This is a genomic window from Rossellomorea sp. QJM3NY_18 (assembly GCF_056173145.1).
In genome coordinates this window covers 1,760,396-1,875,738 of record NZ_CM149659.1, presented here as the reverse complement: position 1 = coordinate 1,875,738, position 115,343 = coordinate 1,760,396, and the positions used below count along the sequence as shown (strand labels likewise).

The 115,343-nt window shown below is 43.1% G+C and carries 117 protein-coding genes (2 of these 117 running past the window's edge); all 117 read right to left on the bottom strand.

Annotation, left to right across the window (positions count from 1 at the left end):
- On the bottom strand, positions 1 to 445 hold the start of the coding sequence (locus AC0VXY_RS09605; protein WP_435991253.1) for a DNA translocase FtsK. Its footprint begins 1,919 nt before the window's first position; the window shows 445 of its 2,364 coding nt (coding positions 1-445); the start codon lies at positions 443 to 445; its stop codon lies beyond the left edge, outside the window.
- A gap of 184 nt (positions 446 to 629) precedes the next feature.
- Positions 630 to 836, bottom strand: a complete 207-nt coding sequence (locus tag AC0VXY_RS09600; RefSeq protein WP_034760106.1) for a YlzJ-like family protein — start codon at positions 834 to 836, stop codon at positions 630 to 632.
- The gene (locus tag AC0VXY_RS09595; protein WP_435994532.1) at positions 833 to 1,567 is read right to left on the bottom strand and encodes a ClpP family protease; all 735 of its coding nucleotides are present in this window, start codon (positions 1,565 to 1,567) and stop codon (positions 833 to 835) included. Before AC0VXY_RS09595 ends, AC0VXY_RS09600 begins: the two co-directional genes overlap by 4 nt.
- A gap of 145 nt (positions 1,568 to 1,712) precedes the next feature.
- On the bottom strand, positions 1,713 to 3,380 hold the full coding sequence (locus tag AC0VXY_RS09590) for a ribonuclease J (RefSeq protein WP_475527845.1): 1,668 nt from the start codon (positions 3,378 to 3,380) through the stop codon (positions 1,713 to 1,715).
- A gap of 286 nt (positions 3,381 to 3,666) precedes the next feature.
- Positions 3,667 to 4,539 carry a 4-hydroxy-tetrahydrodipicolinate synthase gene (dapA, locus tag AC0VXY_RS09585; protein WP_475527616.1) on the bottom strand — a complete coding sequence of 291 codons (873 nt, stop codon included), beginning with the start codon at positions 4,537 to 4,539 and terminating at the stop codon, positions 3,667 to 3,669.
- A gap of 22 nt (positions 4,540 to 4,561) precedes the next feature.
- The gene (dapG, locus tag AC0VXY_RS09580) at positions 4,562 to 5,800 is read right to left on the bottom strand and encodes an aspartate kinase (protein ID WP_475527615.1); all 1,239 of its coding nucleotides are present in this window, start codon (positions 5,798 to 5,800) and stop codon (positions 4,562 to 4,564) included.
- Positions 5,801 to 5,884: 84 nt separating this feature from the next.
- Positions 5,885 to 6,934, bottom strand: a complete 1,050-nt coding sequence (gene asd / locus AC0VXY_RS09575; protein WP_435994536.1) for an aspartate-semialdehyde dehydrogenase — start codon at positions 6,932 to 6,934, stop codon at positions 5,885 to 5,887.
- 199 nt (positions 6,935 to 7,133) lie between these two features.
- Complete coding sequence (gene dpaB, locus AC0VXY_RS09570; protein WP_435991260.1) at positions 7,134 to 7,727, bottom strand: dipicolinate synthase subunit B; 594 nt, start codon at positions 7,725 to 7,727, stop codon at positions 7,134 to 7,136.
- The gene (dpaA, locus tag AC0VXY_RS09565; RefSeq protein ID WP_475527844.1) at positions 7,724 to 8,626 is read right to left on the bottom strand and encodes a dipicolinic acid synthetase subunit A; all 903 of its coding nucleotides are present in this window, start codon (positions 8,624 to 8,626) and stop codon (positions 7,724 to 7,726) included. Before dpaA ends, dpaB begins: the two co-directional genes overlap by 4 nt.
- A 174-nt stretch (positions 8,627 to 8,800) precedes the next feature.
- Positions 8,801 to 9,034: a YlmC/YmxH family sporulation protein gene (locus AC0VXY_RS09560; RefSeq protein ID WP_060669651.1), complete on the bottom strand. Its 234-nt coding sequence runs from the start codon at positions 9,032 to 9,034 to the stop codon at positions 8,801 to 8,803.
- Positions 9,035 to 9,950: 916 nt separating this feature from the next.
- Positions 9,951 to 11,192 (bottom strand): M16 family metallopeptidase, encoded by a 1,242-nt coding sequence (locus AC0VXY_RS09555; protein ID WP_475527614.1) that lies wholly within the window; start codon positions 11,190 to 11,192, stop codon positions 9,951 to 9,953.
- A 28-nt stretch (positions 11,193 to 11,220) separates the two neighbouring features.
- Positions 11,221 to 12,225: a polysaccharide deacetylase family protein gene (locus AC0VXY_RS09550; protein WP_435991266.1), complete on the bottom strand. Its 1,005-nt coding sequence runs from the start codon at positions 12,223 to 12,225 to the stop codon at positions 11,221 to 11,223.
- Between the two features lie 143 nt (positions 12,226 to 12,368).
- Positions 12,369 to 14,492: a polyribonucleotide nucleotidyltransferase gene (gene pnp / locus AC0VXY_RS09545; RefSeq protein WP_475527613.1), complete on the bottom strand. Its 2,124-nt coding sequence runs from the start codon at positions 14,490 to 14,492 to the stop codon at positions 12,369 to 12,371.
- Between the two features lie 344 nt (positions 14,493 to 14,836).
- Positions 14,837 to 15,106, bottom strand: a complete 270-nt coding sequence (rpsO, locus tag AC0VXY_RS09540) for a 30S ribosomal protein S15 (protein WP_034760125.1) — start codon at positions 15,104 to 15,106, stop codon at positions 14,837 to 14,839.
- Positions 15,107 to 15,241: 135 nt separating this feature from the next.
- Positions 15,242 to 16,192, bottom strand: a complete 951-nt coding sequence (gene ribF, locus AC0VXY_RS09535; RefSeq protein WP_475527612.1) for a bifunctional riboflavin kinase/FAD synthetase — start codon at positions 16,190 to 16,192, stop codon at positions 15,242 to 15,244.
- Positions 16,193 to 16,210: 18 nt separating this feature from the next.
- A complete protein-coding gene (gene truB / locus AC0VXY_RS09530) occupies positions 16,211 to 17,116 on the bottom strand; it encodes a tRNA pseudouridine(55) synthase TruB (protein WP_475527611.1) in 906 nt (301 codons plus the stop codon).
- Between the two features lie 101 nt (positions 17,117 to 17,217).
- On the bottom strand, positions 17,218 to 17,586 hold the full coding sequence (gene rbfA, locus AC0VXY_RS09525) for a 30S ribosome-binding factor RbfA (RefSeq protein WP_060669663.1): 369 nt from the start codon (positions 17,584 to 17,586) through the stop codon (positions 17,218 to 17,220).
- Positions 17,587 to 17,639: 53 nt separating this feature from the next.
- Positions 17,640 to 17,918 (bottom strand): DUF503 domain-containing protein, encoded by a 279-nt coding sequence (locus AC0VXY_RS09520; RefSeq protein WP_435991275.1) that lies wholly within the window; start codon positions 17,916 to 17,918, stop codon positions 17,640 to 17,642.
- The gene (gene infB / locus AC0VXY_RS09515; protein ID WP_475527610.1) at positions 17,915 to 20,089 is read right to left on the bottom strand and encodes a translation initiation factor IF-2; all 2,175 of its coding nucleotides are present in this window, start codon (positions 20,087 to 20,089) and stop codon (positions 17,915 to 17,917) included. Before infB ends, AC0VXY_RS09520 begins: the two co-directional genes overlap by 4 nt.
- Positions 20,090 to 20,109: 20 nt before the next feature.
- A complete protein-coding gene (locus AC0VXY_RS09510) occupies positions 20,110 to 20,412 on the bottom strand; it encodes a YlxQ family RNA-binding protein (RefSeq protein WP_435991279.1) in 303 nt (100 codons plus the stop codon).
- 10 nt (positions 20,413 to 20,422) lie between these two features.
- Positions 20,423 to 20,692 carry an RNase P modulator RnpM gene (gene rnpM, locus AC0VXY_RS09505; protein WP_435991281.1) on the bottom strand — a complete coding sequence of 90 codons (270 nt, stop codon included), beginning with the start codon at positions 20,690 to 20,692 and terminating at the stop codon, positions 20,423 to 20,425.
- Between the two features lie 12 nt (positions 20,693 to 20,704).
- Entirely contained in the window at positions 20,705 to 21,838 is a 1,134-nt protein-coding gene (gene nusA / locus AC0VXY_RS09500; protein ID WP_435991283.1) for a transcription termination factor NusA, read from the bottom strand.
- A 35-nt stretch (positions 21,839 to 21,873) separates the two neighbouring features.
- Complete coding sequence (rimP, locus tag AC0VXY_RS09495) at positions 21,874 to 22,344, bottom strand: ribosome maturation factor RimP (protein ID WP_034760152.1); 471 nt, start codon at positions 22,342 to 22,344, stop codon at positions 21,874 to 21,876.
- Between the two features lie 187 nt (positions 22,345 to 22,531).
- Positions 22,532 to 26,851 (bottom strand): PolC-type DNA polymerase III, encoded by a 4,320-nt coding sequence (locus AC0VXY_RS09490; RefSeq protein ID WP_475527609.1) that lies wholly within the window; start codon positions 26,849 to 26,851, stop codon positions 22,532 to 22,534.
- 100 nt (positions 26,852 to 26,951) lie between these two features.
- Positions 26,952 to 28,655 carry a proline--tRNA ligase gene (locus AC0VXY_RS09485; RefSeq protein WP_475527608.1) on the bottom strand — a complete coding sequence of 568 codons (1,704 nt, stop codon included), beginning with the start codon at positions 28,653 to 28,655 and terminating at the stop codon, positions 26,952 to 26,954.
- A 144-nt stretch (positions 28,656 to 28,799) separates the two neighbouring features.
- A complete protein-coding gene (gene rseP, locus AC0VXY_RS09480) occupies positions 28,800 to 30,056 on the bottom strand; it encodes an RIP metalloprotease RseP (RefSeq protein ID WP_435991290.1) in 1,257 nt (418 codons plus the stop codon).
- Positions 30,057 to 30,177: 121 nt separating this feature from the next.
- The gene (dxr, locus tag AC0VXY_RS09475) at positions 30,178 to 31,320 is read right to left on the bottom strand and encodes a 1-deoxy-D-xylulose-5-phosphate reductoisomerase (RefSeq protein WP_435994538.1); all 1,143 of its coding nucleotides are present in this window, start codon (positions 31,318 to 31,320) and stop codon (positions 30,178 to 30,180) included.
- Between the two features lie 46 nt (positions 31,321 to 31,366).
- Positions 31,367 to 32,155, bottom strand: a complete 789-nt coding sequence (locus tag AC0VXY_RS09470; RefSeq protein WP_435991292.1) for a phosphatidate cytidylyltransferase — start codon at positions 32,153 to 32,155, stop codon at positions 31,367 to 31,369.
- Positions 32,155 to 32,946, bottom strand: coding sequence for an isoprenyl transferase (locus AC0VXY_RS09465; protein ID WP_475527607.1), 792 nt, complete (start codon positions 32,944 to 32,946; stop codon positions 32,155 to 32,157). The genes AC0VXY_RS09470 and AC0VXY_RS09465 overlap by 1 nt, the downstream gene beginning before the upstream one ends.
- 278 nt (positions 32,947 to 33,224) lie before the next feature.
- Positions 33,225 to 33,782 (bottom strand): ribosome recycling factor, encoded by a 558-nt coding sequence (frr, locus tag AC0VXY_RS09460; protein WP_098440752.1) that lies wholly within the window; start codon positions 33,780 to 33,782, stop codon positions 33,225 to 33,227.
- The gene (gene pyrH / locus AC0VXY_RS09455; protein WP_435991297.1) at positions 33,782 to 34,507 is read right to left on the bottom strand and encodes a UMP kinase; all 726 of its coding nucleotides are present in this window, start codon (positions 34,505 to 34,507) and stop codon (positions 33,782 to 33,784) included. Before pyrH ends, frr begins: the two co-directional genes overlap by 1 nt.
- Before the next feature lie 87 nt (positions 34,508 to 34,594).
- The gene (gene tsf, locus AC0VXY_RS09450) at positions 34,595 to 35,476 is read right to left on the bottom strand and encodes a translation elongation factor Ts (RefSeq protein ID WP_475527606.1); all 882 of its coding nucleotides are present in this window, start codon (positions 35,474 to 35,476) and stop codon (positions 34,595 to 34,597) included.
- Between the two features lie 150 nt (positions 35,477 to 35,626).
- Positions 35,627 to 36,334 (bottom strand): 30S ribosomal protein S2, encoded by a 708-nt coding sequence (rpsB, locus tag AC0VXY_RS09445; protein WP_034760179.1) that lies wholly within the window; start codon positions 36,332 to 36,334, stop codon positions 35,627 to 35,629.
- Positions 36,335 to 36,493: 159 nt separating this feature from the next.
- On the bottom strand, positions 36,494 to 37,003 hold the full coding sequence (locus tag AC0VXY_RS09440) for a DUF6115 domain-containing protein (RefSeq protein WP_475527605.1): 510 nt from the start codon (positions 37,001 to 37,003) through the stop codon (positions 36,494 to 36,496).
- Positions 37,004 to 37,152: 149 nt separating this feature from the next.
- Complete coding sequence (locus AC0VXY_RS09435) at positions 37,153 to 37,911, bottom strand: FliA/WhiG family RNA polymerase sigma factor (protein ID WP_435991302.1); 759 nt, start codon at positions 37,909 to 37,911, stop codon at positions 37,153 to 37,155.
- 75 nt (positions 37,912 to 37,986) lie between these two features.
- Positions 37,987 to 38,484 (bottom strand): chemotaxis protein CheD, encoded by a 498-nt coding sequence (locus tag AC0VXY_RS09430; protein ID WP_435991304.1) that lies wholly within the window; start codon positions 38,482 to 38,484, stop codon positions 37,987 to 37,989.
- Complete coding sequence (locus tag AC0VXY_RS09425; RefSeq protein WP_435994540.1) at positions 38,481 to 39,089, bottom strand: chemotaxis protein CheC; 609 nt, start codon at positions 39,087 to 39,089, stop codon at positions 38,481 to 38,483. Before AC0VXY_RS09425 ends, AC0VXY_RS09430 begins: the two co-directional genes overlap by 4 nt.
- Positions 39,090 to 39,131: 42 nt before the next feature.
- Positions 39,132 to 39,578, bottom strand: a complete 447-nt coding sequence (locus AC0VXY_RS09420; RefSeq protein WP_435991306.1) for a chemotaxis protein CheW — start codon at positions 39,576 to 39,578, stop codon at positions 39,132 to 39,134.
- A gap of 12 nt (positions 39,579 to 39,590) precedes the next feature.
- The gene (locus tag AC0VXY_RS09415; protein WP_475527604.1) at positions 39,591 to 41,627 is read right to left on the bottom strand and encodes a chemotaxis protein CheW; all 2,037 of its coding nucleotides are present in this window, start codon (positions 41,625 to 41,627) and stop codon (positions 39,591 to 39,593) included.
- 15 nt (positions 41,628 to 41,642) lie between these two features.
- Positions 41,643 to 42,719, bottom strand: coding sequence for a protein-glutamate methylesterase/protein-glutamine glutaminase (locus AC0VXY_RS09410; protein ID WP_435991310.1), 1,077 nt, complete (start codon positions 42,717 to 42,719; stop codon positions 41,643 to 41,645).
- A gap of 9 nt (positions 42,720 to 42,728) precedes the next feature.
- Positions 42,729 to 43,589 carry a MinD/ParA family protein gene (locus AC0VXY_RS09405; RefSeq protein ID WP_475527603.1) on the bottom strand — a complete coding sequence of 287 codons (861 nt, stop codon included), beginning with the start codon at positions 43,587 to 43,589 and terminating at the stop codon, positions 42,729 to 42,731.
- On the bottom strand, positions 43,570 to 44,739 hold the full coding sequence (flhF, locus tag AC0VXY_RS09400; protein ID WP_475527602.1) for a flagellar biosynthesis protein FlhF: 1,170 nt from the start codon (positions 44,737 to 44,739) through the stop codon (positions 43,570 to 43,572). The genes AC0VXY_RS09405 and flhF overlap by 20 nt, the downstream gene beginning before the upstream one ends.
- Positions 44,736 to 46,772 (bottom strand): flagellar biosynthesis protein FlhA, encoded by a 2,037-nt coding sequence (flhA, locus tag AC0VXY_RS09395; RefSeq protein WP_475527601.1) that lies wholly within the window; start codon positions 46,770 to 46,772, stop codon positions 44,736 to 44,738. The genes flhF and flhA overlap by 4 nt, the downstream gene beginning before the upstream one ends.
- An 18-nt stretch (positions 46,773 to 46,790) precedes the next feature.
- Complete coding sequence (flhB, locus tag AC0VXY_RS09390) at positions 46,791 to 47,873, bottom strand: flagellar biosynthesis protein FlhB (protein ID WP_435991318.1); 1,083 nt, start codon at positions 47,871 to 47,873, stop codon at positions 46,791 to 46,793.
- 1 nt (position 47,874) lies between these two features.
- On the bottom strand, positions 47,875 to 48,651 hold the full coding sequence (gene fliR / locus AC0VXY_RS09385) for a flagellar biosynthetic protein FliR (RefSeq protein WP_060669711.1): 777 nt from the start codon (positions 48,649 to 48,651) through the stop codon (positions 47,875 to 47,877).
- A gap of 4 nt (positions 48,652 to 48,655) precedes the next feature.
- Positions 48,656 to 48,925 (bottom strand): flagellar biosynthesis protein FliQ, encoded by a 270-nt coding sequence (gene fliQ / locus AC0VXY_RS09380; protein ID WP_435991320.1) that lies wholly within the window; start codon positions 48,923 to 48,925, stop codon positions 48,656 to 48,658.
- Between the two features lie 14 nt (positions 48,926 to 48,939).
- On the bottom strand, positions 48,940 to 49,605 hold the full coding sequence (fliP, locus tag AC0VXY_RS09375) for a flagellar type III secretion system pore protein FliP (RefSeq protein ID WP_435991322.1): 666 nt from the start codon (positions 49,603 to 49,605) through the stop codon (positions 48,940 to 48,942).
- Positions 49,598 to 50,236, bottom strand: coding sequence for a flagellar biosynthetic protein FliO (locus AC0VXY_RS09370; RefSeq protein ID WP_435991324.1), 639 nt, complete (start codon positions 50,234 to 50,236; stop codon positions 49,598 to 49,600). Before AC0VXY_RS09370 ends, fliP begins: the two co-directional genes overlap by 8 nt.
- A 23-nt stretch (positions 50,237 to 50,259) precedes the next feature.
- Positions 50,260 to 50,622 carry a response regulator gene (locus AC0VXY_RS09365; protein ID WP_034760212.1) on the bottom strand — a complete coding sequence of 121 codons (363 nt, stop codon included), beginning with the start codon at positions 50,620 to 50,622 and terminating at the stop codon, positions 50,260 to 50,262.
- A 38-nt stretch (positions 50,623 to 50,660) separates the two neighbouring features.
- Entirely contained in the window at positions 50,661 to 51,821 is a 1,161-nt protein-coding gene (gene fliY / locus AC0VXY_RS09360) for a flagellar motor switch phosphatase FliY (RefSeq protein ID WP_475527600.1), read from the bottom strand.
- The gene (gene fliM / locus AC0VXY_RS09355; protein WP_435991329.1) at positions 51,814 to 52,812 is read right to left on the bottom strand and encodes a flagellar motor switch protein FliM; all 999 of its coding nucleotides are present in this window, start codon (positions 52,810 to 52,812) and stop codon (positions 51,814 to 51,816) included. The genes fliY and fliM overlap by 8 nt, the downstream gene beginning before the upstream one ends.
- Positions 52,813 to 52,840: 28 nt before the next feature.
- Complete coding sequence (gene fliL / locus AC0VXY_RS09350; RefSeq protein ID WP_435994542.1) at positions 52,841 to 53,251, bottom strand: flagellar basal body-associated protein FliL; 411 nt, start codon at positions 53,249 to 53,251, stop codon at positions 52,841 to 52,843.
- Between the two features lie 11 nt (positions 53,252 to 53,262).
- On the bottom strand, positions 53,263 to 53,478 hold the full coding sequence (locus AC0VXY_RS09345; RefSeq protein ID WP_475527599.1) for a flagellar FlbD family protein: 216 nt from the start codon (positions 53,476 to 53,478) through the stop codon (positions 53,263 to 53,265).
- Between the two features lie 56 nt (positions 53,479 to 53,534).
- A complete protein-coding gene (gene flgF, locus AC0VXY_RS09340) occupies positions 53,535 to 54,773 on the bottom strand; it encodes a flagellar basal-body rod protein FlgF (RefSeq protein WP_475527598.1) in 1,239 nt (412 codons plus the stop codon).
- 72 nt (positions 54,774 to 54,845) lie between these two features.
- The gene (locus AC0VXY_RS09335) at positions 54,846 to 55,235 is read right to left on the bottom strand and encodes a TIGR02530 family flagellar biosynthesis protein (protein WP_475527597.1); all 390 of its coding nucleotides are present in this window, start codon (positions 55,233 to 55,235) and stop codon (positions 54,846 to 54,848) included.
- A gap of 11 nt (positions 55,236 to 55,246) precedes the next feature.
- Positions 55,247 to 55,879, bottom strand: a complete 633-nt coding sequence (flgD, locus tag AC0VXY_RS09330; protein ID WP_435991337.1) for a flagellar hook assembly protein FlgD — start codon at positions 55,877 to 55,879, stop codon at positions 55,247 to 55,249.
- Positions 55,880 to 55,887: 8 nt separating this feature from the next.
- Positions 55,888 to 57,156 (bottom strand): flagellar hook-length control protein FliK, encoded by a 1,269-nt coding sequence (locus AC0VXY_RS09325; protein ID WP_475527596.1) that lies wholly within the window; start codon positions 57,154 to 57,156, stop codon positions 55,888 to 55,890.
- A gap of 30 nt (positions 57,157 to 57,186) precedes the next feature.
- Positions 57,187 to 57,777: a MotE family protein gene (locus AC0VXY_RS09320; protein WP_475527595.1), complete on the bottom strand. Its 591-nt coding sequence runs from the start codon at positions 57,775 to 57,777 to the stop codon at positions 57,187 to 57,189.
- Positions 57,778 to 57,781: 4 nt separating this feature from the next.
- On the bottom strand, positions 57,782 to 58,228 hold the full coding sequence (fliJ, locus tag AC0VXY_RS09315; protein ID WP_475527594.1) for a flagellar export protein FliJ: 447 nt from the start codon (positions 58,226 to 58,228) through the stop codon (positions 57,782 to 57,784).
- Between the two features lie 5 nt (positions 58,229 to 58,233).
- Positions 58,234 to 59,553, bottom strand: a complete 1,320-nt coding sequence (gene fliI / locus AC0VXY_RS09310; protein WP_475527593.1) for a flagellar protein export ATPase FliI — start codon at positions 59,551 to 59,553, stop codon at positions 58,234 to 58,236.
- On the bottom strand, positions 59,550 to 60,323 hold the full coding sequence (gene fliH, locus AC0VXY_RS09305) for a flagellar assembly protein FliH (RefSeq protein ID WP_475527592.1): 774 nt from the start codon (positions 60,321 to 60,323) through the stop codon (positions 59,550 to 59,552). Before fliH ends, fliI begins: the two co-directional genes overlap by 4 nt.
- Complete coding sequence (fliG, locus tag AC0VXY_RS09300) at positions 60,316 to 61,329, bottom strand: flagellar motor switch protein FliG (protein WP_060669737.1); 1,014 nt, start codon at positions 61,327 to 61,329, stop codon at positions 60,316 to 60,318. The genes fliH and fliG overlap by 8 nt, the downstream gene beginning before the upstream one ends.
- Positions 61,330 to 61,340: 11 nt before the next feature.
- Entirely contained in the window at positions 61,341 to 62,939 is a 1,599-nt protein-coding gene (gene fliF / locus AC0VXY_RS09295) for a flagellar basal-body MS-ring/collar protein FliF (RefSeq protein WP_475527591.1), read from the bottom strand.
- 33 nt (positions 62,940 to 62,972) lie between these two features.
- Positions 62,973 to 63,278 (bottom strand): flagellar hook-basal body complex protein FliE, encoded by a 306-nt coding sequence (gene fliE, locus AC0VXY_RS09290; protein WP_254651320.1) that lies wholly within the window; start codon positions 63,276 to 63,278, stop codon positions 62,973 to 62,975.
- Positions 63,279 to 63,295: 17 nt separating this feature from the next.
- Positions 63,296 to 63,757 (bottom strand): flagellar basal body rod protein FlgC, encoded by a 462-nt coding sequence (gene flgC, locus AC0VXY_RS09285; protein WP_475527590.1) that lies wholly within the window; start codon positions 63,755 to 63,757, stop codon positions 63,296 to 63,298.
- A gap of 2 nt (positions 63,758 to 63,759) precedes the next feature.
- A complete protein-coding gene (gene flgB / locus AC0VXY_RS09280) occupies positions 63,760 to 64,149 on the bottom strand; it encodes a flagellar basal body rod protein FlgB (protein WP_435991354.1) in 390 nt (129 codons plus the stop codon).
- Between the two features lie 623 nt (positions 64,150 to 64,772).
- On the bottom strand, positions 64,773 to 65,552 hold the full coding sequence (codY, locus tag AC0VXY_RS09275) for a GTP-sensing pleiotropic transcriptional regulator CodY (RefSeq protein WP_435991356.1): 780 nt from the start codon (positions 65,550 to 65,552) through the stop codon (positions 64,773 to 64,775).
- A gap of 96 nt (positions 65,553 to 65,648) precedes the next feature.
- Entirely contained in the window at positions 65,649 to 67,061 is a 1,413-nt protein-coding gene (gene hslU, locus AC0VXY_RS09270) for an HslU--HslV peptidase ATPase subunit (protein WP_435994544.1), read from the bottom strand.
- Between the two features lie 66 nt (positions 67,062 to 67,127).
- The gene (gene hslV, locus AC0VXY_RS09265; protein WP_060669750.1) at positions 67,128 to 67,670 is read right to left on the bottom strand and encodes an ATP-dependent protease subunit HslV; all 543 of its coding nucleotides are present in this window, start codon (positions 67,668 to 67,670) and stop codon (positions 67,128 to 67,130) included.
- Positions 67,671 to 67,690: 20 nt separating this feature from the next.
- Complete coding sequence (gene xerC, locus AC0VXY_RS09260) at positions 67,691 to 68,590, bottom strand: tyrosine recombinase XerC (RefSeq protein WP_435991358.1); 900 nt, start codon at positions 68,588 to 68,590, stop codon at positions 67,691 to 67,693.
- Between the two features lie 61 nt (positions 68,591 to 68,651).
- Complete coding sequence (trmFO, locus tag AC0VXY_RS09255; RefSeq protein ID WP_475527589.1) at positions 68,652 to 69,950, bottom strand: FADH(2)-oxidizing methylenetetrahydrofolate--tRNA-(uracil(54)-C(5))-methyltransferase TrmFO; 1,299 nt, start codon at positions 69,948 to 69,950, stop codon at positions 68,652 to 68,654.
- A gap of 226 nt (positions 69,951 to 70,176) precedes the next feature.
- Complete coding sequence (gene topA / locus AC0VXY_RS09250; protein WP_475527588.1) at positions 70,177 to 72,252, bottom strand: type I DNA topoisomerase; 2,076 nt, start codon at positions 72,250 to 72,252, stop codon at positions 70,177 to 70,179.
- A 301-nt stretch (positions 72,253 to 72,553) separates the two neighbouring features.
- The gene (gene dprA, locus AC0VXY_RS09245) at positions 72,554 to 73,429 is read right to left on the bottom strand and encodes a DNA-processing protein DprA (RefSeq protein ID WP_475527587.1); all 876 of its coding nucleotides are present in this window, start codon (positions 73,427 to 73,429) and stop codon (positions 72,554 to 72,556) included.
- A 75-nt stretch (positions 73,430 to 73,504) separates the two neighbouring features.
- Positions 73,505 to 74,407, bottom strand: coding sequence for a succinate--CoA ligase subunit alpha (sucD, locus tag AC0VXY_RS09240; RefSeq protein WP_435991366.1), 903 nt, complete (start codon positions 74,405 to 74,407; stop codon positions 73,505 to 73,507).
- Positions 74,408 to 74,423: 16 nt separating this feature from the next.
- Complete coding sequence (sucC, locus tag AC0VXY_RS09235; protein ID WP_060669764.1) at positions 74,424 to 75,584, bottom strand: ADP-forming succinate--CoA ligase subunit beta; 1,161 nt, start codon at positions 75,582 to 75,584, stop codon at positions 74,424 to 74,426.
- A 246-nt stretch (positions 75,585 to 75,830) separates the two neighbouring features.
- Positions 75,831 to 76,112 carry an EscU/YscU/HrcU family type III secretion system export apparatus switch protein gene (locus AC0VXY_RS09230; RefSeq protein WP_435991368.1) on the bottom strand — a complete coding sequence of 94 codons (282 nt, stop codon included), beginning with the start codon at positions 76,110 to 76,112 and terminating at the stop codon, positions 75,831 to 75,833.
- A complete protein-coding gene (locus AC0VXY_RS09225) occupies positions 76,109 to 77,854 on the bottom strand; it encodes a hypothetical protein (protein WP_475527586.1) in 1,746 nt (581 codons plus the stop codon). Before AC0VXY_RS09225 ends, AC0VXY_RS09230 begins: the two co-directional genes overlap by 4 nt.
- Before the next feature lie 52 nt (positions 77,855 to 77,906).
- On the bottom strand, positions 77,907 to 78,689 hold the full coding sequence (locus AC0VXY_RS09220) for a ribonuclease HII (RefSeq protein WP_475527585.1): 783 nt from the start codon (positions 78,687 to 78,689) through the stop codon (positions 77,907 to 77,909).
- A 90-nt stretch (positions 78,690 to 78,779) separates the two neighbouring features.
- A complete protein-coding gene (gene ylqF, locus AC0VXY_RS09215) occupies positions 78,780 to 79,646 on the bottom strand; it encodes a ribosome biogenesis GTPase YlqF (RefSeq protein WP_435991374.1) in 867 nt (288 codons plus the stop codon).
- A 26-nt stretch (positions 79,647 to 79,672) separates the two neighbouring features.
- A complete protein-coding gene (lepB, locus tag AC0VXY_RS09210; protein WP_435991376.1) occupies positions 79,673 to 80,212 on the bottom strand; it encodes a signal peptidase I in 540 nt (179 codons plus the stop codon).
- Positions 80,213 to 80,387: 175 nt separating this feature from the next.
- Positions 80,388 to 80,732, bottom strand: a complete 345-nt coding sequence (rplS, locus tag AC0VXY_RS09205) for a 50S ribosomal protein L19 (protein ID WP_032088854.1) — start codon at positions 80,730 to 80,732, stop codon at positions 80,388 to 80,390.
- Positions 80,733 to 80,869: 137 nt separating this feature from the next.
- A complete protein-coding gene (trmD, locus tag AC0VXY_RS09200; protein WP_435994546.1) occupies positions 80,870 to 81,604 on the bottom strand; it encodes a tRNA (guanosine(37)-N1)-methyltransferase TrmD in 735 nt (244 codons plus the stop codon).
- Positions 81,604 to 82,119: a ribosome maturation factor RimM gene (gene rimM, locus AC0VXY_RS09195; protein ID WP_475527584.1), complete on the bottom strand. Its 516-nt coding sequence runs from the start codon at positions 82,117 to 82,119 to the stop codon at positions 81,604 to 81,606. The genes trmD and rimM overlap by 1 nt, the downstream gene beginning before the upstream one ends.
- A gap of 17 nt (positions 82,120 to 82,136) precedes the next feature.
- Complete coding sequence (locus tag AC0VXY_RS09190) at positions 82,137 to 82,523, bottom strand: YlqD family protein (RefSeq protein WP_258263238.1); 387 nt, start codon at positions 82,521 to 82,523, stop codon at positions 82,137 to 82,139.
- A 229-nt stretch (positions 82,524 to 82,752) separates the two neighbouring features.
- A complete protein-coding gene (locus AC0VXY_RS09185; RefSeq protein WP_034755686.1) occupies positions 82,753 to 82,986 on the bottom strand; it encodes a KH domain-containing protein in 234 nt (77 codons plus the stop codon).
- A gap of 12 nt (positions 82,987 to 82,998) precedes the next feature.
- Positions 82,999 to 83,271, bottom strand: coding sequence for a 30S ribosomal protein S16 (rpsP, locus tag AC0VXY_RS09180; RefSeq protein ID WP_034755689.1), 273 nt, complete (start codon positions 83,269 to 83,271; stop codon positions 82,999 to 83,001).
- A 118-nt stretch (positions 83,272 to 83,389) separates the two neighbouring features.
- Entirely contained in the window at positions 83,390 to 84,733 is a 1,344-nt protein-coding gene (gene ffh, locus AC0VXY_RS09175) for a signal recognition particle protein (protein ID WP_435991382.1), read from the bottom strand.
- 12 nt (positions 84,734 to 84,745) lie between these two features.
- Entirely contained in the window at positions 84,746 to 85,057 is a 312-nt protein-coding gene (locus tag AC0VXY_RS09170; RefSeq protein ID WP_371928757.1) for a putative DNA-binding protein, read from the bottom strand.
- 182 nt (positions 85,058 to 85,239) lie between these two features.
- A complete protein-coding gene (gene ftsY / locus AC0VXY_RS09165; RefSeq protein ID WP_435991384.1) occupies positions 85,240 to 86,226 on the bottom strand; it encodes a signal recognition particle-docking protein FtsY in 987 nt (328 codons plus the stop codon).
- Positions 86,227 to 86,242: 16 nt separating this feature from the next.
- Positions 86,243 to 89,809 (bottom strand): chromosome segregation protein SMC, encoded by a 3,567-nt coding sequence (gene smc, locus AC0VXY_RS09160; protein ID WP_475527583.1) that lies wholly within the window; start codon positions 89,807 to 89,809, stop codon positions 86,243 to 86,245.
- An 11-nt stretch (positions 89,810 to 89,820) separates the two neighbouring features.
- Positions 89,821 to 90,567, bottom strand: a complete 747-nt coding sequence (gene rnc, locus AC0VXY_RS09155; RefSeq protein WP_435991388.1) for a ribonuclease III — start codon at positions 90,565 to 90,567, stop codon at positions 89,821 to 89,823.
- Positions 90,568 to 90,759: 192 nt separating this feature from the next.
- Entirely contained in the window at positions 90,760 to 90,993 is a 234-nt protein-coding gene (gene acpP / locus AC0VXY_RS09150) for an acyl carrier protein (RefSeq protein ID WP_034755712.1), read from the bottom strand.
- Between the two features lie 94 nt (positions 90,994 to 91,087).
- Entirely contained in the window at positions 91,088 to 91,831 is a 744-nt protein-coding gene (gene fabG, locus AC0VXY_RS09145) for a 3-oxoacyl-[acyl-carrier-protein] reductase (protein ID WP_475527582.1), read from the bottom strand.
- Positions 91,832 to 92,776 (bottom strand): ACP S-malonyltransferase, encoded by a 945-nt coding sequence (fabD, locus tag AC0VXY_RS09140; protein ID WP_475527581.1) that lies wholly within the window; start codon positions 92,774 to 92,776, stop codon positions 91,832 to 91,834. It abuts the gene before it with no gap.
- A gap of 1 nt (position 92,777) precedes the next feature.
- Positions 92,778 to 93,767 (bottom strand): phosphate acyltransferase PlsX, encoded by a 990-nt coding sequence (plsX, locus tag AC0VXY_RS09135; RefSeq protein ID WP_475527580.1) that lies wholly within the window; start codon positions 93,765 to 93,767, stop codon positions 92,778 to 92,780.
- On the bottom strand, positions 93,768 to 94,349 hold the full coding sequence (gene fapR, locus AC0VXY_RS09130; protein ID WP_060669794.1) for a transcription factor FapR: 582 nt from the start codon (positions 94,347 to 94,349) through the stop codon (positions 93,768 to 93,770). It abuts the gene before it with no gap.
- A 94-nt stretch (positions 94,350 to 94,443) separates the two neighbouring features.
- A complete protein-coding gene (gene recG, locus AC0VXY_RS09125) occupies positions 94,444 to 96,495 on the bottom strand; it encodes an ATP-dependent DNA helicase RecG (RefSeq protein ID WP_435991397.1) in 2,052 nt (683 codons plus the stop codon).
- On the bottom strand, positions 96,482 to 97,375 hold the full coding sequence (sdaAA, locus tag AC0VXY_RS09120) for an L-serine ammonia-lyase, iron-sulfur-dependent, subunit alpha (RefSeq protein ID WP_475527579.1): 894 nt from the start codon (positions 97,373 to 97,375) through the stop codon (positions 96,482 to 96,484). Before sdaAA ends, recG begins: the two co-directional genes overlap by 14 nt.
- A gap of 49 nt (positions 97,376 to 97,424) precedes the next feature.
- Positions 97,425 to 98,087: an L-serine ammonia-lyase, iron-sulfur-dependent subunit beta gene (gene sdaAB, locus AC0VXY_RS09115; protein WP_435991401.1), complete on the bottom strand. Its 663-nt coding sequence runs from the start codon at positions 98,085 to 98,087 to the stop codon at positions 97,425 to 97,427.
- Positions 98,088 to 98,183: 96 nt separating this feature from the next.
- Positions 98,184 to 99,848 (bottom strand): DAK2 domain-containing protein, encoded by a 1,665-nt coding sequence (locus AC0VXY_RS09110; RefSeq protein ID WP_435991403.1) that lies wholly within the window; start codon positions 99,846 to 99,848, stop codon positions 98,184 to 98,186.
- A gap of 15 nt (positions 99,849 to 99,863) precedes the next feature.
- On the bottom strand, positions 99,864 to 100,226 hold the full coding sequence (locus tag AC0VXY_RS09105; protein WP_034755738.1) for an Asp23/Gls24 family envelope stress response protein: 363 nt from the start codon (positions 100,224 to 100,226) through the stop codon (positions 99,864 to 99,866).
- A 242-nt stretch (positions 100,227 to 100,468) separates the two neighbouring features.
- Positions 100,469 to 100,657 (bottom strand): 50S ribosomal protein L28, encoded by a 189-nt coding sequence (gene rpmB / locus AC0VXY_RS09100; RefSeq protein ID WP_034755741.1) that lies wholly within the window; start codon positions 100,655 to 100,657, stop codon positions 100,469 to 100,471.
- A gap of 1,341 nt (positions 100,658 to 101,998) precedes the next feature.
- Positions 101,999 to 102,079, bottom strand: a complete 81-nt coding sequence (gene spoVM / locus AC0VXY_RS09095; RefSeq protein WP_032088878.1) for a stage V sporulation protein SpoVM — start codon at positions 102,077 to 102,079, stop codon at positions 101,999 to 102,001.
- A gap of 113 nt (positions 102,080 to 102,192) precedes the next feature.
- Positions 102,193 to 102,840 (bottom strand): thiamine diphosphokinase, encoded by a 648-nt coding sequence (locus AC0VXY_RS09090; RefSeq protein WP_475527578.1) that lies wholly within the window; start codon positions 102,838 to 102,840, stop codon positions 102,193 to 102,195.
- Between the two features lie 58 nt (positions 102,841 to 102,898).
- Positions 102,899 to 103,549 (bottom strand): ribulose-phosphate 3-epimerase, encoded by a 651-nt coding sequence (rpe, locus tag AC0VXY_RS09085; protein WP_475527577.1) that lies wholly within the window; start codon positions 103,547 to 103,549, stop codon positions 102,899 to 102,901.
- Positions 103,550 to 103,551: 2 nt separating this feature from the next.
- Positions 103,552 to 104,433, bottom strand: a complete 882-nt coding sequence (rsgA, locus tag AC0VXY_RS09080) for a ribosome small subunit-dependent GTPase A (protein ID WP_475527576.1) — start codon at positions 104,431 to 104,433, stop codon at positions 103,552 to 103,554.
- A 129-nt stretch (positions 104,434 to 104,562) separates the two neighbouring features.
- Positions 104,563 to 106,581 carry a Stk1 family PASTA domain-containing Ser/Thr kinase gene (gene pknB, locus AC0VXY_RS09075; RefSeq protein ID WP_475527575.1) on the bottom strand — a complete coding sequence of 673 codons (2,019 nt, stop codon included), beginning with the start codon at positions 106,579 to 106,581 and terminating at the stop codon, positions 104,563 to 104,565.
- Between the two features lie 4 nt (positions 106,582 to 106,585).
- Positions 106,586 to 107,335, bottom strand: a complete 750-nt coding sequence (locus AC0VXY_RS09070) for a Stp1/IreP family PP2C-type Ser/Thr phosphatase (protein ID WP_261751192.1) — start codon at positions 107,333 to 107,335, stop codon at positions 106,586 to 106,588.
- Between the two features lie 134 nt (positions 107,336 to 107,469).
- On the bottom strand, positions 107,470 to 108,807 hold the full coding sequence (gene rsmB / locus AC0VXY_RS09065; protein ID WP_435991412.1) for a 16S rRNA (cytosine(967)-C(5))-methyltransferase RsmB: 1,338 nt from the start codon (positions 108,805 to 108,807) through the stop codon (positions 107,470 to 107,472).
- Complete coding sequence (gene fmt / locus AC0VXY_RS09060) at positions 108,800 to 109,750, bottom strand: methionyl-tRNA formyltransferase (protein ID WP_475527574.1); 951 nt, start codon at positions 109,748 to 109,750, stop codon at positions 108,800 to 108,802. The genes rsmB and fmt overlap by 8 nt, the downstream gene beginning before the upstream one ends.
- On the bottom strand, positions 109,751 to 110,233 hold the full coding sequence (def, locus tag AC0VXY_RS09055) for a peptide deformylase (RefSeq protein WP_435991416.1): 483 nt from the start codon (positions 110,231 to 110,233) through the stop codon (positions 109,751 to 109,753).
- A 31-nt stretch (positions 110,234 to 110,264) separates the two neighbouring features.
- Complete coding sequence (gene priA, locus AC0VXY_RS09050) at positions 110,265 to 112,688, bottom strand: primosomal protein N' (protein WP_475527573.1); 2,424 nt, start codon at positions 112,686 to 112,688, stop codon at positions 110,265 to 110,267.
- Positions 112,675 to 113,904, bottom strand: coding sequence for a bifunctional phosphopantothenoylcysteine decarboxylase/phosphopantothenate--cysteine ligase CoaBC (coaBC, locus tag AC0VXY_RS09045; RefSeq protein ID WP_475527843.1), 1,230 nt, complete (start codon positions 113,902 to 113,904; stop codon positions 112,675 to 112,677). The genes priA and coaBC overlap by 14 nt, the downstream gene beginning before the upstream one ends.
- Positions 113,905 to 114,038: 134 nt before the next feature.
- Positions 114,039 to 114,260: a DNA-directed RNA polymerase subunit omega gene (gene rpoZ, locus AC0VXY_RS09040; protein ID WP_034755771.1), complete on the bottom strand. Its 222-nt coding sequence runs from the start codon at positions 114,258 to 114,260 to the stop codon at positions 114,039 to 114,041.
- The gene (gene gmk / locus AC0VXY_RS09035; RefSeq protein WP_435991420.1) at positions 114,261 to 114,875 is read right to left on the bottom strand and encodes a guanylate kinase; all 615 of its coding nucleotides are present in this window, start codon (positions 114,873 to 114,875) and stop codon (positions 114,261 to 114,263) included. It abuts the gene before it with no gap.
- Positions 114,876 to 115,148 carry an extracellular matrix/biofilm regulator RemA gene (gene remA, locus AC0VXY_RS09030; protein WP_034755776.1) on the bottom strand — a complete coding sequence of 91 codons (273 nt, stop codon included), beginning with the start codon at positions 115,146 to 115,148 and terminating at the stop codon, positions 114,876 to 114,878.
- A 56-nt stretch (positions 115,149 to 115,204) separates the two neighbouring features.
- Positions 115,205 to 115,343, bottom strand: the end of a protein-coding gene (locus tag AC0VXY_RS09025; protein WP_435994553.1) for a YicC/YloC family endoribonuclease. The gene runs 737 nt beyond the window's last position; 139 of the gene's 876 nt are visible here — the last part of the coding sequence; the start codon falls outside the window, past its right edge; the stop codon is at positions 115,205 to 115,207.

Here is a 115,343-nt window from a genome sequence, read left to right as displayed (position 1 = left end):
TGCCGATCATTCCTCCCCCAAGGTCGGATGTACTGGATTCACCATTGACGTCCATCCAATATAAGTCCCACGTATTCATGATGACACTGGGATTAGAGAATGAACCGCCATTTGAAAGGAGATCGAATAGTTTCACATGACTTAATAGGAGGAAGCTTGCAATGATGATGTACACCCCGACAAGTCTCCTGCTGAACAACATCGGTACCTCTCGTTTAATCATCAGGTAGCCCGCTACATACAGCATCCATAGAAGGGCTATCATATACCATTCCCCTAGGAAAAAACGATAAAAATATACAAGTGCCTTTCCAACGGCTCCAAGCTCAATGATGGATATCAAGCTTAATGCGGAAAGGATCAATCCGATGATCTCATACTTGATCGTCTGTTTCAGTGCAGTGCCGGTTTGGGAGCGTTTTTTTCTTTTTTTCCGTTTTGCCAATCCATTCACCTAAATTCTGTTGAAGTCTATCTGAGTTATGTACTAAAAGATGACGAAAGGGCCGACCCTTTGGGGCATTGTATGTGCCTAAGGTGTCAAACCCTTCCCGTGAACTTATCGTATCTACTGTCTTCTGAGTAATATTATAACATAACCACTATTTCGGGAAAATCCTCTTTCTCACTTAATTGTTGAGATATTCCCCTGGGCATATCTGATCATTTAAGTAATGGGCGGGATCACTGCTCATGACCCTGATGATTCGATATTTGTTTTCCTCCTGCTGAACCAGAAGGGGAACGCCCTGATAGTTTATCATCATTTGTCCGCTGAATTCACTTCCATCGGTCGGGAACACCAGGTCATTGGGAACCATTGTATAGAGGATCATTGCACTAGCCCCTCTTGAGTATCTGCATGCTTCTTCATCTCGATCAATTCATTGATCTTTCTGATTGCCGACCCGATGCCGCCAATCCCATCGATCAATCCGTACCCCACGGCATCATCCCCTACCACATTCGTACCTATATCTCTAGTGAGGTTCCCTTTTGCAAACATAAGGTCTTTAAAATCCTCTTCGGTGATATTGCTGTGGTTAGTGACAAAGCTGACTACCCGATCCTGCATTTTATCCAGATACTCAAAAGTTTGGGGTACACCGATGACTAAACCGGTTAATCGAACAGGGTGGATCGTCATGGTAGCCGTACTTGCAATGAAAGAGTGGTCGCAAGATACAGCAATTGGAACCCCGATGCTATGTCCTCCCCCAAGCACGACTGAAACAGTAGGTTTGGATAATGAGGCTATCATTTCGGAAATGGCCAGACCTGCTTCTACATCTCCCCCCACAGTATTCAGAATCACAACCAGCCCTTCGATCTTGGGATTTTGTTCAATGGCCACAAGCTGGGGGATGACATGCTCATACTTTGTTGTTTTATTTTGAGGTGGAAGCTGCATATGTCCTTCTATCTGACCCACAATGGTGAGGCAGTGAATATTGGAGTCTTGAGAAAGTTGTGGAACATTCGTTTGACCCAGCTGTTGAATCTTTTCCATCAATCCAGATGGTTTGTCTTTCTGATCATCCTGTCCTTTGTTTGGCTCATCCTGCATATGTTCACGATTTTGTTCCATGAAAACATCTCCTTTTCATTCCCATTCTCTTGTTATTATTTTAATATGGGAGTGTTTTCATACTTTATTCTTTAGGGTTCAAATAAATATGAGGCTATTTGTTCGTAACAAATAGCCTCCCACTTTATACTTCCATGATAATCGGTAAAATCATTGGTCTTCTTCGTGTTTTATTAAATAGGAAATAATTTAGTTGATCCCGGATGTCCTGCTTGATCGCTGTCCATTCAAAAGATCCTTTTTGCAGATAGGAATGAACCACATCCGTCACGATTCCCCCTGCCCCTTCGATCAATTCCTCGGACTCCCTCACGTATACGAATCCCCTGGAGATGATTTCAGGTCCTGAGACGATAGACTTGGATCTTCTGTTGATGGTGATGACAACCGTAAACACACCGTCTTCCGATAATAACTTACGATCACGAAGGACAATATTCCCTACGTCCCCAACACCGATTCCATCGATCAATACATTACCTGCCTGAACACGGCCGCTCATTCTCATCTTCCCATCTTTATATTGAAGCACATCCCCCTTATCCATGATAAAGATCTGCTTATAAGGAAGTCCCGTATCATGTGCGAGCTGAGTATGAGCGACAAGCATTTTATATTCACCCTGGATCGGTATGAAGTACTTGGGTTTCATGATATTCAACATGAACTTTAAGTCTTCCTGACTCCCATGACCTGACACATGAACCTTTTTTGTCGCGGTTAACACATTTGCCCCGGCTCTATACAGCATGTCGATCGTCCTGCCCACAATCACTTCCATGCCTGGGGAAGGTGTGGCGGTAATGAGGACGGTGTCACCTTCTTCAATGTTTACAAGACGATGGGAACGCTTGGACATCCGTTGAAGGGCCTCAAACGGTTCTCCTTGAGTTCCAGTTGCTATGATGAGGACTTCATCTTTAGGATAATCCTCCATTTCGTCAATTCCAATGATCATTTCATCCCGGACATGAAGGTATCCGAGTTTCAAGGCTACATCATAGACTCTCTTTAAGCTCTTACCGACCACAGCCACTTTTCGATTATTCTGCTCCGCTGCATCAAATACCTGCTGAAGACGAATTAAATTCGAGGCGAAGCATGACACAATCACTCTCCCTGATGCTTTTCTCAAGGCGTCCGTGATATGTTGTTCGATAACCGACTCTGGTGTTGTAAACCCTGGTCTCTCGGCCTCTTTACTGTCAGACAACAGACAAAGGACACCCTTCTCACCGATTTGCGCCATCTTGCCTAAATCAGGACGGTAAAGATGCTTTGCGGATTGATCGAACTTGAATTCGCCTGTATGGACGATGACTCCTTCAGAGGTATGTATGCAAACCCCGACTGAATCAGGAATACTGTGCGTGGTTTTAAAGAACGTAACATTCACACCGTCAAAAGTAAGATAGCTGTCAGAATGAATCGTATAGAACTTCACATCATCCCTGATATGTTCATCCTTCAAGCGTGCCTTTACCAATGCATTCGTTAAGCGTGTTCCATAGACTGGAGCCTTGATCTTCGTTAATACATATGAAATCGCTCCAATACTGTCTTCATGTCCATGAGTCAGGAAGATCCCTTTTACCCGTTCTTTATTTTCAATCAAATAGTGAATGTCAGGAATGACGATATCGATCCCGAGCATTTCATTTTCAGGAAACATTAGTCCTGCGTCGATCACGAATATTTCATGGTCAACTTCAATCACGTACATGTTCTTGCCAATCTCTCCCACTCCCCCGAGTGGTATCACCTTAATGCTTTCATTCTTTATCTTACTCACCATTATGTCCTCCTATGCTGTGCCTTCCCCGATCTTTAATCAGTTATATTCATTATACTTGATACCATTTTGGTAGTACAACCAATTTTATCCTTCGTATTCAGGATTAGGAAAAAGACTGCAATCATTTATTCTACGTTACTATTTCGATACGGTAAGAATAAATCCTTCTTCTTTTGAATAATTATCTCTCTCAGAGTACAAAAGGATCTTGCCCTATAAGAAAAAACAAAAGACCGTGAAGGACATCTCTTCACAGTCTTTAGGATATAGCAAGTGCATTATATTAAGATAACGCTTCGAGCAAGTGAGACAGTTTTGCTCTTTCCACTTCTGTTAAGGGGATCAGTGGCAATCGCACAGAGCCAACGTCCAGGCCTTTCATCTGGAGGGCCGTTTTGACCGGAGTGGGGTTCGGGCTAGTAAACAGGCCTTTCATGATCGGAAGGAGCTTTTGATGCATTTGCGCTGCATGGATGATGTTCCCTCCTAAAAAGGATGAGACCATCTCCTGCATCTCATTTCCGATGACATGGGAAGCCACTGACACAATTCCCGCTCCTCCAATGGATAATACCGGCAAGGTGAGACCGTCATCACCACTGTACAACATAAAATCATCTGTCGTATGGGAAATGATTTCAGTCATACTGTCCAGATCCCCACTTGCTTCTTTCACAGCAACAATGTTCTCAATCTTTGAGAGACGAATAATCGTTTCAGGTGAGACATTGACGCTTGATCTGCCCGGAATATTATAAAGCATGACAGGTAAGGAAGTTGATTCTGCAATCACCTTAAAATGCTGGTACATTCCTTCCTGACTCGGCTTATTATAATAAGGCGCTACAAGCATGATGGCATCGACGCCTGCCTCCTCCGCCTTTTTAGTAAGTTCGATCGAAGCATGGGTGTTGTTGCTTCCCGTCCCGGCAATGACCGGAATTCTGCCATTCCCCACTTTCACGACATGACGGAATAGTGCGATCTTTTCTTCTTTCGTTAACGTGGGAGACTCACCGGTAGTGCCTGCTACTACTAATGAATCGGATCCATTTTCGATCAGATAATGGATTAATTGCGTCGTTTTAGTAAAATCAATATTTCCTTTACGGTCAAATGGCGTAACCATCGCCGTAGAAACGCGGCCAAAATTCAATCTAGTCACTCTCCTCGTATGTTTATCCCACTCTGAATGTAGCATTTCCTTCTTGCAATTGGAATGTATCATGAAGGCCATTGATGGCATTGATCAAGTCAATTTCCTTCACCAGAATCCAGATGGTCGTATGGCTGTCTGCTGATTGAAGTATACGGATCCCTTCGTTGGATAGGGAAGAAACAATAGCAGAGGTCACCCCGGGGACACCTGTCATTCCCGCCCCCACCACTGAGATCTTGGCACATTCCGATTCTATGATGGGGTTATGCCCTATCTTTCTTAATACCCTGATCGCATCATCCGCTACAGAAGAACCCACCGTGTATACGACACCTCTCGGGGAAATATTAATAAAATCGACGCTGATCCCCTCTTTGGCCATGGCTTTGAACACTTCGGCTTGAAGATTGTACTGGTCTTCCTTAGCGAATACTTTAATTTGGGTGAGGTTGGATACGTGAGCGATCCCTGTGACGGGGTTACTCCTGAACTCTTTATGGGCCTTTGTATTTTCCAGTGTCGTCACAAGAGTTCCTTCCCCATTTGAATAGGTTGAACGAATCCGTATCGGCACATTCGAATTCATGGCAATTTCAACCGCCCTAGGATGGATTACTTTGGCTCCCTGATATGCCATATTACACACTTCATTATATGAAACCACCGTTATCGGTCTTGCCTTGGAAGAAATACGTGGATCAGCAGTCATGACCCCTTCCACATCTGTAAAAATATCGATGTAGTCTGCTTTTAATGCGACACCAAGGGCTGAGGCGGAGGTATCGCTCCCCCCTCTGCCGATAGTTGTCACATCCCCGTCCTTGGTCGCTCCTTGAAAGCCTGCCACTACGACGGCATCATGATGTTCCAGTTCCCTTACCAACCGGCTGCATTTCATCTCTATAATTTTTGCATTGTTAAAATCGTTATTCGTCCGGAACCCTGCCTGAGCTCCGGTCAAGGCTGTTGATTGGATTCCATGCTCAAGGAGCATATTGGAAAATACCAGACTTGAAATGATTTCTCCACAGGATAATAAAAGGTCCTGCTCCCGTTTGCTGATTGAAGTGTTACTGCCACCGATTAATGACAACAGGGAATCTGTGGCGTAGGGTTCACCTTTTCTTCCCATTGCTGAAACGACTACCACCACTTTATACCCTTTATCAATTGCTTGTTTCGTATGGGCAATTGCCTTCAGGCGACTTGCCTCATCACGTACAGAAGTTCCACCAAATTTTTGAACGATCACTTTCATGACTACACCTCGTTGTCATATTCAAGAGGTATCTGGAAAACGATTAGTGGAATTATGCAAATTCATAGCTGAGATGATCCCTCTTCACTTAATTAGCCCCAGATTCATTAAACTTTCTGCGATTTGAACAGAATTCCAGGCAGCCCCCTTCAGTAAGTTGTCAGATACAACCCACATATGGAATCCTCTGTCTTCATCAAGATCCTTACGGACGCGACCCACAAATACATCCGGCTTACCTACAGCATGTGCAGGCATCGGATAAATTTGTTCTTCAGGTACATCTTCCAGGGTTACCCCAGGTGCATCTTGAAGAAGTGCGTGGATATCTTTCACCGAAACAGAATCCTTCTCAATTTCAATATATACACTTTCGGAGTGACCTGTTACAACCGGTAATCTGACACATGTCGCTGATACCTTTAGAGAAGGCATATGCATGATCTTTTTCGTTTCATTGATCATTTTCATTTCTTCGAATGTAAAGCCATTGTCCTGAAATGCATCAATTTGAGGAATGGCATTATAAGCAATCTGATAATGTTTTTTGTCGCCTTTTACAGGTAACACACCGGGTTCAAATGATTCGCCGGATAAAATGGCCTGTGATTGCGCGTGGAGTTCATCGATGGCAACGGCACCGGCGCCTGAAACGGCTTGATAAGTGGATACGATTACTTTCTTCAAGCCATACTGCTTGCGGATCGGTTCGAGTGCTGCAACCATTTGAATCGTCGAACAGTTCGGATTGGCAATGATTCCGTTGTGAAGCTTAATGTCCTCTTCATTTACTTCCGGGACTACAAGTGGAACATCCGGATCCATTCGATATGCACTCGTATTGTCGACTACGACTGCCCCGCGTTTTACGGCTTCAGGAGCAAGAAGTTTTGATACACTTCCACCTGCACTGAATAAAGCGATGTCGACCCCTTCAAAACTTTCAGGCTTCGCTTCTTCAACCGTCCAATCTTTCCCTTTAAATATGACAGTGGAACCCGCAGAACGTGCTGATGATAGTAAAGTTAATTGTTTTATTGGAAAATCCCTTTTTTCTAATGTTTGAAGCATTTGTTGTCCTACGGCACCGGTGGCACCCACAACAGCTACATGAAATCCCGTTGTATTCAAAATCTTCTCTCCTTCCAACCATTCAATATTCTCATAGTACAATAGGTAAGTTAATTTAGTCTATTACTATAATAAAGAATATTTTAACATAAACAATTATTCGACAATAGGATTTTTTATTGATGATTCCGGGTTCGTATATCTTTACATGCATGAAAAGAAGGTCATCTGAATTTCTCGAGAGGATGACCTTCTGCTTGAATTAATCTAAATATCTTTCGATGACGACGGGTTGAAGCTGACGCCCTTCCATCGCCGATTCGATCGTCTCCTGAATCATCGTCATTCTGGCAACCATCGACTTTGGTTTACTTTCAGGTGCATCCTGCCCAAATGGAATAAAATAAATATCTTTCGTTGAAATTAATCTCATCAGATTTATACCATTTAATCCCAGAGCATCATTTGTGGAAATTCCGAGTACTACAGGGCGGTGGTTACGTAATGTTGCTTTGGCGGCCATTAACACTGGTGAATCGGTCATTGCATTGGCAAATTTACTCATTGAATTACCTGTAAGGGGGGCAATCACCATACAATCCAGTGGAAGCTTCGGACCAAGGGGTTCTGCCTTCACGATTGAATCGATCACTTTATGCCCGGTTACGTCTTCGATTCGTTTGATCCAATCTTCTCCTTTACCGAATCTTGTTTCAGTATTCATAACGGTAGATGTTACAATCGGCATGACTTCCGCTCCATTATTCACTAATCTCTCAATTTCGGGGAATACTGCATCATACGTACAATGAGATCCTGTGAGACCAAACCCGATACGTTTTCCTTTCACACTCATGATGAACTCTCCTTTCCTGAATCAAAATCTGCCTCTAATAATTGACAAAGAACATTCGCCAGGATCTGCCCTGCCGTTTTCGGTGCTACGATTCCTGGGAGCCCAGGGGCTAACAATGCTTTAATCCCGCGTTTTTCTGCATAACGAAAGTCTGTACCGCCCGGCTTTGAAGCCAAATCGATAATTAATGTATGGGCAGGCATTTTGGCTATGACGCCAGCCTTCACTATATGCACCGGAATTGTATTAATACAAATATCACAATTTTCAACCTCTTTTTCCAAATCATCCAAGTGGAATGGCACTAACCCCATTTCTGTCACCCGGGCCAAATGCTCACTTTTGCGCACTCCGACCTTCACCCTTCCGCCTAAATGATGAAACGTCCTGGCCACACTCATACCCACTCTGCCAAGCCCCAAAATCACGATGTCGGATCCGTGAATCGTAAAGTCTGTATGTTGAATAGCCATCATAATCGTTCCCTCTACTGTAGGGATGGAATTATAGATGGCAACGTCGTCTCTTTCAAACAACTGAACAAGTTTGTGGTTCGTTGAAGACATGATTTGATCCAAGTACGCATTACTAATTCCTGAATAGATCGTACAGTGCTCTGGCGTTTCAGATACAATTTCTTCCGTTAACACGATTTTCTCATTTGAAAATATCGTATCTATTTCTCCTTGTAGACTCGTGCCGGGTACAGGTAAAATTATGGCATCCATCACTGAAAAGTCCACTTCACCTAGTTTTTCCTTCGTAGCACCTGTAAAGGCATGATCTAGTTGTTCAAAACCTACGAGTGATATTTTGGCATCTAACTCCGTAAGCTTTCGAATAATCTCAAGTTGACGAGCATCTCCGCCTAGAACTGCGATCTGCATTCCGGTCAGCATCACTGATTTCACCTACTTTTTACATAATCGCTATTCTAAATCCCTTTTCACTTCAACAGTGTATGTAGCACACACCCAATGGGTGAGAAGAAAAGCAAGTATGGATGGTTTTAGAAAAGCAGGCAAAATAAAAAACGGGCCAGGACCCGTTTTCTGTGTTGATGTAGTATTTAATTAGTCATCCGAGACTTCCAAAATGATCATATCTGCCCCGATTGTCCTGATCTGATGCCAGGGAACCCGGATTTCTCCTCCCTGCTTCCTCAGCCATTTCCCGGTAGGGATGATCAGCGCATTGATGCTGCCTGACTTATCATTAAATTCAAGATCTGTCTGCCCCAGAATACCAAGCCGCTCCGCTTTTTTATAATCAACGATTTCCTTCCCGCTTAATTCACTTAACCTCATGATCGTGTCCTCCTAAAAAAAGCTATGTAGTACAATGTATACACTGTCCACATATTTTAGAAGAAGAACTTATCGTTCCATTAAAGTAGTGTTTAGTTAAAAAGAAAATCCGAACGATCATTCGAGTTTCTTTATTTGAAATTCGAAATCGTTCGGATTCATCATTTGGCTATTTACGTAAATATTTTTGGTTTGGATGTAGTGAGAAGTGGTTGATTTCCGCTCCAGGTGCTCGCTTTCCGCGGGGCGTGAGTTGAGCCTCCTCGGGCTAAAGCCCTGCGGGGTCTCAAGATCCAGCTACGGTGGCTAGCCCCTCGAGGTCATAAGCTAAATGGTCCAAGAAGGCACAAAAACGCCTTCTTAGCCCATTCATCTTATGCTTGTCAGGGCTGAGCAAGCCACCTCCGCTTTTCAGGCTTTCCCGCATTTCCCGCAGGAGTCGAGCACCTTCCGCTACAATCAACTTTCCAAGTGTAAGTGTCTCACTATAACAACTACACCATTGCATATGCCAACTCTAATTCTATTAGTTGAAGTGAGCGATTACAGTTAATCATACAAATACTCTTTCTTACCAGATGTGACATTCTACTCCAACTCACCTTAAATGACCGAACAATAATAACAAGAACCTTAGTGAAATGGACCTTTTATTATTATTGTTGTTAAAGCATATTCAGTGTATTATAGCAGGTTCTAGCTGTTGATTGTAGTGCAAGACGAAGACTCCTACGGGAAAAGCGGAATAGGTGAGACCCCGCAGGAGCGAAAAGCGACGAGGAGGCTCGCCTTCCGCCCGAGGAAAGCGAAGTCTTGCACGGAAATCGGGCAGCGGTATTGCAAGTGACCCTAACTAATTATTTGATTATTTGTCATTAGAGGGAATGGATTTAGTTATGTCCCTATCTCTTTACGTTCATTTTTTCATATTTTGAGGCAGGTTTCCATCCGGGCTGATGAGTGATGAAGCGTAGTCATCTGTGAAGAGGTCCAAAGCCAGACGATTGACTTTATCCATGGTCACTCCATCGATTTCTTCGACGATTTCATCCAGTGTCCGGTGTCGTTTCAGCAGTAATTCATTCTTTCCGTTCCTGCTCATACGGCTATTGGTGCTCTCTAAGCTCAGCATAAGGTTTCCTTTTAACTGCTCTTTGCTGTTTTGCAGTTCTTTAGGGGTGATCCCTTCTGCTTTAAGAGCTTGCAGTGTACTGTCAATAGTATCGAATAATTGATCTAATTGATTGGCCCCCGTTCCCCCATAAATGGTCACCATCCCACTGTCTTCGTATGCGGAATGATAGGAAAATACAGAATAGGCAAGTCCTCTCTGTTCGCGGACCTCCTGGAACAGACGGGAAGACATACTGCCACCCAATACGTTATTCAACACAATCAAATTGTAAATGTCGGGGTGACCGATCTCAAGACCATCGAAACCTAAGCATAAATGTGCCTGTTCCGTGTCTTTCTTACGGGCAAGTTTATTGTAATGAAAAGCAGGCTTTAGCCTCTCTTCCGGCCCTTTTCCACCTTCATATGAACCGAATAACTTTTCAACTTCTTTGATGAATGTCTCATCCACATTTCCCGCAACGGATACTACTACCTGATCAGGTGTGTACATGTCATGCATGTATTCCTTCAATTTAGACTGATTAAATGTGTTCAGTGTATCTTCCGTTCCCAAAATCGGATACCCCAGTGGATGCTCTTCATAAATTGCCTTACTAAGTAGGTCATGGACAATATCGTCAGGAGTATCTTCATACATTTTGATTTCCTCATACACCACATTTTTTTCTTTATTCAATTCCTCTTCTACATAGGTAGAGTTAAAGAACATATCAGAAAGTGTATGTAATGCATAATCCGCATGATTGTCCAATACTTTTGCATAATAGCACGTATATTCCTTTGAAGTAAATGCATTTACCTGTCCGCCTATGCTGTCAAAGGACTCGGCTATTTCACGAGCAGTTTTGGTCTTTGTGCCTTTAAAAAACATATGCTCAAGAAAATGGGAGATCCCATTATTTTGTTCGGTTTCATTACGTGAGCCGGTTCCAATCCAGACCCCTATTGCTACGGAGCGAACGTGTGGAATTTCTTCCAGTACGATTCGCAATCCATTTTGGCATGTATATTTCTTAATCAAGAAAGTTCCTCCTATTCATGATGCGAAGTTACTGCTTCTTCTTACTATCTCCTTGTTGTGTTGAATTATCTGCCTCATCTACGATTCTCTCTTCTTTCACTAAACTTGAGATCGTGCCCAGCCTTAAATTTTTTTCTTTTATTTGAAGAATCAGTGTGTTCAAGGAATTGGCTGTTGAAGCTGTAGGATGCATGAGCACAATCGCCCCTTTGTGCATCTTACCCATTACACGTTCTATCAGCACATTGGGTTGTGGTTTTTGCCAGTCAACCGTATCCACACTCCACATGATCGTCCTCATATGCATTTCATCTGCAATTTTCACGACTTCATCCCTGTAGCTGCCACTTGGGGGAGCAAACCACTTTACTTTTTCACCGGTGGTCACTTCAATCATTTCATTAGTTTTTTTCAATTCTTCTCTTACCTTGATGGCTTCAAGCACTTTCATATCAGGATGGGAATACGAGTGATTCCCCACCTCATGCCCTGCATCCACAATCATCTTCGCCAAGTCAGGGTTATTCTTCACCCATCTCCCCTCTAGAAAGAACGTAGCATATACCTGATGCTTTTTCAAAGTTGCAAGCATATCAGGGATGTATTCATTTCCCCACGCTACATTGATAATAAAGGACACCATGGGCTTATCAGGATTCCCTCGATAGACAGGAGATGCAGGTAAATCAGGTAAGTGCTTTTCAGGAGGGATTTGTTTATAAATCAGTTTGTCTTCATCAAACGATTTTTCTTTCTTCATGTTGTGTAAAGACGCCTCTACATCTACTTTCAATCCATTATATCCAGGTGTGGCTTTCCAAACGGTATCTATCACAGCATCCTGAGCCGGTATCTCTCTTGATTTGGCTTCCTCTTTTATCATACGGGTGAGGTCGTTTGTGCTGTTTAGCCCATTCACTACTACCGTCTCTTGTTTTAACCCGTTCACATACTGATTTGATAGAGGGTTCTCCACTACTACTAAAGTCAGAATAGCAATTAGACTAATTCCAATCAAGTATTTTTTTTCCATCCCTGTCCACCTTCCTTCTCCTACAAACATATGTAAGAAAAGAACAGGGTAGAACATGCGCCATTAAAGCTCATCGAACAGATAAAAAAAGCCGTCCCGGAGGAGAGTTTGCTCCCTACAGGACAGCCTGCCAATCTTAAAGATTAACCCTGGTTTTGTTCTTCCTTTTCGCGCTGTTCCTTAAGAACTGCTTTTCGTGATAAGTTGACTCTTCCTTGATTATCAATATCCAGAACCTTTACAAGGATCTCGTCACCGATCGCCACTACATCTTCCACCTTGCGGATACGTTCTTCTGCAAGTTCAGAAATATGGACAAGTCCATCTTTACCACTGAAGATTTCTACAAATGCACCGAATTTCTCAATTCGTTTCACTTTTCCAAGATACATTTGTCCAGCTTCAACTTCTCTAACGATATCTTCAATCGTTTTCTTAGCTACTTTATTCATCTCTTCATCAGTAGATGAGATGAATATCGTTCCGTCCTGCTCAATATCAATCTTAACGCCTGTTTCGTCGATGATCTTATTAATCTGCTTACCACTTGGCCCAATGACGTCGCGGATTTTATCAGGGTTAATATGCATGGTCAGGATTTTCGGAGCGTATTGGGACAGGCTCGTTCTTGCTTCACCGATTGTTGCTAACATGCTATCAAGAATCTGCATTCTTCCCTTTTTAGCTTGTTGAAGTGCTTCTTCAAGAATTTCACGGGATAACCCATCAATTTTGATATCCATTTGAAGAGCGGTTACACCTTTAGAAGTCCCGGCTACTTTAAAGTCCATGTCACCAAGGTGATCTTCCATTCCCTGAATGTCTGTCAGGATGGAGTAATTTTCACCTGACTTGATCAGACCCATTGCAATCCCGGCTACAGGCGCTTTAATAGGAACACCGGCATCCATCATTGCGAGTGTGCTTGCACAAATACTTGCTTGAGAAGTTGAACCGTTTGATTCGAGTACTTCTGATACAAGTCGAATTGTATAAGGGAAGTCTTTTTCGTTTGGAATAATTGGGTCAAGAGCCTTTTCCCCCAATGCTCCGTGTCCGATTTCACGGCGACCCGGTCCTCTGATTGGTCCTGTGGACCCTACACTGAATTGAGGGAAGTTATAATGGTGCATAAATCGTTTTGATTCTTCAATTCCCAGGCCATCAAGTACCTGAACATCTCCTAAAGCACCCAGCGTACAAATACTTAGTGCTTGAGTTTGTCCACGGGTAAATAATCCTGAACCGTGAGTTCTTGGCAATAAACCGACCTCTGAGGACAATGGACGGATTTCGTCAACTTTTCGGCCATCTGGACGGACCTTGTCTTCTGTGATCAGACGGCGAACTTCATTTTTCACAAGCATATCCAATACTTTTTTCACTTGTTTCAAGGTAGCTTCATCAGCTTCCTTCTCTCCCTCATAAACGGCCATCACTTTATCTTTAACAGTTCCGATGGCTTCTTCACGAGCATGCTTTTCTTGAACTTGAATGGCAGGAATCAATTCACTTTCACATAAGGAACGAACCTCTGCTTCAACGTCTTGATCTAATTCAACAAGTTGAATTTTAGATTTTTCTTTACCGACTTTAGCGACGATTTCCTCCTGGAAAGCAACCAGACGCTTAATCTCTTCATGACCGAACATGATCGCTTCAAGCATTGTCTCTTCAGGAACCTCATCTGCACCCGCTTCTACCATATTAATGGCATCTTTCGTACCAGCTACAGATAAATGAATCTCACTCTTCTCCAATTGCTCGACCGAAGGGTTAATGATGAATTCCCCATCAACAAGACCAACAATCACTCCTGCTATCGGACCTTCGAACGGGATATCTGAAACCGATAGCGCTAATGAAGAACCAAACATAGCTGCCATTTCGGATGAGCAATTCTGGTCTACACTCATCACAATGCTGATTACTTGAACTTCATTACGGAATCCATCTGCGAACAATGGACGGATGGGACGATCTATTAAGCGGCTCGCAAGGATGGCTTTCTCACTCGGGCGACCTTCACGTTTAATGAATCCTCCAGGGATTTTACCTACTGCATATAATCTCTCTTCATAGTTAACGGTTAATGGGAAGAAATCCAAAGGTTTTGGTTCTTTCGAAGCTGTAGCACTGCTAAGTACTGCAGTATCTCCATAACGTACCATTACCGCTCCATTCGCTTGTTTGGCAAATTGGCCAACTTCGACCGTCAATTCTCTTCCGGCCCATTCGATGGAAAAGGTTTGTTTAGTTTGTTCCATAAAGTGTACCCCTCTCTTTATATATCACTAAAAGGTTCGGCCTGTACCCAACCCGGATAAACATAAAATAATCTATATCATGCACATATGCGCTGTTATATTCGTTTGATTTGAATCCCTGCTGACTATGTAAATACAGGATGTTGTATCAAGGCGGATGCCAGACCCATTATACGATGGGTTTCCTTCCACATTGTATACATATTATGTATTTTAGACAAAAACGAGAAAAATGAATACTTTAAATGATGAAAATGTATAAAAAGAAGTGGAGGATCATACAAAGATTTCCACTTATGAAAGCTAAAGAAAAAGCGGGACATAATCCCGCTTCCTTTGTCTGTTTATCGACGTAAACCTAATTTGTTAATTAACTCACGGTAGCGTTGTACATCTTTCTTACGTAAGTAAGATAATAGATTACGACGGTGACCTACCATTTTAAGAAGACCGCGACGAGAGTGGTGATCTTTCTTGTGAACGCGTAAGTGATCGTTCAGATTGTTAATTTCTTCAGTTAGGACAGCAATTTGAACTTCTGGAGATCCAGTATCGTTCTCATGTACTTTGTATTCACTGATAAGTTCGTTTTTACGTTCTTTAGTGATAGCCATCCTTTTCACCTCCTAATAATTTCTTTCAAATCCCCTGTTACTGAGCAGCCGTTGGTGAATCGTGATGCCAAGCAAAGGTTCATTTCATACGATATTTAGAATACTACTCTTTTAAATAAAAATCAAGTGTAATCCTCAATTTTTAGCAAAGTAGTCTATCGCATGGTTCTTATCTTTCTGAATTTGGGAGATTAGCTCCTCTATTCCGGAGAATTTCTGTTCGTCCCTTATTCTATCATACCATTCAATGTACACTTCTTCTCCGTAAATGGAAGTGTGGAAATCAAAAAGATGGACTTCAATTGTCAAAGAATAGTCGTCAGGGTTTTTAAAGGTGGGCTTGTACCCGATATTGCACACACCATCAAACCATTTATCATGAATTTTCATCCTTACCGCATAAACCCCCACCTTAGGGGTCAGATAGTCATCGGAGAGTTCGATATTCGCTGTAGGGAACCCGATTTTCCTCCCTCTTTTATCTCCGTGTATGACCGTTCCCTTCATTTTGAACGGTCTGCCAAGAAGCTTGTTCACCCTGGATACGTCACCTTCTCTAAGGTTGTCCCTTATTAAGGAAGAACTCACTTTCAAATCCAGATCAGCATCTGTCAACTTCGAAACGGTAGTGGAGGCAAACATATCACGGGAATGAAAGGGCAGGGTTTCCATCGTCCCCTTCCCCAGTCTGCCATATGAATAATCATATCCTGCTACAACATGCCTTACGTTAAGGCCGATAATGTATTGATCGACGAAGTCCTGTGGAGTCAGACTTGCAAATTCTGATGTGAACCGGACAATGAATAAATAATCCACACCGAGTTCCTTTATGATTTCTTTCTTATCTTCCAAAGGCGTTATGTAGTGTATATGTTTGTGTTTATGACCCAGTACAACGGAAGGATGGGGATCAAATGTCATGACCGCGCTCGAAACGTCCTGTTCCTTCGCTTTTTCCACTGCTTCCCTAATCACCCTTTGATGGCCTTTATGAACGCCATCGAAGTATCCCAGAGCGAGTACGAGAGGTGGAAATTCATTCTTACTAATAGAATGGGGATGATGTACAGTTATTACTTTCACAGTATTTCACCTTTTTCACTAGTCGTTGAAAAGCACTTTGACAGGCTTGATGATCCCAGGCTTGTCAGGATGCCTCTGATAAATGGCTATGGCCTTACCCTTATGCACCATCACTACGGAACCGTCCTGCCAGTCCTCAGGCTCCTCAAGGCGTGCTCCGTTCTTCACTTTCTCTGCTAATGTATCACTAATTGTCATTTTCGGCAAATGAGAAAGCCCCATTTCCAGAGGAAGAAGTAGGTTTTGTTGATCTTCATTCTGAGCAAACTCTTGTATCTGTTCGAACGTGAAACAATCTTCTTTTCTAAAACCGGCTGATTGCGTACGCGTAAGAGCGGACATATGAGCTGGATACCCCAGGCCATTCCCGATTTCAACGGCAAGTGTCCTTACATAAGTCCCCTTCCCACAAACGACTTCAAAGGTGAATGAAGGGTGATTGCCCGCTAACTCATTCCACTCCTCCAGTAATTGCAGTCTATGGATATGAACAGTCCTTGAAGGCCTTTCGATTTCTATGCCCTGTCTCGCATATTCATATAACCGCTTTCCATTTACTTTAACTGCCGAAAACATGGGGGGCGTCTGGATGATGTCTCCCGTCAGACTTTGAAGGATCTCCTCAACCTCCATTCTCGATATGATCCGATTCACCTTCTTTTCTTCAACCTTCTCTCCCCACGCATCTTCTGTTGTGGTGGAATATCCGATCGTGACTTCTCCTTCATAGATCTTTCCGGATGCTGTTATATACTCCGCTATCTTGGTAGCACGTCCGACGCAAATGGGCAGCACACCCGAGACTTCAGGGTCCAGGGTACCTGTATGGCCGACTTTTTTTGTTCTGAGGATCTTCCTCAACATAAAGACACAATCATGGGACGTCATTCCCCTGGGCTTCCATAAGGGCAGGATACCATTCATCTATATTACCTCCAGTATATATTGTATTTGGTCCATACAAATAAAAACATAAAGGGCTGATCCTTTGGAATTGTACTTCCGTCCGGATCAGCCCTTTCATATTACTCTTCTGTATCTTTAGACTCTTCTGGTTCATCTTGAACTTTTCTTAATAAAGATTCAATATGGTTACCATAATCAATCGACTCATCAAACTCAAAAATAATTTCAGGTGTTTTACGCAGGCGAATTCTCTGTCCTACTTCAGAACGGATGAAACCTTTTGCCTTTGCAAGACCTTTAAGAGTGTTCTCTCTTTGGTCTTCCCCACCCAGAACGGTAATATACACTTTTGCCTGTTGTAAGTCCCCGGATACTTGTACATCTGTAACCGTTACAAAGCCAATACGTGGATCCTTTATTTTTCGTCCGATAATATCGCTGAGCTCTTTCTTCATTTGCTCGCTAACACGATTCGCACGATGGCTCATCAATATCACCTCTTATATATCGTTAATGGTTATATGTTGATATAAGGCGTTCCTTATAGTGACTCGATTTGGGTTTCCAGTCGTTCCCACTCAGGAAAAGAATCCATGAATTTCAATGCGTGTTCAATCTCTCTTTCACTCGCTCCTTTGGAAGAAGCGACAGTGACGATGGCAATCCTTGTACGCTGCCATACATCCTGATATCCGATTTCAGAAACCGATACATTGAATTTTTGTTTAAGACGGGACATGACCCGTTGCAGGACAGCCCGCTTATCTTTTAATGAGTGAGAGTCATAAATCATGCACTCACATTCAACATATGTGATCATTTACGTGTAATTTCTTCCATGATGAAGGCTTCGATGACGTCGCCTTCCTTCACATCATTGAAGTTCTTGATGGTAATACCACATTCGTAACCTCTGGCTACGTCTTTTGCGTCATCCTTAAAGCGCTTAAGGGCATCGAGTTCCCCTTCAAAGATAACAATTCCGTCACGAATCAGACGAACTCCACTATCGCGAGAAATCTTACCTTCTGTTACATAGCTTCCCGCAATCGTACCAACTTTAGACACTTTAAATGTTTGACGTACTTCCGCCTGACCGATGATCTTCTCTTCAAATTCTGGGTCAAGCATACCTTTCATTGCCGCTTCGATCTCTTCCATTACCTTATAGATAATACGGTGTAGTCGGATTTCTACGCCCTCTGCTTCGGCAGTACGCTTGGCATTGACGTCAGGTCGCACATTAAAGCCGATTACAATGGCATTCGAAGCAGACGCCAGTGTAATATCAGATTCATTGATTGCCCCCACACCTGTGTGGATGATCCGGATATTAACACCTTCCACTTCAATCTTCATTAACGAAGCGGCCAGTGCCTCAACCGATCCCTGAACATCCGCTTTAAGCACAAGATTCAGGTCTTTCATCTCTCCCTGTTTCATTTGTTCGAACAGGTTCTCAAGACTTACCTTTGACTTCTCCCCACGCTGAGCTTGAAGCGCCTGGGATGCACGGGATTCACCAACAGAACGAGCTGTTTTCTCATCTTCGAATACGACAAAGCGATCCCCTGCTTGTGGAACATCATTCAATCCCGTGATTTCTACAGGAGCAGAAGGGCCGGCTTCTTTCACACGGCGACCAAGGTCATTGACCATCGCACGGACACGCCCGAATGTATTACCTACTACAATTGGATCCCCTACTTTTAACGTTCCGTTTTGAACGAGCAAAGTGGCAACTGATCCGCGCCCTTTATCCAATTGAGCTTCGATGACTGTTCCTTGTGCAAGACGATTTGGATTCGCTTTAAGCTCTTCCACTTCACTTACAAGAACGATCATTTCAAGTAAATTGTCGATTCCTTCACCAGATAAGGCAGATAATGGAACGAAGATTGTGTCTCCCCCCCATGCTTCAGGAACCAATTCATACTCTGTGAGCTCCTGCATTACACGATCGGGATTGGCAGCTTCTTTATCCATCTTATTAACAGCAATGATGATCGGAACGTCTGCCGCTTTCGCATGGTTGATTGCTTCAACCGTTTGAGGCATAACACCGTCATCGGCAGCTACTACAATGATTGCAATGTCCGTCACTTTAGCACCGCGCGCACGCATAGTCGTGAAGGCAGCATGCCCCGGAGTATCAAGGAATGTGATTTTCTTTCCGTCCACTTCTACTTGATAAGCACCGATATGCTGTGTGATCCCGCCAGCTTCACCTGCTGTGACTTTCGTGTTACGGATGGAGTCAAGAAGCGTTGTTTTACCGTGATCGACGTGACCCATGATGGTTACGACAGATGGACGTTCTTCGGTTTGCTCTTTTGTATCCTCCGTGAAATATACTTCAAGATCGGTCGCGTCTACCTTGATTTCTTCTTCCACTTCGACGCCGTATTCCCCTGCAATCAATTCAATCGAATCTTTATCCAGTTCCTGATTGATGGTTGCCATGACACCAAGCATGAATAGTTTTTTTATGATTTCAGATGGTTCTTTATGAAGCTTTTTGGCAAGTTCTGAAACCGTCAGTGATTCGGAGAATGTGATCTTTGATGGAAGGTCCTTTTTCTTAGCAGGCGTTTGCTGTTGAGGAGCCTGCTTGAAATTTTTGTTCTGCTTATTTTGTTTGTTATTTCGGTTTTTATTGTTGTTATTATTATTATTGAAGACCTTCTTCTCCTTTGATTGGTTCTGTTGATCGTGTTTTTTTCCTTCACGATTTTTCGGTGCAGTCTTAACCTTTTCCTTGTTTGGAGCTTCGTCTGACTTGGATGTACTTGATTTGGATTCTTTCGCGGCTTTATTTCCTTCCCCTTTTGAATCACCTTTGTACATCGCGTCCAATTTTGTTACTGCGTCATCTTCTATAGTTGCCATATGGTTTGATACCTCAATATTCAGTTGCTTTAATTTTTCGATCACATCTTTACTTGAAACATTGTATTTCTTTGCATATTCATATACACGCATCTTGCTCATATGTTCACCCCCACTGAGATTCAATCGAGCAGTTCGGATAATTTTTTGGCAAAGCCGGCATCCATTATGGCGACGACCACCCTTGCCTCTTTTCCAATGGCTTGACCTAAGTCGTGCCTGTTTTCCACTAAGCAAACCGGGACATTATACGATTTACATTTGTCCGTGATTTTCTTGTTTGTATTAGCAGAAGCATCTTTGGAAAGAATGACAAGTTTCGCTCGTCCACTACGAACTTCTTTAATAACAAGCTCTTCACCTGAAATAATCTTCCGTGCCCGATTCGCCAATCCTAAAAGTGACATCCAACGATTCTGATTCATACGCTAAACGTTACTCCTTCTCTACAAGGCTAATCAATTCATCGTAAAGAGATTCCTCTATTTTCGCTTGTAATTGATTGGCTAAAGTATTTTTCTTTTTGGCTAATAAAATAACGTCTTTATCCTTCGAGAGATAGGCTCCACGTCCTGATTTCTTACCAGTAGGATCGATGGAAACCTCTCCTTCTTTAGACCTGACAATACGTATCATTTCTTTTTTTGGCTTCATTTCACCCGTTGCCACACATTTGCGCAAGGGAATCTTCTTATTCACACTCATCTTGCCCACCTCTTAATCTTGATTTTCGAAATCAATATTTAAAGGCTCGTTGTCATACTCATCCTCTTCATCCTGAGGCAAAAAGCCCTCTTCCCGAGGATATAATCCTAATTCGCGTGCATCTGTTTCGCTCTTGATATCAATCTTCCAGTTTGTCAATTTAGCTGCAAGTCGAGCGTTTTGACCACGTTTACCGATTGCGAGTGACAGTTGATAGTCAGGTACCACGACTCTGGTTGCTTTATCTTCTTCGTTCACCTGTACATCCAGTACTTTAGAAGGACTTAAAGCATTGGCGACGAACGTCACGGGATCTTCAGACCACTGGACGATATCGATCTTCTCACCTTTCAGTTCGTTCACGATCGCCTGTACACGGGCACCTTTAGTTCCCACACATGCACCTACGGGATCCACTTCAGAGTTTTCTGCGTGAACCGAAATTTTAGAGCGGTCTCCGGCTTCGCGAGCAACGGATTTGATTTCTACCGTTCCGTCAAAGATTTCAGGAACCTCGATTTCAAATAGTCGCTTTAATAGACCCGGGTGTGTTCGTGAAACAAAGATTTGAGGACCCTTTGTCGTCTTTTCTACCTTCGTGATGAACACCTTGATCCGGTCATGAGGTTTGTATGTTTCGTTAGACATTTGCTCGCTCACCGGTAAGAGGGCTTCAATCTTCCCTAAAGCCACATAGATGAACCGATTGTCCTGACGTTGAACGATACCTGTCATGATGTCTTCTTCCCGGTCCACAAATTCGGAATAGATAATTCCTCTCTCTGCTTCCCTCACTCGCTGAGTCACAACCTGTTTAGCTGTTTGAGCAGCAATGCGTCCGAAATCTTTAGGAGTAACTTCAAGTTCAACAACGTCTCCCACTTCGTAGCTTGGGTTGATATCTCCAGCGTCTTCAACCGAGATCTCAAGGCGGGAATCGAACACTTCATCCACGACTTCCTTACGGGCGAAGACTCTCATCGTACCCGTATCAAGGTTAAGGTCTACGCGGACATTTTGTGCCTGGTTGAAATTTCGTTTGTAAGCTGACACAAGTGCCGCTTCAATGGCTTCAATGATGACATCCCTTGCAATGCCTTTTTCTTTCTCTAAAACAGTAAGAGCATCTAATAACTGAGTGCTCATGGTGGTTTCATCCCCCTTTATAGTGCGGTTAGTTCCTATGAAAATGTAACAGCCAATCGTGCAATGGCTATCTTATCTGTTGGAATTTCAACCTTCTTTTTTCGAGTCTTAATGGTTACTTCTAATGATAATTGGTCTGAAGTATAGGAAAGAAGTGTTCCTTCGAATGCTTTTTCGCCGTTCAATGGCTCATACGTTTTCACATAAACATTTTTGCCGATGGCTTTTTCGAAGTCCTTGTCTTTCTTTAAAGGACGTTCAGCACCCGGTGAAGAAACTTCTAAAAAGTAATTATGAGGAATTGGGTCAATTTCATCTAACTTTTCACTAAGTCTTTCACTTACTATTCCGCATTCTTCAATGTCAACACCGGAATCCTTGTCGATGAATATGCGAAGAAACCAATTGGATCCTTCTTTAACATATTCCATATCAATGAGTTCCAAAGACATGTCATCTAAGATTGGTGTAACAATTTCTTCTACTAGTGTTGTTATTTTGCTCATACTTACCTCCTGGTCTATATGAAAATCGTGCACCAAGACTAGAAATGATAGTTCAAAAAATCTCCATGTAATAACGAAAGAGTGGGGTGCGACCCCACTCTTCTACCTTTAGAGCTATCTTTAGTATTTCCAATAAAAATATACCATAATCAACATGTTTATGCAAACAATTCCCATGGTATCAGTCTTAGAACAGAGATAATTGGTTCTTATCCGGCAAAGCTTCCAGGCATCCGTGATTATCCAGATACTCGATAATGGTCTTGGACACGCGGCCCCTTTGCTGAAGATCTTCTTTAGATAGAAATTCCCCATCCTGCCTTGCGTTCACAATATTGAAGGCAGCATTGGTTCCAAGTCCGGGTATGGAGTTGAACGGCGGGATCAAAGTATCACCATCGATCACAAATTCAGCAGCCGCTGAACGGTACAGATCAACTTTCTGGAACTTATAACCTCTTTCGCACATTTCAAGTGCCAACTCAAGAACTGTTAACGTATTCTTTTCTTTCGGTGATGCATCCAGGCCTTTACTATTGATTTCCTCGATCTTTGATCTTATAGCCTGTGATCCTCTTACCATCGCTTCGATATCAAAATCTTCAGCCCGAACGGTAAAATAAGCGGCATAGTAAAGTAGAGCATGATGCACCTTAAAGTACGCAATACGAACAGCCATTAATACATATGCGGCAGCATGGGCTTTCGGGAACATATACTTGATCTTCAGGCAGGAATCGATATACCAATCCGGTACACCGTTCTTCTTCATTTCTTCTACCCATTCTTCCTGAAGACCTTTTCCTTTACGGACAAATTCCATGACCTTAAAAGCAAGTGAAGGCTCGAGTCCCTGATAGATCAGGTATACCATAATATCATCACGACACCCGATCACTTCGCTCAGATTGCAGATGTTGTTATGAATGAGTTCTTGTGCATTCCCGAGCCATACGTCGGTACCGTGTGAAAGCCCTGAAATTTGGACCAGCTCGGAGAACGTTGTCGGCTTTGTATCTTCAAGCATCTGACGGACGAATCTCGTCCCGAATTCAGGGATCCCGAGTGTCCCGGTCTTACACATGATTTGATCTTCTGTTACACCCAGGGATTCTGTACCGCTGAAGATTTTCATCACTTCAGGGTCATCGGTCGGAATCGTCTTGGGATCGATTCCGGATAAATCTTGAAGCATACGGATGACAGTCGGGTCATCGTGTCCCAGGATATCCAGTTTCAGGAGATTATCATGTATGGAATGGAAATCAAAATGCGTCGTTTTCCATTCAGAATTCGAATCGTCAGCAGGAAATTGGATAGGTGAGAAATCAAAGATATCCATATAATCAGGTACAACGATGATTCCTCCAGGATGCTGCCCGGTTGTTCTTTTGACACCGGTGCATCCACTTACCAAACGGTCAATTTCCGCTCCACGGATCTGCAGCTGATGATCATTCGCGTATCCTTTTACATACCCGTAGGCGGTCTTTTCCGCCACCGTCCCGATCGTACCTGCACGATATACATTGTCTTCCCCGAAAAGGACCTTTGTATAGTTATGAGCGTTCGGCTGATATTCCCCCGAGAAATTCAGATCGATATCCGGAACCTTGTCTCCTTTGAATCCCAGGAAGGTTTCAAACGGTATATCATGTCCGTCTTTCTTATAAGGAACCCCGCAATCCGGGCAGTCCTTATTAGGGAGGTCGAAGCCCGATCCGACTGAACCATCATCAAAGAACTCAGACTTCTTGCAGGACGGACAGACGTAATGAGGCGGCAGTGGATTTACTTCGGTGATCTCCGTCATTGTCGCTACGAAAGAAGAACCGACCGATCCCCTTGAACCAACCAGATAACCATCGTCCAATGATTTTTTAACCAGCTTATGAGAGATTAGATAGATGACAGCGAAACCGTGTCCGATGATACTCTTTAACTCTTTTTCTATTCTGGCTTCAACTATTTCCGGAAGTACCTCCCCATAGATACTTTTAGCCATGGCATAACTCATCCGGCGCATTTCCTCGTCGGCACCTTCGATTTTCGGTGTATATAGATCGTCCCTTATCGGCTTAATGACGTCTACCATATCGGCAACCTTATTCGAATTATCCACTACGATCTCTTTAGCCGTTTCTGTTCCCAGGAAAGAGAACGCATCCAGCATTTCATTGGTTGTTCTAAAATGAACGTCAGGAAGTTCATGACGATTCAACGGATTGGCTCCCCCTTGTGACCCCACGAGGATCTTACGATAAATTTTATCCGTTTCATTTAAATAGTGGACGTTTCCAGTCGCCACAACTGGCTTATCCAGTTTCCTCCCCAGCTCAACGATATTTTGGATGATATCTTCCAGGTTCTTCTGACTTTGAACGAGATCTAATTCAATCAAATGCTGGTACACTTCTTTAGGATGAACTTCCAGATAATCGTAGAAATGGGCCTTTTCCTCAACCTCTTCTTTTCCTTTCTGCATCATCCCTTCGAATACTTCCCCTTTGTCACAACCTGATCCTACCAGGATTCCCGTGCGGTACTTTTGCAGTTGGGAGCGAGGAATCCTAGGTACCCTGAAGAAATAATTCATGTGAGAAATGGAAACAAGCTTATAAAGATTTTTAAGTCCTTCTTCCGTCTGGGCAATCAATGTACAGTGATATGGTCTTGAACGTTTATACGCATCACCTTTCCCCATATAATCATTGAATTGATTATGGTTCGTGATCCCTTTTTCGACTGCATCTTTCAACATCTTCAAAAGGAGATAGCCCGTTGTTTCTGCATCATAGATGGCCCGGTGATGCTGGGTCAATTCGATATCGAATTTCTTTGCCAGTGTATTCAGACGGTGATTCTTAAATTGCGGATAAAGCAGTCTTGCAAGCTCCAATGTATCTATGACGGGGTTGGAAGCTTTCTCGATACCGGCTTTTTGATACCCGGCATTCAAGAACCCCATATCAAAGGATGCATTATGGGCGACCAGTATATCATCCCCCACCCATTTATGATATCTGAGAAGGACATCATTTATCTCTGGAGCCGTCTGTACCATATCATCCGTAATGCCCGTTAACTCAATCGTAGTGGCTGATAACGGATGATGAGGGTTCGCAAATGACTCGAATTTATCAATGACCTCTCCATCTTTTATTTTCACCGCGGCGAGTTCAATGATGGTGTCGTAGACTGCGGAAAGCCCGGTCGTTTCCACGTCAAACACAATATAGGTGCTGTCATCGAGGGGAAGATCGCGATCATTGTAGGCTATCGGGACCCCATCATCCACAAGATTGGCTTCCACACCATATAACAGTTTAATATCGTTTTTCTTACTTGCGTTATAGGCTTCCGGGAAGGATTGCGCAACAGCATGATCTGTTATCGCAACCGCTTTATGGCCCCATTTTTTCGCTTGGGCCACTAGGCTTGCCACGGAAGAGACGGCATCCATCTGGCTCATTGGAGTATGCATGTGAAGCTCTACTCTTTTTCCATCTGCAGGGGCAGTGTCGAGTCTAAGTACCGGCTTGATTTCATTTACATCATTGGCAATCATCACAAGGTCCCGTACAAATGTATCGTTTTGTATGCTTCCGCGGCAGCGGACCCACATACCTTTCTTCATGTTGTTCATGACTGCTGCGTCCTCTTTATCCCTGGAGAACATTTTGACCAAAATCGAGCTTGAGTAATCGGTCACCTTAAATGTGAGCAGGGTGCGTCCGCTCCTGAGTTCTCTTGTCTCACAATCGAACACATAACCCTCAATGGCGATACGACGCTCTTCGTCATAAATTTCTTCGATTTTCCGGAAATCAGCATCGTCTTTGATCGTAAGCCCAAGCATGAATGGACCACTTGGTGCATCCCTTGGACCCTCTTTTTCTGCTTTTTCCATTTCGATTAGTGCCTGTTTTGCTCTTTCCTGATCCTCTTTAAGCTTTTCTTCCAGAAATTTCTCATATTCATTGCTTTGTTCTTCTACATGACTTACCTCTGCATCCAGAACAAATCTGGGAAAACCGAAATTTTCGAAGGTGGAGGTGATCATATCTCCGTATTTTCTTTTGAGCTGTGTTGCTTCTGTGTCATTTGAAGTCTGAACAATGATTTTGTTTCCATTGATCTTCGGCTTTTGAGTATTTAATAATTTCAATAAGGGTGGTGATATCCCTTGAATCTCTTTCACACAATCCTGCCAGTAATCTAAAATATGCTGATCCGTTACATCAGGATTCAACACTTTGATCGAATAGCTTACATTGGCAATATGTTTAAAGGATGTTTGCAGTGCAATGGAAAATTTGCTCCACACGTTACAAGGGATGATTTCTTCAAACGTGAAGTAAAAATGCCATTTCTTTTCCTTGCGGTACACTGCCAATTTCTCAATTTCAGCATGTCTGAAGTACTGAACAAAGGCATCCTCTGTTAAGCCTAACTGTTGCAGCAACAATTGAAACCTTTCCCTTTTGCCCAGGGGCTTTTCTCCCATATTCCTTTCCCCCATTTCTACTCTTGAATCATTTTATATACAGAATAAAAAGGGCTGACAGCAAAAGGATGGCCTCCTTTAAAGTCGAGCCCTTTTAAATTTAAGAAAGAGTGTTGAATAGTTCTTGCAACTTGGAGAGGAGCCCATCTTTATGAACCTCTAACATTTCACCGGTTTTTCTTACTTTCACTTCTACGATTCCTTCTCCGGCTTTCTTTCCGACCGTTACGCGGATCGGCAGGCCAATCAAGTCTGAATCGGCAAACTTCACTCCCGGACGTTCAGCTCGATCATCCATTAATACTTCATATCTGTTTTCTTTAAACATGTCATATAGTTCATTTGAGAGTGTTGCCTGTGCTTCATCCTTCATATTGATGGGTATTAAATGAAGGTCGTATGGAGACAGATTCGTTGGCCATAAAAGACCCCTGTCATCGTTGAATTGTTCAGCAACCGCAGCTAACGTACGGGAGACTCCTATACCGTAACAGCCCATGATGACGGATTGAGACCGGCCGTTTTCATCAAGGAATGAGCTTCCTAAAGCATCGGAATACCTGGTTCCCAGTTTGAAAACATGGCCTACTTCTATTCCCTTTGCGAATATAATCGTTCCATTTCCGTCAGGAGAAGGATCGCCTTCCTGAATGAAACGCAGGTCAGCATACTGAGAAACTTCAAAATCACGTTCAGGATTCACATTGGTAAAATGAAATCCTGATTCATTCGCCCCCGACACTCCATTACGAATGTATTTGACCGCCTGATCAGCTACAATCTTCACGTTTAACGAACAGGGACCTATCGAACCAATTTCGCAACCGGTGACCTTTTTCGTTTCTTCAGCAGAAGCAAGCTCAACCACACCTGCATTAAAAAGATTCTTCACTTTAATATCATTGATTTCGTGATCGCCACGGGATAATACCAAAACAAACTCATCATCCACTTTAAACAAAAGAGACTTAATGCATTGGTCCTTCTCTACGGTTAAGAAAGATGATACTTCTTCAATGGACTTTACATCAGGCGTTGATACCTTTTCCATTGCAAGCATCTCTTCGGTTGATTCGCTGTAGGCATCCACCACTTCAGCCATCTCAATATTCGCTGCATAATCAGATGAATCAGAATAGGCGATTGTATCTTCACCAACCTCTGATAACACCATGAATTCATGTGTATCTTTACCGCCCATGGCACCGGAATCAGCTATGACCGCCCTGAAATTCAAACCGCATCGACTGAAAATGTTGGAATAGGCTTTAAATAATGCATCATACGTCTCGTCCAGGCTCTCATATGACGAATGGAAAGAATACGCATCCTTCATGATGAATTCCCTTCCCCTCAATAGTCCAAAGCGGGGGCGTTTCTCATCACGGAATTTCGTCTGGATCTGGTACATGGTGAGGGGCAGCCGCTTGTAGGATTTAATTTCATCCCTCACTAAGCTGGTTATGACTTCCTCATGGGTGGCTCCAAGGGCAAACTCACGGTCATGACGATCATTCATTCGCATCAATTCCGGTCCATACGTTCCCCAGCGGCCAGATTCCTTCCAAAGTTCAGAAGGTTGAAGGGCAGGCATAAGCAATTCAACAGCACCTGCTGCATCCAATTCCTCTCGGATGATTTCTTCTACTTTTTTCAACACTTTATTTCCGAGTGGCAGAAAACTATAGATCCCGCTGGCATTTTGTCTGATGAATCCCGCACGCAAGAGAAGCTGATGACTTTTGATTTCTGCATCAGCAGGTGTTTCCCTTAGTGTCGGGATGAATGTATTTTGTTGCTTCATTTACTAGCACCTCATACCATATAAATTATTTATGTAGTGTAAGAATTTCCTTCTCACTATTTTAACTTAAATGAACAGGCAGTAACACCCTCATTTTTTGATTACAAAGGGAGAAACTGCCTGTTTTGTTTCATTCGTTGAATTCTAAAGGAAAAATCTTTGTATGTCATTCCATGTTACGACGAGCATGAGTACCATGAGAAGGGCGAATCCGACGAAGTGGACCATTCCTTCCATTTGACGATCTACAGGTTTTCCTCTGACCGCTTCTACGGCGAAGAATAGAAGTCTGCCTCCATCAAGGGCCGGAATCGGTAATAGATTCATGATTCCCAGGTTGATGCTGAGGATTGCTGCCCATCTCATCAGATAGTATATTCCTGATTTCGCCACTACGTCTGTCGATTGATAGATTCCCACTGGTCCTGATAAGGCATCGATGGAAAATTCTCCAGACACGAGCTTCCCTAACAGTACAAAAATCATTTTGGTCCATTCATAGGTTTGCTGGGCACTGTTTGAGACGACCTTGAGTGGTGACTTCTCCACGGGGCTGTGAACACCGATGATCCCTATCTCTTTGCCTTCGATTTCCTGAGGCTTTGGAGTGACAGGGATTTCAGCATTTGAGCCATCCCTGTCAACATTGAATCTCAGTTCATCTCCCGGATGTTTCTGAATAACCGTCACAATATCTTCCCAAGTGGATATTTCTTTCCCGTCGATACTCATGACGATGTCATTCTTTTGAAGGCCTGCCTCTTTCGCTGCCCCGTCTTCAGTCAATTCCCCAAGTACCGGGTCGTTTGTGGGTACACCCTGTAATAGACCGACTAGGATAAAGATAAAGAAGGCCAAAATGAAATTAAATAAAGGTCCGGCAAAGATGGCCAATGCCCTTTGGGGAAGGGTCTTGGAAGCGAATTGACGATCCCATGGGGCAATTTGCGTTTCCACACCATCTTCAATGAATACCGCATCGCGTGAAATAGGGAAGGTTTTCAATTCTTCCTCATCTTCCTCATATCCACGGATATGCAGTCTATGTTCGAGATCCGCTTCTTCCACTTCGATGACACGAATATTAGGATAGCGATCTTTATTATTCATGACAATTTTAACAATCTTTTCATCCTGATCGAGTACAAGCCCCACACGATGACCCGCCTTGAGCTCCACCATTTCCGGATCCTCTCCGGCCATCCGCACAAAGCCCCCCAGCGGCAGTAAGCGAATGGTGTAGGTTGTTTCATCCTTTTTATAAGAAAATACTTTAGGACCAAATCCTATGGCAAATTCACGACATAGGATCCCTGCACGTTTAGCGAAGATTAAATGCCCAAGTTCATGAAAAAATACTAAAGCCCCAAAAATAACAATAAAGGCAATCACCGTTTGCAAATAAAAAACCACCTTTTTTATAACCTGTTGGTAACAGATTTAAATGTTAAAGTATCCCGCAAGAAACATGTCCACTATCATTCTACGTAACAGTCTGTGTAAACATGCTAAAGACCCTTGCCTACAACCAACTTGAAACGAGTCGACGGGTCTCGAGATCTATTTCATGTATGGTTTCAAGGTCAGGTCTATGTATTACCTGGTGGGCATTCATAGCCTTTTCAATATATGTTTCTATGTCGAGGAAAGATATTTTATTATCCAGGAACAGCGCTACGCTTGCTTCATTTGCGGCATTCAGCACCGTCGTCATACTCCCCCCGATCTTTCCCGCTTCGTATGCAAAAGCCAGGCACCGGAAGCGATTTAAATCCATTTCTTCAAAATGGAGTTTTCCTATTTCTACAAGGTCCAGCCTTTTCCCAGGCCTTTGAAGCCTGTCTGGATAGGTAAGGGCGTATTGAATGGGAACACGCATATCCGGTGTCCCCAGTTGGGCCATGACAGATGAGTCATGAAATTGAATCATCGAGTGAATAATGCTTTCCCTGTGTTGAACAACGTCGATCCGCTCGTATGGAATATCGAACAACCAATGAGCCTCAATGACCTCTAACCCTTTGTTCATCATGGATGCCGAGTCGATGGTGATCTTAGCCCCCATTGACCAATTTGGATGATTCAACGCTTCATGTACCGTGACACCGACCAATTCCTCCCTCGTACGATCTCTGAAACTTCCACCGGACGCTGTAATGATTAACTTTTCGATGTTCTTTTCCCGTTCTCCCTGAAGTGCCTGGAAGATGGCGGAATGTTCACTATCCACCGGCAGGAGGGACGTCCCTTTTGCCCTCGCTGCTTCCATTACTAGATGACCGGCTGTTACAAGAGTTTCTTTGTTCGCGATCGCAATCGTTTTCCCAGCCTCGATGGCTTGAAGGGTAGGATATAACCCTACACTACCAAGTACAGCATTCACAAGGATATCGGCTTCCTGGTGACACGCTACTTCCACTAATCCTTCTTCACCATGAAGGACTTTTACAGATGAAGGAAATTCCCTCGATAATGTTTCAGCATCTTCTTTACGCTGTACGGATACGAGCCTGGGATTGAATTCAGTGATCATGTTCCTGGCTTCTTCTATATTTTTGCCGACAGACATGGCTGTCAGTCTAAATTCTTCAGGATGTTCCCTGATGACATCCAGGGTTTGTGTCCCAATGGACCCTGTAGCACCCATCAAGCTGATTTTCTTCAACACCTACACTCCTCCCGATTACAACCTTCCTCACATTAAATCAATGTTATAACAGAAAGTGAAGAAGGGGTAAAACAAATAACAAGCTATCGAAACGATCCAGCATACCACCGTGTCCCGGCAGTAATTGTCCTGAATCCTTCACTTTGTAGTGCCTTTTCAGAGCAGACTCCACTAAGTCCCCTATCTGCCCAAAAATAGATAGAATCGCTGTCACGATCACAAGTTTAGGGATGGACATATCAAGATCGATGAAAAACGTCATGATGACACCCACGATGACAGCACAGATGATGCCACCAACAAATCCTTCAACGGTCTTATTCGGGCTGATTTCCGGCCATAGCTTCTTTTTCCCCATTGCTCTGCCGATGAAATAAGCACCCGAGTCGGTTGCCCAAATGATAAATAACGCATAAAAGACATATTGCACGCCATTTTCTAATAATCGAATTTCCATGAAATAAAAGAAACCGATCCCCACATATAAAACGCTTAAAAGTGAATACGCCACATCATCAAAATTGAAGCGATTCTTGGTCGCCACTGTATACGTTAAAAATAATAACACGGCAAGAAAGGCAAGCTCAATCTTGGAGTATCCGAAATCTGTAATGATCCCGATTGTTTCCGTCGGAATGAGGAACACCCACAAAAGAGCAAGGGATAACAAGCCCGGGATGCTGAAAATCCAACGCCCCCTCATCTTTAAAGCCTCGTATAAACTGATGGAAGCGATCAGATACATTAAAATAATGAATGGCGTTTCGCCAAAAATGATGATTGGTAAAAATATCGCTGCCGCTACCACTGCTGTAATAATTCTTTGTTTCATTAGGATTCCTCGCTTTGTAACCCACCAAATCTTCTTGAACGACCTTGATATGCCTCGATGGCTTCAACTAGATGTTCCTTACCGAAATCCGGCCACAGTACATCTGTGAAAAAAAACTCGGTATAAGCCAATTGCCAAAGCATAAAGTTACTTAAGCGGATTTCTCCACTCGTTCGAATAAGCAGGTCTGGATCTTTTAAATCTTTAGTCATCAAATAACTTGAAAACAGTTCTTCGTTTAAATCACTCTCATCTAGTATTCCATTCTGGACATCTTTTAAGACATGCTTCATAGAATCGATGATTTCTGACCGGCTGCCGTAATTCAAAGCAAAGTTCAGGATTAGCCCGTCATTGTGCTTTGTTGCTTCCATGGCCTTTTTAACGGCGGTCCTAGTATGGATAGGCAAAGCATCCGGAGAGCCCATCATCTTCACTTGCACATTTTCTTCAACCAATTCGGGAAGAAACGTCCCCAGAAATTCCTCTGGTAATTTCATAAGGAACTCTACTTCCATTTTAGGGCGTTTCCAGTTCTCTGTAGAAAAGGCATATAAGGTCAAGGCTTCGAGTCCCAGTTCACTTGCCAATTTGGTAATCTTGCGGACACACTTCATGCCTTCATGATGTCCTGCCACCCTTGGCAACGCTCTTTTTTTGGCCCATCGCCCATTACCATCCATAATGATCGCTATATGACCCGGAATCGGGTGTTTTAGTAATTCCTGAAATCGATCATCCACTTCCTCGGAAGTTTGCTGTCGTTTCCATTGTTTAAGCTTGTTTAGCATAAAAAATCCTCCACCAACAATCCAAAAAATATTTACCTTTACTATCATATCAAAAAACAAGGAAGATATCTTTAAGAAAATAGATTATGTATATTCAAGTAGATATTAGAACGTTTTGTCCAGGTCGTTCGCCCAATCACGACCGGAACAAAACGCTCCCTCAGAGAAAAGGAAAGCTATGTCGTTTATTCTTGGCTCTCAACCAAAACAAAGGGACCGGCCCATAAGGAATATGAGTTCACTTACAGGACAGCCCCTAATGATTCGTTTATGAAAGATTACACTTCCAGCATTTCTTGTTCTTTATCTTTTGCGATGTTATCAATTTTGACGATACTTTCATCTGTCGCTTTTTGAACATCATCAGAGTAACCACGAAGATCATCTTCAGTGATGTCACCGTTCTTCTCTTTTTTCTTCAATTCATCGTTAGCATCACGGCGAATATTACGGATGGCGACCTTTGCATCTTCCGCTTCTTTTTTCACAAGCTTCACAAGCTCCTTGCGTCGCTCTTCCGTTAGAGCAGGAACGACGATACGGATGATGTTCCCATCACTTGTAGGTGTAATGCCCAGATCCGACTTTAGGATTGCCTTCTCGATGTCACCGAGAGCGGATTTGTCATAAGGCTGTATGACAAGCATACGGGCTTCAGGAATAGAGATTCCAGCTAATTGATTGACTGGTGTCGGCGCACCATAGTAATCAACCGAGATCTTATCGAGCAGTGAGGCATTGGCTCTTCCTGCACGGATGCTCGCTAACTCACGTGAAAATGTTTGAATGGCTTTTGTCATTCTTTCTTTTGCATTTGTGATGATCGTGTTTGGCATTATGATTTCCCCCTTACGATTGTACCGATATTTTCACCAGTGATGGCTCTCTTGATATTTCCGTTCTCCATAATTGAGAATACAATAAGCGGAATATCATTGTCCATACATAGAGAAGATGCGGTTGAATCCATTACGGCTAAGCCTTCCTTCAGAACATCTAAATAGGATAGTTCTTCATATTTAACAGCCGTTTCGTCCTTCTTAGGATCTGCTGAGTATACACCATCTACGTTGTTCTTAGCCATAAGAATCACTTCTGCTTCGATTTCCGCCGCTCGGAGCGCAGCTGTAGTATCCGTCGAGAAGTATGGATTACCTGTACCTGCCGCAAAGATGACAACCCGTTTCTTCTCTAGGTGACGGATGGCTCTGCGTCTAATGTATGGCTCTGCCACTTGGCGCATATCAATGGATGTTTGAACCCTTGTTTCGATTCCCATCTGTTCTAGACTGTCTTGAAGAGCCAAAGAGTTCATGACGGTCGCTAGCATCCCCATATAATCTGCAGATGCACGATCCATTCCCATTTCACTGCCTATTTTACCACGCCAGATATTTCCTCCGCCAACGACAACTGCTACTTCTACATCAAGTTCAGCGATTTCTTTTACTTCTTCTGCTACATTTTTAATGACAGAAGGATTAATTCCGAAGCCATCATCACCTGCTAATGCTTCTCCACTAAGTTTAAGAACGACACGTTTGTATTTTGGAACGCTCATGGGAACCTCCATAAAATAGAATTTTTCTTGAAAAATAGGGAACACACTAGGTGTTCCCTACTAAATAGTGTTCAACTTTAGCTGATCTTATTTGTTAACTTGATTCATTACTTCTTCAGCGAAGTTTTCTTGACGCTTCTCAAGACCTTCTCCTACTTCGTAACGAGTGAAATCAGTTAAAGTAGCTTTGTTTGCTTCCAGGTATTGACGTACTTTTTGGTCTGGATTCTTTACGAATGTTTGATCCAGGATACAGATATCCTCAAAGTATTTACCAAGGCGGCCTTCCACCATTTTTTCAACGATGTTTTCAGGCTTTCCTTCGTTTAGTGCTTGTTGTTTAAGTACTTCACGCTCACGTTCTACTTCTTCAGCAGAAACCTGATCGCGGGAAACATACTTAGGATTCAATGCTGCAGCGTGCATCGCAACATCTTTCGCTACACTTGCGTCAGTCGTACCTTCCACTACTGTAAGAACGGCAATGCGGCCACCCATGTGCAGGTATTCACCGAACGCAGCGTTATCATCTTTTGTACGGATTTCAAAACGGCGAAGAGTAAGCTTTTCCCCGATTTTAGCGATGGCAGCGTTGATGAATTCATTTACAGTTGAACCATTTGCCATTTTTTGCTCAAGAGCTTCTCCAACAGATGCCGGCTTGTTGGCAAGAAGGTGATCAGATAGTTCTTTAACAAGGTTTTGGAAGTTTTCGTTTTTCGCAACGAAATCTGTTTCTGCGTTCACTTCAAGAATGATTGCAGTGTTTCCTTCGCTTGCAATGTAAGTAGTTCCTTCAGCTGCGATACGGTCCGCTTTTTTAGCTGCTTTTGCGATTCCTTTTTCACGTAGGAAGTCAATTGCTTTGTCCATGTCTCCGTCAGTTTCTGTTAACGCTTTTTTACAATCCATCATTCCAGCGCCAGTTTTCTCACGAAGTTCTTTAACCATTTGTGCAGTAATTGCCATAGTGGGTTTCCTCCTTAGATTGACTATGTAGACTTCAGGGACCTATTGGTATGAGTCATAAATGTACCGACACTCTGGTAGAGTGCAGTACATGTGAATATTCTTTAAAAAAAGGTGATAAGGGTAAGCCCTCTTATCACCTTTCGTTGATTACTCAGCTGCTACAGCTGCTTCTTCACCTTGCTTAGCTTCTAAAATAGCATCCGCCATTTTACCTGTCAGAAGCTTGACCGCGCGGATCGCATCATCATTAGCAGGAATGACAACATCGATTTCATCCGGATCACAGTTTGTATCAACGATACCCACGATAGGGATATGAAGTTTACGAGCTTCTGCTACTGCGATACGCTCTTTACGAGGGTCGATGATGAATAATGCATCAGGTAGCGTGTTCATATCTTTGATTCCGCCTAAGAATTTAACTAAGCGCTCATGTTCTTTTTTAAGTTGTACAACTTCTTTCTTCGGAAGTACTTCAAACGTACCGTCTTCTTCCATCTTTTCGATGTTTTTAAGACGTGTAATACGCTTTTGGATTGTTTCGAAGTTTGTAAGTGTTCCACCTAACCAACGTTGGTTGATGTAGTACATACCTGCACGTTCTGCTTCTTCTTTAACAGACTCCTGTGCTTGTTTCTTTGTTCCTACGAAAAGAACTTTACCGCCGTTACCAGCTAGCTCTTTCACGAAGTTATAAGCTTCTTCAACCTTTTTAACTGTTTTTTGAAGGTCGATGATGTAGATGCCGTTACGCTCAGTGAAGATGTATCTCTTCATCTTTGGGTTCCAACGGCGAGTTTGGTGTCCGAAATGTACACCAGCTTCAAGCAATTGTTTCATAGAAATTACTGACATGTGTGTTTCCTCCTAAATGGTTTTGTTTTTCTCCTCCGTTTCCGTCATCTGGAAAGTAGAAACTATTTAACAAAATAGCACCATCTACCCCAATCGAGAAACGTGTGTAATCACACCATGAATACTATAGCATATCAATCCCAGACAGGCAAGGACTTCCTACATAATTTGACGAAATTTCAGCAGGAGCTCGATTTCTGTTTGACCTTTCCCGAGAGATTCAGCTATTTCTTCAATTGACATCCCTTTTTTCTTTAAAGCCAAGACTTTTTGCAAGAGTGGGTCTTGTTCGGATTCTTTGGTTTGATACTCGGGGTCCGGCCCATGGTCTTTCATCTTTTTATAAGCTTTTGAAGCGCGCTTATATCCTCCACCTGTCCACTTTGTGACATTCTCAGAAGACCGGGAATCCTCTTGTTCATTTTCTTCGGTGTGAAAGACGTTTTCTTTGTCGTTATGGACTTGTGTACTGAATTTTCGCATGAATTCATCATTTTCTTCTTTCATTTCAATCAGATAAGCTGAAATGATATCTTCCATTTCAACAATGATTTTCTTTTGCTCTTTTTCCATGTTTACAAAGCGGTTTTGCCTTGAGTATAAAATGACGATTGAAAGCAGGGAAACGATATTTAGAAGAAAAGATATAAATAGTAGAAATGTTACCATGTCATCACCCTATTTTTTTGATTTTACTACTTCTTTCAGCTTGTTTTTTTCCGGCAAAGAAAAGGACTGCTCCCGTAAGCGTATACTCCAGGGACAGTCCAACAGTGTGTATTGTTTTTGGGTTAATGCACCCTTATTTTTCACAGCATTTATGAGCCCAGTAGATTTCGTAATTTGAAAATGGATTTTGAATGAATCTGCGAAATCCTGGATGTAGACAAGCTCATGACTTCCCCGATTTCTGTCAGCGTCAGTTCTTCCTTATAGAATAAACTTAACACAAGCTGCTCTTTCTCTGAAAGGGTCAAGATCGTTTTCTCTAATTCATTCAGTTTTTCACCTTTCAATACTTCTTCTTCGGGTGAAATCGTTTTATGATCTTTAATGGAATAGTTTTGAGATTCGTGATCGTCATCAGTCAATTGCTCATCCATGGAAAGGACATTGGCAAAGAAATGCTCATTTGTGGTTTGGTATACTTCATCCGGCGTCATCTCCAATGAAGCGGCTACTTCCTCTGCGGTCACGTGACGTAAAAGCGTTTGTTCGAGTTCCACGGTCCTGGCCTCGATCTTCTTCGCCCGGTCCCTTGTAGACCGGGGAAGCCAGTCTTCCTTTCTCAGCCCATCAAGGATCGCCCCTCTGACCCGGAACGACGCATATGTATCAAACTTTAAATCTCTTGTAGGATCAAACTTCTGAAGTGCGTCCAGTAACCCCATCAAACCAAGACTCTTAATATCTTCTCTCGAGACGTTCCTTGGCAGGCCAACGGAAATTCGCTGCACATGATACGACACAAGTGGCATGTACTTTTTCACTAACATATCTCCGGCTTCTGTATCACGACTGTTGATCCATTTCTCCCAATATTGTTGTTCATCTGTTCGAGTGGGTTGTTGAGACATAAGAATCCTCCTTGCTGACTAATTCTTTCATGGAAACGCTTAGTGATTGATTTTACCTGAGCAGAATGAATGACTTCACAATTCCTTTGTACCTTCATTTACCGTACGTACCTGAAGAATGCCTGTGGACGTAAAGAATTCGATCGTTCTTCCTTTGTTGCCCCCTAAATCCTCGGAAACCACCGGCACTCCATGCTTCAATAGGGCAAATTTTACAGCTTCCGCATTTCTTGGACCGATCCTCATCACGTCACTCTTCGATTGAAATTGAAACATTTGGGCACCACCGGCCATTTTGCACTGAAGTCTTTTAATGCTTGCCCCACGGCTTCTTAGTTGACCTATGAGTTCTTCGATCCCTGTGTCGGCGTATTTGGCGGGATTCGGTCTTGTTTCATTACCGATCGAGGAGTGAGGAAGCATCACATGGACCATTCCGGCCAGTTTGAGAAAATCATCATATAAAACGACCCCGACGCACGATCCAAGACCCGAGGTGCGGATCGAGCCTTCGCCCTCGACGATATTCATATCCGCAATTCCGACCTTTACTACAGTGCTTGTTCCCATCATAGGCTTACACCCAATGATTGAAAAATGATTTCAAAGGAATCGGGATCCGGCAAGAGGAAGAAGTGTCCCTTCACACTTTCAGACTCCTCTACTTCTTCTTCTTTAAGGGCAGTGTCTATCACGATTGCATAATCGCTCACCTGGGATATTTCCAGTAATCCACAACCGATGATTGCTCCTGCCATGTCAACGGATAGAGCAGGAACGGATGGGAGAAGCTTAAGATTTGTAAAGTCAGACAGGGAAGATAAATATGAACCCGAAAGAATATTCCCCAATTCCTGCATGGCAGAAAGCCCCAGTTCTGAATAAGGGGGGGCATTAAAAGAGAAGGAGCGATCCCGGATCATGCTCCGGATATACATAGACGCCTGTTCAAGTGGCAACAGGAAGAACATACTCCCTGGTGCCTCCCCTTCAATCCGTAAGAATACACTTACGACCACATTGTCAGGTCCTCCTGCCATTTCCATCATTTCATCAAATGAAACGACTTGAACGCTCGGTACTTTCATATCAATCTTCTTATCCAGCAGAGTGGAAAGGGCAGTCGCAGCATGACCCGCCCCTATATTACCGATTTCTTTCAATATATCTAAATGCATCGATGTTATCTTTTTTTCATAGCCCAAACCTATTCTCTCCCCTTAGATGGATTGAAGTATTTTATCTAAATGGAGAATGATCAGAAGTCGTTTGTTTTGCTTTACGACTCCACCGACGTACTCAGCTTCGACGACTCCCACAACTTCCGGGGAGGGTTCAATCGATTCTCTGGAAACATCCAGCACATCATTGGCAGCATCCACGATCAAACCAACCTCTTTATCCTCTAATCCTGCAATGATCACACGTGTACTGTCAGTCGGCTCTGAAACTGGTAAATCGAATCTGCTCCTTAAGTCGATAATTGGTGTCACAACCCCGCGCAAGTTGATCACACCTTTAACATAGGAGGCAGTTCTCGGTACTCTTGTAATATGTTCCAGCTTCTCGATGGATCGTACCTGGTGCACTGGAATGGCGTATTCCTTATCCACCAATTGAAATACGATAAGCTTTAGATCTTCCACTGCATCTATTATTTCACTCATTACCCTTACCTCCTATTTTATTAACGCATTGCAATCAACAATCAGCGCTACTTGCCCGTCTCCTAAAATGGTCGCACCAGAGATCGCAAATACATCGTTTAAATAATTCCCTAAGGATTTCAATACAACTTCCTGCTGACCAATAAAGGAATCGACGACTAACCCGGCCATTTTTTCACCTTTTCGTACAATGACAACAGAATACAATTCTTCATCTTTGGAATATTTAGGTACTTCAAATACATCCTCAAGGAACAGCAATGGCACAACTTTACCCCTGAAATCAATCACTCTCTGATTATGAGTTTTCATGATTTCTTCCTTTTTCACAATTGCCGTCTCAATAATGGAAGATAGAGGAATGGCATACTTTTCGTCTTGGATTTCTACCAGCATGACAGAAATGATCGATAAGGTGAGTGGCAATTGGATAGAAAACAATGACCCCTGCCCTTCCGTGGAATCAATCGTAATGGAACCACCAAGAGACTCGATCGTCGCTTTTACAACATCCAATCCGACTCCTCTTCCGGAGATATCCGAAATTTGTTCGGCTGTAGAGAATCCTGAAGCAAGTATGAGTTCATAGATTTGTCGATCGGTTAATGTATGAACGGCTTCACCTGAGACGATTCCTTTCTGGAACGCTTTCTCGAGGACCCTCTCTTTGTTGATACCCGCTCCATCGTCTTCCAGTTCGATAAAGACATGATTCCCACTATGATACGCTTTCAGCTTGACGGTTCCCTGTTCCGGCTTTCCGTTTTTCACACGGAGTTCCGGCATTTCAATACCATGATCCAATGCGTTTCGTATCAAGTGAACAAGAGGGTCACCTATTTCATCTATTACCGTTCGATCAAGTTCCGTTTCTGCACCGATGATTTCTAATTCGATTTTTTTATTCAAATCCCGTGCAAGCTGTCTGACCATTCGTGGAAAGCGATTAAATACGGTTTCAACAGGCACCATACGCATATTGAGGATGATGTTTTGCAAATCACCTGATATTCTTGTCATTCTTTCCACTGTTTCATTTAACTCAGGATTATTCAATTCCTTGGAAATTTGTTCTAATCTTCCCCTATCAATGACCAGCTCCTCAAAAAGGTTCATAAGGACATCCAGTCGTTCAATGTTGACTCGAATCGTTTTATTGGAAGGATTCGAATGCTTTGTAACGTTTCCGGCAGGTTTTGAAGCGTCCTGTCCTTTCACTTCAACTTCTTTCTGTGCCGGCTCTGTAATGGCATCCTCTATTTGATTCTGATTCAGCAAATCCAGGCTCGTCAATTCCACAACAGAGACTTCGTCCACTTCAGATACTTTGCGCACCGCACTCTCTATATGGACTGCCTCTTCTTTAGACACCACGGCAATAACGAAGGAATGGTCGAATTGCTCCTCCTCAAGCTGATCTACTGTCGGAAGGGACTTAATGACTTCACCTAATTTCCCCAACACTTCAAAGACCATATACACCCTGGCAGCTTTAAGCAGGCAATCCTCCCGGAGTGAAACGGAAATTTCAAAACAACGGAATCCTTGTTCATGGGATTGTTGAATGACCGTTTGCTCAAAGGCTTCATACTGCATGGAAAATGTCTGTCTTTCAGCAGGTTCCGCAGTTGCAGCGACCTCACTTTCAACAAGTATTGCGTGTAGACCTTCCCCTTTTTCTATAGCCTCAAGCATCGCTACGACTTCTGTGACATCCCGCTTTCCATCTCCTCCATCGGCAATGGAGAACACCATTGCTTCCAGATCATCGACGGATTTAAACACAACATCCAATATTTCAGGTGAAACCTTTATTTTTTCATTCCTGATTGCATCGAGAACATTTTCCATTTTATGGGTAAGATTTGCTAAATCCTCATAACCCATCGTGGCAGACATCCCTTTAAGGGTATGAGCAGAACGAAAGATTTCATTGACAATCGTAAGATCTTCCGGATTTTTCTCCAATTCAAGCAATTGCTCATTGCAGGTTTGCAGATTTTCTTTACTTTCTTCTATAAACACTTCTAAGTATTGACTCAACTCCATGTGCTCCACACCTCTCTACACCATGTATGTCATAATTGATCGAGGGATATCCCCGATATGTTCCACCCTGTCCACTAATCGTGTAGCGATAGCCGATTTTGGCATCCCGAACACAATACAAGTCTCTCTTGATTCTGCAATAGCTTTTACTTCGCCTTGCTCTTTAAGCTTGATCAGTCCTTCCGAACCATCAGCACCCATCCCGGTCAAAACCACAGCTATTTTGGCATAGTGTCGAATCAGGCTTGCAGACTCGAACAAAATGTCAACCGAAGGTCTATGACCATTTCTCGGATCCTCTTTCGAAAGTTGGATCGATAATTGTCCGCCAGTTTCAACCACCTTCGTATGTACACCGCCCGGGGCAATATAGGCCGTTCCTTTTACGAGAATTTCACCGTGTTCGGCTTCCTTCACATTTATCGAGGCTTGACCATCCAAACGGTTGGCGAGTGATCTTGTAAATCCCGGGGGCATATGCTGAACGACAACGATTGGCGCATCCAGCTGACGGGGTAACCCTGTCAATACGTTTTGTAAGGCCCGTGGGCCACCTGTCGATGTTCCTATCAGAATCACCTTAGGGGATTTCACTCCCCATGGACGATCATTCGGTAATGGTTCAGTCATTTCAAGTGAGCCGATTTCGGGGTCATTTGCTGTTTCCCGCTGAAACGTCCTGGTTATTTTCCTCACATTCACCTTGCTTGCAGCCACTACTTTTTCAACCATTTCATCTTGAATCTTATGAAGATCCAAAGAAATGGTCCCTGATGGTTTCGTTACGAAATCGACAGCTCCAAGCTCCATGGCTTTAACTGTCTCCTCCGCCCCATCAAGTGTAGTGGAAGAAAGCATGACGACAGGGACAGGGCACTCCTCCATAATTCTCCTTAACGCATCTATCCCATTCATCTTCGGCATTTCTACATCAAGGGTTACGACATCGGGTCGAAGTCTTTTAATCTTAGCAATTGCGTCTTCACCATTCCTTGCAATCCCTATCACTTCTAGCTGTTTGGTGCTCGTTAAAAATTCACTGATAAGTTTTCTCATAAATGCTGAATCATCTACAACTAGAACCTTTTTCATTCAGGGCTTTTACCTCCCAAAAAATAATTTTCTAAATGACCTTACAAACCCTGTCCCTTTACGATCCCTGGACTCCCTCGTACCTGTCAGGCGATGTACCATCGTATGCAGGCTCAGTGTCATGGCTGATGCAGGATAACCCACAACGATCGGCGTTTGGTGAATGACGGCCTTCCTGACAGCTGAGTCCTCTGGAAGCACCCCCAGGGATACGATTTCTTTATGGAGGAACTTCCTCACTGTTTCTTGTAATCTAGTAATGGTTTGAAGTCCTTCATTCTTGAATTCAGCCCGATTACATAAGAGATAGAAGGGTTTTTCCCCGTCCCTCAGGTAGATATATTTCATCATAGAATAGGCGTCGGTAATGGATGTCGGTTCAGGAGTGGTGACAACAATGATTTCATCCATGGCGAGGAGGAATTCAAGTGTTTCCTTCGTAGCACCTGCCCCCATATCGAATAGAATATAATCATACTTATGGATGGCGTATTCCATTACTTCGAAAAATCGTTCCATTTGCTTTTCTTTCCACTCCACTATATTCTTTAGGCCATTACCCCCACTTATGTAAGAGATACCATGAATATTTTCACATATAATCGTGTCGATATCTAGTTCTTTTTCCTCAATATAATCCATGATGGAGTATGAATGATGGCTTCCAAGTAGAATATGAATATTCCCCATCCCTATATCGAGATCAAATAATAGTACCTTCTTATTCTCTTTACCAAGCAGGATGGAGAGGTTTGTAGAAATATTCGATTTACCGACCCCTCCCTTTCCACTTACGATCGCAATGGTTTTAGCAGGTTCAGAATCGGACAGGAGCATTTTCCTCCTAAGGTTATATGCTTGATCTTTCATAGCTGAATCCTTTCATGAGCATACTTACGATTTCATCCTCTTTCACCTCGGTAATATCCTCAGGGACATCCTGGCCATTCGTTACGTAGGCTGCACCGATCTTCACTTCAGACATCATATTGATCATGCTGCCATAACTTGATGTCTCGTCTGATTTCGTAAAGATAAAACGATCAATATCAATAGAAGAAAATTGAGTAATGATTTCCCTCATATCCTGCTCTTTACTTGTCAATGATAGAACCAGGTAGGTTTCCATTTGTTGATCGAAATCGATGATCTTTTGCAAATCCTCTACATATTTTCTTTCCCTGAAGTTACGACCTGCTGTATCAATGAACACATGATCGTAGTCCACGAACTTCTCGATTGCTTTATTGAAGTCCTCCATTTTATAGACCACTTCAACGGGAACATTCAGGAGACCCGCATAAGTTTTCAATTGTTCAATCGCTGCGATTCGGTATGTGTCCGTAGTGATAAAGGCAATTTTCATACGTTTCTCTATCACTGCTTCAGCGGCCATTTTGGCTAGCGTCGTAGTTTTACCCACACCCGTAGGACCAATGACATTGATATATTTCCTGTTATAACTTATTCCACCAAAGGTGATTTCTTTTAAATATTGGTAAAAAAAACGTTTCACTTCATTATGAGCCCATTCATCCTTATTGATGGCTTGAACCGAATCACTTGTGATATTTTCTTCCATCGCTTCCCCCAATTGAAACAGAGCGGAGTCACTTACGTCCTGTTTCTTAAGGTGGAGGAGAACTTCCTTTACATCATCACTGAATTTATCAAAATGATCTCTGGATTTCAGGGAAGAAATCATTTGCTTTAATTCCTTTAATTCTACTTCTACCAATCGATTGGAGTCATGCTCAGTCTTCTTTTCTTTTTCCAAGGAAGGTTGAATGACCGATGTTGAAGCCTGCTTCGTTTTCACCCGGCTGATTTCCAGTCTTTCTTTTTCAACCTCCGGGTCAATGGCTGCGATGACTTGAATCATTTTTTTCCTGAACAATCCCATAAAGCCTCCTGTGTATGAGACTTTGGAATTTAAAATGACTGCATCTTCACCCAGTTCAGCCCTGACCTTCTTCATTGCTTCATTCATAGATGGAGCCGTGTACTTCTTTACTTTCATCCAACATTCACCACCCCTAAACTTTGTACTTCTACATTTGCCTCTAATTCGTTATACGAAATGATTGGTACCTGTGGGAAATATCTTTCCGTTAACTGTCTTACATACATTCTCACAGCAGGAGAACAGAGAATGACGGGGGATTCCTCCATAAGGGAGAGCTGCTCCACTTGAGAGGCGACAGCTTCCAGAATGCTCTGCGAATCATTGGGATCCATGGATAAATAGTTGCCATGTTCTGTTTGCTGAATGGCATCCGCAATCATTTTCTCCACCTTGCCGCTCATGGTGACCACCTTTAATGAAGTGTCCCCTTGAACATATTGATTCGTGATTTGCCTGGCGAGTGACTGTCTTACATACTCCGCTAACAGGTCTGTATCCGAACTCATCTTCCCGTAGTCGGCAAGTGTCTCGAAGATGATCGGTAAATTCCGAATGGAAACATTTTCTTTTAATAGTTTGGAGAGTACCTTTTGTACTTCTCCCACGGTCAATGGATTCGGTGTCACTTCCTCAACAAGTATCGGATAGGATTCCTGCAGATGATCAATGAGCTGCTTCGTTTCCTGTCTCCCTAGAAGTTCATGTGCGTTATTCTTAATCAATTCCGTGATGTGGGTTGACACCACTGAAGGAGGATCTACTACGGTATATCCGAAAATTTCTGCCTGCTCTTTCATATCTTCTGATATCCATTTAGCGGGAAGGCCGAATGACGGTTCGACCGTATCGATCCCTTCAATGGAGTCATCTTCCACCCCTGGACTCATCGCCAGATAGTGATCTAAGAGGAGTTCCCCACGAGCCATTTCATTTCCTTTGATCTTCAACCTGTATTCGTTAGGTTGAAGCTGGATATTATCCCGGATCCTGACAACAGGGATGACTAGGCCAAGCTCGATGGCCAATTGTCGTCTGATCATCACGATCCTGTCAAGAAGGTCTCCCCCCTGGTTTGTATCTGCAAGTGGAATCAATCCATATCCGAACTCAAATTCAATCGGATCGACATTAAGGAGGTTTACGACACTTTCAGGACTCTTCATTTCGTCCTGCTCCACTTCTTCTTCCATTTCCATCATGTCTGTTTCACTTTCTTCAGGCGTCCTTGACAACATATAACCACCGATCCCGAGTAAGGCTGCTACCGGTATCGTCAAAATATCGTTGATTGGAGTGGCTATGCCAAGCATGAAAATGGTGAACCCGGATACATAGAGCATGACAGGATAAGCCAGCAGCTGATTCATGATGTCCTGCCCCAGGTTTCCTTCAGACGCAGCCCTTGTCACCACGATACCTGTTGCTGTAGATATTAACAGAGCAGGGATCTGACTGACGATCCCGTCGCCGACTGTCAGAAGTGAGTAACGGGTTGCTGCCTCTGCGATAGGAAGCCCCTGTTGAGTCATACCGATGATGATTCCAAATATCAAGTTGATCAAGACGATAACGATCCCGGCGATGGCATCCCCCTTGACAAACTTGGATGCTCCGTCCATCGCACCATAGAAATCCGCTTCTCTCCCTACTTTTTCACGGCGATTTCTTGCATCGTGCTCAGAGATCATACCGGCATTTAAATCGGCATCGATACTCATTTGTTTCCCGGGCATGGCATCGAGTGTAAATCGTGCGGCAACCTCTGATACACGCTCAGACCCTTTCGTGATAACAATAAATTGAATGACGATTAAAATAATGAATACAACAAGTCCAACAAGGATATTCCCACCTACAACGAATGTTCCAAAGGTTTCCACAACGTCCCCCGCTTCACCCTTACTAAGGATCGATCTCGTTGTGGAAACATTTAGACCCAGTCTGAAAAGCGTCAATAATAATAATAGGGATGGAAATATTGAAAACTGTAATGGTTCATTCATGTTCATGGAGATTAGGAGGACAAGTAATGCAAGTGAAATATTCATGATGATCAATAAACTCAATAACCAGGATGGGAATGGAATAATAAGCATGGCCACGATTAATATAACACTGGCTAAAACGGATAAATCTCTTGCTGACATTGTTTTTCTCCTAACTGCTTACATCTGGTTTTTAATTCGGTAAACATAAGCTAAAATTTCTGCTATTGCCTTAAAAAATTCTTCAGGGACGGCATCGCCGATTTCTGCCGAGTCGTAGAGCGAACGGGCCAGAGGCCGATTCTCTACCATGACGACGTCATTTTCACCTGCGATGTATTTTATTTTCTGTGCAAGGTAATCAACGCCCTTTGCCACGACATACGGGGCATCCATTTTATCCTCATCATATTTAAGGGCAATGGCAAAGTGGGTGGGATTGGTGATCACCACATCTGCTTCTGGTACTTCCTGCATCATGCGCCGCATGGCCATCTCCCGCTGCCTTTGCTTAATCTTAGACTTGATGAGGGGGTCACCTTCAACGTTTTTATGTTCGTCTTTCAGGTCCTGTTTTGACATTCGTATGTTTTTCTCAAAATCGTATTTCTGATAAAGAAAATCAAAAAGAGATAAGAATAACAACGCAAGAGATGCTGCAATCCCCATTTGGATCGTCAGACTTGCCATGGTCGTCAAGGAATCTCCCACCGATTTAAAGGACAGACTCAACACCCGGTCGATGTTCATCCATAGAACGACAAAGGTAATGGCCCCTACAAATGAAATTTTCAGGATGGATTTTAGTAATTCGACAATGGCACGCAGGGAGAAAATCCGCTTAAATCCTTTAATGGGATCGATTTTCTCTAATTTAGGCTGTAAAGGCTCTGTCGTGAACATCACACCTACTTGTATATAGTTGGAGATCAAGCCGGCAATGAGGGCGACGAGCATGATAGGACCAAGTAACAGGGCAAGCTCCTTCATTAGGTCCATGGTGATGACATGAACGGTATTTTCTGTAAGGTCCATGAGCATGTATTCCTGAAACGTTTGATGAAACAAATCAAACACGATATCCCCTATATAAGAAGCACTGAAGGTAAGAAATAAAAAGACAGCCAGCAGAATGATGGCCGTATTGACATCCTGACTTTTTGCTGTTTGACCTTTTTTTCTGGCGTCATCCCTTTTTTTGGGGGTTGCTTTCTCTGTCTTTTCCCCACTGAAATACTGTAGGTCTAATGATAGCCACTTCAATTTAGGTGCCTCCAATAATTTTCATTAAATCCCTCATGGTTACAAACATCATTTCAAACAATTTCTGCATGACCGTAAATGTGACCCCCATCACTATGAATAATACGATAAAGGCTACCCCGATTTTTATGGGAAACCCAACCACAAAGATATTTAACTGGGGTACGGTCCTCGCTACAATTCCTAATGCCACATCTACAAGGAAAAGAGTCGCGACGACAGGAATGGACATCTGAAAAGCGATGATGAACATGGAATTAAAGGACGTAATGACATATTCGATTAAGTTCTCATTTCCAAATGGAATCCAAGGAGAATCGATCGGAATCAATTGATAACTGTAAAAAATCCCATCGAGCAGTAAATGATGACCATTAAGGGCGAGCAATAACAATAGGGCGAATGTGTACAAATATTGTCCCGTCAAAGGACTTTGGGCTCCGGTTTGAGGGTCAATCACGTTCGCAATGGCAAACCCCATTTGAAAATCAATGAAGCCCCCAGCTATTTGAATAGCCGTTACAATCATGTAAGCAACAAAACCGATCAAAAGACCGATCATGGCTTCTTTCATGATCAAAAGGAAGTATTGTCCGTTGATTTCAAATGCCTTTGAGTCGATCGTATAGTACATAACCCATGAAAGTACCACTGAGAAGGCGATTCGATGCTGAGCAGGTATATTTCGATATGAAAACAGCGGCATCGTGACAAAAAATGCCGAAACCCTCACAAAAACGAGTAGATATACCGATAGAATAGGTACGAGCTCTTCCATACTACTACCCTACGAACCTTGTTAAATCTGAAAAAATCTGCGAAGTATACGTCACAAGCTTAGTTAACATCCAAGGCCCAAAGAAAACGATGCCGATCATCACGGCAACAATTTTCGGAATGAATGCAAGTGTCTGTTCTTGAATTTGGGTTGTCGCCTGAAAAATACTTACAATCAACCCGACGACCAGGGCCAGTAGCAGTAATGGGCCTGAGACGACGAGGGTAACATAGATACCCCTCTCTGCTATGGCAATTACGGATTCAGCATTCATTGTAACTCACCTACTTAAAAACTTTGTAAAAGAGATTTTATTACTAAATACCAGCCATCCACTAAAACAAACAGTAAAATTTTGAACGGCAATGAAATCATGACAGGTGGCAGCATCATCATACCCATCGACATCAAGACACTCGCTACAACCATATCGATGACCAAAAATGGGATGAAAATCATAAATCCTATCTGAAAAGCCGTCTTGATCTCACTCAATGCGAAAGCCGGCACTAAGGATGTGAGAGGAATATCTTTCACTGATTCGGGACGTTCAGCCCCTGAATATTCCAGAAACAATTCCAAATCCTTTTGTCTTGTCTGCTTACTCATAAATTCTTTAAATGGAATCGAAGCCTTACTGTATGCCTCTTCCAGATTGATCTCTTCATTAAAAAGAGGTGTCAACGCTTCATCATTCACCTCTTGGAAGGTAGGAGCCATAATAAAGAAAGTAAGAAATAAAGAAAGTCCGATCAATACCTGATTCGGAGGCATTTGCTGAGTGGCAAGGGACGTACGGACGAAGGACAAGACGATCATGATCCGGGTAAATGATGTCATTAATATCAGAATACTGGGTGCAAGTGATAAGACGGTAAATAGTAACAGCAGCTTTACACTTGTCGACACATCATCCGCTGAGCTACTATTGAAAAACTCCATGAACTCATTCATCTGACTGTTTCCCCTTATTCTTTAACTCCTCGAGCATTTTTTTCCTTCCCTTGTTCATTTCCTCAAGCTGTAATTTCAACTGAGCTTGAAATGACCTGTCCGTCTTATTCGGTGAAGAGCCTTTGACTCTGTTCATTAAGCTTGAAACGGCAGACTTGGTATCGGGAAATTGAGATTCCTCATAATAGGAAAGAATCTCTTCTTTTTCCTTTTCATCCCTTACTTCTTTCAATAGCTGAATGTCTTCACCCACACCCAGGACCAGTACCTGTTTGCCTACCTTTACTATCTGTACTGACCGGTTCCCCCCAAGTGGGGTCCCCCCTAAATGATTGATTAATTTTGTTTGCTGAAACGATCTTCCTTTTTGATTAATGAACTTTAATAAAAAATATATGAGTGCCACTACAAAGATAAGTGCAACGATCATCTTGAGGTAATCTAAAAACGTAACGGAAGTGGCCAGTCCTGATTCAGAACCTTCCACTTCATCCGTTTGCTGCCCCTCGCATGTATCTGGATGCTCTATGCAGTCTTTCACATTATTCACTTCAGCAAATGCTGTACTATCCCCGGCGGCTGCCGAGAAGATGAAAAGCAATATTGCAAATAGAATTTGAAACTTTTTCAATACATGCACCTTCTTATTAACTGTTAGCTTAACGCTTTCTGGATCGCTTCGATTACACGATCGGCCTGGAACGGCTTTACGATAAAATCCTTCGCTCCAGCTTGAATCGCATCGATGACCATGGCTTGTTGACCCATGGCTGAACACATAATGATTTTCGCAGAGGCATCAATCGATTTGATTTCCTTTAAGGCAGCGATACCATCTTTTTCAGGCATTGTAATATCCATCGTCACAAGATCGGGTTTTAACTCCTTGTATTTATCCACAGCCTGACTTCCATCCGCTGCTTCCCCTACTACGTCAAAACCATTTTTCGTTAAAATATCTTTAATCATCATCCTCATAAAGGCTGCATCATCTACAATTAGAATCTTATTCGCCATTACCCTCATCCTCCATCATCTGAAATATATATCTTCCATTATTTTAATTTTTTAATACGATCACTCTGACTTACAATGTCGGTGATCCTGACACCGAAGTTCTCATCGATGACAACGACTTCCCCCTTGGCCATCAACTGGCTGTTCACAAGGATATCGACCGGCTCTCCCGCTAACTTATCAAGTTCGATGATCGAACCAGAAGATAATTCCAGGATGTCTCTGACTGAACGATTTGTTCTTCCGAGCTCCACGGTCACTTGAAGAGGAATGTCCAATAGCATATTTAAATTTTTACTTTCCTGTTGTCCCAATGTTGCAGGCTCGAAGTTACTGAACGTTGCCGGTTGTACATGCACGGGCTCAGATTGCCCGCTTTGTCCCCCCAGATGCTGAGAGTGGGAGTGGTGAGTCGTGTTCGCACTTTCCGCAATACCACTATATACCGGTTCAGGATCGGCTTTCGGTGCTTCCACACTCGGCGCGGACGTTGCCGCCACTTCCTTTGTGGCTCCGCCATTCATTAATTCATCCACTAAGCTTCTGGCAAAGGATAGCGGCAGGAGCTGCATGATATTAGAATCAATGAGATCTCCTATTTTCAACGCAAACGATACCTTTACAAGCAGGTCTTGATCTGGTATGTTTTCTTCCCCTTCTCCTTGGGGAATGTACATGAGATCAATGGATGGAGGTGAAATATCCACTTTCTTACTGAATACAGTCGACATGGATGTAGCAGCTGAACCCATCATTTGATTCATAGCCTCTTGTACAGCGCTGAGCTGAATTTCACCGAGATCCCCAGATGGATTTCTTCCATCGCCACCAAGCATCAAGTCGGCAATGATGGACGCATCCGATTGTTTGATCACAAGCAAATTCACACCGGAGAACCCTTCGGTATATTGAACCTGAATGGCGACATAAGGATGAGGAAATTCCTCTTCTAAATAGTTCTTATTAATAATGGTAACTTTAGGGGTCGTAATTTCCACCTTTTGATTTAATAAAGTGGAAAGTGCTGTTGCAGAACTTCCAAACGAAATGTTCCCGATTTCACCCAAAGCATCTTCTTCTATTGAGCTGATGTAATCACTCATCTTAATCTCTTTGCGGGCTGCTGTATCTTCTTCAGGCTCCGCCGAACCACGAAGTAATGCATCTATTTCATCTTGCGATAACATATCATCACTCATCTTCGTCGTCTCCCCCCTTCAACGAATCTAAAATTTGCACTGCCATTTTTTTATTTGATTTACCAGGCTGTGCAGTAAATTTAGGAATCTCACCTACTTTAATAGTTAAAGGATCATCGATTCGGGTATTCATTTCAATGACATCACCAATCGAAAGCATAAGGAATTCTTCTATGGTGATATCCGATTGTCCTAATTCAGCCGCGATCGGAACTTGTGCCATCTTGATTCTTCTTTCTAGCTGAGCGGCTTCTTCAGGGTTGCTTTCTTTCCGCTTTGATTCCATCCAATAACTGCCGGATAGTTTCGGAAGGATCGGTTCCAATACCACGTGAGGAATGCAAATATTGATCATTCCACTGGTCTCACCAATCGTTGTATTCAAGGAAATGACCACTACGGTTTCATTGGGAGAGACCATTTGCAGAAACTGGGGATTCACTTCAAATTCAGCGAACATTGGATCAACGTCCACCACTGTGCTCCAGGCTTCCCTGAGATTTTCAAACGCCTTTTCAAATAATTGACTCATGATTCTCGTTTCAATTTCTGTCAGACTCTCCACTTTATTGACACTGATCCCTCTGCCCCCCATGACTCGATCCATCATGGAATAAGCAATATTCGGGTTGATTTCCATGAGGATCCGTCCATCAAGTGGCGGCAGTTCATATACGTTCAAAATCGTCATTTTCGGTACGGAACGAATAAATTCCTCATAAGGAATCTGATCAGCAGAAGCTACATTAATTTGAACATACGTCCTTAGTTGTGCAGAGAAGTAGGTCGTTAAAATCCTTGCGAAATTCTCATGGATTCTCGTTAAGCTTCTGATTTGGTCTTTTGAAAAGCGCAGGGCTCTCTTAAAATCATATACTTTGACTTTCTTCTCTTCTTCTTCTTTCTTGAAATCATCCGCGCTCATCTCCCCGGTATTGAGGGCAGATAACAGAGCATCAATTTCACTTTGAGACAATATTTCACTAGCCATCCCTTCACCTCCAAACCTTTCAGGCTATTCATTGAATCATCATAGAGGTGATATATACTCTTTCTACCGCGCCTTCCTGCATAAGGGAGTTCACTTTGTCCTTAACCTTTGTCTCGACTAATTCTTTCCCTTTTTTTCCTTGCAGTTCTTCTGCTTTCAATTCAGAAAGCTCTTCTATGATGATATTATTCACTTGAAAATCCCTTTTCGCTAATTCTTTCTTAGCTTTCTTACTATCCGTTTGAATTTTAAATGAGATACGAATAAAGTCGTTGCTCATTAAATTCGTGGTCATTTCAGGTATGTCCACCGAGTTTTCAATCACTTCTTCGATGGAGGGATCTTTTGCTTTTTCATCCCCGGAAAACTTCAGCAATACCACCAGTGCTATGACACCGACGAGGGTAATGGTCACCAATGAAATCATCATGATGGTCATCGTTTTACTTTTCAATTTGTACTACCTCCCTCCTGGGGCAGATGAAGAAGACTCACTTTTTGAAAAAAAGTAAGTGAGCGGGAATTGACCTCATCCACTGTTTCTTTCACAACATACCGTCTACCATTTGTTAATAAAATGGTAGTATCGGGAAATGCTTCGACTGTTTCTATGTATAGGGCGTTCAACGTAAACGATTTACCATTCAGCCTGGTTAATGTAATCATTCATTTATTGGGAGTGACTGATCTCGTCAGCCACTCCCTTCCTCCCTTTCAAGAAATTAACGTTTCAAGTTTACGAGTTCCTGCAGGATTTCATCTGACGTTGTAATGATCCGTGTATTTGCCTGGAATCCGCGCTGAGCGACAATCATTTCAGTAAACTCCTCTGAGAGGTCTACATTGGACATTTCAAGTGCACCGGACTGAAGGGCTCCACGTCCTTCCCCTGCTACACCTTGGTTTGGAAGGCCTGAGTTATTGGAAGCCTGGAACAGATTATTACCTGCCTTTGTCAATCCGCCGGGATTAGAGAATGTGGCCATAGCCAACTGACTCAACACTCTTACTTCCCCATTTGAAAATACTCCGTTCACATCGCCGGAAGGACCGATATTGAAGCTTTCTAGATACCCTTCTGAGTTTCCGTCAACTGTATCCACATTGGCAGAGGAGGAGCTGTCGAACTGAGTGATCTTGGAGAAATCAAGATCGATCGTTTGGGTTGTATTGGCACCTGTACTGTTATCAAGGGTCAACTTAAAAGGAACATATCCAGTAGGTGGTGCAATAACTTTTCCTTCATTATCAAATTTAACAACTGCAGAAGTGGTGGCGGCATTTACAGAAACGTCATCTGTTAAACTTGATATGTCAACACTCCACTCGTTCATTCCTGTTTTTTCCATAATCAGTTTCAAACTGATATCCTTACCAAGTGAATCCTTAACTTTGGTCTCCAATTCCACTTTGGTCCCATCTGTGGCACTTGATTTCAAATTCCCATTATAAGTAGCTTTACTTGTAGCCTGAGGAGCCATTGTCGTGTTCGTGTCAATCTTTATATCCGTAGCGCCACTCTTATTGACCACTCCGGCCGCATCAACTGGATACCCCTGAACAAGATTACCCTGACCCGTCACAAGATTTCCGTTTGAATCCAGGTAAAAGTTGCCGGCGCGCGTGAACATTTCGTTATTTCCTTGTCTCACTACGAAGTATCCATCACCTGATATGGCGACATCCAATGAGCGTCCGGTAGTTTGAAGACTTCCCTGTGTCTGGATTGTATCGATCGATGATAATGACGATCCAAGCCCAATTTGCTTTGCGTTCTGACCTCCCCGGTTGTCTGTTGCCCTGCTGGCACCGGACACGGTTTGGTTCATGAGATCCTGGAACGTGACCCGGCCCTTTTTATATCCGTACGTATTGACATTGGCAATATTATTCCCGATTACATCTAATTTGGTTTGAAAGTTTTTCATTCCACTTATACCTGAATACATTGAACGTAGCATGAATGTTTTCCCCTTTCGTATGTGCTGCTTCAGTCATTCCACAGCATATAGGCTTCCTTCTCGAGGTCCGGCCTATGAATCGATTAATATGGTTCCATTAATGTTGGTGAATATTTGAGAATTTGCTTCTTCACGATCCAACGCAGTAATCACCGTCTGGTTCTTCGCACTTACAATCAATGCGGCATCTTTCAGTATCACCAGTGAGTCCTGTACACCCTTTTTCTTCGCTTCTTTCACTTTCTCCCCTATCTTCTCCCACGTTTCAGAAGGGATCGAGATTCCTCTTTTTTCCATCCTTGCTTTTGCATGTTTGCTGATTTGCATTGGAGGGACATCTTGAATGGCCTTATCCAATTGGGTTGCAAATGATGTAGAAGAGCGGGTAGATCGATTAACTGAATTACTGTGATAATTATGCGTGATAGGTTGCGGTGAGCGGTGGAAGAACGTTTTTTCCATATTACCACTCCCTAAGATTCAATTTTCAACAATGCATTACTGGAGATTTTCTCACCTGATTCTGTATGAACCCATATTTGGGAATCCTTTTTCGAAACAGATTGAACCACTCCGCTCAGTTCTCCATCCTCCCCACTCCATGTCACCTTCTTGCCTATTAACATAGATGCGCTTACGAGGGATGAATCCCCGCTTCCCGATGTATTCACTTGAGAAATATTCCCCGGGGTCAAGATCGTTCCATCTTCCATGATGAATTCAACAGAGTCCCCTTTAAAACGGACACCCTTAACGAGGCCCTGTCCTTCTTCAATTTCAGGTACTTCATCAGATTCAGATTCAATGATCTTATGCCAGGTCACTTCTTTCCCTACAAATTGATTATAAGAAATCAATTGTGTCTGACTTTGATTATCCACGAATTTCTCCATCGTCTGGGTAAGATTGGTCATTTGCTCCAGGGAAGAAAATGTCGCCATTTGTGCAATGAAATCCTTGTCCTGCATGGGATTCATCGGGTCTTGATTTTGCAACTGGGTCATAAGGATTTTAAGGAAATCATCTTTCCCTAAAATATCCCCCCCTGCTTCACGCTTTTTAGCCTGAACAGTGGAATATAGTAAACTGGGATCTATTTTCGTCATGTCATCACCTATATTTCAGTATTTACGAGATAATCTTTGAAAGATGGCATCTCCTCTTCATGTGTCGATTCAGCTTGATCCGATTGTTTCTGTTTGTGCTGGTGAGATTGCTGCTCGGAATGACCTTTATACTGGCGCTCAGTATCCGTGAATGCCTGTGAGATTTCGATCTTCTCAACATTCAGATTCTGGGCACTGAAAGCATGTTTCAACCCATGAATCTGTGAATCCAGCATTTCTTTGGCACTTGTGGTAGATGCCAGGATCTTCGCTGTCATGACTCCATTTTGCTGCAATAATTCAATTCTTAAAGAACCCAATTGTTCTGGATACAGTTTAATCAAGAGCTTACTCATATTTGGTTGGGACATCATATTCGATTTACCCAGGATGTTCTGAAATTCTTTAACAAATTGCTCGTATTGAAGGGAGCGGCTTGTTTGTGGCAGATTCATTGAAAAGGTTTCAGCCTTAGGCAAAACAAAATGAAGATTGGTTCCCTGTATCGGTTGAATGCCCTTCTTATCATTTGAGCCGTTCAATTCAGGATTCTTCTCAATCGTTTCTTCAGTCCCCCGGCGCGTATAGGCTTCACGCAGTACTCTTGACCAGTCACCTGACGTTTGTGCAAGTTTCGGTAAGGTACCCTCAATCCCGGATTGAATATTCTTCACCACAGCCTTTAGCTCCGCTGCTTTAGAAGCATCAGTGACATGCATATCACGGTTACGAGCAAAAAGCTCCATTACTTTTGCTAATTTAACGGCGACTTCAATTTCTCCTTGGCTATTTAATTCTTTTAAAGAATTTTCAACAGTTGACTTTGCTCCTTTGATATCCTTTGAAAGGGCGGACTGCAATAATTGAAGTGTACCAAGCAGATCTTCATAAACATCCTCAACCTGCTCCGGTTCGACAGGTGACCCCGTTCCCAAAATGACAGACTTCAAATTTGAAAAAAGTGTTGTGATTCCTTCCGAACTTACCCCCAAAATATCTGCAATTTGACTAACATCAAGTTCTTTCACTTTTGATAGTTGATCCAACTGCTCTTGAGAGAGGCCGAGATCCTCCAGTTTACCAGCTGCAAGGATTGCTTCCATATTTACGAGAAATGACAGGGTATCCTCTGCCTTAACTTCTTTCAATTCACTGCTTTGGTTGGCGACAAACCCTAAAAGATGCTGTGAAAAGCCAACTTCTTTTTTTGCAAGATTCGCTTCCTTATACACAGGTGATGCAGCGTTTACCCTTTGTGTAGCGATTCCGATTTCCATTCATTCACCTCCTTTAAAGAAACAAACTGATCATTCCTCAGCTGATAGAAGACTTGTGTATCTTGCAGCATCCTTTGGCGGCATCTTTTCTAAAATGTCTGCAAGCATATCCGGTTTAATGTTTGAAAGGATCTTCATCGCCTCTTCATCTTCCATGTTCATGAGGACCGGAGCGGCGCTTTTCGCAGACATCGCTTCAAAGGTATTGACTACCTCCTTAAAAGCACGTTTGTTGTCTTCACCAATCTGTCGCAGTTCATTCATTTCTTCCTTCTGCTGTTGAATGGTTGCCTGAAGTTGCTCGTTGTCACTGTCTTTTTTATCCATTTCACTTTGAAGCTGGACTATTTTGGCTTCTTGATCTTCCATCGAAGCGTTTAATGAAATAATTCTCTCTTGTAATTGTTTTCTGTCCTCTCCATCATCTGAAGGGATGACCTTTGCCAAAAAAGGAATTTCCGATCCTAGTGATTGCGCTTTTTCAAAGATATTGATTCCTGCAAACGTCATGATGACCAAAGCGAAGGTGATAGCAAACAAGAGAGGAATGACGATGATAAAAATGAATCTTTGGAAACGATTATGTGGATCTTTCTTTTCCTCTTCGATTACCTTTGCCATGAAATCACCTAACTCCCCGTTTCAAATATTGAACAACCGACACTTCGTCTAACTGCTTGTTTTCCATCGATTGGATGTTTTGATGAAACCGATCTAGATCTTTCTCTTTCATTTTTTCGTATTTTTTCACTTCCACATTCATATCCACCAGCTTTTCTTCATACCAATTCATCCGATTCCTCGCTTGGATCACCAAATCCTGGTAATAAGAGATTGTCTTTTCAAGATTGGTGATGAACTGTTGATGATGACGGATATCCTGGACTGATAAGCCCCCCTGTAATTTACTCTCCTGATGGAGCTCCAGGGTTTCTTTCTTTTTCAAAAATTCATATAGCTTACCCGCAACGGTTTCAAACTTTTCGATGGAACCCCTGTACATCTCCTGGACTTCATCTTTTTCTTTTTCTTTTAATGTTAAAATTCGTTGGAATTTATATTGATAACTCATTCGGATCATCCACCTTTTTCCGATAGCTTGATAAGCTCACCAACACTCGAGGGTAGAGAAATCTGTTCGTATACACCCTGCTTAAGAAAGGAGATGATTTCCGGATAATAGTTGATGGCTTCATCCACTTGACGGGAAGTTCCTTTTTTGTAAGCACCTATTTGAATCAAATCTTCTGAGTTCATATAGGTACTCAATAACTCTCTTATTCTAGTGGCAGCTTGTAAATGTTCTTTAGAAGCGAGGTGATTCATTAACCGGCTGACACTCTTCAGAATGTTAATGGCAGGATATTGACCACGATTCGAAATCTGACGGTCGAGTACGATATGACCGTCGAGTATCCCCCTCACTGTGTCTGAAATAGGCTCATTCAAATCATCACCATCTACTAGAACGGTATAAAACGCCGTAATGCTTCCATGGAGGTTTGTTCCTGTTCTTTCGAGTAGCTTCGGTAAAATAGCGAATACGGAAGGAGTATAGCCTTTCGTTGTAGGCGGTTCACCAACCGCCAACCCGATTTCCCTCTGTGCCATGGCTACCCGGGTGGCAGAATCCATCATCAGCATGACATTCATGCCTTTATCACGGAAGTATTCCGCAATCGCTGTTGCCGTAAAGGCGCCTTTAATTCTCATAAGTGCAGGCTGGTCGGATGTGGCAGCCACTACAATCGTTCTCTGCAATCCTTCTTCACCTAAATCTCTTTCAATGAATTCTCTTACTTCCCGTCCGCGTTCCCCTACCAGTGCGATGACGTTTAAATCAGCTTTCGTATTTCTGGCGATCATTCCAAGTAATGTGCTTTTCCCCACACCACTTCCCGCAAAGATTCCTACCCTTTGCCCTTTACCGACGGTCAACATGCTGTCGATGGCTTTTACGCCAACTTCCATTTTTTCATCAATCGGAGGTCTTGATAATGGATTGGGTGGCTCCTGCTCTGTATAGGCAGTGCTTAATCCCGACGGTAATTGGCTGCCATCAAGGGGATGCCCCAGGGAATCAATCACCTTTCCGATTAACGACGGCCCAATTTTGATTTCTAATGGTTTTGCCGTTGCTTCGACTAAACTGCCTGGTGAGATATCCTGCATGTTGGTATATGGCATAAGGATCACCAAATCATCATTAAAACCGACGACCTCTGCTTGTATCACTTTTCGTTTGCCACGGGAGAGGATATGGATATGACACACTTCACCTACAGAACTTTCAGGACCTTGAGACTCGATCATCAAACCGACTACCCGTTTCACTTTCCCGAACTTTTTGAAAGTTGGGATATGAGGGATATGAGAGATAAGATCTGCTGCTTTCATTCCACATCACCTTCAAGAAGATGGTGAAGCTTCAGCTTCAATTCTTTTAATTGAGAATCCACACTGACAATGACCCGTCCTTGATTCGTTTCAATATAGCATTCCTCAGGGAGAAGATCATCGTTGGCATAGATGAAGCATTGAATATCAGTGGGAAACATTACTTCCAGTTCAGACTTGTTTTCAGCAAGGAGCTTATGTCTCGTTGGATGCACATGTATTTGGATATGAGGTGAATCCCTCACTTCCTTTAGTCCCCGTTCCACAATGGAAAGAAATAGATCCGGTTCTTCCTTCATTTTTTGATTCATGATTTTCCCTGCACACGCTATCCCAAGATTAATGATGACTTTCTCTGCCCTTTGTATGTAACCCTCATACTGTTCCTTGTTGTTCTCTGTTATCTCATTTGCTTCCTGCAGTTTGTTCTCATATTCCCGGTAGCCTTTAATTCTTCCTTCTTCCTCCCCTTGCAGGAATCCGGCATTATATGCCTCTTGCATAAGCTGTTCCCGTTCTGTTATCCATCTTTCTTTTTCAAGTAACAACCGCTCTTCTTCTCGACGATTCTCCTCTATTGCTTCCCGGATGATTCGTTCAGCTTCAATGGTCGCTTGTTCTATGATGTGATCCCGTCGAAAAGATGCATTCCCTATTAACATATCTTCCTCTTGGGATACGTCTTCCAATGGCTTCACTCTCTTAAGAGATATTACTTTCCGGTTTTCTTCAATAGATTGAGCTACGGTAGACTTAATGATCCTAGACAATAATATCGTCTCCTCCACCACGGGCGATGATGATTTCACCTGAATCCTCTAACCTTCTTATGACTGCTACAATCCGTGACTGTGCTTCTTCAACATCCCGCAATCGGACAGGCCCCATGAATTCCATTTCTTCTTTAAGGGTCTCAACCATCCGGTTCGACATATTCCTGAATACCACTTCTTTCACTTCATCACTTGACACTTTAAGTGAGAGAAGCAGATCTTCATTATCACAATCCCTGATCACACGCTGGATGGAACGGCCATCGAGTGTGACAATATCTTCAAACACAAACATTCTCTTTTTGATTTCTTCGGCTAATTCCGGATCTTGTATCTCCAAGGCATCAAGGATGGTTTTCTCTGTCGAACGATCTACCCCGTTCAACACTTCCACTACCGCTTCCACCCCGCCGGTTTGTGTATAATCCTGTGTAACGGTCGCTGAAAGCTTCCTTTCAAGGATCGCTTCCACCTCACTGATCACTTCAGGAGAGGTACCATCCATCACAGCAATCCTTCTTGCGATATCTGCTTGGACTTCCTGGGGAAGCTCTGAAAGTATCTGACCTGCTTGTTGAGGGTCAAGATAAGATAGAATCAACGCAATCGTTTGAGGATGTTCATTCTGGATGAAGTTAAGAATTTGAGCTGCATCCGCTCTTCTTGCAAAGTCAAAGGGTTTGACCTGTAAGGAAGAGGTTAGACGATTAATGATGGCTAGCGCCTGTTCAGATCCAAGTGCCTTCTCCAAGACAGTCTTTGCATAGCCAATTCCACCCTGTGAGATATAGTCCTGCGCAATGGCGATTTGATGAAATTCCTCTAAAATGTCTTCCTTAGCTTCCGTTTCTACCTTCTTCACTCCGGAAATCTCTAATGTCAATTTCTCGATATCTTCTTCCGACAAATGCTTGTAAACGGATGCTGATACATCAGGACCAAGAGAGATCAGGAGGATGGCCGCCTTTTGTTTTCCTGTTAAACCTTTCTCTCTTCTAACCATGTTCATTCCTCCTAATCCTCTGCTAACCAGGTGCGTAACAGTTTCGCGAATTCTTCCGGTTTATCTTTAGCCATTTTTTCCAGCTGCTTACGGCGAATCGAACCCTCTGTCTCTTCTTTGGGTTCAATATCCGGAATCTGGACCGGTTCTCTTGTTTCTTCATATTCCATTTCATCAGTCGATTCTTTCTTTCTTGAACGTAATAAGAAAAATACTAAAAGAAGAATCACTACAAGGAGAATACCCCCCACAACATATGTCCACCAAGGCAGTACAGGCTTCTCTTCAGATGCAACATCCACTTTCCCATTGAACGGTTGAACCGAGACGACGACCTTTTCTGCAATCGCGTCATCTGTGAGTTCCGGGTTCGCTTCCTTATCAATGGACGTTCGTACGATCGTGGATAATACTTGACGTATATCATCGACCCTGTCCTGTGGTAATGACGATTCTTTTTCTGGATCAGGCGGTTCCACCATGACCTGTATTCCCAGGTCTCTAATCTTGTAAGGACTTTCTACAATCTCTTTTTTGATCCGATTGACTTCATTATTAATCGTTTCTTCCATGCGTTCATAATCACCATTCGATTCTGAACTGGACCCGTATGTAACACCGCTGTTCGTCGGCTCGTTGGCATCGCTGGCACCTGGTGTCCCTCCTGGAGCAGCACCTTCACCCGAGAATGTTTCCGTAATACGCTGAGCACTGACTGCGATCCCTTCCATATTTTCTTCATCGACAGGGGTCACAAGGTTTTCTTCGCGGTTTTCCTGGGTAAAGTCAATATCAGTTGTCACGGAAACAACTACCTTATTAAAGCCGATCAGCGTACCGAGCATGTTTTGCACCTGACGTTGAATATCACGCTCGACTTCTTTCTTTACATTCATTTGCTGAGCAAAATTTCCACTTCCCATGGAATTATTTTGAGATTCTAAATCAAAGTACTCAAAATATTGATTCATGATGGCGATATTCTCTGTAGGAAGGTCTGGAACACTTTTCGAAACAAGATGATAAAGTGATTTGATTTGCTTTTGATCAAATGTGTAACCCGGCTTCGTATCCAAGACAATGGAGGCAGATGCATTTTGCACATCATCATTTAAGAAAATCTGCTTCTCAGGAAGATTGATCATGACTTTTGCATCCTGTATGCCGTCGATCCCTTTCATCAAATCGGCTAATTCCGTTTGCATGGCGTCCAATTTCATAACATTGAACTCATTATCGGTCATGCCGAATCCGGCATTTTGACTGAAGAAAGAATAGTCGATGCTCCCAGAGTTAGGTATCCCCTCTGCCGCCAGTTCAACTTTCAGTGTATCCACTTGTTCTTTAGGGACCATGATTGTCGATCCACTATCGGTAATTTCTGAAGGGATTCCCCTGCCATCCAGATTCTCTTTGATGGTTCCCGTCTCAGAAGGTGATAAATTACTATATAAGGGTTCGAGAGTCGTCCGCGTTGAAAAATAACTAACCGCACTAATCAGGATGACGGCAATCAGAAAGATGGCTCCCATGCTTATTTTTTGTTTTTTTGTTCTACTTGTCCAATACGACTTTATTTGCTCTGTATATTTCTTAAACGATTCATTCATTACAATCCTCCGGTACTCGACTGCATGAGCCTACTACATTGGCATTCTCATTATCTCTTGATAAGCTTCCACTACTTTGTTACGGACTTCCATTGTCGTTTGCAGGGTAATGCTCGCCTTTTGTGAAGCGATCATCACTTGATGGAGATCAACGTTCTCACCCCGTACAAGTTTTTCCGTTAATTGATCGGACTGCACTTGCATCTTATTGACTTCGTCGATGGACTTTTTAAGTAATTGACTGAAGTTTTCCGTTGCATCTGAAGGAGAACTATTTTTTTTATCAAATGACGGACTTATAACAGCCGGAGTTACCGAACTAATATTGTGTATGGCCATAGAACTACAACCTTTCTTTATTTACCAATTTCTAATGACTTCATTAACATTGCTTTGTTTGCATTAAATACAGTCACATTTGCTTCATAGGAGCGTGTAGCTGAAATGAGGTCTACCATCTCCCGCAGGGGATCGACATTCGGCAGGCGTATATATCCATCATCATTTGCATCGGGGTGCAGAGGGTCATAAACCATTTTAAATGGTGTTTCATCATCCTCTATAATCCGTGAAACTTTCACTCCACTGCCAATTGAGTGGTTGTCTTTTGTGTTCATCGCCTGATTTAAAAAAGAAGAAAACTGATCTCCCTTTGGCGCCATCACGACAGACTTGCGCTGATAAGGCTGCCACTCACCATTCACCATTTTGCCTCTCGTTGTATCCACATTGGCCATGTTGGACGAAATGACGTCCATCCTCAAGCGCTGGGCCGTCAATGCAGAAGCCGTTGTATTCATTCCTGTAAATAATCCCATTCTTACTTGCCACCCCTTATAACAGATTGCAGACTGTTAAACTTTCCATTTATCCGGTCTGACAGGGCATTAAAATAAATTTGATTCGTTGCCATCTCTGACATTTCCTGATCCAGATCCACACCATTCCCATTATGATTGTACTGAAAAGAGGATTTCGTCTTTACGGCAGGGTGTTGACTGTTTGTTCGAAAGGTAAAATGTCGTTGATTCGTTCTTTTCGCTCCCAGTTGTTGGGTGGACTGATCTAATATCGACTTAAACTCTACTTTTTTCGCTTTATAATTCGGTGTATCGACATTGGCAATATTTTGAGAAATCACTTTCTGATTTAACGAGGCATAATTCAGCCCGTTTTCGAGTGTTGAAAAGGTGTTGGAAAAAAGTTTCATTTTAGGCACCTCTATCCGTTTTTTTGACATGTATCAACTATTTTTGACATATTTATCATACAACAGTATTTATTGTAATGTTTAGCGTGTTTAGTGTCTATGAATATTCCGTAAATTTTAAAGAAAAATGGCGATATTCATCGAATTCGTGACTTTCCATTCACTTTTAAACCTTATATTCCCATGGATAAATTTACAATTAAAGTTGATTTTTTCTCGTTTTGTTACATCAATATTACAAAGGGGTGAAACGGTAAGGAAGCAGGGCACCATACATATCCGCAATTGACCGGTCATTTACGAGAAATCTATTCTCAATATGCATAAGAAAACTTCACCTAAGATCCAGGTGAATCCTTAAACCCCAATATTTATCACTCAACTCGGAAGGTTGTCGAATTTGGTCGTAACATTGTTGTAACTTTATTGTACTATCACCATCATAGATGACAATACTAAAAGAACAATTGCCGATAGTCCATTCGACTTATTTTCCCTAAAGAATCTGACATTTCACTTCAAACAACCCATAAAAGCTGAGAAAGCTATCGCACTGTCAATTATGATTTCAATTTAAAAATATAAAAAAGCTGTTTCCCCGAATGGGAAACAGCTTTTTTATATTAGTTTGTACGCAATTTATCTAATTCAACCAAGAATTTATTATTTAATACCTTGATGTAAGTACCTTTCATTCCCAGGGAACGGGATTCAATCACGCCTGCACTTTCGAGCTTGCGAAGGGCGTTGACGATAACTGAGCGCGTAATTCCGACTCTATCGGCAATTTTAGAAGCAACCAGAAGTCCTTCATTTCCATTTAGCTCTTCAAAGATGTGTTCAATGGCTTCTAACTCACTGTATGAAAGGGAGCTGATTGCCATTTGGACGACAGCCTTGCTTCTCGCTTCCACTTCGATTTCTTCGGCTTTTTCACGAAGGATCTCCATCCCTACCACAGTTGCACCATATTCAGCGAGAATCAGATCATCATCTTCAAAGCTTTCTTCAAGGCGGGCAAGGATTAATGTTCCTAATCTTTCACCCCCACCGATGATAGGGACGATGGTCGTCAAACCACTTTTGAAAAACTCTCTATTTTCAACAGGGAAAGCGGTATATTCGCTATTCACATCCAGGTTGGGAGACGTTTCCTGTACATTAAATAAATTTTGAGTATACTCCTCAGGAAATTGACGGTCAGCAAGCATTTGCTTCATTCGCTCATTTTCAATTTGTTGATTGATGGCATAGCCAAGTAGTTTCCCACGACGGCTGACCACAAACACATTCGCCTCAATCACTTGACTTAATGTTTCTGACATTTCTTTAAAGTTCACCGGTTTCCCAGCTGCTTTTTGCAGCATAGCATTGATCGTTCTTGTTTTACCTAATAAATTCATTACGTTTCCTCCTACTACAACTAAAGTGTATCTATTATTTAATTTTATATGATCCTTAATCCATCTACCTATACCCCATAAAGGGTAAGAAAAAACTTAAAGAATGAACTGACTAAGATCCTTATCTTTTGAAATGGCGCCAAGTTTATCATCCACATATTGCGGAGTGATTTTAACCGTATCAAGGGTGATATCAGGCGCTTCAAAGGATAGGTCTTCAAGTAGTTTTTCCATGATCGTGTGAAGTCTTCTGGCTCCGATATTATCGGTATTTTGGTTTACATCATAAGCGATTTCAGCAAGTCTACGAATAGCATCGTCAGAAAATTCAATTTGTATACCTTCTGTATCCATTAAAGCGATATATTGTTTAATGATGGCATTATCCGGTTCAACAAGGATTCGCACAAAGTCTTCTGTAGACAACTTCTGAAGTTCCACCCTGATGGGGAAACGCCCCTGTAATTCAGGGATAAGATCAGAAGGTTTACTCATGTGGAAGGCACCTGCTGCAATGAAAAGGACATGATCTGTTTTCACGGAACCATATTTAGTTACAACGGTCGATCCCTCCACCACAGGGAGGATATCACGCTGGACACCTTCTCTGGATACATCCGCTGAAGATTGCCCTGAGCTTTTGCTGGCAATCTTATCGATTTCATCAATGAAGATGATCCCGGATTGCTCGGCACGAATGATTGCCTCCTGGGTCACTTCATCCATATCAATCAGCTTTTGGGCTTCCTCATTCGTCAGTACCACTCTTGCTTCTTTCACCTTCAATTTTCGCTTTTTCTTTTTCTTCGGCATGAAACTACTGAGGGCATCCTGCATATTCATCCCCATTTGTTCCATTCCTGAGCCTTGAAGCATATCAAACATGGACGCTTGCTGCTCCTCGACTTCAATCGTGATGAATTCCTCTTCCAATTCACCATTTTCGAGTCTTATTTCCATTCTTCTTCTTTGCTCTTGGAGTGAAATCTCTTCCTGCTTTTCTTCCTCTTCTTCAGATGTACCTTGTGTCCCGTTGCCGCCGAAGATCATTTCGAATGGGTTCTTATAAGAAGAGGATTTCTTTTTGGACGGTACCACAAGCTCTACCAGGCGGCGACTTGCATTTTCAGCTGCTCTTTCCCGGACACCGACCATTTTCTCCTCTTTTACCAGGCGTACGGATGTCTCAACCAGATCTCTGACCATCGATTCAACATCACGTCCAACATAACCCACTTCCGTAAACTTGGTTGCCTCCACTTTCACAAATGGTGCACGGACCAATTTTGCGATCCTTCTGGCTATTTCCGTTTTACCGACACCAGTCGGCCCCATCATCAGGATGTTCTTTGGAATCACTTCATCCTTCAATACATCGGCCAGAAGGCTCCGTCTATAACGATTCCTCAGCGCAACGGCGACCGCTCTCTTGGCATCCTTCTGGCCAACAATATATTGATCCAATCGTTCAACTATTTGCCTGGGGGTTAAGTGATCAGTACTCTTCATCAAATGGCACACTCCTTACTTTCCTATAGTGTGAGAGAATATCTATTCTTACCTGGACTTTCCAGATTAGAGCTCTTCAACGATAATCTGGTTATTCGTATATACACATATATCGGCAGCGATTTGAAGGGAAGATCGGGCGATTTCCTTAGCAGTCAAGTGGTCTCCGGCATACTGCTTTAATGCCCTGCCGGCAGATAATGCGTAATTCCCACCGGAACCGATGGCCAGGATTCCATCATCCGGTTCAATCACTTCACCTGTCCCTGAAATTAACAGAAGGTGGCTTTCATCCATAACAATCAACATCGCTTCAAGCTTTCTCAGCACTTTATCGCTCCTCCATTGTTTCGCGAGCTCGACTGCTGCTCTTGGAAGATTACCGTTGAACTCCTGAAGCTTCCCTTCAAACATTTCAGACAAAGTAAACGCATCGGCAACAGATCCCGCGAATCCAGCCAATACTTTTCCATTAAAAAGCTTTCGTACTTTTTTTGCTGTATGCTTCATGACAACTGAATTACCGAATGTAACCTGCCCGTCACCGGACATCGCACACTTGCCATTATGCTGTACGGCAAAAATAGTGGTTGCGTGGAATTGTTCCATTTCCTAAACCTCCAACTCTTCTAAGCACGTGGATGATGTGCTAAATACGTTTTTCGTAACTGATCCTTGGATACATGGGTATACAGTTGGGTGGATGAAAGCTGAGCGTGTCCAAGAAGTTCCTGAACCGTCCTTAAATCGGCGCCATTATTCAACAAATGCGTTGCAAACGTGTGACGCAGCATATGGGGATGTATCTTCCCCGTCAAAGATGCTTTCTCGATGATCTTATTTAAAATAAGACGAATGCCTCTTTGGGTTAATGCTCCACCACGATGGTTGACCAGCAATTGAGTATGGGACCCATCCTTCGCAAGCTTCGGCCGGGAATGTAATATGTATTGTTCTAAGGCATCATGTGCAAAGCTTCCAAATGGGACATACCTCTCTTTTTTCCCTTTTCCTTTTACCAGGAGCGTAGACATCCCAAGGTCCACGTCACCCAACTGTATATTCGTACACTCACTTACACGGATTCCCGTCGCATAAAGAAGTTCGAATATGGCCAGGTTACGCATTTCCAAAGGGGTATCCCCATCACAAGCATCCAGCAGAGCCTTTATTTCCTCCTCATAAAAAAAGGAAGGCAATCGCTGTTCTTTCTTCGGAAGGTTAACAAACGAAAAGGGGTTATCGAGTAGTTGTTTTTCCCGATTTAAATAACGGTAAAAGCTTCTTATGCTCGATACCTTCCTTGAGACGGAAGATCTCTTTAAACCCTGATCATGCAGCTTAGTTAAAAAAAGTCGTGCATCAGAATACTCGACCTCTTTTAATGAACGTAAACCTTGTTCTTTCATAAATACGTAAAACTCTTCAATATCATGACGATATTGTTCAAATGTATGAACAGAATAATGTTTTTCTATTTGTAAATATTCAGTAAAGGAAAGTAATTGTTCACCTAATTGCTTATTCATGTTTAACACCTCACAAGGGCTACTAAATAGTAACACAACCGTGGGACCCTTGCAATGAATTTTACACTTTTTTCACAAAGTTCTGAATTGTTTCCAAGGCCCGGTTTGCATGTTGCTCATTACGTTCTTTCTTTCCTTTTACCTTTTTTGGTAATTCCGGGAAAAGACCGAAATTCGCATTCATCGGTTGAAAGTTATGTTTATTCGCTGTAGTGATATATCTTGCCATACTTCCCATGGCCGTCTCATATGGAAATACAACGGGTTCTTCTTCTACTGCGAGTTTGGCCGCATTTATACCTGCTATCAATCCGCTTGCAGCAGATTCCACATATCCTTCCACACCTGTCATTTGACCAGCGAAAAACAGATTCTCATGATTTTTTAACTGATACGTATTCTTCAGAACATTAGGTGAATTGATGAAGGTATTCCTGTGCATGACGCCGTATCGGACAATATCTGCATTCTCAAGTCCAGGAATCAATTGAAGAACCTCTTTCTGTGGCCCCCACTTTAAATGGGTCTGGAATCCGACAATATTATAAAGGGTACCCGCGGCATCATCCTGTCTTAATTGTACAACGGCAAATGGACGTTTACCTGTTTTAGGATCTTCAAGTCCGACTGGCTTGAGGGGGCCGAATAACATCGTCTTCTTTCCGCGTGAAGCCATTACCTCTATTGGCATGCAACCTTCAAAGAATACTTCTTTCTCAAATTCTTTCACCGGAACCGTCTCCGCGGAAATAAGGGCTTCATAGAATCGATTGAATTCACTCTCGGTCATCGGGCAATTCAAGTATGCAGCTTCCCCTTTGTCATATCGGGACTTTAAATATACTTTATCCATATCGATGGAATCTTTCTCTATGATCGGGGCAGCCGCGTCATAGAAGTATAAATGTTCCTCCCCTGTCAGCCGTTTGATTTGATTGGAAAGACCTTCACTCGTCAGCGGTCCGGTAGCAACAATGGTGATCCCCTCCGGTAAATCCGTTACTTCCTCATTAAACACGGTAACATTGGGGTGGTTTTTCACTTTATCTGTGACAAGTGCTGCAAATTCATGGCGATCGACGGCGAGAGCGCCTCCAGCCGGTACAGAGCAGGCATCCGCTGCTGACAAGATGACTGAATCCAAATGTCTCATTTCTTCTTTTAATACTCCGACTGCATTCGTAAGTGTATTCGCTCTGAGTGAATTACTGCACACCAGTTCTGCAAACTTATCTGTATGGTGTGCAGGGGTTTTAATGATGGGTCTCATTTCAAAAAGGTTGACCTTTATCCCCCTTTTTGAAATCTGCCAAGCCGCTTCACTTCCTGCTAACCCTGCTCCAATAACATTTACTGACATTTGTTTTTAGACCTCCTACATCCCGAACGCTTTATCCACTTTGCATTGTACACCAAGGGACAATGATAAGAAAGATAATTGTATATTGAAAATATGTATCGTTTGTTACAAAGATTAAAAAAACACAAAAGGGCTGACCCACCAGGTAATAGAGAAATCACCTGTTGGAACAGTCCCTCGTTCCATTGTATTCGTTCATTGTTCAACAATCAATCGTTTATAATCACTATTTCTGAGGTTCTTCTTTATAATCACAATTTATACATTGAATTTGATTACCCTTTTTAAGCTTCTTCTCCACGAGCAACTCTTCACATTTCGGACATTTCCGTTCAATCGGTTTATCCCATGATAAGAAATCACATTCAGGATACTGGTCACACCCGTAGAAAATACGCTTCTTCTTACTTTTACGCTCAATGATATTCCCTTTTTCACATTTAGGGCATTTCACACCGATTTCTTTCACGATCGGCTTGGTATTACGGCAATCGGGAAAATTGCTGCAGGCCATAAACTTACCGTATCGTCCCATTTTGAATACCATTGCATGACCGCATTCCTCACAGTCTTCCCCGGCAGGTTCATCACGGATTTCAATTTTCTCCATTTCATTTTCCGCTTTTTCCAGATGTTTTTCAAAATCCTGATAAAAACGGTCAATGATTCTTTCCCACTTCACATTGCCATCCTCGATGTCATCCAGGCTCCGTTCCATGTTAGCTGTAAACTCCACATCTATGATATCAGGGAAGAATTCCCTCACTAACTCTAACACGATTTCTCCAAGCTCCGTCGGGATAAATCGCTTGTTATCCAGAGTAACGTATCCTCTCCTTTGAATCGTATCAAGGGTTGGAGCAAATGTGGACGGTCTTCCTATACCGAGTTCTTCCAACGTTTTCACGAGTCTTGCCTCGGTATATCTTGGCGGTGGCTGGGTGAAATGCTGATTTGGGTCGATGTTTTCACTTTTCACTTTATCTTTTTCTTCCAATGCAGGAAGGAAATTATCTTTTTCTTCTTTCTGATCATCCGATCCCTCAACATATACCTTCATAAAGCCGGGGAATTTCACTTTTGAACCAGACGCCCTGAACATGACGGAGCCGTTTACAAGATCTACACTCATAGTGTCCATGACAGCAGGTGCCATCTCACTTGCTACGAAACGTTCCCAAATCAATTTATAAAGGCGATATTGGTCCCGTGATAGGAACGGTTTAACCGAAGACGGATCCCTCAAGGTACTGGTCGGACGGACCGCTTCATGGGCATCCTGAGCTTTTTGTTGTTTTTTCTCTTTGCGCTCAGACTGCTTGATAAAATCCTGACCATATTTATTCACGATATATTCATTGGCTTCTTTCTGAGCTACTTCAGAAATCCGGGTGGAGTCCGTTCTCATGTATGTGATGAATCCGACGGTTCCTTGTTTCCCCATTTCGATTCCTTCGTATAATTGCTGTGCAAGCATCATCGTCTTCTTTGCCCTGAAATTTAATTTACGGGCTGCTTCCTGCTGAAGGGATGAAGTGGTAAAAGGCGGTGCTGGATTTCTCTTTCTTTCCTTCTTTGTGACTTTATTCACTTCGAAAGACTTCCCTTTCACCTTGCCAAGAACATCTTTTACTTCTTCTTCCGTCTTCAATTCCACCTTTTTACCGTCAATCCCATAGAAAGATGCCTGGAATGTATCATTACCTTTGGTGAATTCTGCTTCGATGGACCAATACTCTTCCGGAGTGAAGGCTTTGATTTCATTTTCCCTATCAATGATCAACCGGACTGCAACCGATTGTACCCTTCCTGCACTTAGTCCCTTTTTGACCTTTTTCCATAATAATGGACTGATGTTGTAACCAACCAACCGATCTAAAATTCTTCGTGCCTGCTGAGCATCAACCAGGTCCATATTGATGGCACGGGGATGCTTAAATGATTCTTTGATCGCATCCTTCGTGATTTCGTTGAAAACGACCCGGCATTCTGAAGTCGTATCCATATCAAGGCTGTGAGCCAAGTGCCAGGCAATTGCCTCCCCTTCTCTGTCGGGGTCGGCTGCGAGGAAGATTCTTTTCACTTTTTTTGCAGCGGTTTTTAATTCTTTTAATACAGGGCCTTTGCCGCGTATGGTGATATACTTTGGTTCAAATTCATTCTCGACATCGACGCCCATCTGACTTTTTGGCAAGTCCCTGACGTGGCCCATTGATGCCCTGACCTTATATTTTTTCCCTAAATAACGTTCAATCGTTTTCGCCTTAGCCGGCGATTCCACTATTACTAAATAATCTGCCATCCAATAAGCCTCCTTAAAGAGGAAAATAATCACTGTTTTATAGCACCTTGGAATGTTCTTTTAACAAGCACAAACGGAAACGTTTACACTTACATTCACATAGGTGTAAGAATGATTTCAGTGTAGAGAAGTACTGCTCTAATCTATTTATTTCTCTTTTATACAGTTTTTGATACCTGTTGCAAAATGTATAACAGTTTCAGCATAAATGCAACCATTTTGTATGAATTACATGTGATATTCACCGTTTTATGTTCAAAAAACTCCTTTAATAATAGATTTTACATCATATTTTTGAAGTTTATACCCTGAGATCTGAGAAAATGTCTTCTATTGTCAGAACCATCTTGGCTCCTTCTTGTATAAGGGAGTTTGTTCCTTCTGCCAATGGATCGTATATGGACCCTGGTAAGCACAGGACTTCCCTCCCTTCGTTCAATGCATAATCTGCCGTGATAAATGTACCGCTCTTTTTTCTGGCTTCGGTGACAAGTACCGCATCACTGATACCACTAATGATTCGATTCCTAAATGGGAAATGCCATTTTTCCGGTTTGATATAAGGGGGATATTCCGAAAGGAGGAGATGGTGGTCCATCATATGGTCGGCCAGATCGACATTTTGTTTAGGATAAATATGCTGGAATCCTCCTCCCAACACACCTATCGTTCTGCCGCCTGATCTTATCGCTTCTTTATGAGCGACGGTATCAGCCCCTTTTGCCAGTCCACTTACGATCACAACATCACGTTTGACAAGCTCCGGAATCATTGTGTGTAGAACTTTTTCTGTGTAGGAGGTGGCGTTTCTCGACCCTATCACAGCCAATTTTGGGGAAAAACGGAGCAGTTTCCTGTCACCTTTTAAAAAGAGGAGAAATGGGGGATCATATACATTTTTCAACAAGACTGGATAATCATCATCAAAAAGGGTGATCCACTCTATATTGTTCTCAGCATAGAGCTGCATATAGCGTTTTGAAGAAAAGGAATGGAGATCTTTATAGAAGGTTTCTACATTCGTAGAAGTGGCGTGCGTTATCTGTTGGAGTTTTGATAAAGGGAGTTCAAGGACAGCGTGAAGATCCTGATAAGTTTCTAGCAATCGTTTTATGCCTTTCAAACCAATTCCACGGCAGTGATGAATATGAAAGACAAGGTGACGGTTTCCTTTCATTAAAAGCCTCCTAACGATCAAATTAATATAGATAAAATTGAGACTGACAGCCAAGCTGTCAGTCTCAGTAAAAAATTAATGCGTTTTACATTTATCGAGGATTCCCTCTTCTTTAAGGACCTTGATCAATGTTTCCCCCATATCTGAAGGAGTTGGCGCAACTTGAATTCCACATTCGTTCATAACGCGGATTTTCTCATCAGCCGTCCCTTTACCACCTGAAATGATCGCACCGGCATGGCCCATACGTTTCCCTGGAGGTGCCGTACGTCCACCGATGAAGCCGACTACAGGCTTCGTCATATTAGCCTTGATCCACTCAGCAGCTTCTTCTTCGGCTGTACCTCCGATTTCACCGATCATGATCACGGCATACGTATCCTCATCTTCGTTGAATGCTTTCAATACGTCAATGAAATCTGTACCGTTTACAGGGTCTCCACCGATACCCACTGCCGTTGACTGCCCTATTCCAGCTTGTGAAAGTTGGTGGACGGCTTCATACGTCAATGTACCAGAACGTGAGACAACCCCTACATGTCCTTTAGTATGGATGTAACCAGGCATGATCCCGATCTTACATTCGTCAGGAGTGATGACTCCAGGACAGTTCGGCCCGACAAGGCGTGTATTCTTGCCTTCCATGTACCTCTTAACCTTTACCATATCCAATACAGGGATATGCTCTGTGATACAAATGGCCAGATCAAGCTCGGCATCTACCGCTTCCATGATTGCATCTGCTGCAAATGGTGCAGGAACATAGATGACGGAAGCATTTACGCCAGTTGCTTTCTTTGCTTCTTCCACTGTATTAAAAACAGGTACGCCTTCAACCTCTGTTCCGCCTTTTCCAGGTGTAACACCTGCCACGATCTGTGTACCGTATTCAAGCATTTGCTTCGTATGAAAAAGAGCTGTTGATCCTGTAATTCCTTGTACAACAACCTTGGTATCTTTATTAATAAATACGCTCATTAGTCCCCCGCCTTTCTCAGCCTACTTGCTCAACGATTTTTTGTGCGCCGTCTGCCATGGATTCAGCTGCAATGATATTCAAGCCTGATTGATTCAGGATTTCTTTACCTAAGTCTACATTCGTTCCTTCAAGACGAACCACAAGTGGTACTTGAAGACCGATCTGCTTAGCCGCTTCTACAACACCCGTTGCGATGACGTCACATTTCATGATTCCACCGAAGATGTTGACGAAAATACCTTTAACGTTTTCATCAGAAAGGATGATTTTGAATGCTTCTGTTACCTTTTCAGCTGTGGCACCGCCCCCAACATCCAGGAAGTTAGCGGGATCTCCGCCATAATGCTTCACGATGTCCATCGTGGCCATGGCAAGACCAGCGCCATTTACCATACACCCGATATTCCCATCAAGGGAAATATAGCTCAGGTCGTATTTGGAAGCTTCGATTTCTTTCGCATCTTCTTCTTCAAGATCGCGTAACTCAATGACATCCTTTTGGCGGTATAATGCATTTGAATCGAAGTTGAACTTCGCATCAAGTGCCATGACATCTCCGTCACCAGTCACTACTAACGGGTTGATTTCAACAATTGAAGCATCCTTTTGGATGTACACATTGTAAAGACCCATCATGAACTTAGCTGCTTTACCTACAAGTTTTTGAGGAATATTGATATTGAATGCAATACGTCTCGCTTGGAAACCTGTTAATCCAACAACTGGATCGATGTACTCTTTAAAGATTTTTTCAGGTGTTTGTTCTGCTACCTCTTCGATTTCCGTTCCACCTTCTTCAGATGCCATAAGGACAACCTGGGAAGTTGCACGGTCGAGTACAAGACCTACATAATACTCTTTTTTGATATCACAGCCTTCTTCGATAAGTAAGCGCTTTACTTCCTTACCTTCAGGACCCGTTTGGTGAGTAACTAAAGTTTTTCCGATTAATTCCTCTGCATATGTACGCACTTCGTCAAGGCTCTTGGCGATTTTGACTCCGCCTGCCTTGCCCCGTCCACCTGCGTGGATTTGCGCCTTTACAACATATACGCTAGAATCTAACGTTTTCGCCGCTTCTACTGCCTCTTCAGCTGTAAAAGCCACTTTACCATTTGGTACGGACACCCCGTAATTTCTGAGGATTTCTTTACCTTGATATTCATGGATATTCATTTTCCATCCTCCTATCAAACTCTTCAAAAAATAGACTGCGCTTTCATTGTATAAAATGACAGTATATATGTCTACCATTATGCTAAAAATATTATATTAATTTAAAAATTCTGAACATAATTAGATAGAATTCATTTACATCATGCCGTTTCTACTAGAAGGAACACACATAAATTATTATACTCAAAAAATATATTTCACCTAACCAATCTAGCTTCCTTTAACGTCACCGTGAGATCCTTTTGTTCATTCTCTCCTGGATATGTCCCTGTCCAAACGGTAGATAAAAGCAAATACTTCTGCTACGGCTCCGTATAATTCCTCAGGGATGGATTCACCGATATCCAGGTTGCCGAGGAGGGATAACAGGCTCTTATCCTCTTGAACAGGTACTCCATGCTCCATCGCTCTTGACAGGATGTTTTCAGCAATCATCCCTTTTCCTTTTGCCACGACTTTTGGCGCTGATGCTTCTTGCTGATTATAACTTAGAGCAATCGCTTCTTTTCTCTCGTGCCGCCTTTTCATATTTTTACATCAACTCCGGAAAATGTTCGATTGGACTCGTTCCTTAAGATCTTTTCTGAGAGGCTTTCGTGTTTATCGGGTTTCTTCACTTTCACGGCGGATAACTGATAGTCCAATTTCTCGAGCCCTTTTTTTAGATCGGGAATGAGTGGTTGTGACAAAGCTTCTATTGCTGGATGGTCATTCCAAACCGTCAGAGAAATGACACGGTGTTGTACTTGCATATCGATCAAGGTCTCATCCAATTCCTTCATGTTCAAATAAAATAACACCCTGCAATAGTCGCCATCGATGACTCCCTTTTCCTTCTCTTTTCCAGTCCATTGTAAGGTGATATCCGTATTTCGTCCGAACAGATACATTGGAAACTGCTGTACGATTGTAAGGAGAGGGGATGGATCCTGGGAATGAAGCACTTGATGGTTCATTCTCAGAACAATGTCATCGGCTAATTGTCGAATGTCCGATGACGGGTGATGCTGGCTTAATCCGATAAGATGCTCCTTCAGTGTCTGGCCCTGAATCTCATATCCTTTCTGAAACTGAGCTTCATAGTTGATTCCGAAGTCACCGATCATCCTTTTTAATACTTTGGCCAATTCATCTCCCCTGAGTTGTTCCGTCAGGTCCAATACCGTTTGGTGGTGAAGCATCTGGAAGATTTTTTCCTGATTCGATGAAGGGACACCTTTCCCAGTTATTTGTTCAAGCCTGCTAAAGTTCATTTCCACAAGCTTTTCCTTCCCTGCTAATCCGACCAGCTGTTTTGCCGCTGCTTCAGGTGTCTCGTCTTCTGTTCCCTCCAGGCGGGTTTTTGAGCCTGTAAGGATATTCATCCATTTATCCACAAGAGAGAAAGCTGATTTAGTACCGGCTCCACTCACACTTGAAGCCTGTTCACGGCCGCTTCGAAGCCCTTCAGTTGCCGCCAGCCCGCCCTTTCCATCTGAAGTCACTCTCTCAAGGATCATGCCCGTTAAACCTTCCTTCCATTGATTCATGACCGTTTCATTCTGAATGAATCCAAGGGACTTTAATAAATCAAATCGTCCCAAACGGTTTGCGTAGGTTTGTGAAGAATCCGCTAAACCCGTCAACGCTTTGATGACAAGATTTTCAGATATATTCCTCTTTAAGGGTTCCTGCAGTCTTCGAATCACTTGAAGAGTGCTTCCATCTCCTCCCACTTCATTTAGTTTCGAAGCAAGAGTATCCAGCATGGAAATAAAATCACCACTTTCTCCTGCTTTCATGGAAAGGAATATCCTGTCTGTAAATGGCAGGTTCCTCTTTGCCATTTCTACGATGATCTTTAAATTAAGAGCTGCATCCTCCCCTGTAACATGCTTCCCTGCAAACACCAGCATCTCTTTATGAATGGGTATCTTATCCTTTACAAGATCCGAAACCAAAGAAGTCATTTCTTTCTCATCGGTCGAAATGGATAAATGATGTAAGAGCTTAGAAGCAATTCCTTCACCATCTCCTTGGCGAGACGGGATCAATTGGAGGCTGATTCCTGCCTCTGTCTGCTTCACTTCCACCCATTGACGCTCTCCAGCTTTCAAAGGAGTTTCAAGCTTTGCCAAGAACCGCTGACCGTTTGCAGATACTTCTGCCAGATCATCACCCAACAACTTATGTACCTTTATATAGATAACCTTTCCACCCTGGACCGAAAATGGTTTTTCACCAGGAGAGGACAGTGTCTGATTCCTTGCAGTACCGTGAATGTGGGTCATCTCTCTCCCCCCCGTCCCATGTTATTCATCCTACACTTTATGCTGAAAACGCTTATCCTTTAGTCTGCAGATGCTCTTTTACCGGTGCGAAGCTTTTCCGGTGCAGAGGGGTCACTCCTAATTGCTCAAGTCCATTTAAGTGGTCTTTTGTTCCATAGCCTGCATTTTTCTCGAAAGCATAGCCGGGGTACTTTTCAGCATATTCCTTCATCATCCTGTCTCTCGTAACCTTTGCGATAATGGAAGCTGCAGCAATGGAAATGCTTTTTGAATCTCCTTTGATGATTGACTGACTCGGATATGGCGATTGAATTTTCATGGCATCGATCAATAAGTAATCCGGCTGAACAGGCAGATGGATGATCGCGTCATTCATCGCCTTTTTCGTCGCTTGATAAATATTGATGGAATCGATCTCCTCCGCCTGGACCATTCCAACTCCAATTGAAATCGCATGATGTTGGATATATTCATAATACTCTTCTCTTTTTCCTTCTGAAAGCTTCTTGCTGTCATTCAATCCTGCTAAGTAGAAGTCTTGGGGAAGGATGACGGCTGCCGTCACGACCGGCCCTGCAAGCGGCCCCCTTCCCACCTCGTCTATCCCGGCGATACGGGTGAATCCTTGATGACACAACTCACTTTCATATCGGGTGAGGTCCTGAAACTCCTTTTTCTCCTTAGCTTGCTTCTTTCGTTCCCTTTCAAGCTGAAGCAGAAGTTTCTGAACACCCTTTCTCTCATCCTGTTTCAATTCTACCAAAATCGGATCAGACTCTGTCAGTGTCCCGATCAATTGTTTAATTTCATTGATCGTTCTATGTACTTTCGTCACGTATGCTCCTCCTCGTATATATCGGATATCCCGCACAAAAATAAAGAGGCTGCGTCAAAGAGATCCATTCCCTTTATACAGCCTCTGCCGTTATTCACTATCTTTTTCAGCTTCACCAATAAAATCAAATGTCATAGGTCCTAACTGAACATTCCGTATATCCCTGACGATGATTTCAGAAGTCTTGTCATAATTGACTTCCCCACCGGTCATCAGACAGCCTCTCTTAGCCCCGATTTTATCAAAGCTATCCACTACCTCTTCAGATAACTCTTCGAGGCCGTAACGCTCCTCTAATCGCTCTGGATAATACTCTGCAAGAAAGCGCAGGCCATATACGGCAATATCCTGCAAATTCAGAATGGTATCTTTGATTGCTCCCGTTAATGCCAGTTTATAGCCTACCTTGGGATCTTCGAACTTCGGCCATAAAATGCCCGGGGTATCGAGCAGCTCAAGCTCTTTACCGACCTTGATCCACTGCTGTGCTTTCGTCACACCAGGTGTATTTCCTGTTTTGGCGATATTCTTCTTCGCCAGCCTGTTGATCAAGGTCGATTTACCAACGTTCGGAATCCCCACAATCATCGCCCTGATGGCCCGTGGTCTCATTCCCCTCGACTTCATGCGATCGAATTTATCTTTGAGGATTTCTTTAGCCGCCTGCACGATGACTTGAAGACCTTTGCCGGCCTGTGCATTTACCGCAAGTGCAGTGATTCCCTGCTCTTTGAAGTAGGCAATCCACTGATTGGTCCTGTTTGTGTCTGCCATGTCTGCTTTATTTAATAAAACGAGTCGCGGCTTTTGGCCGATGATTTCTTCAATCATCGGATTTCTGGATGATAACGGGATTCTTGCATCTACTAATTCAATCACTATGTCTACAAGTTTTAATTTCTCAGTCACTTGTCTACGAGCTTTAGCCATATGCCCTGGAAACCATTGTATCGTCATATGACCACCTCCAAACACTTTTTCTATTATTTCACTAAACCGAAATCTTTAACAGGCCAATAGATCACTTTCGTGTCCCCGATTACTTCATCGGTCGAGACCGTTCCGATATGACGGCTATCTTTACTGAATCGCCGGTTATCCCCCATAACAAAAATTTCCCCTTCCGGTACTGTTTCTTCACCGGTTATATCCTTTAATGAAAAATCTTCGGTTAGGACACCGCCGTTCAATTGATCTTTGTATTCTTTGAGATATGGTTCAGTATAAGCTTTTCCATTAATATATAATATATCATTTTTATACTCTACCTTATCCCCCGGCAGGCCGATGACCCGTTTGATATAATCCTTTTGCTCGGGAGCATGGAAAACGACGATATCGAAGCGCTCAGGCTCTCCCAGTTTACTTACAATCATTCGGTCACCATTATGTAAAGTAGGCATCATTGATAATCCGTCAACTACGATGGGGGCAAATAAAAAGAATCTGATGATAGCTGCTAACCCGACTGCAATTAACAGGGCCTTCATCCATTCCCACCACTCGTTTTTTTCTTTAACCACATCTCCACCACCCATGATTTTTTCTATCTTTTTCTATTCTACTAGAAATTCTTCTAATTCTCATTAAAAATTGGTGGTTTCCCGAAAATAGTCGATATCCTCTTTCTACTCCCTTAAACGAAAGGTTTTAGAAAAAGGAAAAGGAGCTTGTCTCCAAGCTCCTTTTCTTACGTTCTTATCGAATTTCTTTAATACGAGCCGCTTTACCACGCAGATTACGCAGGTAATAAAGTTTCGCACGACGGACTTTACCGCGACGAATAACTTCTAATTTAGCGATTTTAGGTGTGTGTACTGGGAAAGTACGCTCAACACCTACACCGTAAGAAATTTTACGAACAGTAAATGTTTCGCTGATACCGCCACCACGGCGTTTGATTACTACTCCTTCGTAAACCTGAATACGTTCACGAGTACCCTCAACGATGTTAACGTGTACACGTACTGTATCACCAGGACGGAAAGATGGTAGATCAGAGCGAAGTTGTTCTTTCGTAATATCTTCGATTAATTTGTGCATCTTTTTCAACTCCTTCCAACAGATGCTCTTACAAAAGCGATTGATTGCAGCGGAACATCGGGATCCATGATTTCAGGAGATAACTCCTGGAAACCACAAAGAATATAATACCATACAGGCCTTCAGGATGCAAGAGCCTATTTAGAGTTTCTCCATTCCTCTATCCAAGCCTTTTGTCGATCTGTGAGAGGATAACTCTCTAATAGATCCGGCCTTCTTTCATAGGTCCTTTTCAGGCTCTCTTTCTCTCTCCATTCATCGATCAGACGATGGTTTCCTGAAATCAACTCAACGGGTACCTTCATCCCTCTGAAATCCGATGGACGGGTGTAATGCGGATGCTCCAAGAGACCTGAAGAGAACGAATCAAGTATAGGGGAATCCTCATTCCCCAGTACCCCGGGAAGCAGGCGGACAACACTATCTATGACCACCATCGCCCCGAGTTCCCCGCCAGTCAACACATAGTCACCAATGGAGATTTCGTCGGTTACCACGTGCTCTCTTATTCGTTCATCATAGCCTTCATAATGACCGCAAATAAATACGAGATGATCTTCTTTCGAAAGCTCCTCAGCCTTTTGCTGGGTATATCGTTCTCCCTGCGGGCACATAAGGATGACCCGCGGGGTAGATTCTTCTTCTTTTCTCAACGCCTCGACTGCATCAAATATAGGCTGAGGCTTCAAAACCATCCCGGCCCCCCCGCCGTAAGGGTAATCATCCACCTGATTATGTTTGTTATCAGCGTATTCACGAAAGTTGATCACATTATACGTAACGGCTCTTTTCTCATTGGCCTTTTTTAAGATGGAATCACCGAAGATCCCTTCGAACATACCAGGGAATAAAGAGAGGACGTCAATTCTCATCATGATAGCAGGCCTTCCATCGGCTCAATGGTAATAAGCTGACACTCAATATCGACCGTTTTCACGATATCCACTATATAAGGGATGAGGTACTCTTTCCCTCGCTCACCCTTCACTACCCATACATCGTTCGCCCCCGGGCTCAAAATCTCTTTGACGGTACCCAGCTCTTCTCCTGCTGTTGTCACTACCTTACAGCCGACGATTTCATGGAGATAGTATTCCCCTTCGTCCAGTTCCTGTAATTGGTCTTCCTGCACCTTCAGGATGCCTTCTTTAAACTTCTCGACCTCATTGATATTTTCATACCCTTCAAACGTAAGCAAATCAAAACTCTTATGATTTCTATGAGATTTGATCACGAGACCGAGGGATTCCTGGCCATTCCTGAACAAATAGAGAGTGTTCCCTTTCTGATAACGCTCTTCGGGGAAATCTGTCGTCGATACGACCTTCACTTCCCCTTTAACTCCATGAGTGTTGACAATCTTACCTACATTAAACCACTTTTCCATCGCATTCACCTCTTGCATTAACGTATTTCTTTCACTATACCGTCTTCTATTACAATCGTCTTTGAAAGGGTTTCTTCCTCCCAATTGTCACCAACTTGAATGTCCATCATACCTTGGACTTCTTTTTCTTTCAGCTCGCTGCCAATCGGGAGGATATTCAGCTGTTCCATTTGAAATTCCAACAGCTTGATTTTTTCTGCCCGTTCATTCAATTCTCTTTCAAAATGCTGATTTAATTTATGAGTGGGATATTTCTTGCCACGTTCAATCTTTTTCATTTCGAACTGAAGCTGATCACTTTCCTTTTTCAAATGAAACGTTTGATTTTCATAGCGTTTCATTAACAGGTCCTTACTCTTTTCTGTGAGGACTTGTTTAATTGTTATCGTATGTATCACGTTCAACGTCTTTCCTCCTCCTTCTATTCACCCCTCACTGAAGTAATGACCTTAAGGGTGTTCTTAGGGGAGAAACGGTTTTATGAGGGCTTAAAACCCATCTGACGATAGTATACCATTACATGGCGATCAACCCTATGAAAAAGGGGACTGACGTCTTAAGGCTAAGTAGTAACCTTTGTGGGTCAGTCCCCTGATTCTTAGAGCTTGTAGTAATGAGCTTTAGTAAGCTTCCTTACTCCACTATCTCTAAAAAGATTTTCTTCTGTTGTGAAGATCCTGCTGCAGCGTATACCACAGTTCGAATCGATTTAGCTACTCGCCCCTGTTTCCCAATGACCTTACCCATATCCTCGGGATGAACGGATAACTTATAAGTTAAACCGTTCGTCCCTTCATCTAAATCGACGCGGACAGAGTCCGGATGGTCAACCAGGGGTTTCACAATCGTTAGAATAAGATCTTTCATCGATCTAATCGATTACTTGCTGTTCTTAGCATTGTGGAATTTTTCCATAATGCCTTGGTTTGAGAATAGGTTACGAACTGTGTCAGATGGCTTAGCACCATTTGATAACCATTTAAGAGCTAATTCTTCATCGATTTTCACTTCAGCTGGTTTAGCAACCGGGTTGTAAGTTCCAACTGTTTCGATTTGACGTCCATCACGTGGTGAACGAGAATCTGCAACTACGATACGATAGAAAGGGGATTTTTTTGCTCCCATACGTTTTAATCTGATTTTTACTGCCATAATTAAAGCACCTCCGAATAGTTTCACACAAGTTAGTATAATATCAAATGTGTATTTTGTTTGTAAAGTGTTTTTTCTTAACAGTTCAATTTTTCTTATGAAAAGTTGAACGAATTGCTTACATAAATGGGAATTTCATCCCTTTTTTCTTACCTTTTCCTTGCATCCCACTCATCTGTTTCATCATTTTCTTCATGTCCTCGAATTGTTTCAGAAGTCGGTTCACCTCTTGAATGGATGTCCCGCTCCCTTTTGCAATCCGTTTACGACGGGAAGCATTGATCGTTTCAGGGTGGGTTTTTTCATCGCTGGTCATGGATTGGATGATGGCCTCTACGTGACTGATCTGCTTGTCATCGACTTGAATCTTATCCAGACCCTTCATCTTGTTTGCTCCAGGCATCATTTTGAGAAGTTCGTCCAGAGGACCCATCTGCCTCACTTGACCTAGTTGATCAAGGAAATCATCAAATGTGAAAGACATCGTGCGCATTTTTTGTTCAAGTTCTTTGGCCTTCTCTTCATCCACATTCGCCTGAGCCTTTTCAATGAGGGACAAGACATCCCCCATACCGAGGATCCGTGATGCCATACGCTCAGGATGGAAGGCTTCCAAGGCATCCATCTTCTCACCCATACCTACAAATTTAATAGGCTTTTCAGTGACGGAACGGATGGATAACGCTGCTCCGCCTCTGGTGTCACCATCAAGTTTGGTCAGGACAACACCGGATATACCAAGAGCTTCATTGAAGCTTTGGGCAACGTTAACTGCATCTTGACCAGTCATGGCATCTACCACGAGGAAAATCTCGTCCGGATTGGAGAGTTCTTTAATTTCTTTCAGCTCTCCCATCAGGTTTTCATCAATGTGAAGTCGACCTGCTGTATCAATCAGAACATAATCGTGATGTTCTTCTTTTGCCTTTTCGATGGCTTTTTTCGCAATTTCAACCGGGCTTACCTGATCCCCAAGTGAAAACACGGGAAGGCTTAATTGCTTTCCGATGGTTTCCAACTGTTTGATGGCAGCGGGACGGTAAATATCAGCAGCCACCAACAGCGGTTTGCGGTTATGTTTCTTCCGAAGCAGGTTCGCAAGCTTACCAGTGGTCGTCGTTTTACCTGCACCTTGTAAACCAACCATCATAATGACAGTGGGTGGACGTTTAGCGACGGCAATCTGACTTTGTTCGCCACCCATCAAGTTTGTAAGCTCTTCCTGAACAACTTTAATGACCTGTTGACCAGGTGTAAGGCTCTTCATGACTTCTTGTCCGACAGCCCGTTCACTTACTTTCTTGACGAATTGCTTCACCACTTTAAAATTAACGTCTGCTTCTAAAAGAGCAAGACGAACTTCACGCATCATTTCTTTGACATCCGCTTCTGAGATCTTTCCTTTTCCACGGATTTTTTGTATTGTACCTTGCAGTCGGTCGGCTAATCCTTCAAATGCCATTCATGCCGCCTCCTAATCCAATATTTCAAGATCATCAATGAGTTTTAAACAATGAGAAGAATCGATTGATGGCTCTTCTATTTTTTGTCTGAGTTGATCAAGAATCTCGTTGCGTTCTTGAAATTTTTTAAATAATAAAAGCTTTTCTTCGTACTCCTCGATCATGGCCTCTGTCCTCTTAATGTTATCGTACACTGCTTGCCGGCTAACATTATATTCCTCAGCAATTTCACCTAAAGAGAAATCATCCAGGTAATAGAGGGACATATAGCTTCTTTGTTTAGGAGTTAACAAAGATTGATAAAAATCGTAGAGATAATTCATTCTGGTCGTTTTCTCCAGCACGGATATCCCTCCTTGTTAAGTGAAAAACCTTTACATATGAAGAATACAGTGTTTACGGGCGCTTGTCAAGGATACTGACGGATTTTTCATAGAGAAAAGTAGAGCAGCCTGCTGGACTATATCGTAAAGTCTCTAAAGCAGGCTGCCCTATGGATTATGATTTATTCTTCTTCATCGACGAGGGTTGAAAACAAGCCGTAAACATACTTTTCAGCATCGAACGGTTGAAGGTCATCCATTTTTTCTCCCAGACCCACATATTTCACCGGAATTTCGAGCTCGTTCCGGATCGCAAGCACGATCCCGCCTTTAGCAGTCCCGTCAAGCTTCGTCAGGACGATACCTGAGACGTTTGTTGCTTCTTTAAAGGTTTTTGCCTGTACCATGGCATTTTGCCCTGTGGTTGCGTCAAGAACGAGTAATACTTCGTGAGGGGCTCCTGGAATTTCTCTTTCAATCACCCGTTTCACCTTTTCAAGCTCTTTCATTAAATTCACTTTGTTTTGCAATCTTCCTGCCGTATCACAAATGAGTATGTCCGCCTTTTTCGCTTTGGCAGATTGGACGGCATCGAACATCACAGCCGCAGGATCGCTTCCCGCCGCCTGCTTAATGACAGGGACCCCAACGCGTTCACCCCATACTTCAAGCTGTTCGATGGCACCTGCGCGAAATGTGTCGCCTGCTGCAAGAACAACATTTTTGCCCTGTTCCTTGAACATATGAGCCATTTTTCCGATGGTCGTCGTCTTCCCTACTCCATTCACACCGACAAATAGTAAAACCGTCAGTTGGTCTTCTTGAATATTCAGGCTGTTGTCCTCATCGCGATCACCCTGGTAGATCTCAACAAGCTTCTCTGAAATGACGGATTGGACGTCTTCCGTATCTTGAATATTCTTTCGTTGCACTTCAAGTTTAAGTTCATCAATGAGCTCCATGACGGTATCAAAGCCGACATCCGCTCCGATCAGAATTTCCTCAAGCTCTTCAAAGAATTCTTCATCGACTTTGCGGTATCTGGCCACCAGATCATTCACCTTTGACGTGAAGTTATTTCTTGTTTTACTTAACCCATCTTTAAATTTCTCTGTGACATTATCACTGGACTGTGTAAATTTATTTTTAAGCTTCTTAAAAAAACTCACTTTTCCACACCCTTATTTAAGTTTCAAGTAGTTCCTTTGTTTCCTGCAGTCTGACTGATACCAGTTTAGACACTCCGGATTCCTGCATCGTTACCCCATACAATACATGGGCTTCTTCCATGGTACCTTTACGATGAGTGATGACAATGAATTGTGTTTCATCACTGAATTTCTTTAAATATTGACTGAATCTCTGCACATTCGCTTCGTCCAGGGCCGCTTCCACTTCATCCAGTATACAGAACGGGACAGGGCGGATCTTCAGGATGGAAAACAGCAGGGCAATGGCCGTCAGAGCCCGTTCCCCACCTGACATAAGCCCCAGGTTCTGTAGCTTCTTTCCGGGAGGCTGGGCTACTATATCCACACCGGTGTGAAGCAGATCAGATGGATCGGTCAGCTTCAGCTCTGCTCTTCCACCGCCAAACAAGGCTTTGAATACACCTTCAAATTCCTCTTGTATGCTCGAGAAGGTTTGATCAAAACGTTTAATCATTTCGGTGTCCATTTCGTTAATGACCAAGTAAAGAGTGTCCTTCGCTTCCGTCAGGTCATTCTTCTGATCAACTAAAAATTCGTATCTTTCCTTCACTCGTTCATATTCATCTATTGCACCCAGATTGACGGTCCCGAGCTCTTCCAATGCTAATTTCACAAGTTTCACTTTTTTCCTTGCTTCTTCCACCTCAATTGAAAGGGGGTAGTCCTGCTTTGCCGCTTCAAACGAAAGCATATACTCATCCCGCAAATGATCAAGACGGTTTTCGAGTTCTACATCAAGACGATTGATTTTCACTTCCTCATCCCGAAGAGCACCGACCAATCCTTTATGCAGACGCTTTAATTCTTTCAGCTCTATTTCCTCGTCATCGACAGTATGTTGAAGGTTGGAGCGCTCGTCCCTGCGGACAGCGATCAACTTGGACGTTTCTTCCTTTTGCACGGCACACTCTTCTGCTTTGATTCCAAGCTGCTCTTCACCTGAGAAGTTATCCTTCATTTCTGTCTGCAACCATTCCAGATCATCCTGGAGACTTATCTTTCGCCTGTTTGTCTCAGACATTGTATCCTGCACCCGGTTCAGTTGCTGTCGGCTGTTTACCAGCTGTTCATTCCGCGCAGCGAGATTCGCTTTAATGTCACTGATTTCATTCAACAAAGCGTCTTTGGACGTTCTTTCACTATTTTTCTGAAGAGTCAGCTCATTAATCTTTTGATCAAGCTTTGTAACCTCTTCCCCTATCTCCTTGAGTGAAGCTTCCAGTTCTTTCGTTCTGTAATCATGCTTTTCTTTGATTGACGTAAAATCTTTTTTCTCCAGGTCATAAAGGGACAGCCTTTCATCCAGATTTTGCTGGGAAATTTCAATTTCACGAAGCTGGGAGAGCAGTTCCTGTTCCTTGAGACGCAGGCTCTCCCCCTTCACTCTCATTTCTTCCAGTTTCTTCTCACGAAAATTGCTTTCTTCTTTAAGTGCTTTCACTTGGGATTGAAGCTGTTCTGTTTGAGTTTCCATACTGGAAAGCTTTTCTTTCATCTCTTCCAGTTCCCCTTTTCTTGAAAGAAGGGAATTTTTCTTCTGTTTCACAGTACCTCCGGACATGGATCCCCCGGGATTGACAACATCCCCATCCAGCGTAACCAGGCGATAACGATATTGAACAAGCTTCGCAATTTCATTCGCACCCTTTAGATCCTTTGTGATGATGACATTTCCCACAAGGCTTGAAATCACCATTTGAAAGCGATCATCATAATGCAACAGATCAGATCCCACTCCTACAAAGGAAGGATGCCCTTTCAGCATGTTCTTTTGGCTTTCGGGTATGGTTTTCCCTTTGATTACGTTCATCGGCAGGAACGTGGCTCGGCCATATTGATGTCTCTTCAAAAAGGCAATGGCTTTACGGCCATCTTCTTCTGTATCGACTACAATATGCTGCATCGATGCCGCCAGAGCCGTTTCCATAGCTGTTTCATATGATTTAGGAACCGTAATTAGCTCCGCTACCGCCCCTTGAATACCTGTTAATTGACCCGAACGCTCTTTCAGGACTTCTTTTACCCCCTGGAAGAAACCTGAATAGTCTTCTTCCATTTCTTCGAGCATTTCTTTCCGGGACTTCGCTTGTTGCAGGAATTGAAATGCTTGATAAAGTGTTTTCTCCTGTTTTTCATATTTGGCTTTCACGGATTCAAGCTTCTTTTGCTCCTCACGATACAAGAAGATGTGCTCATCAATCTGTTCTTTTTGTGTTTGAAGTTCTTTCGATCGTTCCTTGTGGCGCAAATGTAGTTCTTCACGTTGAGAGACATATTTTTCATTTTCCGCTTCTAATCGGCCGCTGCGACTGGATTGCTGGTCCAACTGCTGTTTGAGATATTGAATTTCATTTTTTGCAGAAGCCTGTTGATTGAGTTTTTCAATGTAATCACTTTTAAATGATTCAATGACTTCTTCAATATTTTCGTTATAGTGCTTGAATTGATTCTGTTTCGTGACAAGGAGTTCTTTTAACCCGGACACCTCAGTATCGATCCTCTTGAAGTCGCGTTTTGCTTTTTCTTTTTCAGAAACTAAACGTTGAATTTGATTTTCAGCTTCTTCAATCGATTGCTTCAACTGTGATTCATTGGTGGACGAATTTTTCTTACGCTCTACCAGTACTTGTTTTCTACCCTCAAGTTTCTCTAATTCTTCACTTGTGGAAAGGAGCACTTCTTGTAAGTTTGAAATCGACTCATCGAGAGCCGCAATTTTATCCCTTGTTTGTGTCAGTACGGCTTCTTTCTTCTGAATGCGGGAGGAAAGGAACACTTCTTCTTGTCCATGCTGTTCGAATTCTCCACTCAGCTTTTCCCACTGCTTATGTAAGTCTTCTATATCATAGACAGTCAAGGCGACTTCGAATTTCTCGAGCTCCTCTTTCTTCTCCAGATAATCACGGGCCATGGAAGCCTGCAGCTTCAGGGGTTCGACTTGTCCTTCCAATTCATGAAGGATGTCATTCACACGATTAAGATTTTCTTGTGTTTCAAATAACTTATTTTCAGCTTTTTTCTTCCGTGATTTATACTTCAGTACCCCGGCAGCCTCTTCGAAGATGGTTCTTCTTTCTTCCGGCTTACTGTTCAGGATTTCTTCCACTTTGCCCTGACTGATAATCGAGAAAGCTTCTTTTCCTAACCCTGAATCCATGAACAGTTCGATGATATCCTTTAACCTGCATGGCTGTTTATTCAGTAAATATTCACTATCTCCAAAACGGTAGACTCTTCTTGTGACACTGACCTCACTATAATCGATGGGCAGTGTTCCGTCTTCGTTATCTAAAACAAGGGTCACTTCTGCTATATTGAGAGCTTTCCTTGAATCACTTCCGGCAAAAATGACGTCTTCCATTTTCGATCCGCGCAGGCTTTTTGCTGATTGTTCACCAAGGACCCACCTGATTGCGTCTATAATATTGCTTTTCCCGCTGCCGTTTGGTCCTACGACAGCCGTGACACCCGGGACAAACTCCACGGATATTCTTTCTGCAAAAGATTTAAACCCCATTACTTCTAGTTGTTTGAGGAACATCTTCTTTCCCCCTATTTCGCGTCCAGCTTTTGTTTTAACTTTTCCAGAGCTTTCTGTGCGGCTTTTTGCTCAGCCTCTTTTTTTGACCGGCCATTTCCAATGCCCAATTCTTCATCATTTAAACTCACTCTTGAAATAAACTGACGATTGTGGGCAGGGCCGCTTTCTTCTAAGATACTATATTCGATCATTCCTGCACTGCCCCTTTGAACCAGCTCTTGCAATTGACTCTTATAATCCATCACATGAGAAAAAGCACCGACATTAATTTTGGGGTAGACCACTTTTTCAAGGATTGAGATGACTGTTTCCAATCCTTGATCCAAGTATAACGCCCCGATAAACGCTTCAAAGACATCGGCGAGTAAAGCCGGTCTCTCACGCCCCCCCGTCATTTCTTCACCTTTACCCAAAAGGATGAGTTCACCGAAATTCAGTTCAATCGAGAACTTTACCAGGGATGGTTCACATACGATGGCCGCCCTTAACTTGGTCAGTTCCCCTTCACTCATCATGGGGTATTTCTTGAAAAGAAATTGAGATACCGTTAATTCCAGAACGGCGTCCCCGAGAAATTCTAAGCGTTCGTTATCTTCATATGGTTTTCGACGATGCTCATTCACATAAGATGAATGAGTAAAAGCTTGTTTAAGGAGTTTTTCATCTTTAAATTGAATTCCCATTTGATTTTGAAATGTCTTGAATTTCAAATCATTTTTGTGTTTAGATAATCCATTACTTCTGTTTTGCTTCCGCATCAGGCACTCCACCTTGCTAATATGTTCTCAATGTATACTAATCAAGTTTATTCTAAAAAAATCATTTACGCAAAAAATTTCTTGAACAATGAAGTTAGAACACAAATAAACTTGGTAGGGATCAGACCCCTACCAAGTTTCAAATGGTTAGAATATAAGATGGAGCATCCATCTCTCTATTCAATCTAACGATTAAGCTTTTGCCTGTATGTAGTTCACAGCATCACCTACTGTGCCGATTTTTTCAGCATCATCGTCAGAAATTTCCATATCAAATTCATCTTCAAGTTCCATAACCAGCTCAACTACATCAAGGGAGTCAGCTCCTAGATCTTCTTTGAAAGAAGCTTCAAGAGTTACTTGAGATTCATCTACACCTAGACGATCAACGATAATTTTTGTTACACGATCTAATACTTCTGCCATTTTTGTCACCTCCCCTCAAGTATTATAGAGCATTTCCACCTCTAATGAAAAGAGTATACATGAAAACGATGCATAAATTATTTCATTCTTCCCATTACATGACCATTCCGCCGTCAATATGGAGAGTTTGACCCGTCATGTACGATGCCGAATCGGATGCAACAAATGTCACTACTTTTGCAATATCCCCGGGAGCGCCAAAACGGCTTAACGGGATTTGTTTTAACATTTCACTGCGTACATCTTCCGGAAGCTGATCGGTCATATCCGTCGAAATGAAACCAGGGGCAACGGCATTCACAGTAATTCCACGGGGGGCGAGCTCTCTCGCTGTCGTTTTCGTCAAACCGATCACACCTGATTTGGCTGCTACATAGTTTGCTTGTCCAGGATTCCCGCTCACTCCGACAATGGAAGAAATATTGATGATCCGTCCGCTTCGTTGCTTCATCATTTGACGTGTAACGGCCTTCGTACACAGGAATACACCTTTAAGATTGATGTTGATGACATCATCCCATTCTGTTTCTTTCATTCTCATCAACAGATTATCCTTGGTGATGCCGGCATTGTTCACAAGAATGTCGATGGAACCAAATTCAGCAATCGTTCCCTTCACCATTGCCTGAACACCTTCAGCATCCGATACGTTACATTGAACAGCTATCGCTTCTCTACCCAAACTCTTGATTTCATCCACGACTTCGTTTGCTTTCGCTTCACTACCCGCGTAATTCACGGCGACATTACAACCTTCACGGGCAAGTTCAAGGGCGATCTCCCGTCCAATTCCACGGGATGCGCCTGTTACCAGTGCCACTTTACCTTCTAAATTCATTTAAGCTTCCTCCTTCAGCGCTTGAATGGTTTGTTGCAAGGATGCTTCATCTTGAACTGCAAATGTCTTCACACGTCTGTTCACTTTTTTCACTAAACCTGAAAGCACTTTTCCAGGTCCGATTTCGATGAATGTATCTACACCTGACTCAAGCAGCTTTTCGACCGAATCTTCCCATTGAACAGGTGAGTACAATTGTTCAATTAATAAACGCTTGATTTCTTCACGTCCTGTTACAGGCTCTGCATTCACATTCGCAATGACGGGTACTTCTGCATCGTTGATCGTGATCGAATCCAGGATTGAAACGAACTGTTCGGCAGCCGGTTTCATCAATTGAGAATGGAAAGGCCCACTTACCTGTAGCGGGATGACCCGCTTCGCTCCGGCTTCCTTCGCTTTCTCTGAAGCGAGCTCCACTCCCTTTACCGTACCTGAAATGACAATCTGCCCGGGACAATTCAAGTTCGCGAGTCCAACGAGATGACCCTCATCCGTCACAAGGTCTGTCACTTCTTTCAATGGTCCTCTTCCCAAACCAAGGACTGCCGCCATCGTTCCTTCTCCGCTTGGTACTGCTTCTTCCATGAATTCCCCTCTTTTACGAACGGCATACACGGCATCTTCAAATCCGATTGCACCTGCAGCCACCAGGGCAGAGTATTCCCCTAAGCTGTGACCTGCCGTATAAACTGCCGTAATCCCCTCTGCTTTCAAGCGGTCCAGGATGGCCATGCTCGTCGTCAGGAGGGCAGGCTGAGCGTTCGTTGTCTCGGTAAGCTCTTCCTGGGGGCCTTCAAATATGATCGATGAAAGCTTCGTGCCCAATCGTTCGTCGGCTTTATTAAAATATGATTGCACATCAGGGTATTGCTCGGCTAATTCTTTTCCCATCCCAACCGTTTGGGAACCTTGCCCGGGAAAGATAAACGCGATTTTACTCATATTATTCCACACTCCCCTTTATAGCATCTTTTATCGTGTTGGAAACGTCGTGCTTCACCATTTCCCTTGCTTGTCTCATGGCATTGTACAGCGCCACTTCATTGGAAGAACCATGGGCTTTGATGACAGGTGCCTTTAGTCCGAACAGGCCGGCCCCACCGTACTCTGTATAATCGAGCATATTCTTTAATTGCTTCAGGTCATTCTTCACCAGTCCTGCTGCAAGTTTGTTTTTCGTTGAGGCCGTGAACGTTTTTTTCAACATGGAGAAAACGGACAGGGCGGTCCCTTCAATGGTCTTCAGTACCATATTCCCAGTAAAACCATCCGTTACGACAACATCGGCCGGTCCGTCCAGTAGGTCTCTGGACTCTACATTCCCTACAAAATTGACAGGCAGTTCCTTTAATAATTGGAACGTTTTCTTTGTTAATTCATTTCCCTTTTTATCTTCCGTTCCAATGTTCAATAAGCCCACACGAGGATTATTGATCCCTCTCACTTTCTCGGAATAAATGCTTCCCATGACTGCGTATTGTGCAAGATGCTCAGGTTTCGCATCGACATTCGCCCCAAGGTCAAGCATAAGGAATCCTTTTCCATCAAGTGTGGGAAGGGTCGGTGCCAACGCTGGCCGCTCAATCCCGTCAATTCTCCCTACAATGAACAATCCTGCCGTCATTAGGGCACCCGTATTGCCTGCTGAAATACAGGCATCCGCTTCCCCATTTTTCACAGCTTGGGCCATCAGTACCATCGAAGCATTCTTCTTCCGCTTCACCGCTCTGACAGGCTCATCCGTACCTTCGATCACTTCATCGGTGTGGACGATCGTCAGGCGATCTTCCGGGGTGATATACTGTTTGATCTGCTTTTCATCCCCGTATAGAAGGACTTCAATATCATTAAATTCACGTAATGCCCGCTTCACTCCAAGAACGATTTCTTTCGGGGCGTTGTCCCCGCCCATTGCATCAACGGCTAATTTCATCTACTCTTCATCCTTTACAGATTTTTTAGAGCGATACATTTCAAATTCACCGGTAAAAACGAGCTCACCACCGACTAAACTTTGAACTTCTACCGTTGTTCGGTCTTTTTGATCTTTCATATGTATCACTTTTGCTTTCGCGACCACCCGTTCCCCTTCCTTTACAGGTCGGGTAAAACGGATGTTTGACTTCGCAGTTAACGCCAAGTCGTCATTTATGACAGCAACTGCAAGGGAATTCGCCTGAGCAAACAGGTGGTGCCCCCTCGCAATCCCATTCCTGATGAAAACATGCTCCCGTTTTACATCAAAAATGGATATCGCACTTTGATCCAGCTCTATATCAATAATTTCTCCAATAATCTCTTCAATAGGTAACGACTTCACTTCGTCTTCAAACGATTTCTCTGCAACGTATTTGATGCGTTCACGAAGCTCTGGTATCGACAATTCCATCCGGTCCAACCGGATTGTCTGGACGCTTACCCGAAACCGTTCAGCCAATTCTTCATCTGTTATAAAAGGATTTACTTTGATTGTGTCAGTAAGGTTTCCCTGTCTTTCTTTTTTCGAAAGTCTCAATTTTAACACCGTCCAGTATTAGTACTAGGTACTAATAGTAGTATATAATCTAAAAAAGCAGATTGCAAGAAATAATCTCACAATCTGCCTTTTCTTAGTCTAGCTTTTCGCCTTCTAATATTCCCGATCCGGATAAATACTCCCTGAGCGGTTCAAACTCTGGATCACTCCAGAATTGATCGGATGAGATCAAACGCTGAGCATCGTCCCTTGCTACTTCCAGCGCTCGGTAGTCGTGCACCATGTCCGCCACCTTAAACTCCGGTAACCCACTCTGTTTTCTGCCGAAGAAGTCACCGGGTCCCCTCAGTTCAAGATCTTTTTCACTAAGGACAAATCCATCATTCGTTTCTGACATGATCTTCATGCGCTCTTTGCCGACTTCGGTCTTCGGTTCGGCAAGGAGGATACAATAGGATTGATGTTCACCACGTCCTACCCTTCCTCTCAATTGATGGAGCTGACTCAAACCGAATCGTTCCGCGTCATAGATGAGCATGAATGTAGCATTGGGCACGTTCACACCAACTTCAACCACCGTAGTTGAAACAAGCACTTGAAGGTGGTTTGCACTGAATTCCCTCATGACTCCATCCTTATCTTCAGGATGAAGTCTCCCGTGCATCAGACCGACTTTGTAACGTCCTTCAAAATAATGAACCAATTGATTATAGACATCGATGGCATTTTGCACATCCAGTTTATCCGACTCCTCAATCAATGGACAAATCACATAAGCCTGGCGCCCCTGGTCTAACTCCTTATCCATAAACGAAAGGACCCTGGAAAGCATATCCGCTTTCGCCCAATAGGTTTCAATCGACTTCCTTCCCGCAGGCATTTGATCGATGATGCTCACATCCATCTCACCAAATACGGTGATGGCAAGTGTTCTCGGAATCGGGGTCGCTGTCATGAATAAGACATCAGGACTTTCCCCTTTTTCCCGAAGGACCCTTCTTTGATTGACACCAAACCTGTGCTGTTCATCGGTGACTACGAGGCCCAGATGCTTGAATTCGACTTCATCCTGAATGAGTGCGTGGGTACCAATGAGAATATCAATCTCTCCCTCTTTCAATTTATCCAGTAAAAGACGACGCTTCTTCCCTTTTACTGAGCTGGTTAGAAGGGCAACGGAAAGTCCCATCGACCCCAGCAGTTCACTAAGTGAATTCGCATGCTGCTCTGCCAGTATTTCTGTCGGGACCATTAATGCTCCCTGATATCCCGCTGTTACACTTGAATATAAGGCAATGGCGGATACGACTGTCTTACCGGATCCCACATCCCCTTGAAGAAGGCGATTCATGCGATAAGGAGATTTCATATCTGCTGAAATCTCATTCACCACCCGTTTTTGCGCATCGGTCAATGGAAATGGTAAAGAATCAATGAACGATTTGACTTTCTCCAAATCATAATGTTGAGACATGCCGCTTGAATGTTCCCTTTCGAACTTTCTAAGGGCCTGCATCTTCAACTGAAACAACAGGAATTCTTCATAAACAAACCGCCTTCTTGCCTGCTTCATATCTTCTGTGGAATCAGGAAAGTGAAGATGATACAGGGCATCTTTCCGACTTGAAAGCTTATACTTTTCCATTAAATGGACCGGGAGATTCTCATGGATCATATGACCATAATCATTGAAAGCCTTCTTGATGAATTTCCTGAGTGTATTGTTTTTCACTGAGCCTTTCAATGAATATACAGGTTCAAAATCCCCCTGTTTATCATGAGGGCCCGAATGAAAATATTGGGCGGTAATGATTTGCCTGTTTTTATCCCATTTTCCCGTCACCGTTACCGTATCATGAAGATTGATTTTCTTTTTTAAGTAAGGCTGATTAAAAAACACCGCTTGAACCAGATTCCTCCCAACAAGAATCCTCATGGTCAAACGGGATTTCTTTCTCCCATAAAACATCAGTGCGGGTTCCGAATGAACTTTCCCCTCAACCGTGACGCGTTCATCATGGGCTACTTCTTCCAGATCCCTAAGTCGATAATCCTCATAGCGGTAAGGCAGGTATTCTAACAGATCCAGAACGGAATGTATCCCCATTGCATTCAGCTGTAAAGCTGTTTCTTCCCCAATCCCCTTAATGTTCTGGATTGTCAGTCCTTCATTACGAGTCTTCACGTTTATTCAGGGAAACCCCAAAAATTTTTGCTTCAAGCTCTCTGCCTGTCGGAGTAGCCGCCAGTCCCCCTTGAGCCGTTTCACGAAGCGCAACCGGCATGGTTTGACCGATTTTATACATGGCATCGATCACTTCATCACAAGGTATACGGCTCGTTATACCTGCAAGTGCCATATCCGCCGCAACCATGGCATTGGCAGCTCCCATCGCATTCCGTTTCACACAAGGCACTTCCACCAGTCCTGCAACGGGATCACATACCAGACCTAACATGTTCTTCAACGTAATCGCCATGGCTTCTGCTGATTGACCAGGAGTTCCCCCTGCCATTTCAACGATGGCAGCTGCGGCCATCCCGCTCGCGGATCCTACCTCTGCCTGGCAGCCGCCAGCTGCCCCTGAGATGGAAGCGTTATTCGCCACAACGAAACCAAAGGCACCGGATGCAAATAAAAAGCGGATCATTTCATCTTTTGTAGGATTTAACTTATTTTTCACAGCAAACAGTGTTCCGGGAACCACTCCGGCGGATCCTGCAGTGGGGGTGGCACAAATGGTCCCCATCGCTGCATTCACTTCGTTCGTTGCCACAGCTTTACTGACCGCATCCAAAATAGTATCCCCACACAGTGAACGACCTGAATCAATGTAATTTTGTAATAATACAGCATCGCCGCCAGTAAGTCCTGAATGGGACTTGACACCTTCGAGGCCCCTGGCTACTGCCTGCTCCATCACTTCCAGGTTCTTTTCCATCTGACTATAAACCTGTTCAAAAGTTTTACCCGTAAACTCAATTTCCTGTTCGATCATAATATCAGATATTTTCTTGTTCTGACTTTCAGCAAGTTCAACCAATTCTGCTACATTTCTAAACATGTAAATAACCTCCTCGCCTTCATGTAAACGCTATCATAATAGTAATTGATTAATCGGAAATCCGTGTAACTTGTGTAATGTTCGGCAGTGATGTCAATTCATTGATGACCGCTTCATCTATCGGTTGATCGACCTCGATGGTCATAAGTGCCATTTGTCCTTTTTCTTTCCTTGAAACATCCATATGCCCGATGTTCAGTTGATGCTTGGCAATGACATTGGAGACAGAAGCAATCGCTCCGAATCGGTCATCATGGACTACAAGGATCGCTGGATGATGACCTGAGAGTTTAAGTTCAAAGCCGTTAAGTTCAATGATTTCAACTTTTCCTCCACCAATGGAAATACCGACCAATTCAATTTCTCCTTGATCATCCCCCATGCGGATCCGGGCTGTATTCGGATGATCCGTGATGGCATCTTCTTCTTGAAATTTGATCTTTATCCCTTTTTCCTTAGCTACATTGATCGATTCGATTATTCGTTCATCATATGTATCATAATCTAGGATACCTCCGACTATAGCTACATCTGTACCATGACCCTTGTACGTTTTTGCAAACGATCCATAAAAGGATATCGTCGCCCATTTTGGTTCCCTGCGAAAAAGGTTTCTTGCAATTCTTCCTATTCTTGCAGCACCAGCCGTATGAGAACTTGATGGACCAATCATCACAGGACCGATGATATCAAATACACTTTTGTATTTCATGACTATTCCCCCTTACCTAACATCCGATTTCTATTACCATTCTAACATAAGTGAAGGGGACAAACTCCTTTTAGAGCTGCCCCCTTCCTTTAATCCTTATTCAACTGAGAATATATAGGAGTAAAGTGGTTGTTTACCATTATGAACTTCCACTTCGACATCTTCATAGCGCTGTTCCACATACTCCCTTAGTGACTCAACATCCTCATCGCTTACATCTTCACCATATAGAATGGTCAAAATCTCTGAGTCAGCATCCAGCATTGTCTCCAATAGGCTCTGAGCAGACTTTTGACGGTCAGAATCCGAGACGACAATCTTGCCTTCGTCTATTCCCATAAAGTCATCTTTTGAAATCGATACACCATCGATCGACGTATCTCTCACAGCAAACGTGACTTGACCTGTTTTCACCTGTTTCGAAGCCTCGGTCATTAACTGTTTATTGTCTTCAACAGAAGCAGATGGATTAAAAGCAAGTAGTGCAGCCATTCCCTGAGGTACGGTCTTTGTAGGGACAACAGCCACTTCCATATCAAGAACTTCAGCCGCTTGTTCGGCAGCCATGATGATATTCTTGTTATTCGGCATGATGATGACTTTCTTCGCATTCACTTCTTCTACTGCTTTCACGATATCCTCCGTACTTGGATTCATCGTTTGGCCGCCTTCGATCACAGAAGTTGCGCCGATGCTCTTAAATAATTCGGCGATCCCTTCACCCATTGATACAGTCACAATGGCAAAGTCGACTTCCTTGGCTGGAGTCGGAGCCTCTGCTACTGCGGGCTTGGATTCTCCCACAATGCTGCTGTGCTGCTGTCTCATATTTTCAATTTTGATATTGATGAGACTTCCGTATTGATGTCCATACGTCAAAACATCCCCCGGCTGTTCGGAGTGGATATGTACTTTGGCTAATTCATCGTCACTGATCACAAGCAGGGAATCACCGAACTTGCTTAAATCCTGACGAAAGTCTTCTTCCACAAAAGACTGCTTATCACTTTCAAATCGGACCATGAATTCTGTACAATATCCAAATTCAATATCCTCTGTACTCATGAAATCCTGTGCCGTCTTATGATGCTCTGCACTCACAAGATCATTCATGGATGGCAGTGACACCTGATTCGAAACCTTTTCCCCTTTAAGCTCTGCGAGGAACCCTTCATAAACGAACAGAAGTCCTTGACCTCCACTATCGACTACTCCCACTTCCTTCAATACAGGAAGTAAATCAGGTGTACGATTCAATGAAGCCTGCGCCTCGTCGACAATTGCCTGCATAAGCTTCACGAAATCACTTTCAGTCTCAGCTACAGAAACACCTTTTCTCGCAGCATCTTTCGCAACCGTTAGAATCGTTCCTTCCACAGGCTTCATAACCGCTTTATAAGCCGTTTCCACCCCTGTTTGAAGTGCATTGGCAAACTCTGCACTTGATAAGGATTCTTTCCCTTCAATCGCTTTACCAAAGCCTCTGAACAATTGGGATAAGATAACACCTGAGTTACCTCTTGCTCCCATCAATAACCCTTTTGAAAGGGCAGTAGCCACATTTCCAATATGATCTTGAATGTGGTTTTGAACTTCCTTTGCACCGGAAGTCATTGATAAATTCATATTTGTTCCAGTATCACCATCAGGAACAGGAAAAACGTTCAGCGCGTCAACCAGCTGCGCATGGGCAGATAATTGGGTGGCACCTTGTATCACCATTTGGGCAAAACGTTTTCCTTCCAAAGATGTAATCGACACGAATCTTCCTCCTCACTACGGGTTCGTGACACGAACCCCCTGCACAAAAATATTTACTGAATCTACCGCCAAGCCGACGGTCTTATCAAGAGTATATTTAACCTTGGATTGTACATTATGGGCAATCTCAGAAATTTTTGTACCATAACTCACAATAATATACATATCAATATGTACTTCCTCTTCATCTTGACGAACAATCACTCCGCGAGTGAAGTTTTCTTTACGTAAGATATCTGTGAAACCGTCTTTAATTTGGTTCTTTGAAGCCATTCCAACAATTCCGTAGCAATCCACCGCTGCACCTCCAGCAATCATTGCAATGACATCATTCGTAATATCAATTTGTCCGTACTGCGTTTTTAATTCGATGGACATGGAATGTTTTCCCCCTTTAATTACATGCTTGGCTAAAAACATTTTACTATAAGTATACTGTTTTTGAAAGCTAAACTATTATCACAAGCGTCATTTGTTGGGTTTACCCTCTATTTTTTCCTTAATATTCAAAGATTAATCATTGGCTTTTTCAGAGTATGGGAAGCAAATGATTATTCTGCGCCAGGAAATGGTGCTAATGAAAAAAGACGCCTATATTAGGCGCCTTCCCATTTTAAGTATTATACGCGTTCTACTTTACCAGATTTCAACGCTCTTGCAGAAACCCATACTTTCTTAGGCTTACCGTCCACAAGAATTCGAACTTTTTGCAGGTTTGCACCCCAAGTACGCTTGTTCGCATTCATTGCGTGAGAGCGAGCGTTACCTGAGCTGGCTTTACGGCCTGTTACTACGCATTGTTTTGCCATAATATATTCCCTCCTCACTAACAAGAAGCTGAAGTTAATTTCAGTTCCACATTTCGCTTATTATCATAAAGATACTTTAATAATTTATCACACAACTTTCTATAATGCAATACTACAATTAAAACCTTTCAAGAAAAAATACTTTACACCCCGAAAAGCGGAGGCGGCTTGGGCAGGCCCGACAAGCATAAGGCGAGAACGCCGGAAAGGCGCTCTTTGCCTTTTTGGCGTTCTTGACTTATGACCTCGAGGGACTAGCCGCCGGAGCTGGACACCCCGAAAAGCGGAAGGGGCTCGACCTGGGGCGACAAGCATAAGATGAATTGACCGGAAAGGCGTTCTTTGCCTTTTTGGTCAATTTAGCTTATGACCTCGAGCCCCAAGCCCCTGGAGCTGGACATCGCAGAAAAGCGGAGGCGGCTTGGGCAGGCCCGACAAGCATAAGGTGAGAACGCCGGAAAGGCGCTCTTTGCCTTTTTGGCGTTCTTGACTTATGACCTCGAGGGACTAGCCGCCGGAGCTGGACACCCCGAAAAGCGGAAGGGGCTCGACCTGGGGCGACAAGCATAAGATGAATTGACCGGAAAGGCGTTCTTTGCCTTTTTGGTCAATTTAGCTTATGACCTCGAGCCCCAAGCCCCTGGAGCTGGACATCGCAGAAAAGCGGAGGCGGCTTGGCCAGAGGCGACAAGTTCCACAAGGGACCCAATTCTCGATTGAGAGATCAGGGTAAGCACCAGAGCTGATAAATAACCGGAAAAGTTCCGCTTATTTTGAAATTACTCTTTAAAAAGGATGAAATAGGAGGAAAAATGAGACCGTCGATTAACTACTTTTAATAAATGCTCCATATTTTAAACAAATAAAAATTTAAAATTTCGTTAGGTTTCAATGATCAATTTAGTATTACCCAGAGTATCTTGACCCCTTTTTTAGCCTTAACTGTCTGAAAATCGATTTAAATGCGTCTCAAGGGGATTTTTGTAAACGATCGTGACTCTCTAGTGCATTAAAATAGCAGTTGAGATTCAGTGAGGTCAAGTAAAAGTTTCACATTTTAATTAATCGACAGTCTCAAAATTCCGCCTATTCACTCACATCATACTAAAATGGATGTTGTTTCTGTGCATAAGCGGAAAAAATCCCCTTATTAACCTCAAAAAAAGGGGCATCCTGAATATAACCGGAAAATCTCCGCTTATTCTACTCTCGATGGCAGATCAAGACATCTTAAAGAAGCGCATAGGAAGTATTTAGTTTATATCTACCATGTTGCTCCAAGCGGTCCCCCGCCTTCTCCAAAAAAAGAAGATGGCACCGATGCCATCCTCAATAAACCATTTATTCTTTTTTAAACGTTCCTAACATCGCCCTCACAAGTCCACCCAAGAATTTTGGTAATTTAATTGTATAAAAGCGCATTTTTAGTCCCTCCCCACAATCTAAAGAACATAATGTTTCGCTTGACAACAGTTTAGTTTATTCAAGCAGTTTCAGTTAAGTACGTCTTCTTTTCTGCCTGGTTATGAGAAGCTTTAATCACTGCTTCTTATCACCATTAATATGCCATTTGAAAAGGAAAAAGTACCAGATGATTGTATAAGTTCATTACTAATACATAGTGTGGATCCTCTTGAAATATTCCGATTTTTTAATGGATATTTAAAGCCGGTGAGGGTGATTCCTTCGACATTTTCGGTGACGGGAACAAAGGAAATATACTGTAATTCCGTGCTTTTTTCAACATTATGCTCACCGGGTTCAGCAAGGGATAATCGATTTTGCACATCGATCATTTCCACTTTAATGCGAGCTTCTAAAAGTTTCGGGGTCATTAATAATTGCAGGTTACCCATGAAGTGATCAAGCCGTCCCCCGGTGGCACCGAAGATAGAAATTTTATCAGGGTTCTGATCGATTGCCCAGTTCAAGGCAAGCTCCAGATCCGTCTCGTCTTTTTCCGGCTGATAGCGATTGACTTCCCGGACTTTTTCTTGGATCAGTTCCCACTCTTCCATGTTCACTGAATCAAAATCCCCGAATGCAATACAGGGTTCGATTTTTTGTTCCAATAAGGTATAAACGCCACGGTCTACGCCAACCCAGTTGACTCCATCACTGCAATATTTGTTCAATTCCGGAATGTATCTATCCGGTCCGCCGGCAACGATATTGATTTCCATATCCTCCACTCCCATTTTAAAAAAATAGGCTGATCCCTTAAGGATCAGCCTTCGTCTCTTACAAGAGAGATTTTTTCAACTCTTCAATTGCTGCCCCTCGGTCACTCTTATTATAGATGGCAGATCCAGCTACAAATACGTCTGCACCCGCTTCAGCACAAACGGCAGCCGTTTCAGGGTTGATGCCACCATCCACTTCGATTTCGAGTGAAGGATTGACTTCATTTGCCCATTCACGGATCTTCTTGATTTTCGGCACGACAGACGGGATAAATGACTGCCCGCCGAATCCAGGGTTCACAGTCATCAAGAGGACCATATCGACATCTTGCAAGACAGGTTTGATCGAGTCTGCTGGAGTACCTGGATTCAGGACGACACCCGCCTTGACTCCCTTGCTTTTGATCATTTGTATCGTTCTATGCAAATGGGGGTCTGCTTCTACATGGACGGTAATATAGTCCGCTCCTGCATCGGCAAAGGCTTCAATGTATTGACTTGGGTTTTCAATCATGAGATGTACGTCCAGTGGTAACGTTGTTAATGGACGGATAGCTTTTACGATCATTGGACCGAGCGTAATATTCGGTACGAAGTGACCATCCATGACGTCTACATGGATATAGTCCGCTCCCCCTTTTTCTACATCTTTAATTTCATTGCCCAGCTCTGCAAAATTGGCAGAAAGAATGGATGGTGCGATTTTCATATTTAGTACCTCGGCTTTCTTTCTTTTATTTCTTTATGGAAAGTCAAATAGTGATTGTAGCGGTAATCAGGAATCCTTCCCGCTTCAACGGCGGATTTCACGGCACATTTCGGTTCATTGATATGAAGACAGCCCCTGAATTTACACTCTTCGGCTACCTCGACCATTTCCGGGAAGCATCGCGGCAGTTCTTCTATTTCAAGCTCTGAAAACTCCAATGAACTGAATCCCGGGGTATCTGCGACCAACCCATCCTTTATATCGATAAGTTCCACATGGCGGGTGGTATGTTTCCCCCGACCCAAGTGGGCAGAAATCATGGCTGTCTTCAGCTCCAATTCGGGGTTCAGGGCATTTAGCAAGGATGATTTCCCTACTCCTGACTGCCCGGCAAAAACGGAAATTTTACCCTTTAAGTAAGGGGTCAATTCCTCCAGCCCATGCTCTGTTTTAGAAGAAGTCATCAGCACTTCATACCCGAATGAGCGATAATCTGCCACATATTGTTCGATCTTGTTTGCCTGGTCCGTGGTCAAGAGGTCCATCTTTGTCACGCAGATGAGCGGTTCAATTTCTTTGCTCTCCACCAACACAAGAAAACGATCCAGTAGCGCAGGACTGAAAGCCGGTTCACTGGCTGAAAAGACCAGAATCGCCTGATCGACGTTTGCGATGGGCGGGCGTACCAATTCATTCTTCCGATCCAATACCTTCAGAATGTATCCATCCGTTTTGTTCTCTGCTTGAAATTCAACATAATCACCCACGAGGGGCGTAATTTTATTTTTACGGAAATTGCCCCTGCCTCTGCATTGCGTCACGCTACCTTCTGAGAGAACATAATAAAATCCACTCAATGCTTTTACGATTTTTCCTTCAGGCATTCGAAACCTCCTATTCAATATGGTTATCTAAATATCTTCATTATGTATCATTATCATTATAAATGAAAACAAGAGGACTGTCCCGTAGGTTATTTCATAACCCGGGTACAGCCCCTTGGCAAGTGAATGTTATTCTTCTTTAGGATACTCGACAGTACCTTTTTTATACTCTTCACCGTCGACTAAAATAAGATATTCCCCTTTGGTTCCTTCTTCTAAAGTGAAGGTCATTGTAATGGTCGTATCCTCATAAATTCCTTGGACTTGGTCTGCATCACTGTCGTCAAGATTACTGTCCTTATCGTCAATGAATATTTCTACGGATTGAGGCTTTCCTTCTTGTCCCTTATAAGGGATGGTTACGTCTTCGGTAACCTCCTTAGTCGGTACTTCCTTCGGCGGTTCAGGGCCCTTAGACATGATCACATAAACCGTATCCCCTTTTGTGATAGGAGTACTTGCCACCGGCTTATGGGAAATCACCTTACCATCTTCTACTTCTGATGAGAATTCTTCACTTTGTACAATGATATTTATCCCTTTTGATGCTTCATATTTATCGAGTGCAGTTTGATCGAATCCTATCAAGCTGTCTAAATCAAAGGATTCTCGCCCTTTACTGACCGTAAAGGTTATTGTCGTCTCATCAGCCACGACTTCTTCCCCTGGTGACGGGTCCTGATCCAGGATCGTTCCCTGGGCCTCGTCCTCATTAAACTCTTCTTCTTTCTCTACCGTGAATCCCTTTTCTTCCAAATCAGCAGACACTTCTTCAAAGTCCTTGCCGGCATAATCATCGACTTCCACTTTTTCTTTACCTGTACTGACATAGATATCAACAGCCGATCCTTCATTCGCCATTCGGCCTGCTTTCGGATTGGTCTTGATCACATAACCTTCAGGAATATCTTCATCGGGTACCTTCTTGGTCTCACCAACCACAAATCCATCCGATATGATTGTCGAAATCGCTTCGGTTTGATCCATCTCTGAAACGTTCGGTACTTCTATCTCTTTCGGTCCCAATAAACCAGGCACCAACGTGACAGCGGCAACTCCCAACAGAATCAATAAAAAGAATAATCCAATGATCACAATCGGCCACTTCTTCTTACTTTTTTCCTTTGGGGCTTTTGTTTTATCTTTTTTACCCTTCTTCCCCTCTTTCACTGGTGGGGTAGGCTTGGTTTGCACGTCATCTGTATTGTTCTGGTGATGGACGATCGTATCATCTAAATTCGAGTACGCCTTCTGATCGGTGATGACAGGAATCGCTTTTGTCGCTTCATCATCGAGAGGAACGGCGAATTTAGGTTCGTTCATGCGATCGGCATCAAGGGCTGTTGACAAGTCTTCATCCATTTCTTCGAGGCTCTCGTAGCGTCTGAATGGATCCTTTGCAGTTGCTTTCAGTACGATATTTTCGACACTTTGCGGAATGTCCGGGTTCCATCTTTTCAAGGAAGGTGTTTCCGATTGCAAATGCTTTAAGGCAATCGAGACCGCAGATTCTCCGGAGAAAGGTAATCTGCCCGTCAACAATTCGAACATGACGATCCCAAGTGAATAGATATCCGATTTCTTTGTGGCCATCCCGCCTCTCGCCTGCTCAGGAGAAAGGTAGTGGACCGATCCGAGAACCGAATTGGTCTGTGTGATCGACGTGGCACTAAGGGCCATCGCAATCCCGAAATCAGTTATCTTCACATTTCCTTCTTCATCTAGAAGGATGTTATGAGGTTTGATGTCACGGTGGACGATATGATTCTGATGAGCATGAGACATGGCGATTGTCAGTTGCTTCATGATATCGATCGCCTTGTCGACATTGACAGGCGAGTGTTGCTGTATGTATTGCTTTAGTGTCATGCCATGAACATATTCCATGACGATATAATAGAGATCATCCTCTTCTCCTACATCATAAATGCTCACAATATTAGGGTGGGCAAGACTAGTAGCAGATTGGGCTTCCCGTTGGAATCGTTTAATGAATTCCTCTTCATTGGCAAAGTCGATACGGAGCATTTTAATGGCCACTTCACGATCCAGAATTACATCGTGAGCTAAATAAACGTTGGCCATTCCCCCTCCACCAATGAGTTTAATAATTCTGTAACGCCCACTGATGCGCTTACCTTCCATCATGTTATCACCCGCTTTCCGTTTCAGCGGCAAACTCGACAATTACTACGGTAATATTATCTTCACCGCCATATTCGTTGGCTAAATGAACGAGCGACTCCCCTTTATTTTCCAGGGAGTGGTCCTGGGCCAGTACCTCTTTCATTTCTTTTTCAGAGACTTTATTTGAAAGACCGTCTGAACATAGAAGAATGACATCTTCCTCTTCGAACATGATTGTTTTAATATCCATCGTAATTGAAGCTTCCGTACCGATAGCTCTTAAGATTACATTTTTTCTCGGATGATGCTCTGCATCTTCCTTTGAAATTTCACCGCTCCTGACCAATTCATTCACAAGCGTATGATCTTCGGTCAACTGATGAAATCCGTTTTCATTCAGGATATATCCTCTGCTGTCACCAATATTGACAATCGTTGCAAATAAAGAAGTACAAATGGCTCCGACGAGAGTCGTACCCATCCCTTCACATTCGGAATTGGATTGAGAATAAGTATATACTTCTTTGTTTACTTCGTTAATAGTTGATTTTAACCAATTTTCTGCTTCATCAGCGGTGTGAAATTTCTCGGTTTTCTCCCATAAGTCCTTTAAGATGGAAATGGTAAGCTCACTGGCAACGTCCCCTGCTCTGTGGCCGCCCATCCCATCTGCTACAACAGCTAAATGATCTCCATGCTGATTCACGAATACACCGGCACTATCTTCATTCAGCTGCCGCACTTTCCCTTTGTCCGTAAAATAAACCGTCTTCACTTAGGTCACCTCTTCTCTTCTTCTGCACCTATTTCAAGCAGTTCCTTCTGCACATATTAAAAGGTCTGTTGTACTTTTACGACTTTTACAGCGGATATTCCTGCTTTACTTTCAACATTTGATGAATACCCGACTCAATCCTTTTTAAGAAAGCACGAAATATAGAAGCCGTCCCCTCCGAAATCCTGCGGAAATATTTGCATTTGGTTCCCTTCAATGAACGGTCTCACTGCTTCCGGAAGGTGGTCGAGTGCATGAAACTCAAATTCAGGGTGATCATTCAGAAATGCCGAAACGGTTCCTTCATTTTCATTACGATCCACCGTACATGTGCTATAGACCAATAATCCACCATTTTTGAGCAATGGTGCAACGGCTGAGAGGATATCGAGCTGGATTTTTTGAAGGGACAAAAGATCACTTTCTTTTTTCGCATATTTAATATCCGGTTTTCTTCTGAGTACGCCTAAACCCGAGCATGGTGCATCGACCAATATCCGATCGAAACTTCCCTTTTCAAATTTCTCTCCTGCTTTCCTGCTATCAAGGACAGCGGTGTGTACATTAGAAAGACCGAGTCGGGAAGCATTTTCATCAATTAACTTGACCTTATGCTTATGGAGATCCAATGCATGGACTTCGCCGGTTCCAGAAAGTTTCTCTGCGATGTGGGTCGATTTTCCTCCAGGTGCTGCACACGCATCCAATACTTTCATGCCTTTTTCAAGCTTTAAAGCATGAGAAACAAGCATCGAGCTTTCATCCTGTATCGTACATAATCCATTTCTGTATGCATCTGTTTTCGCGAGGTTCCCCCGCAGCGCTTGGACCGCCTCCGGGACGATCGAACTTTTTTTCACTTCATTCCCGTTTTCAATTAAAAGTTGCATAAGCTCTTCACGACTGATCCTGGTAGTATTAACCCGGGCAGTTTGATTTGGAGCGATCAAATTGGTTTCGCACATTTCTTTTGTTTTTTCTAAGCCAAATTGTTCTTCCCATCTCTTTACTAGCCAGTATGGATGACTCGTTTCGATGGCGACCCTTTCCACCGGATCCTTGATGGAATCAAGAGTCGGCAGACCTTTTCTCTGTACAGACCGCAATACCCCATTGACTAATCCTGAGATTCCTTTATGTCCTCTTTTCTTGGCGATTTCGACCGCTTCATAGAATACGGCACGATCCGGTATCCGGTCTAAGTAAACCAGCTGATAAAGGGATAATCGTAACAATTGACGAACCCAATCGTCCAGCTTCCCTTTAATGAAAGGAGCTAAATAGAAATCCAACGTCATTTTTCGTTGAATGGTCCCATATGTCAATTCCGTCAATAAACCGATATCCTTACTCGGCAGTTCATTTTTTTCAATCACGGAATGTAGCAGTAAATTGCTGTATGATTGATTTTTTTCCACTGCCTCGATGACATCGAGTGCTGCTTCCCGTACGGTTTTATTTCGTTTACTCATTTTCTTCTCCTAACATCAGGCCTGCTTTTAAATGTGCGCCCGCTCCCCGAAGATAGTCCTTTGCACTCATCCTTTTCTTCCCGGAAGGCTGTAAATCGGTGATTTTGATCCCAGTTGAATTCCCGGTCGAAACAACGAAACCATCCTCTTCAATCCCGATGATTTCCCCAGGTGATGACGGGGTCACGCTTACTTTCTCTCCCCACCATACTTTCATGACAGAGTCGTCTAATGTGGTATACGCAACCGGCCACGGATGCAGTCCCCTGATATGGTTGTAGATTTCTTCCCCGTCTTTCGCCCAGTCTATCTTCTCTTGTTCACGCTTGATATTCCGTGCAAAGGTCGCTTTTGAATCGTCTTGTTTTACAGGGGAGATTTCCCCTGCAAGTAATGGAGGGATGGTGTCAATCAGTAATCTTGCACCTGCCGCGCTCAGTTTGTCGTGAAGCGTACCCACATGATCACGCTCTTCGATCTCCACTTCCACTTGGCTGATGATGTCACCCGCATCCAGCTTTTCCACCATATACATAATGGTGATGCCCGTTTTCCCTTTTCCCTGGAGAATGGAGTAATGGATTGGCGCGCCACCTCGAAGTTCCGGAAGTAGGGAAGCATGAACATTGATGCAGCCATATTTAGGTGCCTCAAGCAAAGCGTTCGGAAGAATCTGTCCGAAAGCAGCCGTCACGATAAGGTCCGGTTTTAAGTCAAGCACTTTGTTTAATTCTTCTTCATTCTTTATCTTTTCCGGCTGGTAGACCGGGATGCCGTGCTTTTCAGCAGCCACTTTGACAGGTGGAGGCGTAAGGGTCCTTTTCCTTCCGACAGGGCGATCGGGTTGTGTCACCACCGCGATCACATCATATTTTTCATCGATTAGAGATTGGAGAACAGGAACCGAGAAATCGGGTGTTCCCATGAAAATCACTTTCGTCATTTAAGCTTCATACCCTTCTAATTCTTCTTCTGTGATATATTTTTCTACTTTTGTTGTAAATAATATGCCGTGCAGGTGATCGATTTCATGCTGGATGGCCCTGGCCAGAAAATCCTGGGCTTGAAATTCAACCATTCTCCCCTTACGGTCTTGTGTACGGACCCTGATCGAGTATGGGCGTGTCACTTCCCCGTAGAGACCCGGGAAGCTCAGGCATCCTTCCAGGTCGGTTTGAGACCCTTCTGACTCGATGATTTCCGGGTTGATCAGTTCGATCGTTCCTGAGTCATCGCCGATGTCGACGATTGCTACCTGAAGGTCGACCCCGACTTGAGGGGCAGCCAGCCCGACTCCGTCCGCTTCGATCATGGTATCATACATATTTGCGAGTAATTTCTTTAACTTTTTATCAAAATCCGTTACCTTTCCGCATTCTTTTTCGAGAATGGCATCCGGATGCATGACGATTGGAAGTATTGCCATAACTGTCCTCCATTTTTCTATATAAATAGTGTTACATCAACATATAAGGGTTCACATCTATGGAGATGGTTAACCCTTGTGATGCATATTGCTGCTGAAATTGATCGAGTACCGTTTTTAATGTACTGCCAAGATTTGGTTCACGCTTGTATTTTATCAAACATTGATAGCGATATCTATTCTTGATCCTCGGAATGGGCGATGCCACAGGCCCCAGGATGATCGTTGTATCGGATAGCTTTGAACGGACGAAAGCCGTCATTTTCTCTGAAATATCAACGACCTTCATTAGATCTTCATGACTTAATGTGATCAGTGTGATGTAGTAAAAGGGAGGATAGGAACCCATTTTTCTCATCATCATTTCCTGCTGGTAGAAACGATTATAATCATGATTGGATGCTAATTCGATTGAGTAGTGCTCCGGTGTGTACGTTTGTATGACTACTTCCCCGGGAAGCGTGTGCCTGCCTGCCCTTCCACTTACTTGAGTCAATAATTGGAACGTCTTTTCCGCTGCCCTGAAATCCGGCAGATGGAGCATCGTATCCGCACTGAGTACGCCGACCAGGGTGATATTTGGAAAGTCCAGGCCCTTTGCGATCATTTGTGTACCCAGGAGGATATCTGCCTTCCCTTCCCCGAAAGCGGTTAACAGTTTTTCATGTGAGCCTTTCCGGGATGTGGTATCGACATCCATACGGATGATCCTTGCATCCGGGAGGAGCTTCGTCAATTCCTCTTCTACCTTCTGTGTACCCGTCCCAAAATAACGGATATGCTCACTTGTACATTCGGGACATGTGGATGGGACCCCTTCTTCATAACCGCAATAATGGCATTTCATCCCGTTGGAAAATCGATGATAGGTCAAGGATATGTCGCAATTCGGACATTGCAGGACAAAGCCGCAATCTCGGCACATTATGAACGATGAGTGCCCCCTGCGATTTAGAAAAAGGACCGTTTGCTCTCCCTTTTCAAGTCTGTCCTGGAGCTTTTCGAAAAGGTTCGTTGAAAACATCGACCGGTTTCCCTTCCTGAGTTCCTCTCTCATATCCACAATATCGACGGATGGAAGCGGGCCGTCATTCATCCGTTTATCAAGCGTCAATAGTCCGTACACACCTTTTGAAGACCGGGCGAAGGATTCAAGGGAAGGAGTCGCACTGCCTAAGATCACCGGGCATCGATGGAATTCTCCTCGGTAGATCGCAACGTCCCGTGCGTGATAACGAGGATTCTCCTCTTGCTTGTAGCTGGTTTCATGCTCTTCATCGATAATGATGATCCCGATATTTTCAAAAGGGGCAAAAACGGCAGAGCGGGCTCCGACCACCACTTTCACTTCCTTGCGTTGAATCTTTCTCCATTCATCATATTTTTCTCCGACTGATAATCCGCTGTGAAGAACGGCGACATCGTCACCAAACCTTCCTTTAAAGCGGTGTACCATCTGAGGGGTAAGGGAAATCTCCGGAACAAGTACAATCGCCTCTTTCCCCTCCTCCAGTACCCGTTGGATGGATTGCAGATAAATCTCTGTTTTCCCGCTGCCTGTTACACCGTAAAGAAGAAATGTGTGATGCTTCCCTTGATCAATGGTGCTCAAAATAGGACCGATCGCCTCTGCCTGCTGGGAAGTCAATGAAAGGGGGAAGGTCTTCTCAAATGTTCGATTTTCAAAAGGATCTCGGTACATTTCCACGTTTTTCTCAACAATGATCCCTTTATGGACTAAAGACTTAACGGTACTTGAAGTCGTGGCCATCACTTCCATCAGGGTGGATGCCAGTATCCCATCACCACCAGGAGCAGCATCCATCATATATTCGATGATTTGTTTTTGTTTACTGGCCTGAGGTGGCAAACGATCTTTCATTTCATCCACTTGATCGATCGGTACGTTCAGATAAAGCTTTCGTACGGTTTTCTTATTCCCTTTGGCTTTCACCCTGTAGATGACTTCAACAGAGCCTTTCTTTACCTCTTTATGTACGAGAGGGAGCAATCCGCTTTCTTCGATTGCATTCCAGGAAACCTCTCTTCCGTTCTGAAAAAAGCGTTGGAGGGAGAGATGAAGCTCACCCGGATTCCTGTCTTCTTCAAGTCGAAGGAATTTTTCATACTTCGCTTTCATGGCTGCGGGAAGCATCGCTTGGAAGGCTGAGATTTTAAAGCAGAGGGTTTTCTCAGTCAACCAGTTGCCCAGCGTGAGTAATTCTTTGTTCAGGACGGGTACGAGATCCATCGGCTCGACAATCGATTTAAGTTTTGAGACTTCCCCTTTCTCCTTTAACTCAATGACAAAGCCTTGGATTTTCCTCGGACCAAAAGGCACGACGACCCTCATACCGGGAACGATACTGCCTTTCCATTCATCCGGGATACTGTAATCATATGTTCGATCCGTCTGCATGGCAGGAACGTCGACAATGACGCTAGCTACGTTCATGTGAGGAACCCTTCTTTATGTGCCGGATGGCTTCTTTATAGATTTCTTTTGCTACCTCTACCTTTGATAATAAAGGAAGCTCGCGAACGTCTCCCCCACTCGTGACAATCGATACTTTGTTTGTATCTGTTCCAAATCCGGATCCCATTTCTTTCACGTTATTTGCGACGATCATATCTGCCCGCTTTTTCACAAGCTTCGACTTAGCGTATGTTTCAACGTTTGTCGTCTCTGCTGCAAATCCGATGAGGTATTGGTGGGTCTTCCTTTCACCAAGGCTCATTAATATATCCTTTGTACGCTCAAATTCAATCACTAGATTTTCATCTTTTTTCTTTAACTTATCTTCAAAAATTTCTTTAGGGCGGTAATCGGCAACCGCCGCACTCTTAACGACGATATCTGCAGATGGAAATACTTCATGCACCCTATGATACATTTCTTCAGCAGTCGTCACGGAGACAAATTCAACATCTGCCGGAATCGGTAATCCGGAAGGTCCGGAGATCAATACTACTTCCGCTCCAAGGGAAACGGCCGCTTCCGCAAGGGCATACCCCATCTTTCCCGTTGAACGATTGGAAAAGAAACGCACAGGGTCCACCATCTCCCTCGTCGGACCAGCTGTGATCACTACTTTTCTCCCCTCAAGCAGCTTGCTTTCACTTACACGCTCCCGAAAAAAGCGATCAACCAACTCCACTACCTTCTCCGGTTCTTCCAATCTTCCTTTACCAATATACCCACAAGCTAAATACCCTTCACTCGGTTCGACAAATTGATGGCCAAACCCAAAGAGGGTGTCGATATTCCTTTTTACCGCTGGATGATCATACATATGTACATTCATGGCCGGGGCGATCCACACTTGTGCCGTCGTTGCAAGAATCGTCGTAGTAATCATGTCATCTGCAATCCCGTTTGCAAGCTTCCCGATCATATTTGCCGTGGCAGGTGCCACCAGTACGAGGTCAGCCCAATCCGCCAAGTCGATATGAGCAATTTTTGATGAATCTTTTTCATCAAAGGTGTCCCAATACACATCTTGACGGGATAATGCCTGAAACGTAAGGGGAGCCATAAATTTCTGTGCCGACTCCGTCATGATCACCTTCACTTCAGCACCGCCTTGAACCAATTTACTTGTCAAGGCTGCCGCTTTGTATACAGCTATTCCACCAGATACACATAATAGTATTCTTTTCCCCTGCATCATTCTACTTTCCCCCATTACTCTTTATCCTTCTTATATTATGAAGGATATTGATTGAAAAAGAAAATAGGGTTGTCCCGAAAGATGATGAAATCTTCCGAGTCAACCCTTGGAGTTATTCAATAAGATCCGCCAGTCTATTCATCAGAATAAACTGCTTTGGCGTCTCTTTCTTTCATAGATAACTGACCGGCATGAATTTCTTCAAGGGCCTTACCTACGAACTTATGCGAATCATATCGGTTCAAACGGTAATCCCCCGTGTCTTGCAGGTTTCTTGCACGCTTAGCCGCTATACTGACTAACGAATATTTAGAATCAATCTTCTTCATTAATGAATCAATGGATGGGTTTAACATTTATTCAGCCTCCAGCATATTTAAGTATCGTTGTTGCACTCGTTCCCGTTTGCAGTGTTCTGCTTGCACAATGGATTTAATCTTATCTACCGCATGTTCAATCTGATCATTTTCAACAATGTAATCATATAAATTCATCATTTCGATTTCTTTTCTCGCGGTATTCATTCTGCCCCTGATCAAATCATCTGTCTCAGTGCCTCTTGTTACGAGGCGGTTCTGAAGTTCAGAAAGACTGGGGGGTGCCAGGAAAATAAACAAACCTTCGGGAAATTTATCTCTGACCTGCTGTGCACCTTGTACTTCGATTTCAAGAAAGACATCTCTTCCTGCATCCAGGGTTTCCCTGACATAATCTACAGGGGTTCCGTAATAGTTACCTACGAACTCTGCATATTCCAACAGTTTCCCCTGTGTGATCAGCACTTCGAAATCCTCTCTTGATTTAAAGAAATAATCTACACCATCCACTTCTCCTTCACGGGGTTTCCGCGTGGTCATGGAGATGGAATATTCAAACCTTGTATCTTCCTGGGAAAAAATCGCTTTACGAACTGTTCCTTTCCCTACACCTGAAGGTCCGGAAAGAACGATCAGCAATCCTTTTTCTTTCATTTATTTACCCTGCCCTTCTTCTACTAAATCCTCTTTATCTGTCAAACGATGAGCAACGGTTTCGGGTTGAACAGCTGAAAGAATAACGTGATCGCTATCCGTAATGATGACCGCTCTTGTTCTTCTTCCGTATGTAGCATCAACGAGTGTTCCCCGGTCTCTTGCATCTTGTATCAAGCGTTTGATCGGGGCTGATTCCGGACTTACGATTGAAATGATCCGGTTGGCTGAAACGATATTTCCAAATCCTATATTGATGAGCTTGATCGACATAACGCTCCTCCTAATCAATAGTTTAGTTTCGCCAGAATGATAGGAAACTAAACTTCTTATTCTACATTTTGCACTTGTTCCCTCAGCTTCTCAAGTGTTGATTTCAGTTCCACCACAATGGTGGCAATGAGGGAATCATTTGCTTTGGAACCAATTGTATTCACTTCCCTGTTCATTTCCTGGATCATGAAATCC

What these genes read in the sequence shown, in the direction of transcription:
- fliP (WP_435991322.1), bottom strand. Translation starts at nt 49,605, where the DNA reads ATGAATGAGTTCATGGAGTTTTTCAATAGTAGCTCAGCGGATGATGTG.
- AC0VXY_RS09550 (WP_435991266.1), bottom strand. Translation starts at nt 12,225, where the DNA reads ATGGAAAAAAAATACTTGATTGGAATTAGTCTAATTGCTATTCTGACT.
- fliR (WP_060669711.1), bottom strand. Translation starts at nt 48,651, where the DNA reads ATGGAAGAGCTCGTACCTATTCTATCGGTATATCTACTCGTTTTTGTG.
- pyrH (WP_435991297.1), bottom strand. Translation starts at nt 34,507, where the DNA reads ATGAGCGTTCCAAAATACAAACGTGTCGTTCTTAAACTTAGTGGAGAA.
- AC0VXY_RS09170 (WP_371928757.1), bottom strand. Translation starts at nt 85,057, where the DNA reads ATGAATTATCTCTACGATTTTTATCAATCTTTGTTAACTCCTAAACAA.
- fliQ (WP_435991320.1), bottom strand. Translation starts at nt 48,925, where the DNA reads ATGAATGCTGAATCCGTAATTGCCATAGCAGAGAGGGGTATCTATGTT.
- rpe (WP_475527577.1), bottom strand. Translation starts at nt 103,549, where the DNA reads ATGAAAATCGCACCATCCATTCTTTCTGCCAATTTTGCAGAGCTGGGC.
- nusA (WP_435991283.1), bottom strand. Translation starts at nt 21,838, where the DNA reads ATGAGCACTCAGTTATTAGATGCTCTTACTGTTTTAGAGAAAGAAAAA.
- AC0VXY_RS09560 (WP_060669651.1), bottom strand. Translation starts at nt 9,034, where the DNA reads ATGAGGTTAAGTGAATTAAGCGGGAAGGAAATCGTTGATTATAAAAAA.
- rsgA (WP_475527576.1), bottom strand. Translation starts at nt 104,433, where the DNA reads ATGCCTGAAGGAAAAATCGTAAAAGCATTGAGTGGATTTTATTATGTT.
- AC0VXY_RS09325 (WP_475527596.1), bottom strand. Translation starts at nt 57,156, where the DNA reads ATGGAAATCGGAATCGCTACACAAAGGGTAAACGCTGCATCACCTGTG.
- flhA (WP_475527601.1), bottom strand. Translation starts at nt 46,772, where the DNA reads ATGTCAGCAAGAGATTTATCCGTTTTAGCCAGTGTTATATTAATCGTG.
- fliF (WP_475527591.1), bottom strand. Translation starts at nt 62,939, where the DNA reads ATGAATGAATCGTTTAAGAAATATACAGAGCAAATAAAGTCGTATTGG.
- fabD (WP_475527581.1), bottom strand. Translation starts at nt 92,776, where the DNA reads ATGAGTAAAATCGCGTTTATCTTTCCCGGGCAAGGTTCCCAAACGGTT.
- pknB (WP_475527575.1), bottom strand. Translation starts at nt 106,581, where the DNA reads ATGATGGAAGGTAAGCGCATCAGTGGGCGTTACAGAATTATTAAACTC.
- ffh (WP_435991382.1), bottom strand. Translation starts at nt 84,733, where the DNA reads ATGGCATTTGAAGGATTAGCCGACCGACTGCAAGGTACAATACAAAAA.
- AC0VXY_RS09470 (WP_435991292.1), bottom strand. Translation starts at nt 32,155, where the DNA reads ATGAAACAAAGAATTATTACAGCAGTGGTAGCGGCAGCGATATTTTTA.
- sdaAB (WP_435991401.1), bottom strand. Translation starts at nt 98,087, where the DNA reads ATGAAATACAAAAGTGTATTTGATATCATCGGTCCTGTGATGATTGGT.
- sucD (WP_435991366.1), bottom strand. Translation starts at nt 74,407, where the DNA reads ATGAGCGTATTTATTAATAAAGATACCAAGGTTGTTGTACAAGGAATT.
- AC0VXY_RS09435 (WP_435991302.1), bottom strand. Translation starts at nt 37,911, where the DNA reads ATGTCTCAACAACCCACTCGAACAGATGAACAACAATATTGGGAGAAA.
- trmD (WP_435994546.1), bottom strand. Translation starts at nt 81,604, where the DNA reads ATGAGAATTGACGTCCTCTCTTTATTCCCTGGTATGTTCGAAGGGATC.
- rimP (WP_034760152.1), bottom strand. Translation starts at nt 22,344, where the DNA reads ATGAGCAAAATAACAACACTAGTAGAAGAAATTGTTACACCAATCTTA.
- AC0VXY_RS09105 (WP_034755738.1), bottom strand. Translation starts at nt 100,226, where the DNA reads ATGTCCATCGAATTAAAAACGCAGTACGGACAAATTGATATTACGAAT.
- rpsP (WP_034755689.1), bottom strand. Translation starts at nt 83,271, where the DNA reads ATGGCAGTAAAAATCAGATTAAAACGTATGGGAGCAAAAAAATCCCCT.
- AC0VXY_RS09415 (WP_475527604.1), bottom strand. Translation starts at nt 41,627, where the DNA reads ATGGAGTTGAGTCAATACTTAGAAGTGTTTATAGAAGAAAGTAAAGAA.
- AC0VXY_RS09485 (WP_475527608.1), bottom strand. Translation starts at nt 28,655, where the DNA reads ATGAAGCAACAAAATACATTCATCCCGACACTAAGGGAAACACCTGCT.
- rpmB (WP_034755741.1), bottom strand. Translation starts at nt 100,657, where the DNA reads ATGGCAAAACAATGCGTAGTAACAGGCCGTAAAGCCAGCTCAGGTAAC.
- sucC (WP_060669764.1), bottom strand. Translation starts at nt 75,584, where the DNA reads ATGAATATCCATGAATATCAAGGTAAAGAAATCCTCAGAAATTACGGG.
- AC0VXY_RS09090 (WP_475527578.1), bottom strand. Translation starts at nt 102,840, where the DNA reads ATGGAAATCAATATCGTTGCCGGCGGACCGGATAGATACATTCCGGAA.
- truB (WP_475527611.1), bottom strand. Translation starts at nt 17,116, where the DNA reads ATGAATGGTATCCTGCCCTTATGGAAGCCCAGGGGAATGACGTCCCAT.
- ylqF (WP_435991374.1), bottom strand. Translation starts at nt 79,646, where the DNA reads ATGACGATACAATGGTTTCCAGGGCATATGGCTAAAGCTCGTAGACAA.
- tsf (WP_475527606.1), bottom strand. Translation starts at nt 35,476, where the DNA reads ATGGCAATTACTGCACAAATGGTTAAAGAACTTCGTGAGAAAACTGGC.
- rbfA (WP_060669663.1), bottom strand. Translation starts at nt 17,586, where the DNA reads ATGAGCCATCGTGCGAATCGTGTTAGCGAGCAAATGAAGAAAGAGCTC.
- rnpM (WP_435991281.1), bottom strand. Translation starts at nt 20,692, where the DNA reads ATGAGTGTGAATAAGAAGATTCCCTTGCGCAAATGTGTGGCAACGGGT.
- AC0VXY_RS09225 (WP_475527586.1), bottom strand. Translation starts at nt 77,854, where the DNA reads ATGACCCACATTCACGGTACTGCAAGGAATCAGACACTGTCCTCTCCT.
- fliM (WP_435991329.1), bottom strand. Translation starts at nt 52,812, where the DNA reads ATGGCTAGTGAAATATTGTCTCAAAGTGAAATTGATGCTCTGTTATCT.
- topA (WP_475527588.1), bottom strand. Translation starts at nt 72,252, where the DNA reads ATGGCAGATTATTTAGTAATAGTGGAATCGCCGGCTAAGGCGAAAACG.
- AC0VXY_RS09595 (WP_435994532.1), bottom strand. Translation starts at nt 1,567, where the DNA reads ATGCAGGATGAGCCAAACAAAGGACAGGATGATCAGAAAGACAAACCA.
- fliJ (WP_475527594.1), bottom strand. Translation starts at nt 58,228, where the DNA reads ATGAGTTATCAATATAAATTCCAACGAATTTTAACATTAAAAGAAAAA.
- acpP (WP_034755712.1), bottom strand. Translation starts at nt 90,993, where the DNA reads ATGGCAGAAGTATTAGATCGTGTAACAAAAATTATCGTTGATCGTCTA.
- AC0VXY_RS09425 (WP_435994540.1), bottom strand. Translation starts at nt 39,089, where the DNA reads ATGCATTTAGATATATTGAAAGAAATCGGTAATATAGGGGCGGGTCAT.
- AC0VXY_RS09430 (WP_435991304.1), bottom strand. Translation starts at nt 38,484, where the DNA reads ATGATGGGAACAAGCACTGTAGTAAAGGTCGGAATTGCGGATATGAAT.
- AC0VXY_RS09320 (WP_475527595.1), bottom strand. Translation starts at nt 57,777, where the DNA reads ATGGCAAAGGTAATCGAAGAGGAAAAGAAAGATCCACATAATCGTTTC.
- codY (WP_435991356.1), bottom strand. Translation starts at nt 65,552, where the DNA reads ATGAATTTATTAGGTAAAACAAGAACGATCAATGCTATGCTGCAAAAA.
- AC0VXY_RS09420 (WP_435991306.1), bottom strand. Translation starts at nt 39,578, where the DNA reads ATGAGTGAAATAATAGATGCAGTGGAAGATCTAAAGCTTATCGTATTT.
- rpsO (WP_034760125.1), bottom strand. Translation starts at nt 15,106, where the DNA reads ATGGCTATCACTAAAGAACGTAAAAACGAACTTATCAGTGAATACAAA.
- AC0VXY_RS09600 (WP_034760106.1), bottom strand. Translation starts at nt 836, where the DNA reads ATGATCCTCTATACAATGGTTCCCAATGACCTGGTGTTCCCGACCGAT.
- dapG (WP_475527615.1), bottom strand. Translation starts at nt 5,800, where the DNA reads ATGAAAGTGATCGTTCAAAAATTTGGTGGAACTTCTGTACGTGATGAG.
- fliY (WP_475527600.1), bottom strand. Translation starts at nt 51,821, where the DNA reads ATGAGTGATGATATGTTATCGCAAGATGAAATAGATGCATTACTTCGT.
- AC0VXY_RS09510 (WP_435991279.1), bottom strand. Translation starts at nt 20,412, where the DNA reads ATGAATCAGAATCGTTGGATGTCACTTTTAGGATTGGCGAATCGGGCA.
- fliE (WP_254651320.1), bottom strand. Translation starts at nt 63,278, where the DNA reads ATGGCCATACACAATATTAGTTCGGTAACTCCGGCTGTTATAAGTCCG.
- fliL (WP_435994542.1), bottom strand. Translation starts at nt 53,251, where the DNA reads ATGACCATCATGATGATTTCATTGGTGACCATTACCCTCGTCGGTGTC.
- trmFO (WP_475527589.1), bottom strand. Translation starts at nt 69,950, where the DNA reads ATGTCAGTAAATGTTATTGGAGCAGGGTTAGCAGGAAGTGAAGCGGCT.
- fmt (WP_475527574.1), bottom strand. Translation starts at nt 109,750, where the DNA reads ATGACGAAAGTGATTTTCATGGGAACACCCGATTTCTCGGTTCCTGTT.
- dpaA (WP_475527844.1), bottom strand. Translation starts at nt 8,626, where the DNA reads ATGCTGACCGGAATGCAGATCGCAGTTCTAGGCGGAGATGCTCGTCAA.
- remA (WP_034755776.1), bottom strand. Translation starts at nt 115,148, where the DNA reads ATGTCGATCAAGCTCATCAATATAGGATTTGGAAATATCGTTTCAGCC.
- AC0VXY_RS09230 (WP_435991368.1), bottom strand. Translation starts at nt 76,112, where the DNA reads ATGAAAAGGCGGCACGAGAGAAAAGAAGCGATTGCTCTAAGTTATAAT.
- rsmB (WP_435991412.1), bottom strand. Translation starts at nt 108,807, where the DNA reads ATGAGTAAACGAAATAAAACCGTACGGGAAGCAGCACTCGATGTCATC.
- fliG (WP_060669737.1), bottom strand. Translation starts at nt 61,329, where the DNA reads ATGGTTAGAAGAGAGAAAGGTTTAACAGGAAAACAAAAGGCGGCCATC.
- AC0VXY_RS09365 (WP_034760212.1), bottom strand. Translation starts at nt 50,622, where the DNA reads ATGGCGAATAAGATTCTAATTGTAGATGATGCAGCCTTTATGAGGATG.
- gmk (WP_435991420.1), bottom strand. Translation starts at nt 114,875, where the DNA reads ATGAAAGAAAAAGGATTGCTGATCGTTCTTTCCGGACCTTCAGGTGTA.
- hslU (WP_435994544.1), bottom strand. Translation starts at nt 67,061, where the DNA reads ATGAAGAGTACTGATCACTTAACCCCCAGGCAAATAGTTGAACGATTG.
- flhF (WP_475527602.1), bottom strand. Translation starts at nt 44,739, where the DNA reads ATGAAAGTAAAGAAGTACACGGCTCCATCTATGAATGAAGCAATGAAG.
- fliI (WP_475527593.1), bottom strand. Translation starts at nt 59,553, where the DNA reads ATGAAAGCAGCAGATCTTATCTCTCATATCCCTCATATCCCAACTTTC.
- rimM (WP_475527584.1), bottom strand. Translation starts at nt 82,119, where the DNA reads ATGGAAAAGTGGTTTAATGTAGGTAAGATTGTCAACACTCATGGAGTT.
- flgB (WP_435991354.1), bottom strand. Translation starts at nt 64,149, where the DNA reads ATGAAACTTTTTTCCAACACCTTTTCAACACTCGAAAACGGGCTGAAT.
- flgF (WP_475527598.1), bottom strand. Translation starts at nt 54,773, where the DNA reads ATGCTACGTTCAATGTATTCAGGTATAAGTGGAATGAAAAACTTTCAA.
- pnp (WP_475527613.1), bottom strand. Translation starts at nt 14,492, where the DNA reads ATGGAACAAACTAAACAAACCTTTTCCATCGAATGGGCCGGAAGAGAA.
- AC0VXY_RS09490 (WP_475527609.1), bottom strand. Translation starts at nt 26,851, where the DNA reads ATGGGAGAAAAGCCCCTGGGCAAAAGGGAAAGGTTTCAATTGTTGCTG.
- AC0VXY_RS09520 (WP_435991275.1), bottom strand. Translation starts at nt 17,918, where the DNA reads ATGATCACATATGTTGAATGTGAGTGCATGATTTATGACTCTCACTCA.
- flgD (WP_435991337.1), bottom strand. Translation starts at nt 55,879, where the DNA reads ATGACGAAAATAGATCCCAGTTTACTATATTCCACTGTTCAGGCTAAA.
- spoVM (WP_032088878.1), bottom strand. Translation starts at nt 102,079, where the DNA reads ATGCGCTTTTATACAATTAAATTACCAAAATTCTTGGGTGGACTTGTG.
- xerC (WP_435991358.1), bottom strand. Translation starts at nt 68,590, where the DNA reads ATGAATAAGCAATTAGGTGAACAATTACTTTCCTTTACTGAATATTTA.
- AC0VXY_RS09185 (WP_034755686.1), bottom strand. Translation starts at nt 82,986, where the DNA reads ATGAAAGATCTTATTCTAACGATTGTGAAACCCCTGGTTGACCATCCG.
- AC0VXY_RS09335 (WP_475527597.1), bottom strand. Translation starts at nt 55,235, where the DNA reads ATGGAAAAAACGTTCTTCCACCGCTCACCGCAACCTATCACGCATAAT.
- rnc (WP_435991388.1), bottom strand. Translation starts at nt 90,567, where the DNA reads ATGCGGAAGCAAAACAGAAGTAATGGATTATCTAAACACAAAAATGAT.
- flgC (WP_475527590.1), bottom strand. Translation starts at nt 63,757, where the DNA reads ATGGGATTATTTACAGGAATGAATACAACGGCTTCTGCATTGACGGCC.
- dpaB (WP_435991260.1), bottom strand. Translation starts at nt 7,727, where the DNA reads ATGAGTGTGAAAGGAAAACGTATCGGGTTTGGTCTCACAGGATCTCAT.
- smc (WP_475527583.1), bottom strand. Translation starts at nt 89,809, where the DNA reads ATGTTCCTCAAACAACTAGAAGTAATGGGGTTTAAATCTTTTGCAGAA.
- rpsB (WP_034760179.1), bottom strand. Translation starts at nt 36,334, where the DNA reads ATGTCAGTAATTTCTATGAAACAATTGCTTGAAGCTGGTGTACATTTC.
- AC0VXY_RS09410 (WP_435991310.1), bottom strand. Translation starts at nt 42,719, where the DNA reads ATGAAAAAGGTTCTAGTTGTAGATGATTCAGCATTTATGAGAAAACTT.
- AC0VXY_RS09440 (WP_475527605.1), bottom strand. Translation starts at nt 37,003, where the DNA reads ATGGTAACATTTCTACTATTTATATCTTTTCTTCTAAATATCGTTTCC.
- infB (WP_475527610.1), bottom strand. Translation starts at nt 20,089, where the DNA reads ATGAGCAAGATGCGTGTATATGAATATGCAAAGAAATACAATGTTTCA.
- fabG (WP_475527582.1), bottom strand. Translation starts at nt 91,831, where the DNA reads ATGAATTTAGAAGGTAAAGTGGCACTGGTAACAGGCGCATCCCGTGGA.
- priA (WP_475527573.1), bottom strand. Translation starts at nt 112,688, where the DNA reads ATGAACGTAGCTAGCGTCATTGTCGACGTTCCTGCCATGCAGACGGAT.
- sdaAA (WP_475527579.1), bottom strand. Translation starts at nt 97,375, where the DNA reads ATGTTTAGAAATGTAGCAGAATTGGTTGAACTTGCTGAAAGTCAGAAC.
- plsX (WP_475527580.1), bottom strand. Translation starts at nt 93,767, where the DNA reads ATGAAATTAGCCGTTGATGCAATGGGCGGGGACAACGCCCCGAAAGAA.
- AC0VXY_RS09465 (WP_475527607.1), bottom strand. Translation starts at nt 32,946, where the DNA reads ATGCTAAACAAGCTTAAACAATGGAAACGACAGCAAACTTCCGAGGAA.
- rplS (WP_032088854.1), bottom strand. Translation starts at nt 80,732, where the DNA reads ATGCACAAATTAATCGAAGATATTACGAAAGAACAACTTCGCTCTGAT.
- AC0VXY_RS09345 (WP_475527599.1), bottom strand. Translation starts at nt 53,478, where the DNA reads ATGATTACATTAACCAGGCTGAATGGTAAATCGTTTACGTTGAACGCC.
- frr (WP_098440752.1), bottom strand. Translation starts at nt 33,782, where the DNA reads ATGCCAAACACGATCATCACAAATGCAAAAGAAAGAATGACAAAAGCC.
- AC0VXY_RS09405 (WP_475527603.1), bottom strand. Translation starts at nt 43,589, where the DNA reads ATGAAAGATCAAGCATATAACCTTAGGAGGAAAATGCTCCTGTCCGAT.
- hslV (WP_060669750.1), bottom strand. Translation starts at nt 67,670, where the DNA reads ATGGAACAATTCCACGCAACCACTATTTTTGCCGTACAGCATAATGGC.
- dprA (WP_475527587.1), bottom strand. Translation starts at nt 73,429, where the DNA reads ATGAAAGGAAACCGTCACCTTGTCTTTCATATTCATCACTGCCGTGGA.
- coaBC (WP_475527843.1), bottom strand. Translation starts at nt 113,904, where the DNA reads ATGATGCAGGGGAAAAGAATACTATTATGTGTATCTGGTGGAATAGCT.
- def (WP_435991416.1), bottom strand. Translation starts at nt 110,233, where the DNA reads ATGGCAATACTTCCAATCGTCATGCATCCGGATGCCATTCTCGAAAAA.
- rpoZ (WP_034755771.1), bottom strand. Translation starts at nt 114,260, where the DNA reads ATGTTAAACCCATCCATTGATTCATTAATGAAGAAGATTGATTCTAAA.